We start from the raw sequence: 115,343 nt of genomic DNA on the forward strand, positions 1-115,343 counted from the left end.
GGGTGCTTCTAGGAATTCTGGGCGGTGTCGAAGTCTGGGGATTGCTGGGTCTGTTCCTGGGACCGGCCATCATGGCCGCCCTGATCCTGCTCTGGCGCGAGTGGACCGACCCGACCGAAGACGCTCTCGACACGTAATGAACACGATCGGCATCGTTCCGCACAGGTCTGAAAAGACCGTGTGCCATATCGTCAGATTGTATCGGGGCGTTTTGGTCGGGCAGGCGGGATTCGAACCCACGACCCCCAGTCCCCCAGACTGATGCGCTACCAGGCTGCGCTACTGCCCGTTACCATTCGGGTGCCTTTCGGCAGCCGGGGTGTAGCAGGACCCTAGGCGAGCCGCAATGGACACCACGCCAGTCCTGAAAGTTAGGACGGCAGGCTCCGCCGTAGATCGACGAGGCCGCCGAGCACGAGGTCGAGCACCTCCTGCAGCCGCCGGATCTCGGCCTTCAAGGCATCCACTTCCGCATAGACGGCAAGCGGCGGAGCCAGCGGGATCCATGGCTCGGCAGCATCCGATATTGTGTCGTCCTCCTGTGTCGCGAGGTCGACGGACTCATGAGGATGCGCGGTCAGTTCGTGGTCGTCGCCACGGTCGGCGACGTCCGGAGGCGGCAGTTCGCCCGACAACGTGCCGTCGCCTTCACGGAGCAGGCGCTGCACCCCCTTGATGGTGTAGCCCTGGATGTAGAGCAGATCAGAAATCCGCCGCAGAAGGCCAATATCGTCAGGCCGGTAATAGCGCCGGCCACCGCCTCGCTTGAGCGGCTTGACCTGCGGAAACCTGGTCTCCCAGAACCGTAGAACATGCTGGGGAATATGAAGATCGTCCGCCACCTCGCTGATGGTGCGAAATGCCGACGGGCTTTTCTTCAGACGCGCGGCACGATCCTGGCCGACATCACGGGCGTCGCCGTCATCGCGATCGAAGTCAAGATCGAGTGCCGGATCCGCCTCGGAACCTGCCCCTGGCGTCCAATCTCCGGGTCGGGTCATGCTGCATCATCCTCGCCGGTCGGTTCCTGACCGTTGACCCGGGCCTTCAACACTTGGCTCGGACGGAACACCAGCACCGAACGAGGCAGGATCGGCACCTCCAGCCCGGTTTTCGGATTTCGGCCGACCCGACGACCCTTCTGCCTGACCGAAAACGTACCGAACCCGCTGATCTTGACCGGGCTGCCCGCCTGCAACGTGGCTGCGACCGATTCCAGGACCGCCTCCAGCAAAGACGCGGATTCATTCCGGGACAGACCGACCTGGGTGTAGATGTGCTCTGCCAGGCTGGCTCTTGTCACAGTGCTCATGAAATAGACCGTAGGCATGGTGCCAAGTGCCGTCAAACCAACGTTCTAGCTCTTGACGATGATCGGATACGGCAACGCGCGGGGTGTCTCCCGAACGCTACATTCGCAGCAGCGCCGACCCCCAGGTCAGACCGCCGCCGAGCGCTTCCATCAGCACCAGGTCGCCCGGCTTGATCCGCCCGTCTCCGACCGCCTCGGCAAAAGCCAGCGGGATCGAGGCGGCGGAGGTGTTGGCATGGCGATCGACCGTCACCACTACCCGTTCCGGCGGCAGTCCGAGTTTCTTGCCCATGGCGTCGATGATGCGCTTGTTGGCCTGATGCGGCACCAGCCAGTCGATGTCGGCATAGGACAGCCCGTTCGCAGCCAGCGCCTCATCGACCGCACCCGCCAGCTTCGAGACCGCATGGCGGAATATCTCGCGCCCGTTCATCCGCAGGAAACCGGAACATTCCCGGCGCCCGACGGCGCCATCGACATACAGAAGGTCGCCGGTGCTGCCATCCGAGTGCAAGTGAGTAGACAGGAGGCCGGGACCATCGACCGCGCCCGCCTGCATGACGACCGCGCCGGCGCCGTCCCCGAACAGCACGCAGGTGCTGCGATCGCTCCAGTCGACGATGCGCGAGTACACTTCGCTGCCGATCACCAGCACCGTCCTGACCTGCCCGGTCCGGATCAACGCATCGGCCACCGAGAGCGCGTAGATGAAGCCGCTGCAGGCCGCCGCCAGATCAAAGGCAAAACCGTGCGAGATACCCAGGGCGGCCTGCACCCGGACCGCGGTCGCCGGAAACGCCTGATCCGGGGTGCTGGTGGCGAGCAGGATCGCATCGACCACGCCGGCCTCGATGCCGGCATGAGCAAGCGCGCCGCGGGCCGCTTCCGTTGCCATGAACGCCGCGGTCTCATGAGGTGCTGCAAGATGCCGCTGCACGATGCCGGTGCGCTCGCGGATCCAGGCGTCCGACGTGTCGACGCGCTTTTCCAGATCGGCGTTGGTGACCACCTGTTCCGGAAGATAGGTGCCGACGCCGATAAGCTTGGAACGAGACGACATGCGGGTCCGTGATCAGTTTCGCGTACGATGTTCCCGGCGGGCAACGACCGCCCGGTAGTTCGATCAGCCGGTGGTCGCCAGGCGATTAGTTGTCCTGTCGGCCGCGTCGCCGGGCACAGCCGGATTGGTGTCCGGTGCTGCCGCAACCGGTCGCGTCGATGCCAGCGCGTTGCCCAGCTGTGCCACGCCGATGCGGATCCGCTCGTTGAAGTTATGGGTTACCATGTCCATTGCGACATCGACCGCGTGGGCAAACCCCTCCGCGTCCGTGCCACCATGCGACTTCACCACCACGCCGTTCAAGCCGACCAGCACGGCGCCATTGTAGCGGCGTGGATCGAGCCACTCGCGCATCCGGTCCAGGCCTGGACGCGCCAGGACGTAGCCCAGCCGCGACATCACGTTGGCGTTGAACACCTGCTTCATGAGGCTGCCGGCAAGCTTAAGCGCGCCCTCGCCGGTCTTGAGTGCCACGTTGCCGGTGAACCCGTCGGTCACCACCACATCGGTCGTCCCGGCCGTGATGTCATGGCCTTCGACGAAGCCGTGGAACTGGCTTGCCAGTGCGCTGGCACGTAGCACGTCCGCCGCCTGCCTGATCCGGTCGTCGCCCTTCATCTGCTCGGAGCCGACATTCAGCAGGCCTATGGTCGGCGCCGGCAATCCGAGCACGACGCGCGCAAACGCCTCGCCCATGACCGCGAACTCGACCAGGTTGCGACTGTCGCAGGCAACGTTCGCCCCCAGGTCGAGCATGACGACATCGCCGCAGGCCGAGGGGCTGATCGCCGCAAGGGCCGGCCGATCTATCCCGGGCATGGTCTTGATAACGATCTTGGCGAGAGCCAGCAGTGCACCGGAGTTTCCCGCCGAAACCACGCCTTGCGCCTCGTGACGCGCAACCGCATCCATGGCCAGCCGCATCGAGGAATCGCGCTGGCGAAGGGCAGCAGTGCCCTTCATCTCGTTGGTGATCGCGGTTGGGGCGTGCCGGATCGTGCAGATCGAACGCGCCGCCTTCGACCTGGCCAGCAACGGCGCCAGCCTGGCCTCATCACCGATCAGAAGAATCCGCGCTGCGGGATGGCGTTCAGCCGCGATCGCCAGCCCGTCGACTACGATACCGGGCGCACCGTCGCCGCCCATGGCATCGACCGCTAGCGAATACATCGCTGCATCCGACACACCGGTCGCCGAGTCCGCTCCGGAAGGACCTGCGCTAGCCGCGAGATCGCGCTCACTCATCGACGCCAACCGAACGGCGTATCCGAACGAACGCTCATCGCGACAAAGCCTCCGGTCAGACCCGGACTGCGGCCTTCAGGGCCTTGCCGGCCTGGGCGACTTCACGTCCATCATAATGACCGCACTGGCCACAGACATGATGCGGACGCTTCAGCTCACCGCAGTTCGAGCACTCGTTGTGCGCCTCGACGGGCAGGGCCTGGTGGCTCCGACGCATACCGGCACGCGAAGGCGAGGTCTTTCTTTTAGGAACAGCCATGGGCCTGAGCCCCTCCAGTTTCGATACACGACAGGCGGATACAGCCCGCGAGACGATTCACCCGGAAAGGCGAATGCCAAAGCGGGTGCGCGTCAGATGAGCGGCGGCGTCTACCAGACGTGTCTACAGTTCGCAAGCAAACCCTTGCCGAAAGCCCGGCCCGGCATGGTCAATCCGGTTCCCGACGCAGGCGGGCCAGGGCGGCGAACGGGTGCGGCCGTGCCGTTTCCTCACCGGCATCCTCGTTAGTGGCCTCGGTGTCGGCATCCTCGGCCCAGTGATCGGCGCCGTCCGCGCTCGGCGGGTCGCCGCGAATCACGCCGGGCGGACGCTCAGCACCCGGCTTTCGGGGATAGGGGTCGAGCACCAGCGCCAGCTGCTCGATCGCGGCTTCGCCGACGTCGATCGTGGTTCCGTCATAGGGGACATCGTCGTCAGCATCGAGGTCGAGCTCGACATCGGCCTGTTCGTCGCTCGTTTCGACCGGCACGAACCGCACCGTGAACTGCTCGGCCACCACCACCGGAAACTCCTCCAGCGTCACCACGCAGGTGCGGGTCAGCCTTGCGGCCAGCAGGCCATCCGCCGTCACCCGGCCCTTCTTGTCGGCTTCCGACAACCTGAACCGGCAGGTGAAGCTCTCGATGGCCGGTTCGTTCAGCCGACGCGCGATCGCGACGCGCTCGGAGGCGTCGGCCTCGACCACCATCTCGAGCGCCACGTCGTCGGCGCCGCTGGCCTGTGCGCCGCCGGCAAGCGTGCGGCTCGCGGTGGAGCCCTTGATCCCGAGGCTGCGCACGGTGATGCGCCGCGACAGTTCCGATCTGGAACTCATGGCTTCTGCTTCCTCTGTGGTGCCGCTCGGATGCGGGAATGATTGACACCGGTTGATCGATCGGGCACCGGACGCTGATGCTCGGGTGAACATTCGACTAGAGCATGTCGGCGCGACCGAGCAACGGCCGCGATCAACGAGAAGGTAGTCGCCAGGTCATGCGGTCCGTCGCCAAAGCCAGCGCCCGTCTTCCCCTCGCCCGCTTCGCCGGTGCCTTCCTGCTGCTCGCCCCGGTCGGCCTGACCGGCTGCAGCATCTTTACGCCGATCCCGACCCCCCGCGGCCAGATGGTCGAGAAGCAGGATTACGATACGCTGGTTCCCGGAACCACGACACGCGCCGACGTAACCGCGCTGCTGGGGTCTCCGACGTCGCGCGCCACGTTCGACGACAACACGTGGTTCTATATCGGCGAGGTCACCGCACCGGTGCCCCTGTCCCGTCCGAGGGTCAACCAGCAGCAGGTGCTGGTGCTGAATTTCGACCAGGGCGGCGTGCTGCGTCAGCTTCGACGCCTCGATAAGAGCCAGGCCCATAACGTCGCGATGGTTGGCCGGGTGACCCCGTCGCCGGGTAGCGATGCGTCGTTCATGCAGCAGCTGATCGGGAATGTCGGGCGCTACAACCCGATGGGTCTCGGTGGCGATACGCTCGGAGGCTCGTCGGGCCTCGGCAGCAACAACGGCTACGGCCATGGCGGCGCCGGCAACACCCTTCCGTAACCAGGGTCCGGCCGCCGGACCTAGAACGGCAGCCTGATCCGCACACGCAGGCCCCCGAGCGGGCTTCGTTCCAGCCGGATGTCGCCTCCATGCGCGTGGATGATGTCCCGCGCGATGGTCAGCCCGAGTCCGGTACCGCCACCCTCGCCGCTCTCGAACGCACGGAAGACCTGTTCACGTCGGTCATCCGCCACGCCTGGCCCGTCATCATCGACCAGCAGCACGACCGCGCGTGCGTCCGCCACCGCCGTCAGCATCGCCCGCCCGCCATGCCGGCGTGCATTCTCCAGCAGATTGGCCAGGACGCGCCTGATCGCGCCGGGCCGCAGCATGACGTCGCGCATCGGCGGCGCCGATACCGCCAGGATCTCGGCTCCCGCCCGCCGTGCGGAAGCCGCGACTTCCTCCAGCATGACCGGCAGGTTGACCGCCTCCGCCTGCTCGGCCCCTTCGCCACGGGCGAACGACAGATAGCCCTCGATCATCCGGTCCATTTCGTCGACGTCGGAGACCATTCCGCCGATGTCGGGGACCAGCAATGCGGCATCGACCTGGCCGGCCTGTGGCAGCATCGCCAGCGTCAGCCGCATCCGGGTCAAGGGCGTTCGCAGATCGTGCGACACGCCCGCCAGCATCGCGGTCCGTTGCGCGACGAAGCGGAGAATACGCTCCTGCATGCGGTTGAAGGCGCTGGCAGCCTTGCGCACCTCCTGGGCGCCCTCCGGCCTGATCGGCCCGGGGTCCCTGCCCATGCCGAAAGCCTCTGCCGCGCGGGCAAGCCGCCGGATCGCCCTGACCTGGTTGCGCATGAACAAGGCGGCGATGATGAACAGCAGCAGGGCGCTTCCGGCGACCCATGCCACGAACAGCCAGATCGGCCCGACATCCAGCCGCTTGCGCGGCGCCGAGATGTCGAGGATGCCGTCCTCCATCTGGATATGGATGTTCACCGTGTGCGGATCGGAGATCCAGTCTACGCTGAACGGCCGGCCGATCTGTTTGAGCGCCGCGGCAAGGTCCTCGTCCATCGGACCGAGCACGTTGGTCGATCCCAGGTGAAGCAGCCGCATGTGCGGGCGTATCGTCATACCGAGCTGGAACTGCGAGGCCGCGATCTGCATGATCCAGTCGCGATCGGACTTCTTGTGCATCCGGTCCATCAGCAGCAGCGTCTGGGTGATCTCGCTGGCGACCGCTCCCGAGAGCCTGCGCGACACCACGTTCAGATGACTGCCGTAGAACAGCTCCAGCGAAATCGCCTGGGTGACCAGGAGCGGGATCAGCAGGATCAGCAGCGAGCGTCCGAGCAGGGAGCGAGGCAGCATCCGCCTGATCGGCCGATCGAGCCGCACCCCGAGCCCCGGCCTGATCCAAAAGCGCCTGCCCCAGCCTTGTTGCCGCTTCACCACCGGTTCCGGAGGTAGCAGCCGGTCGCTGACTACCAGGACGACCGGCGGGACGGGCCTGTCGTCCGGCTGCATCGCGGTCAGAGACCGGGCTTGAGTACGTAGCCGCGACCGCGCACCGTATGCAGGAAGCGCGGCTCGCGTGGGTCGGCCTCGATCCGTCGCCGCAGGCGCGTCACCTGGACGTCGATCGCCCGCTCACCCGCCTCGTCCATCTCGAGCGTACGGGCAATGATCTCGCGCGACATGACCTCGTTGGGATGGCGCGCCAGTACGGTCAGCAGCGCCGACTCGCCGCCGGTCAGATGAACCGGACCCTGCGGGCTCTCCAGCAGCCCGCGAACCGGATCGAACTCCATCATCCCGAGCCTGACCGGTCGTGCATTCTCGGTCGGTGCCGGCGGGCCGATCCGGCGCAGCAACGCGCGCAGCCGCAGCAACAATTCGCGCGGCTCGAACGGCTTGCCGAGATAGTCGTCCGAGCCTGCTTCCAGACCGGCGATCCGGTCCTCCGGCTCGCCGCGCGCGGTCAATAACAGGATCGGCATGTCATGGCCGTCCTCGCGCAGTGCACGGGTCAGATCGAGCCCGTTCTCGCCCGGCATGGTCACGTCCAGCACCATTGCGTCGGGACGCATCGAGCCAAGTAGCCGGCGCGCGTCGGCGGCGTTGGCAGCGGTCGAGATCCGAAAGCCCTGTTCGGCCAGATAGCGCTGCAGCAGGCTGCGCAGCCGCGCATCGTCGTCGACAACCAGCACATGGGCCGCCTCGGCGGCGTTCATCGCGCTCTCCACCATCAGCCGACCGTCCGTCGCAGCGCCGGCGGGGCCGCCGCGTCGCGTGGTTCCAGCAGGCTGCGCGTCTGCTCGTCCATGACCCCGCGCATGACCCGCCTGAAGCCCTCCACGGCAGCACCGCCCGCCTCGCGATAGGCAGCGACCATCCGTTCGCGCTGCCGTTCGAACAGCCGCCGCTCGAGCGCCCGTCCGGCATCGGTCAGGCTCAGCAGGCGCTGCCGGCGATCGCGTGGACCCTGGGTCGGCTGTACGTAGCCGCGGGACACCAGTTCGCCGAGGACCCGCGCCAGGCTTTGCTTGGTGATGCGCAGCAACGCCAGCAGCTCGCTCACCGCGATACCCGGCCGGCGCCCGATGAAGTGCAGCGCCCGGTGATGCGCGCGACCGAGACCGAGTTCTTCGAGGATGACATCGGCCGAGGCGGTCAGGTCCCGGTAGGCGAAGAAGAACAGGTCCTGCGCCAGCCGCATCTGTTCCTCGCGAAGGAACAGCAAGGCGCTACCGGCGCCGCCTCCATCAGGATGATTGCCGCTTCCCGGCAGACCCGAGGATGACCCTGCGGCTCCCGCCACAAGGCTGGTCGACAGGTTGTGCGCGATGTTCTTCTGCTCCATCCGGCCTCGTCCGCGCAGCATCCATGCGCTCGCTGCACGTCACGAATTAAGACAGCTTCATTGACTTAATGATAGACGCCTTATAGCAACCGGGACATGCAGCCCAAAGGATCCGGCCAATGACACTCATTCCGTTCGACGACAGGGATGGGCTGATCTGGTGGGACGGCGAGCTGATCCCTTGGCGCGATGCCCGGCTGCACGTCCTGTCGCATGGCCTGCATTACGCCAGCGCCGTGTTCGAGGGCGAGCGTGCCTATGAGGGCCACATCTTCAAGCTGCGCGAGCATACCGAGCGGCTGATCGAGAGCGGCCGCATCCTCGGCTTCGAGATCCCCTTTACTGCCGAAGCGATCGACGCCGCCTGCAAGCAGGCGCTCGCCGCCAACGACATGACCAATGCCTATGTCCGGCCGCTCGCCTGGCGCGGGTCGGAACAGCTCTCGGTGTCGGCCCAGGCGACCAAGATCCACCTCATGATCGCCGTCTGGAGCTGGCCCAACCTGTTCGGGTCGGACCGCATGGCAGGCGTCAAGCTCGGCATGGCGCCCTGGAAGCGCCCGCACCCCGAAACCGCTCCCACTAGGTCGAAGGCCGCGGGCCTCTACATGACCGGCACCATGTCCAAGCACGCCGTGGAGCTCGATGGGTTCAACGACGCGCTCATGCTCGATTGGCGTGGACGGGTCGCGGAAGCCACCGGCGCCAACATCTTCTTCGTGATCGACGGCAAGCTGCACACACCGATCCCGGACTGCTTCCTGGACGGCATCACCCGCCGAACAGTCATGGCGCTCGCGGCCAAGCGCAACCTCGACGTTGTCGAGCGGATCATCATGCCAGAGGAAATGGCGCAGGCGACCGAGGTGTTCCTCGCCGGCACCGCCGCCGAGGTCACCCCGGTTCGCCAGATCGGCGAGCTGATGTTCGCTCCCGGCCCGATCACCCAGATGCTGCTGACCGACTACGAGGCGTTGGTCCGTACGTCGCCCGAGCAGGTGCAGGCGACGCTCGCTGCCTGACGTGACGCATCACATTACGAAGGCGATCGTCAGTCCGTAGCATCACGAGGCCATCGCCTCGTGATGCTACGTGTGTCCGGCCCCGGTCCCGGCAACTCCCGGGTCCGTCGAAGTGACAGCGGATCCGGGCAGCTTGCGGCTGCGGCTTGCCACGCGCCCGAGTTTCGCCACCGCAGCAAGCTGGCGATCCAGAAACGCTTCCGTCTCCGCACACGATCCGCGCTTCAACCAATAGAGCAGCGTCGAGCTGTAGACCCCGGCGAGCAGAGCCCGCTTGCTGTACCAGCTCATGTCGGCGGACTGATCGCCTGCAGCATGCCAGATCGTATCCACGGTGCGTGCCAGGCTGCGCAAACCGGCGCCGCGGCTTCCTGGCATCGCCAGCAACGAAAGCCCATGCCGCACCGCGTCGCGATCCGGCTCGGCCTGCCGGAGCCGCAGCAGGATCAACGCTCGAACCCGCCGACTGACGCGCGTCTCGGCGATCGAGCGGCCGGTCTCCTCCATCATCCGGTCACCGAGGTCGCTGTGGGCCTCCACCATCTCGGCCGGACCACCCGGGAAGAGGAGATCGGCATTTTCCCCGGCGGCTGCCCTAAGTGTCAGCCTGGTCCAACCTGTATCCGGAACCAGCGGGACCATGGCCCGAATCGCCGCGTCACGCGCTGGATCATGCGCGAGCGGAGGTGCAAAGCCGCCTCCCATGCCGTCGAGCAGATTGGAAAGACCGCTAAGGGCCGACCAGAATGGCATCACGAGACCAACCATCCGGTTCACGATCCGACACCCAAGCCGTAACGCGCCATCTCCTGCTCGAAGCCCAGCAGGCGCAAATCAGTCATGCGCATCGGGTATAATATCCCGTCCAGATGATCGTTTTCATGCTGAAGCACGAGTGCCAGGAAACCGGTCGCCTCACCCGACACCGGTTCGCCGTGCCGGTCCAAACCCTCGTATCGGACCCTGGCGTGACGCGGCACTGCGCCGCGCCAGCCAGGAATCGACAAGCATCCTTCCGTCCGCACGGCGATCTCGTCGCCGATCGGGGTCAGCACCGGATTGATCAGCGCATCCGCCGCACGGGGTGGATCACCCTCGCTGCTGCGTGCCTCCGGTACCGTATAGATGAACAACCTCAACGGGATATGGACCTGAGGTGCCGCCAGGCCGGCACCGCTGGCATCCTCCATCGTCTCGATCATGTCCTCGATGAGCTGACGGATCGCCGGCGATGTCGGGTCCTGCACCGGCGTGGCACGGCCGAGCAATACCGGGTGGCCCATTCGGGCAATCTTCAGCAAGGCCATGCAGCGTCCTCGAACATCGGCTTGAATTTGAATTCGGTAGGCCGGATCGGCCTGCGTGGGAATGGCGGTGCGAATGAATTGTGCATGTGCATGCCGTCATGCTATAGCCCGCGCCTCTTCGGGAATCGCGCTTGTGGTTCCCGACATCAAGCCACGTCGACGCCCCCCAATGCGGCGCCTGACGTCCGACCAGGAGATGACGGCCCAGTGCAGGTTCTTGTCCGTGACAACAATGTCGATCAGGCGCTCAAGGCGCTCAAGAAGAAGATGCAGCGCGAGGGCATCTTCCGCGAGATGAAGCTGCGCCGGCATTACGAGAAGCCGTCCGAGCGACGTGCTCGTGAAGCTGCTGAGGCCGTTCGCCGCGCCCGCAAGATGGAGCGCAAGCGCCTGGAGCGCGAAGGCTTCTAGCAACGCCCGAGCCCGTCCAGGCTCGTCCAGTTCATGCAAGGGCTGCAGTCACCTCAGGTGGCTGCGGCCCTTGTCTGTTTTAGGCCATTCACATGACCGGTGATCCGCTCGTTACCGAACTCGATGGCGCTGACCAGGATGCCTTCACCGGCCGTCTCGGTGCACTGTACGAGCATTCGCCCTGGATTGCCGCCGCGGCCTGGCAGCGGGGCCCGTTTACGGATCGGCGATCCATTCATGATGCGATGCAAGCCGTCGTGCTTGGCACATCCCTCGACCGCCAGTTCGCGCTCATCCATGCCCATCCAGACCTTGCCGGCAGGCTTGCACGCTCCGGGACGCTGGAAAACCATTCGACCGGCGAGCAGTCCGGGCTTGGCCTCGATCGGCTATCGGATGCCGAATACGAGCGCTTCGATCAGTTCAACACGGCCTATCGGGCCAGGTTCGGGTTCCCGTTCATCATCGCGGCGCGGGCGCATACGCGCGAATCGGTGCTTGCCGCCTTCGTGCAGCGGCTGGGCAATAGCCTGGAGCAGGAGCGCGGCACTGCCTTGAACGAGATCGGCAAGATCGCCTGGTTCAGGCTCCAGGACCTTGCCTGAGCGGCCTCTAGCCGCCTAGCTTATCTAGTTCCCGCAACACCGCCTCGCCCATGACACCGGTGCCGACCTTGGCCTTGCCCGCGCTCATGATGTCGGCTGTGCGCAGGCCGCTGGCCAGCACGTTGGTGCAGGCGCGCTCGATCAGGTCGGCTTCCGCGTCCATCGAGAAGGAATAGCGCAGCAGCATCGCGAGGCTCAGGATCTGGGCCAGAGGATTGGCCTGCCCGGTACCGGCGATATCCGGCGCACTGCCATGGATCGGCTCGTACAGGGCCGGCCGCCTGCCCTGCGCGTCCCGCGTACCCAGCGTGGCCGATGGCAGCATCCCGAGGCTGCCGGTGAGCATCGCGGACAGATCGGACAGCATGTCGCCGAACAGGTTCCCGGTGACGATCACGTCGAACTGGCGCGGGTTGCGAACGAGCTGCATTGCGCAATTATCCGCCAGCATGTGGCTGAGCTGGACGTCGCGGTACTCGCGGGCCTGAAGCTCGGTCACCACCTGCCGCCACAACAGCCCGCTCTCCATCACGTTCGACTTCTCGACCGAGCAGACCCGGCCCTCACGCTTCCGGGCCAGGTCGAAGGCGACACGGGCGACGCGCTCGATCTCGAAGGTCGTGTAGATTTCGGTGTTCACGCCGCGACGGCCGCCATCGGGCATGTCCTCGATGCCACGCGGCTCGCCGAAGTAGATGCCGCCGACGGTCTCGCGCACGATCATGATATCGAGGCCGCGCACGATATCCGCCTTGAGCGTGCTCGAATCGATCAGCGGATCCAGCACGATCGCCGGACGCAAGTTGGCGAACAGGCCTAGTTCCTGGCGCAGGCGCAGGATCGCCACTTCCGGCCGCACATCGAACCCGACCCCTGCCCATTTCGGGCCGCCGACAGCGCCGAACAGCACCGCATCGGCTTCGCGCGCCTGGGCGATCACCTCGTCGCGGATCGGCACGCCATGCACGTCGATGGAGGCGCCGCCGACCAGGTCCTCGCTGATGTCGAAACTGATGCCGCGACGCCTGGACAGCCAGCCGACGATCCGGCCCGCCTCCCTCATGACCTCGGGGCCGATACCGTCACCCGGCAGGACGAGAAGCTTCTTGTTCGGTGCCATCATGCAATCTTTCGAACAGCCGAACGCGTCGGGCCCGAACGATCAGGCAAGGACGATATCCGGCAACCAGGGCTTCGTTTCGTATCGGTCCTGCTCGAACCGATCGATCGCCGTCACACGCTGCATTGTCTGGCCGATGTCGTCGAGGCCTTCCAGCAGCAGATGACGTCGCAACTCATCCACCTCGAACGGTATTTCCTCGCCATCGGGCCTTATGACGACCTGACGAGCAAGATCCACCGTCAGGCGGCTGTTCGCGCCGTGCGTCGCATCCTGCATGAGCAGATCACAGATCTCGCGCGGCAGCCGGATCGGCAGGATACCGTTCTTGAAGCAGTTATTGTGGAAAATATCGGCGAACGACGGCGCAATGACGCAGCGGAAACCGAAGTCGAGCAATGCCCACGGCGCATGCTCGCGAGACGAACCGCAACCGAAGTTTTCATAGGAGATCAGGATCTGTGCATGCCGATAGGGTTCGCGGTTCAGCACGAAATCCGGTTTCTCAGAACCGTCTTCGTTATAACGCATCGGATCGAACGCGTTCTTGCCGAGCCCTGTGCGCTCGATGGTCTTCAGGAACCGCGCCGGGATGATCTTGTCGGTGTCGATGTTGGCCTCCGGCAACGATGCCGCGATCGCCGTCAGAACTGCGAACTTCTCCATCAGACCGATACCCGTGCAACCAGTTCGCGAACGTCGGTCAGATGCCCGGTCACCGCGGCCGCGGCGGCCATCGCTGGCGACAGCAGGTGAGTCCGGCCACCCGGGCCCTGCCTGCCCTCGAAATTGCGGTTCGAGGTGGACGCGCAGCGCTGGCCCGGCAGCAGTCTGTCGGGGTTCATCCCGAGACACATCGAGCAACCGGCCTCCCGCCACTCGAAGCCCGCATCGAGAAAGATCCGGTCCAGCCCTTCCTGCTCGGCCTGGGCTTTCACCAGGCCCGAACCCGGCACCACCATGGCCCGCACCCCGGGAGCCACATGCCGGCCATCGACGACCATCGCGGCAGCCCGCATGTCCTCGATGCGGCCATTGGTGCAGGAGCCGATGAACACCGTGTCCACCACCACCTCGGACAGCTTCTGGCCGGCGGTCAGGCCCATATAGTCGAGCATGCGCTGCATCTGCACGCGCCGCGCCTCGTCCGTCGCCGTCGCCGGGTCGGGAACGGTGCCGGTGATCTCGACCACGTCTTCCGGGCTGGTGCCCCAGGTCACCAGCGGAACGATGGTTTCGGCGCGCATCTCGACGACGGTGTCGTAGACCGCATCCGGATCCGACGGCAGGGTCCGCCAGTAGGCGACCGCCCGGTCGAACGCCTCGCCCTTCGGCGCGAACGGACGGCCTTCGACATAGGCGTAGGTGGTGTCGTCCGGCGCCACCAGGCCAGCCCGTGCGCCGGCCTCGATCGACATGTTGCAGATCGTCATGCGCCCGGCCATGTCGAGCCCACGGATCGCGGAGCCGGCAAACTCGATGACGTGGCCGGTCCCGCCGGCGGTACCGATCCGGCCGATGATAGCCAGCATCACGTCCTTGGCGGTGACGCCCGGCGACAGCGTGCCCTCGACGGAGACCTTCATGTTCTTGGCCGGCTTCTGCAGCACGGTCTGGGTCGCCAGCACGTGCTCGACCTCGGAGGTGCCGATGCCGAATGCAAGCGCGCCCATCGCACCATGCGTCGAGGTGTGACTGTCGCCGCAGACGATCGTCATGCCGGGGAGGCTGATCCCCTGCTCCGGGCCGATGATATGGACGATGCCCTGGTTTCGCGACAGCAACGGAAAGTAGGGAATGCCGAATTCCGCGACGTTGCGTTCCAGCGTCTCGACCTGCAGCCGGCTCTGCGGTTCGGCGATCGGCAAGGTGCGGTCGCTGGTCGGAACGTTGTGATCCACGACCGCGATGGTCGCATCCGGCCGGCGAACGCGGCGGCCCGAGAGACGCAGTCCCTCGAACGCCTGCGGGCTGGTCACCTCATGGACGAGGTGGCGGTCTATGTAGAGGATTGCCGTGCCATCCTCGAGACGATCCACGACGTGAGCGTCCCAGATCTTGTCAAACAAGGTCGGCATGACCGTTCCCCCAACCTGGAACCCGAAGCCAGAGGGGAGACGTCCCTCCGGCGGGTTACGAGGCTTGTTAAGCTGCCGAAGTCGCGACCGGTGCCACGATCTCGCGTGCCTTCTCGGCGATACGTGCGGACTTGCCGCGACGACCGCGCAGGTAATAGAGCTTCGCACGACGCACGTCGCCGCGACGAACCACGAAGATCTCCGAGATGGTCGGCGCATAGAGCGGGAACACGCGCTCGACGCCCTCGCCGTAGGAGATCTTGCGGACGGTGAAGTTGCTGCCGAGACCCTTGTTCGAGCGCGCGATCACGACGCCTTCGTAGGCCTGCACACGGGTGCGCTCGCCCTCGACAACCTTGACCGACACGCGGACGGTGTCGCCGGGAGCGAATTTCGGGACCGCACGGGCTGCGGTGAGGCGGGCGATCTGCTCGGCCTCGTACTGCTGGATGATGTTCATGGTGGTGGTCCTCTTCGGATGATCAGTTACGGCTACCGGAGCGGGCCGGCAATCCATGTTGCTGCTGAAACGGGATGCTGCTGGAACGGGAGGTATGTGCCGCCCACAGGTCGGGACGCCGGTTGCGGGTCGCGTCCTCCGACTGCGTGCGGCGCCAGGCGGCAATGGAAGCATGGTGACCGGAGAGCAGGATCGGCGGCACCGGCCGCCCCTGCCATTCGGCCGGTTTGGTGTAATGCGGATATTCGAGCAGCCCGTCGGAAAAGCTTTCCTCCGTGGCGCTATCGTCCGAGCCCATGACGCCGGGCAGCAGGCGTACGCAGGCATCGAGCAAAACCAACGCGGCGGGTTCGCCACCGGAAAGCACGTAGTCGCCGATGCTGAGTTGCTCGACCTGACGTGCTTCCAGCACCCGCTCGTCGACGCCTTCGTAGCGTCCGCACAGCAGCACGATGCCAGGCCCGGCCGCAAAACGGCGCGCATCCGACTGTTCAAGCCGTCGCCCTCGCGGGGTCAGATAGACGACCGGAAGCACCACCTCGGCCGTCACCGCCTCGATCGCCGTATCGAGCACGTCCGGCCGCATCACCATGCCGGCGCCGCCACCGAACGGAGTATCGTCGACGGTGCGATGCCGGCCCAGCCCATGCTCGCGCAGATCGTGCGCCTGCATCGACCAGATACCGTCCTTCAGCGCGCGCCCTGCCAGGGACGAGCCGAGCGGCCCCGGGAACATGTCCGGGAACAGCGTCAATACCACCGCTTGCCAGCTCATGGCGAAGCGGCTTCCGGAACGGCCGGTGCTTCCAGCGATGCCTCGTTCGGCACCTCGATCTCGTCCGGCATGACCACGACGATCCGGCCGAGCGCGATCTCCACGTCCGGAATGCAGGCGCGCGTGAACGGCAGCAGCACGCTGCGCTCCCGCGTGCCGATCTCGACGCTCGGACCGGCGCCATAGTCGTGCACCGCCAGCACCATACCGAGCGCACGCTCGCCGGCGCCGGTCCGTTCGACCGCCGCCAGCCCGATCAGGTCGGCGAGGTAGAACTCGTCCTCGTCGGGCTCGGGCAACCGGTCGCGCTCGACATAGAGCCGGCGATTGGCAAGCTTCGCCGCCTGGTCACGATCCTTCATGACCCCGCCGGACGCGTCGACCAGTTCGGCGATGCCCTGGCCACGCCAGCGCAAGGTCCAGGCCGCGCCCAACTCGTCGGTCAGCACACCATAGCGCGCGAGGTCGGCCGGCACCGCGGCGTAGCTGTGCACATGCACCAGCCCACGCACGCCATGCGGCTTACCGACTACGCCCATCAGGATACGCTGCTCGCTCATCGCCCGCTTCGGATGCCTCGTACTCTACCGTGGATCAGACCGCAGGTGCGGTCGCGGCTGCGGCGGCGCGCTCCTGCGCCTTCTTCTTCGGCAGCGACTGCTTCGGCTGCTCGCGATAGGTCGGCATCGCGGTCAGGCCGGCCTGGCCGAGGAAGCGCGCAACGCGATCGGTCGGCAGTGCGCCCTGCGACATCCAGTGCAGGATGCGCTCGCCGGACAAATGCACGCGGTCATCGTGCTCGGACGGCAGCATCGGGTTGTAGCTGCCGACGCGCTCGATGAAGCGGCCGTCGCGCGGGCTGCGGCTGTCGGCCACGACGATGTGGTAGTACGGACGCTTCTTTGCACCGGCACGGGCCAGACGGATCTTAAGGCTCATCTCAAACTCTCCAGACTTTATCTTCGAAAAACTTCAGCGTGGTCGCCCCGGAGGCGCCCCGCCATTCGGCATGAGTGCGGACATGCCCTGGCGCATCAGACCTTTGACGCCGAGCTTGCTGATCCGCTTCATCATCGTCGACATGTCGTCGAACTGCTTCAGGAGGCGATTCACCTCCTGCACCGTCGAGCCGGATCCCGCAGCGATCCGCTTCTTGCGGGATGCCTTGATGATGTCCGGCGTGCGCCGCTCCGCCTTCGTCATCGACGAGATGATCGCGCCATGCCGGGTCAGGATCGACGTATCGATTTCCTTGTTGCCAAGCTGGTCCTTCAGCTTGCCCATGCCCGGCAGCATGTCGAGAATGCCGCCGATCGAGCCCATCTTGGCGATCTGCTTGATCTGCGACGCATAATCGTCGAGATCGAACTTGCCGCGCATCATCTTGAGCGCGAGCTTCTCGGTTTCCTCCTGGTCGAGCGTCTCGGACGCCTTCTCGACCAGGCCGGCAAGGTCGCCGAGCCCGAGGATGCGTCCGGCGACGCGCTCGGGATGGAAATCCTCCAGCGCCTCGAGCTTCTCGCCCGACCCGGTCAGTTTGATCGGCGCACCGGTAATTTGGCGCATCGACAAGGCCGCACCGCCGCGTGCATCGCCGTCCATCCGGGTCATCACGATGCCGGTCACGCCGACCGCATCGTTGAACGCCTTGGCCGTGTTGACCGCGTCCTGGCCGGTCATCGCATCGACGACCAGCAGGGTCTCGGCCGGATTGGTCTCGGCGCGGATCTCCCGCACCTCGGCCATCAGCGCCTCGTCGATCGACAGCCGGCCGGCGGTGTCGAGGATGACGACGTCGAACCCCTCGCGGCGACCGGTCTCCATGGCGCGCCGGGCAATCTGCACCGGCGTCTGCCCGGGCACGATCGGCAGCGAGGAAACCCGCGCCTTCTCGGCCAGCTGCTGCAACTGCAGCTGCGCGGCGGGACGCTGTGTATCCAGGCTGGCCAGCAGCACCCGGCGGCGCTCGCGGGTGTGCAGCCGGAGCGCGATCTTGCCGGACGTGGTGGTCTTGCCGGAGCCCTGCAGCCCGACCATCAGGATCGCGACCGGTGCGGCGGCGGCAAGGTTCAGCGGAACGGCGCCGGCGCCACCGAGCGCCTCGATCAGCACGTCGTTGACGATCTTGGCGACGGCCTGGCCCGGCGAGATGCTGTCCATCACCTCGCGGCCGATGGCACGTTCACGAACCTTGGTGGTGAAGTCCTTCACCACGGGCAGCGCGACGTCGGCATCCAGCATGGCCAGACGCACTTCGCGCATGGCTTCCGTGACGTCGGCTTCCGACAACGCGCCGCGCTGGCGAAGCTTGTCGAACACCCCGGTAAGCTTGCCTGACAGCGCGTCGAACAAGATGAGACTACCCCAATACAACAGGCGCCGCTGCGCGAGCCTTCGCGGAGCGACGTGTCTGATTGTCGCGGTGCCTAAACAAGCCCGCCTCTCCTGTCAAACCCGAAGACGCCTGCAGCCGTTACCGGCCACCCTCGCCTGTCCGTCCGGAAGGCGGGATGATCCATCTCCGGCCGCCCCGGCCGAATCCGAGGAAGCATCTATGCAGCCTGAGACCAGGCCGGCTGCGCGCCCGACGACGCAGGGGAAATCCCAGCCGGAGGGAAAGCCAAAGCCGCCGGCACTGCCTGTCTCGATGCTGGCAGCGCTTGGGATCGTGTATGGCGACCTCGGCACCAGCCCGCTCTACACGATGCAGACGGTGCTCGAGACCACCGGCGGGACCCTGTCGGCCGACGCGGTGCTCGGGCTGCTGTCCCTGATCATCTGGGCGCTGATCATCGTGGTCGCCCTCAAATACTGCCTGTTCGTCATGGCGGCCGACAACCACGGCGAAGGCGGCATCCTGGCACTGACCGCACTGGTCACCGGCAGCAAGCCGGAAGCCGAACAGCCGGCGCCGCCCGCACCGGCCCGTCCCTCGGTGAGCATCAGGCTCCTGCTGACCTGCGGCCTTTTCGGAGGCGCGCTGCTCTACGGCGACGGCATCCTGACGCCGTCGATCTCGGTGCTGAGCGCGGTGGAGGGAGTCGGCGTGGCGACGCCCGCCCTCGCCCATCTCGTGCTGCCCGTCGCCGTCGTCATCCTGCTTGCGCTGTTCGCGCTGCAGGCGGTCGGCACCGAGCGGATCGGCCGCCTGTTCGGACCGATCATGCTGCTGTGGTTCCTGGTGATCGGCACCTTCGGGGCGATCTCGCTGACGCGACACCCGGAGGTGCTGTGGGCGATCGATCCCCGGCACGGAATGCATTTCCTGATCGCGCACCACTGGCGGAGCCTCGCCGTGCTGGGCGGCGTGTTCCTGGCGCTGACAGGTGCCGAGGCACTCTATGCCGACATGGGCCATATCGGCCGGCTGCCGATCCGGCTGTCCTGGTTCGTGGTCGTGCTGCCGTCGCTGCTGCTCTGCTATGCCGGCCAGTCGGCCAGCCTGATCGGGCTGGCCAAGCTGCCCTCGAACCCGTTCTACGGCATCATCCCGCACGACATCTTCCCGATCGCGATCTGGCCGATGGTGGTGCTCGCCACCTGCGCCACGGTGATCGCCAGCCAGGCCATCATCACCGGCGTGTTTTCGCTGACACGGCAGGCGATCCAGCTCGGCTGGTTCCCCGGCCTGAACATCCGCCAGACCTCGAGCGAGGAATACGGGCAGATCTACGTGCCGGTGGTGAACTGGACGATGATGGTGCTGACCCTGGCCGTCACGGTCGGGTTCGGCAGTTCGGCCCGGCTCGCCGGCGCCTATGGCATGGCGGTCTCGACCACCATGCTGCTGACCACGGTGCTGCTCTATTCCTATCTCCGTCGCGTCGCGCACTGGCCGGTCGCCGGCGCGCTGGTGATCGGCGGCCTGTTCCTCGCGGTCGATCTCGCCTTCTTCGCGGCCAACCTGCTGAAGATCGCCGAGGGTGGGTTCATCCCGCTGGTGCTGGGCGCGGTCGTGTTCCTCGTCATGACAAGCTGGCGGCGGGGAATCGCCGCACTCCGCACGGTCGCCTCGGAGAAGATCCTGGCGCCGGAGCTGTTCCTGCAGCAGATCGCCGACGGCCACGTCCCGCGCGTGCCGGGCACTGTCGTGTTCCTCACCCGGCTGCGCGACCCGATCCCGCCGGTCATGGTGGCGCATGTCGAGCAGTTCGGGGCGCTGCAGCAGAACGTCGTCACGCTGACCATCAAGTTCGAGGAGGTTCCACGGGTTCCGGTCGCCGAGCGGATCAGCCTGAAGCGTCACGAAGGCGGCGTGTGGCACGTGATCGCCCGCTACGGCTTCATCGAGATCCCGTCATTGCCGACGGCCCTTGCCGAAGCGAGCACGATGGGTTGCGCGATCGTGCCGCAGGAAGCGATCTTCATCGGGGCGCGCGACGAGGTGGTTGCCGACCGGACCGGCCGAGGAAACGGTCTGCCCGGCTGGCGCCGGATGCTGTTCGGCCTCATGTATCGCAATGCGGTCCATCTGGTGGACCGCTTCGACCTCCCCCCGGACCGTTACGTGCAGATCGGACGGCAGATCGCCCTCTAGAGCTGCCGCCACCCGCCTGAGGCAATACCGCCATGCCGGCGCGACCGATGCGCCGGGCTGACGGCGGAGTGCTGTTGCGATAGCCTGTTTGTCAGACCACCGTCGGCAGACGAGAAAGGAAGCCCATGGCCTACAAGGTAAACTACAATTTTCAGAAGGCAGAGCGCGACCGCGCCAAGCAGGCGAAGAAGGACGCAAAGATGCGCGAGAAGCAGGCCGGTCGCATTGGCGGCGAGTCGGACGAGCCGGTCGCCGGCGAAGCTTCGGAAGAGCCCCAGGATGACGCAGCGGCCGTGACGCCTGCCCCCACTCACGACTGATCGTTCCAGCCGGCAGGCGAATACGGGGTGGCAATCACCACCCCGTTTCGGTTTCTAGATCCGGCTCAGCTTTCCGCGTACGGATTCTTCGTGCCCCGCAGCTGCAGCCGGATCGGCGTTCCAGGCAGGGTGAAAGCCTCGCGCAGGCTGTTCACCAGGTAGCGCTGGTAATCCTCCGGCAGCAGTTCGGCCCGTGTGCCGAACACCACGAAGGTCGGTGGCCGCGCCTTTACCTGCGTCATGTAGCGCAGCTTCAGCCGGCGTCCTTCCACAAGCGGCGGCGTATGCCGCTCCAGAGCGCCCTCGAACCATCGGTTCAGCTCGCCCGTCGGGATGCGCTTGTTCCAGACTTCGTGCGCTGCACGGATGGTGGGCAGCAGCCGCTTGAGACCCGACCCGGTCAGTGCGGAGAACGAAACCACCGGGATCCCGCGCATCTGCGACAGCGAGAACTCGATCCGATCCGAGATCGCCTGCCGGGTCACGATCCGGTCCTCGACCGCATCCCACTTGTTCAGCGCCAGCACGCAGCCCCGGCCCTCGCGCTCGATCAGCCGCGCAATCTGCAAATCCTGATCGTGCACGCCGAGGGTCGCGTCGATCGTCAGCACCACGATCTCGGCCATCTTCAGGGCCTCAAGCGTGGCGGAGACGGACATCTTTTCCAGCACTTCCTCGACCCGGGCCTTGCGGCGCATGCCGGCGGTATCCACCAGCTCGATCGGACCGTGGTCATCGTTGAACTGCACCGCGACCGAATCGCGGGTCAGGCCCGGCTCCGGACCGGTGATCATCCGCTCCTCGCCGAGCAGCCGGTTGAGCAGCGTCGACTTGCCGGCATTCGGACGTCCGACGATCGCCAGCCTGAGCGGGCCGGGCGGACGCGGCGGCACGACGACCTCCTCGCCCTCGGTGTAGCTGCCATCCAGGGCCAGGCTGTCATCGTCGTCGTCGTCGAAGCTCTCGGCCTCGACCTCGGGCGGCAGCCGGTCGGCGATCTCGCCCATCAGGTCGGCCAGCCCCTCGCCATGCTCGGCCGAAACCGCGATCGGCGCCCCGAGCCCGAGGCTGTATGCTTCCAGAGCAGCGGCGGTGCCGGCACGGCCCTCCGCCTTGTTGGCCACCAGCATGACCGGCCGGCCCTGGCGCCGAAGCCAGTTGGCGAAGTGCGCATCGGCCGGGGTGATCCCCGCCCGTGCGTCGATGCAGAACAGCACCAGGTCGGCCTGCGCCACGGCAAGCTCGGACGAGGCGCGCATGCGTCCGTAGAGGCTGTCCGGCGGTGCCTCCTCGAGGCCGGCGGTATCGATCAGCCGCACGCGACGTCCGCGCAGCATCGCCTCCGCATCCTTGCGATCGCGCGTGACCCCGGGCGTATCGGACACGATCGCCGAGCGCCGGCCCGACAGGCGGTTGAACAAGGTCGATTTGCCGACATTCGGGCGACCGGCAATGACCACCACCGGCAACTGGCTGAAGGGGACCGAGGTGTCGACCGGGGGTGCCGACCTGCTGCCGCGCCTCATGTCCGTTCACTCTTCATGATCGGCTCAACCGTAAGCCGAAAGCGTTGCATCGTTGGACACGACCAGCATGCGGCCGGCGGCAGCGATGGGCGCGAGCCCGCTGCCGCTCGACGTATGGGTCATTTCCTGGATCTTTCCGGTGATCGCATCCACCGAGATCATGCCGTGTGCCGGCGAATCGCTGACACAGACCAGAAGCCCGTTGGCGAGCAGCGGGCCGCTCCAGCTGATCGCCTGCTTCTCGACCTTCGGCCGGCGGAAGCGCGGCAGCACGGACACCCAGCGGACATGGCCGTTGCTCTTGTCGAGGCAGGCGAGCTGCTGGTCCTGGGACAACACGAACAGCCAGTCCCCGGCCACCACGAGGCCGTCCTTGCCGCCAACGGTCCGTTCCCACAGCCGGCGCCCGGATCGAAGATCGACCGCGGTCAGCACCTGGCCGACGCTGATCACGTAGGCGGTGCCGTCGGAGATCACCGGAAGACCGTGCACCGACGAAAAATCGAGGATGGAGTTACGCCCGCCGGTCGAGCCGAGCGTATCGCTCCACAGTAGTTCACCCGTTTCGGCGCGCAGGGCAGCGACGTCGCCCGAGCCGAAGCCAGCCAGGACGGTGCCGGCGACGACGGCCGGCGCAGGCTGCCCGAACACGATCGTCTGCGAGGAACTCGCCTGGTACATCCAGAGCTGCTTGCCGTCGGCGATGTCGAGGGCGAACAGCTTCTCGTCGATCGTGCCAAAGAACATGCGGCCGTCGGAAACGGTGGGGGCGGAACGGCCGGGCGTGCCGAGGTTCACCCGCCACTTCACCTTGCCGGTCGCGGCGTCCAGCGCCAGCGATTCGGCGACGCCGTCCACTACATAGACCGTGCCGTTCGAGTAGGTCAGCCCGCCACCGATGTTGGAGGACCGGCTCTTCTTCGGCTTGGTGTCGGTGCGCCAGACCCGCGCCCCGCTGGCGAGGTCGAAAGCCCCGACGACGCCGCGCCCGTCCATTGCGAACACGTGCCCGTCCGCCACCACCGGCTCGGCGCTCATCACGCCGCGGTCGCCGACGCCGCTGCCGAGGCTGGCACTCCAGAGGCGCTTCATCCCGCCGATCTGGGCGTTGATCGCCTCGTGGGTCGGGGTCCGGCCAGGCTGTTGCCAGTCGGCGTTCGCCACCACGGCCGGCAGGGTGATCGGCGTGGTATCCGTCTGGTCGACGACCAGGCCGGCGCCGACGCTCAGAACGTCCTCGCGCCGTCCGGCCAGCACCGGCTTCTTTTCCTCGTCAAACATGCCGCATCCGGCCATCGGCAGGGCCAATGCGCCGAGGCCACCCAACAGCACGGCGCGGCGCCGGAGCGGCGTCGCCATGATCGCGGGGCTGCGATCGTCAGGGAGGCTGGCAGAGGGGGTGTTGTCGTGCTTGGTCATCATCCGCCGGTCTTCGATGTGTCGAGTGTGTCGAGAAGTCCGCTCGCGCGGGCTCGCAGGCTCTGCGAGGCACCACCATCCTGGCTCAGCGTCGTCAGCTTTCGCTTCGCGTCCGCCAGGTGGTTCAGCCGCAGGTCGATGAGCGCATCCGTCTCGAGCGCCAGGAGGTGCCACGGACTCTTCGGCGCAAGGATGTCGCGCAGGCGGGTTTTCAGGATCGATGCATCGCCGTCATCCGCACGATGCTGGACCCACAACAGATCGGCGAGCCCGCGCATATCGGGATCGGCTGCCTGGTCCTTCGAGACCTGATCCCACAGATCCAGGGCCTTGGCCGTGTTCTTGGCCTGCCAGCTCAAAGCCGCCATGCGCAGCCGTGCAAGCGTGGCGAATCCTGCCGGTCCCTTGGCCGCGACCCTGGCGAACTCATCGATCGCGCGGAGCTGTTCCGGGGTCGGCGGCGCGTTCGGGCCTGCAGCGGCCGCGGGTGCGGTGTCGGCGTCCTTCTGGGCAATGAAGTAGTCCTGCGCCACCGCGACGGCCATCGAGCGCTGTCGGTAGAGAAAGAACTCCCAGCCCCCGGTTCCAAGACCCACCACGACCAGAAGCGCCAGCCCGAACAGGGCCAGCCGCCGATTGCGCGCGCGGGCGTGCTCGGCACGAAGATCCTCGTCGACTTCGTTGAAGATGTCGTCGACCACGCTGGGCTGCACTCCTGGATAACCGGTGCCAGCACAACGGACGCGGATGCGTCCCGGCTGGCAACCGAAGGCGGCGGACCATAGCGGCGGGACCCTGCGCCGGCAAACACTGCCTTATTATGCAGCAATCCGACGCTCAGGATCGCACCGGGTTCTCGTCACGGATCAGGTTTCGGTAAGTCTTTGTTCATTCCTCGCAGGCAGACTCCTGCAGGATGAAGAGGCCCGCGCCCCCTATCCTGCTGTCGATGCTCTGCGGGTTCGCCCTGCCGTGCCTCGGCGGTTGCGTTTCCGCCACGGTGGCTCCGGTCGCGGTCGGGCTGGGCGGCGACATCGCGATCTTCCATCGGTCGCTGCCGGACACGCTCTTTTCAGCAATCACCGGGCGCGACTGCTCGGTGGTTCGGCTGGATCGTGGCGAGAGCTACTGCCGCCCGGTCGACCCGCCGGTGCCGCCGACCCCATACTGCACGCGCAGCCTAGCCGGGGTCGATTGCTGGGCCAGTCCGGAACGGATGCCCAACATCCCGATGCAGGTCGCCCAGGGCCCACACCAGCTGACCCCGGAACAGGACCGGAAGCGTCTCGCGCGTTGGCCTGCCTCGATCGGCGAGTAGCCGGATGGTGGCCCGATTACTTCTTGCCGGGCTTGCCTTGCAGCTTCGCACCCGCATCCCGCAGGGCACCCGTCAGGCTCGTGAAGTTGGCGGCGATCCGCTTCTGCACGCCGGCGCTGACCGACTGGATCGAATCGATGCGCGACCGGGCGTTGTTGCTGATCGACGTCTGCTCCGCGGTCGCTTCCTTGGACACGCACGCGTTGTAGCTTCGCGCCGCCTTCTCGTAGGCCGTCACCTGATCGACGCTGGCGTTGTAGCGCTCGATCGTCGAGGTATCGACCGCGGGTGCCGCCGGCTCCCGCCCGCAATTGCCCGGGCTCCAGGCGCCGGCTGCTGCTCCTGCCGTCGTCGATGCGACCGGGCGGACGGCTTTCGATGCGTGGCGGACCACGTGCTGCGACGTGGCGGCTTCGGGTCGTCCCAGGGCAGCCGCCGGGCCGACACCGCATATCACCACCACCAGCGCGATCCGTGCCTTTGTCATCCCGACCTCTCAATCCCGTGTTTTCCCCGGTATCCTGGCCCCTCTGCCGATCGTCAAGCGCCACCATCCGGAGGAAACACCATGTCCGCTGCAGTCGTAACGAAGGTCAGGCTGGGTGCCCTGACCAGCGCCGAGGCCGGATTGCGTCTGCGTGCCGGTGCGACCGTTCTGCTGCCGCTCGGGAGTCACGAGGACCAGGGTCCGCATGCGCCGATGGGCGACTACATGAGCGCCGAGCTGATATCCGAGCTGATCGCGCTGCGTGCCATCTCCGCAGGCCATGACACCGTCGTCGCGCCGCCGCTGCCATTCGGCGGACGCGACTTCTTCGGCAGCCGCCCGGGCGGCATCGCGCTCCGTCAGGCGACGCTGCGCCTGGTGCTGAGGGACATGCTGGAGTGCCTGCTTCGCCATGCACCGGGCAGGCTGATCATCGTCAACGGCCACGGCGGCAATGCGCAGGCGATCCATGACGTCACGCAGGAGATCCTGCTCGAAAGCGGCGTGCTGATCCCGAGCTTCTACCTGTGGAAGATCGCGGGCGGCCTGCTTCCCGAACTGCTCGGCGCCGACCATGCGGCACGATCGTCCGGCCACGGCGCCGATCCCCTCGCCAGCGTGGCGATGCATCTGTTTCCGGAGCTGATCCGCGCCGACCTGATCCCGGCCGCGCCCGCGCCGCAGCGGACGATTGCCGGCCTGCCGATCGGCGGTTTCGGCACGGCTCGTTTCGAGGGCGTCGAGATCGGGATTCCGGTCGAGCTCGGCGAGACCGTGGTCACCGGCGACGCGACGCTGTGCAGCGCCGAAGCCGGGGCGCTGATCACCGAGCGGCTAGTCGCCCTCGGGGCCGGGCTGATCGCCCATCTCTCGTCGCATCCGGGAGCGTCCGTGGATGGGTGAGGACCGTCCGACCGGCCCGACCGGCCAGCGCTACGGTTTTGGGACGATCATCCTTCACTGGCTGACGGCCCTCTTGGTCGTCACCAATTTCGCCCTGGCACAAACCTGGCGCTTCATGCCCAGCCACAGCCCGCAGCAAGGTTCGCTCAAGCACCTGCATATCTCGTTCGGCGTAATGCTTGCGGCGGTGCTGTCCGTCAGGATCGTCTGGCGCCTGACGCACCGGCATCGATTTCCGGACACCGCCGGGCGTCTCGCAGGTGTCGCCGCCCGGACGGTTCATTTCCTGTTCTACGGGCTTCTTGTCGCGATGGTGCTGACCGGCCTCGGGAAACGATGGATCCCGGGCAGGCCGGTCGTGGTGTTCGGGCTGCCGATCCCTCCACCGTTCGCCTTCGACCCGAGCTGGCGACCCTACGCGAACGATGTCCACCACTACCTGGCCTGGACCATCATCATCCTGTCCTCCCTGCATACGGTTGCGGCACTCCTGCATCATTACGGTCGGCGAGACGGCGTGCTGAGACGGATGTTACCCGGCCGGCGGCGCAAAGCGTTTGTCGCAGTGCACAATTTGCGGTTATGACAGGCTCTCTCTTCCTGCCGCCGAGGGCGCTGCCGTGACGGATACCAAACTTCCAGCCAGGGCACCCCTCGTCCCTCCGCACGGCATCGGCTGGGCCATCTTCGCCCTCGCCGTCGGCGGTTTCGCGATCGGCACCGGCGAGTTCTCGATGATGGGATTGCTGCCGAGCGTCGCCGGCAACCTGCATGTGAGCGTTCCGGATGCCGGCAAGCTGATCAGCTTCTATGCGCTGGGCGTGGTGGTCGGTGCGCCGCTGATCACCGTGCTGTGCGCCCGGATGCCGCGGCGCCGGTTGCTGATGGCCATGATGGGGCTCTACGTGATCGGTAACCTGCTGAGCGCCCTGTCCCACGACTTCGCCACGATCGCTCTGTTCCGCTTCGTCAGTGGCCTGCCGCATGGTGCGTATTTCGGATGTGCCGCCCTGGTCGGTGCCTCGATGGTGGAGATGGGCAAACGTGCGCAGGCGGTTGGCCGGGTCATGCTGGGACTCACCACCGCCACCCTGATCGGTGCTCCGCTCGCCGCCTGGTGCGGGCAGATGATAGACTGGCACCTGGCCTATGCATTCGTGGCGTTGATTGCCGCAATAACAATAGGTTTGCTGGCGATCTTCCTACCGCCTATCGAGGCTGCGGAAGGCGCTTCGCCGTTGACCGAGCTCGGCGCGCTGACCCGGATCCAAGTATGGCTGGCCCTCGCGACTGCCGCAGTCGGGTTCGGCGGCTTGTTCGCGGTCTACAGCTACCTTGCTCCCGCGTTGATCAACAGTACCCGCATGGCGCCGACGCTGGTGCCGCTCGTGCTCGTGGTGCTCGGGCTCGGCATGGCGGTCGGCAACACGATCGGCGCCACCCTGGCCGACCGTAACCTGCGCATGTCGATCGTCGGCTTCATCGTTTGGAACGGCCTGGCTTCGCTGCTGTTCGTCTGGACCCTGCCGGCCTGGTGGGCGGTCACCATCGACGCGTTCCTGATCGGCTTCGGCGTTGCCCTGGCGCCCGCGCTGCAGACCCGGCTGATGGACGTGGCGGCGGACGCCCAGGCCCTGGCCGCGTCGCTGAACCACTCCGCCTTCAACATCGCCAACGGCCTCGGCGCGGCGTTCGCCGGTGCGGCGATCACTGCAGGCTATGGCTGGTCGTCGCCGGGCTGGGTCGGCGCGTGCCTCGCCGTGGGCGGACTGGCCATCTTCATGGTGTCCCTGGCGATCGAACGGATCAGGCCTGCTTCCGCCGTAACACCAGCAAGAGCGCCAGAATCAGTAGCAGCGTAAGCACTCCCATCAGCCGCAGGACCTTGACGATCGCCAGGCTGTAGCGGCCCGTCGCCGGGTCGTAATGGAAACACAGCAACAGGATCGACGGCGCGCGCTGGCCGATCGTTCCGGCCCTCGCCTGCGACAGCGCCGCCACCACCGCGCCCGGCTGATACCCGACGCCCAGCAGGTATCCCGAGACCGTTCCGTCCGGCGTCAGGATGACGATACCGGCCGGGTGCAGGAACTGCTTGAGCGAGACGTCATACCGGCTGTGATAGCCGACCGCCTGCTCGATCCGGCCGATCTCCGCTGACGGCGCCGTGGCGAAATGCCAGCCCGACGCGGCACCGGGCACCGCGAACCGGGCCAAGTCTCGCGTCTTGGCCTCGGCCGCGTCCCTCGGACCCTCCGCCGGATCGATGCTGAGGAACACCAGGCTGTAATCCTTCGGCAGATGCAGGCCACTTTCGGCCAGGGCCTGGAACGCATCGTCCCGGACCACGCCGCACAAGGCCGGACAGGCGAAATAGCCGAGCAGCAGCAAGGTCGGCTTGTGGTCGATCAGCCCGGCGAGGTTCGTCGCCCGCCCGTCGGAATCGACCATCCTGGTGGCCAGCGGCACATGCGCGCCGAGCTGCTGGTTGTAACCGATCCCGCCGAGGTCAGGCCCGGCGCCACCCAGTACTAGCGCCGCCCCCAGAAGAAGCGCGGTCCGAAACCGGTGTTTCACCAGGCGAATTTAGCCAGCCGGCCCGATGGGCCTCCGAGCACCGTATCGTCGCGCATGACCGTGGTCCCGCGCAGGATCGTGGCGATCGGCCATCCGGTGACCTGCATCCCGTCGAACGGCGTCCAGCCGCATGGCGTGACGATCCGGTCGTTGCTGATGGTGCGCCGGGCCTGCATGTCGACCAGCGTGAAGTCGGCATCGTTGCCCGCCGCGATCCGGCCCTTGCCCACCATGTTGTAGACGCGGGCCGGGCCGGCCGCCATCAGATCGACCACCCGCGACAGCGACAGCCGGCCGGCATTCACATGGTCCAGCATCACCGGCACGATCGTCTGCACCCCGGTTAGCCCGGCCGGGCACCCCGGCCATTCCCGCTGCTTGGCGCCCAGCGGATGGGGAGCGTGATCGGACGACACGGTATCGACGGTGCCGTCGCGCACCGCTGCCCAGCTCGCCTCGTAATGCCGGCGGTCTCGGATCGGCGGGTTCATCACCGCCAGTCCCCCAAGCCGCTCGTAGCAATCCGGCGCAACCTGGGTCAGGTGGTTCACCAGCACCTCGACCGTGGCGAGGTCACGGAATCCGCCGAGATAGCCCAGCTCCTCTTCCGTCGAGACATGCAGGATATGCGCGGAGCGACCGGTCTTGCGGGCCAGGGCCATGATCCGCCTGGTTCCCAGGAACGCACACTCCTCGTCCCGCCAGATCCGGTGCGTGTCGTACGGCATCCCCGTGGTGAACAGGGACCGGCGCTCCTGCAGCCGGTATTCGTCCTCGCTGTGGAACGCGATCCGGCGCCGGCCACTTCGCATCACCGCTTCGATCCCGGCATCGTCCTCGATCATCAGGTCGCCGGTGGAACTGCCTGCGAACACCTTGACCGCGCAGACTCCGTCCCAGCCCTCGTACTCGCCGAGCGACGCGGTGTTCGCGCGTGTCGCCCCGACATAGAACCCGAAATCGGTGTAGCTCTCCCGCGCCGCGTACTCCTGTTTCCAGTGCAGCGTCCCGGCATCGGTGATCGCCGGGCTGGTGTTCGGCATGTCGAACACCGTGGTGATGCCGCCGAGGATCGCCGCCCGGGTCCCGGTCGGAATACTCTCGATCGCCGCGTCGCCCGGATCGCGCAGATGCACGTGCGCGTCGATCAGTCCGGGCAGCACATGCAGTCCGGTCGCGTCGATCGTCTCGGCTGCTTCCGCGTACGTCTCGACGCCCAGCGCCGCGATGCGCCCGTCCCGCACGCCGATGTCGGTCTGCGTCTCGCCCCATGGCAGGACGCAGATGCCGTTGCGGATGATCAGGTCGTAGCGCATCGGCGGTGCCTCGTGACGGTCAGGATACCGAGCCTACGACACGGCACCATGTCCGAGAACCACCGGCCGAACACAGCATCCGGATGTCAGGCGCCGCCCCAGTTCATCGTCAGGCCGCCATCCATGGTCCAGGTCTGGCCGGTCACGTAGTCGGCGTCGTCCGACGCCAGAAAGACTGCCAGTCGCGCGATCTCTTCCGGCTGTCCCGGCCGGTGCCAGGGGATCGAGTCCATCGATTTCCTGCTCTTCTCCGGATCGTCCAGCGTTTCCTGGGTCATCGGGGTCTGGATCAGGCCGGGCGCGATGTTATTCACGTTGATCCGGTCGGGTGCCAGCTCGATTGCGAGGCTGCGGGTCAGCGAGCCGACGCCCGCCTTCGCCATGCCGTACGGCGCGCTGCCGGGTGTAGGCAGGTGCTGGGCCACCGAACTGATGGTTACGATCCGACCCTTGCCGCCGTGCTTCTTGCGCAGCCGGATGAAGGCGCGGCAGCAAAAGAGCGGTCCCATCAGGTCGGTGCGAAGAACCAGCTCCAGCATCTCGTCTTCGAGCTCGGCGACCGGCGTGCCGCCCATGCCCTTGCCGGCGTTGTTGACCAGCACGTCCACGATGCCGAGCCCGGATGCAGCCTGGAACAATGCCTCGACATCCGCGGGCCGGCCGACATCGCCCTGCACCACGACGGCGCGCCGCCCGGCCTTCTCGACCCGGCGCTTGGTCTCCTCGGCACCCTCGCGGTCGGTATGATAGCCGATGCACACGTCGGCGCCTTCGTGGGCGAACAATTCGGCGATCGCCTGACCGATGCCGGAGTCGGCTCCGGTCACGATCGCGATCCGGTGTTCGAGCTTCATGACAGGTCTCCTCGGTCAATTCGGCGACCGAACGCCTGAACCGTTGCCGGGACCGATGCTGCCCGCACACAAGCCGGTGTGCGGCTCAGCTCACCGCATGTGCCAGCCAGTAGAACACCGCACCCACCACCGCGGACGCCGGCAACGTAACCACCCACGCCACCACGATGTTGCGCCGACACCGACGATTGACCCGGTCACCATGTGCGTCATCGAGACCGGCGAGGTCCGGGCCCGGACCTGCTCAATCCACAAAGTCGCCGATCAGCCGCTCGTGCGCGCGGTTCCGAGCCGCGACAGGCTGATGATAGCGGCTACCAGCGCGAAGGCCGCGCCAACCTCCATGCACGCCGTCGAACCGTGATCATGGGTCAGCAAGAATATCATCGCGACGAGCGCCGCACCGCTGGTCTGACCCAGCAGCCGGGCGGTGGACAGCATTCCGCTGGCGCCCCCGGCCCGGCTCCTTGGCGCGGACAGCAGCATGGTCCGGTTGTTCGGCGTCTGGAACAGGCCGAACCCGGCGCCGCACAGGGCCAGCCGCCAGATCAGCGCGACATTGTCCGGATGCGCCGGCAGCGCGGCGATCAGCAACAACCCGGCGGCCAGGGCCACCAGGCCGAGCGCACCGAGCAGGCCGGCGGGAACACGGTCCGACAACCGGCCGGCCATCGGCGCCACCACGACCAGCGCCAGCGGCCACGGCGTCAGCAACAGGCCGGTCTGCACTTCGGAGTGGCCGAGCGTGTTCTGGATGTAGAACGGAAGGGACACGAACGCGAGCATCTGCGCCGCGAACGACATGACCGACGTCGCGATCGACAATGCAAAGATCGGTATCCGCAGCAGGTCGATCGGCAGCAGGGGAGCAGCCTGGCCGAACTGCCGGCGAACCAGCAGAATGCCACACGCCAGGGTCGCGACCGTCGTGGCAATCAGCAGCGGCATGTCCGATTTATGGCCGACGCTGTCTATCGAAACGATCAGTAGCCCGAACGTCGCAGCGCTCAACAGCGCACTCAACGTGTCGAACGGGCGCACGGCAACCGGTGTGCGTGGCAGGCTGGTTATCGCGATCAACACTGCAACGATGCCGATCGGCACATTGACCGCGAACAGCCAGGGCCAGTTCGCCAGGCTGAGGATCCCGGCGGCGACCGTCGGCCCGACCGCCGTCGCCAGCGCAACCACCATCGCGTTCAGGCCGATGCTTCGCCCCAGATGGCGCTTCGGATAGATGAAGCGGAGCAGGGCGGCATTGACGCTCATGATGCCGGCGGCGCCGAAACCCTGCAGCACGCGCGCCAGTGTCAGCCCGACCAGCGACCCCGACAGCGAGCACAACAACGAGCCGACCACGAACAACACGAGGCCCGCGCGGTAGACACGCTGGTAGCCGACGATCTCGCCCAGCGAGGCCAGCGGCAGCAGGCTCACCGTGATGGCGAGCTGATAGGCGTTGACCACCCAGATCGAGGAGGCCGGGCTGACATGCAGGTCGCGGGCGATCGTCGGCAAAGCCACGTTCGAGATCGTGCCGTCGAGCACCGCCATGCTGATGCCGAGAAAGATTGTGGCCATCGCCCAGTAGCGGCGGGGTCCCGGCAGCCCATCCTCTTCTATCGTGGGGGCGACGTGCCCGGCGCTCCCGTCCGCACCCGGATATTGCATGCTCACCAGGTCATCCTCGGGCATCCGCACAATCAGGCCGGCAGTATGGTCCCATCGTCAGGACGGATCAAAAGCCCGCAGTTCCTCGTGATGGATCAGGTAGACGCCGTTCGTACGCGCGAGCTGCCGGGCCGCCGGCGTGAACGACGCATTCGACACCACCGCCGCCAGGTCGGCCCGCTGGTGCAGCCGCGCGGCCGAGATCGCCTGCACCGCCGAGTTGCCGACCGGACTGCTGTACAGCTTGCACTGGAGAACCAGCGACCTGCCGGCACGACGCGCCAGCACGTCCGTGCCCTGGTCGCCGCTTGCCGCCGTCACCTGCGCCTTCCAGCCGGCCGCGCGCAACAATATCGCGCAATGGCGCTCGTAGTCGGCCGGCTCCATCCGCGGGTCGAATATCCGCGGATCGCTGACGAACCGCTCGCGTATTGCCTCGGACCTGCCCAGTGCCGACCCCGGTGCCGACGCCGCGAGTTCGAGCCGATGCTCGACGTCGCCGTTAATGAGCAGCCACTGGTCATCGAGCGCGTTCGCGGCCAGCAGCGGCATGATCCGGGTCTTGTAGAAATACGCCCGTTCCTTGTTCCAGCGGGCAAGATCGATTGTCCCGTAGGCGTCCACGCCGACCAGCTGCAGTTTCCTGATCTGCAGCGTGCGCTGGTGGGTCACGATCTCCTGCACCGCAAGTCCGTACGCTTGTCGCGCCCGTCGCCGTCGCGACCGCGCCCCGTGCAGACGACGCACGCCGACCACACCCAGCACCATCCCGGCGATCACCAGGATGACGACCGCGATCCGGCCGCTGCCACCGGAACCGGTTGCAGCGAGGTCCTGAGGCCTCGGCCTAAGGTTTTCCTGTTTCTTGGCTGGTGCCAACGGCTTCCGCTCGGCGACCGTGGTCACATCGCCCGGGCGGAAATACAGCGGTGGTTCGCCGATCACCGCCGGGACACGCCGCAGCAGAAGCAGCCCGCGTTCCTCGGCAACCTTCTCCCAGCGTTGCGCCGGGAGAGCTTCGAAGCAGTGCCCGTCCGCACGGTCGGTCGCGATCGCCTGGATGCCGTCGGCACGCGGATCCGAACAGGCCACGATCATCGAAGCCGTCCGGAACATGTCGGTCGCAACGACCGGGCTGCGCAGCGCAACGGCATCGGCGTCCGACATGAAACCGGCCGCGTCCGGCCGGTGCGCGACGCGTTGCCATGTCATGATCGCAGCGCGCGTCGCATTGCCATAGACCCCGTCGCCCTCGGTTCCCGCTGCCAGGAACCCGAGTGCGACCAGGCGCTGCTGCAGGCCGATCGCCTGTTCGATCGGTCGCGATGCCTCCTCGCGCGCCGGCCCCGACATCTGCCCGAGCCAGACAGCGCGGTCAGTCTCGGTTTGCGCGGCATAGCAGGCCGGCACGCCGGGTGGCATCGGACGATGCCGCGCGTTCGATGCCGGGACATCGCAGGCGGCGCGAAGCCTGCTGTCGAACATCGCGGCCTGCGCACGCAGCGCTTTCCATCCGCCCGGGCCATACAGATGCCGAAGCGCTTGGTACGATTGCGCGAGCATCAGTTCCTCGCGGCTCATGCCGGTATCGTCGCAGATCAGTTGCGACAGCCTGTCGGCGGGTGCCGGGCGCGGGCAAACGAAGCTCGGGCCGATGCGCACAGACTCCGCAATGCCCGCCGCCGGCATCAGAAGCAGGAACAAGGGCAAGGCAACGCGCTTCATCAAGGCACTCAAATCGGACTCACGTTGCCGATTCTCGTTTATGAGCCACGCTGTGACAACAACTGCTTTAGTTCGAACCGCTATCGCACCGTAAGCGGTTAGTGCACGCGCCTCGACTCGCTACCGCCGAGTTCGACCCTCCGCGGACCAGCATGTTCGACGAGCAATTTCCTCTGGCGAACGGGCACGACCGCACTCCCGGCCAGGCAGGCGATGCGGCTACGTTTACACCAGGCAGGTGGCCAGCTTCGGGACGCACCTCGATCGGCGTTGTTGAATCCCCCGCGATCCGGCGCACATTACTGTGGACCGCTGAACCTCATGGAACCTGTTCCCCCCTGAACTGCCTTGGCAACCAGCCGGGCCAGCACCGGGCCGGCCAGAAGCACCAGGAGGAACCGGCCCATCTGCATCGTCATGACGAACGGCACGTCGACCGGGGATGAGGCGGCGATGATCGCCACTGTATCCGCACCGCCGGGACTGGTGGCGAGATAGGCGGTCAGTGGCGCGATGCCATCGAAGCGGTGCAAACCGTAGGCGAACAGGCCGCCCAGCGCGATCAGCGACACGATCGACGCCAGTATCCCCGGGAAGGCGTGGGCCGCATTCCGCAGCACCAGGGGGGTAAAGCGCATCCCGATACCCCAGCCGAGCACGGCGTAGGCGATCGCCAGCAGCCAGGGTGGGATCACGATGGTCATCACGCCGGAATCGCAGAGCACCATGCCGGCAAACATCGGCACCAGGAGCGGGCCGCCGGGGATACGCAGCCGGATGCCGGCCAGAGCACCCAAGCCGGCCAGCAGCAGGGTCTCGGCGATCGGGATCGGCGGCAGCGGCGCGAACCACCCGGTCATTGCAACGGCCCCGCCGGCGCCGGCGGTCCAGAGCCTGGAAACCGCGGAGGAAATGGTGGCGACGCACGCCACACGGAAATATTGCGAGAACGCAACCAGTTGCATGTCGGCGCCGTAGGACGCCGACATCAGGGTCATCACCGTGGCAGCACCCGGCATCACGCCCCAGATCGCGGTGGTGCCGGGCAGCACGCCGAAGCGTGCCAGGACGGCGCCGAGTGCCAGCGACGCGATGAGCGTCGAGCCGATCCCGGCCAGGAACATCGGCCAGCGGGCGGTGACCTCGCCGAACAGGGACGATGGCAGCTTGGTGGCGATCATGCAGCCGACCAGTGCCTGGGCGGCAAGGAACACCGGACGGGGGATGGAGACCGGGCATCCGCGGGAGGCAAGCATAATCGCGGCGACCACCGGCCCGAGCAGCAGGGCGGCCGGCATGTGGATCGCCTCCAGCCCGAAGACCAAGAGCGCCGACAGGCCAAGCAGGAGGATGGCGGCGGTCACGCCCCGATTAGATCCAGGTCCGCAGCGTGGATGACGCGGGAGAGGCGCGGCAGGACATGCCCGATCGTCATCGCGTGCAGCTCCGCTGAAACGCTGGAGCATGCATCCTCGGCCACCACCACGTGATAGCCGTGCTCCCAGGCGTGACGGACGGTGGATTCGACTCCGAAGTTGGTCGCGATCCCGCCGAGCACCACTGTCGAGATGGAGCGACGGCGCAGCACGGTGTCGAGCTCGGTGCCGGTGAAGGCGCCCCAGTGGCGTTTCGTGACGACGATGTCGCCGGGCTGCTGCAGGCCATCGGCGAGGGTGCTCCAGTCAGGCGGAAGGCCGGTCTCAGGGATCTGCATCGCGCGGTCGACCTTGCCGGGAGGAGCATCGGAGAAGTCAGCGGCGAAGGCGACGCGCACCAGGATCACGGTGGCGCCTGCGTCGCGGAAGCGGATGGCCAGCGCCTTTCCGGCAGCCAGGGTCTGCTCGCCGGTCCTGGGTGCCAGGGGCATGCCGACGATGCCGTTCTGCAGGTCGATAAGGACCAGGGCGGTGCTCGTGGGATCGAGACTGAGCATGGGGGGTCTCCTTGGCGGCAATTTGCTGCCATAGTTTGCGAGGGTAGCCTCAAATTGAGAAAGTAGAAGATGTCCTCGCATATCGCAAGGCCCAAGGTGGCCCTACCGCCGATCCGCCTGCGCGGCCGGCAGCGAGTGGCAATCATCCTGGACGCTGCGGCGTCGGTGTTCGCAGAGAAGGGCGTGGAGGCGGCGACGATGACCGAAATCGCAGCCCGCTCAGGTACTGCGATCGGCTCGCTCTACCGCTTCTTCCCGGCGAAGGAATTGCTGGCGGACGCATTGTTCGCCCGCTACGCGGAGACGATCCTGAGCGGTCTCACCGCGCTTGCAGATACGGCGGTAGCGCTGGGTCCGTTCGGCCTGGCCGAAGCCCTGCTGGCTCTCATTCTGTCGCAGCGACCCGATCGCGACGCGGCGGTGGCGATCGCCGAGATGCGGGATGACGGGGCGGCGCTGCGGGCCGGATTGCGGGATGCGATCCGGGAGCATCTCGAGGTGATCCTGACGGTCGGCGGTCTGGCGCCGGACCGGGCGAAGCGGGCTGCGCCTGTCGTGCTGCAGGCGATGAAGGCGCTCCCCCTCCTGGTGCGCGAAGGGATCGACGAGATGGCGACGATGGCAGAACTGCGCTCGATGATCGGGCTGTATCTGCAAGACGCAGCGGTTGCGTAGGAGGCGGATGCGATCGCGATCGGAAAAGGTCTTCGATCTCTTCCGAATAACTCCCTGACGTCTTGGCTGCGGCCACGGAGAAAGGTTGCGGTGTGAATAGTAGTCGCCACGGTCGACGTGCGCGCGCGGACGCCGCTTGGAGCTCGTCCCTCCCCGATCGAACCAGCCGCCAACTTCACAACGCACGAATTCACCGACGTATCGTTCTGAATCGGTATCGTCGAAACTCGCGCGGCAACCATCCGGCACGTTCGTTGGCTGCTTCAGCGGCAGGCAGCGCCCGACCACCGCCAACGTCGCGGCGCAATCCGGCTTAGCCCCGAACCACGATCACCCCGCCAGGGTCTCGAACACGTCGCCGGACGGGAGCTTTCCCTGGATGTGCGTGCGATGCCACAGCGCATAGAACAACAGGGTCCAGGCCGCATGCTGTTCGCGACGACCGGCCGCGTTGCGGAACAGCGCCAGCACCCGATCCGGCGCCGCGATCTCTGCGACACCGCCCTGGGCCGCGACCAGCGGCGCCAGCCGGTCGCCTTGCGCCGCGATCCAGGCGCCGACCGGCACGGTAAAGCCCTGCTTGGGCGCGAACGGGCGCGCCTCCGGCATCTGCGTCTCTAGCCAGCGGCGCAGCAGCCACTTGCCCATGCCCCGGCGGACCTTGAGCCCGTCCGGCAGCCTGAACGATGCCGCCGCGACGGCCGGGTCCAGCAGTGGCGTGCGTCCCTCCACACCATGCGCCATCAGGCACCGGTCCAGCTTCAGCAGCAGGTCGTGCGGCAGCCACTCCGCGATATCCGACGCCTGCGCCGATGCCAGCCGCGAGCACCCGCTGCCCGCGGAGAGCTCGGTCGCCGCGATGCCACTGCGCCAGTCCCGGTTGCGCCCGCCGGCGACATCCGCGCGCAGCACGTTCAGCCCGTCGAACGTGCCGCGCCGGCGCATCGCCCGGCCGCCACGCCACCAGGGCCGCATCGCGCTGCGGTAGCGACCGTAGCCGGCAAACAGCTCGTCGCCGCCCTCGCCGCTCAGGATCACCTTCACGTCGCGACGGGCCCGCCGCGCCAGCAGCCAGGTCGGGATGATGGCGTAGTCGGCCACCGGATCGTCCATGCTGGCGACGATTTCCGGCAGATGCCGCCAGACCATCGCCTCGTCGATCCGCATCACCTCGTGCCTGGCCCCGGCCGCCCGTGCCAGCCGTGCCGCCTGCTCGCTCTCGTCCGCGGCCTCCGGGACGTCGAACGAAGCGGTGAAGGCCTGCACCCGTTCGTTGCCGAGCCGCGCCATCATCCGCAGCACGGCCGCGCTGTCGATCCCGCCCGACAGGAACATGCCCGTCGGCACGTCCGCGCGCTGGTGCAGCGACACGCTCTCCTCGAGCGCACGATCGAGGCGGGCCAGCGCCTCGGTTTCGCCGATTTCCTCGGTCGGGCCTTCCGGCAACGCCTGGATACGGCTGCGGTCGATCACCCGGCCATTCGCCACCCGGATCGTCTCGCCCGGCAACACGCGCCTGATTCCGGGAAAGATGGTTTCCCGTCCGGTTGTGAACTGGAGCTGAAGCAGCTCGTTCCGCGCCTCGGTCCGCACCTCGCGCTTCGCGATCCCGGCCGCCAGCAACGCCTGCGGCTCGGAGGCGAACGCCACGCCGGTCTCCAGCTCGGCGACATAGAGCGGCTTGATCCCGAACGGGTCGCGCGACAGCGTCAGGTTATGGGTGCCGCGCTCGTGGATCGCGATCGCATACATGCCGCGCAGGCTCTCGACATATCGCCCGCCGTCGCGCAGCCACAAATGCAGCGGAGGCTCGCAGTCGCTGCCGCCGGCGAACCGCACGTCGGACAATGCCTTGCGCAGTTCTAGATCGTTGTAGATCTCACCATTGGCGACCAGGGCGGCGGGACCTGCGAAAATGGGCTGGTCGCCGCCGTTGAGATCGATGATCGCCAGCCTGGTATGTACCAGCGCCACGCGCCCGACCATGGTGTGGCCGGTGCCATCCGGGCCGCGATGCGCCAGGGCCCGGACCAGGGACGTCAGGCAGGCGCTGTCGAACACCGGCTGCCCTGCGACCGTGACGCCGGGAGCACCCGTGTGGGCCAGCGCAAAACCGGCGATGCCGCACATCAACTCTTCTCCACGGTCGTCAGGAATTGCCGCCACCGGTCGAGCACCGGCCCGGCCGCGAACTCGGCCTGGTACCGCGCACGGCCCGCTTCCGCCAGACGGGCCGCGAGCCCGCGATCCTCCAGCACGTGGGCCAGCGCCTCGCCGAGCGCCGCCGCATCCTCGAGCGGCACCAGCACGCCGTCCTGTCCGTTCCCGATCAGCTCGACCGGACCTTGCGAGGCCGCCGCCACCACCGGACGGCCCGCCGAGAACCCCTCGATCACCACGTTGCCCAGCGGCTCGTGCCGGGACGGGCAGACCAGCACGTCGCAGGCGGCCAGCAGCGATCCGGTATCGTCGGCCCAGCCCGGCATGTGCAGCCGGTCGGTCACCCCTTCCGCACGCGCCAGCGCCGCCAGCGCGGCCCGCTCCGGACCCTCGCCGGCGATCAGCACGTGGGCATGGGGAATGTGCCGCATCGCCCGGACCAGCACGTCGAACGCCTTGTTGCGATGCAGCCGCCCGAGCGCCAGCACCAGCTTCGCATCGGCCGGGATCGAGGCTGGCCGCGCTGGGGCGAAGCCCGCGAACTCGGCGGCGAAGTTCGGCAGATGGTGCACGCGCTCCGGCGCCCAGCCCTGCTCGCGGATCCACGCGACGATGCCCAGCGTGTTGCCGATCAGATGATCGCACCGCGCATAGTTCGAGAGGTCGTAGAACCCGCCGAGCCTGCCTGCCAGCACCCAGTCACCCTTCGGCGTCATCCGGGCCGCGCGGTTCATCCAGGCGACCGCCACCCTTGGCTGGAAGCTGCGAAGCGCGTGCCCGATCCGCGGCCGGGTCAGCAGATCGAGGCGCCCGCCGAAGCCGAGCTCGACCGGCGCCAACCCGCCGGCCCGAAGATGTCCGGCGCGCTTGGCGTTGCGGCGGATCACCGGCAGCACCTCCATCGTCGACCCCAGCGCCACCGTCAGACGCTCGTAGAAGAGCTCGGCGCCGCCCGCCTCGGCACCGGCCATGATATGGGCGACCCGGGTCATGCCAGGCCCAGCAACGCGCGGGCGGCAACCACGGCATCCTCGACGGCCAGGCCGGCAATCGGCGCGTCGCCCTCCGGTCCGGGTGCCGCCACGAACGCGGCCTGGCGCCCGACCGGCGCATATTCGGAGGCCTTGCTCGGCCCAAACAGGCCGAGCGTCGGGATGCCGGTCGCCGCCGACAGATGCATCAACCCGGAATCGTTGCCGACATAGAGCTGGCAGCGCTTCAGGCAGGCGGCGACTTCCGCCAGCGACAGCCGGCCGCGCAAATCCACCGCCTCGTCGAGACGATCCAGCAGCCCCTGCGCCATCGCATGTTCCGCAGGCCCCGGCCCGGCCAGCACAACCGGCAGGGCGTCGGGCAGCGCCTGCCTGATGGCGGCGAACAGCTCGGCGAACCGCTCCGCCGGCCACACCTTGCCGGCCCAGTTCGCGGTCGGCCCGAGCGCGATCAGCGTCCGCCCCGACGGCAGCAGGCTGGCGGCCTTCGCATCGTCCGCGGCACTGGTCCAGACCACCGGCACCGGTGCGGGGGTCAGGCCGAGCGCGCCGCCGAGATGCCTGATCCGGTGCCCGGCGCGACGGCCGCCGCGCATGATCGTCCGGCCCCTGGTGCGGAGCAGCAGCGTGACCGCCGATCCCCGGAGATCGACTGCCAGGTCCCATCGCGTGCCGATGCAGGCGCGCCACAGCGAAAGCCAGTGCAGGTCGTAGCGCCGCTTCTCGACGATGATGGTCCGGGTCCGGCCCGGCATCCGCTCGAACAAGCCGGCCGCGACCGGACCGCAGGCGATGGTGACCTGCGGATCGGGCATCGACCGGATCAGATGGTCGAGCAGCCCGGTCGACAGCACCGCATCGCCCAGCCTCGTCGCGGTGATGAACAGGATACGGGTCAGGCGCTCGCTCACGGACAGCAGGGTTGAGGGGCAGGATTGGCCGACCTGTTAGAACCTTTCCCCGGTTGCCGGAAGCCGAGCGCTCCCCCAAGTTCCGGTCATGCTCAAGCTTGCCCACCTGCCCGCCCGTGCCGTCCTGTCGGTCTCCGGCGAGGACCGCGTTCCGTTCCTGCAAGGACTGGTCTCCAACGACGTGGCGCTAGCCGCTCCCGGCCGCGCGGTATGGGCGGCCCTACTGACGCCGCAGGGAAAATACCTCGCCGATTTCTTCATCTTCGCCGACACCGACCGGCTGCTGCTGGATTGCGAGCGCGACCAGGCGCCGATGCTGGCGACCAGGCTGTCGCGGTTCCGCCTGCGCTCCAAGGTGGTGGTGGCCGGAACCGGCCTCGCCGTCAGCGTTGCCTGGGACGGCATCCCCGACTTGCCGGCAAACGCCATCGGCGCACCCGATCCGCGCCTTGCCGCCGCCGGTTTCCGCATCCTGTCCAAAATGCCGATGCAGTCGGAAGCAAACGAGGCTGACTACGACCGCCACCGCCTTCTGCTCGGCCTGCCCGACGGCACACGCGATTGCGAACCGGAAAAGACCGTGCTGCTTGAGGCCGGCTTCGACGAGCTCGACGGCATCTCCTGGACCAAGGGCTGCTACATGGGCCAGGAACTGACCGCCCGCACCCGCTATCGCGGCCTACTCAAGCGCCGACTGGTCCCGGTCACGTCGCACGCCGCGCTGCCACCGCCCGGCACGCCCCTGCTGCACGAGGGACGCGACATCGGCACCATGCGATCCTCGTCCGAGGGGCTGGGCCTGGCGGTGCTGCGGCTCGAGCACCTGCACGGCACGGTAGAGTTCGGCGGCTGGACGATGCAGGCCCGCGTCCCGGACTGGATGCGCCTGCCCGAGCCATCGGCGACGCCAGCATGAACCAGGCCGTACTGGCGCAGACCATCGACCGGGTTGCCTTCGACAGCGCCGGCCTGATCGCCGCGATCGCCCAGCAGCATGATACGGGCGAGGTGCTGATGCTCGCCTGGATGAACCGCGACGCCCTGGCCGAGACCCTGGAAACCGGCCGGGTCTGCTATTTCAGCCGCAGCCGGAATAAGCTGTGGCGCAAGGGCGAGAGTTCGGGACAGACCCAACGCCTGATCGAGCTGCGCCTGGATTGCGACCAGGACGCCGTGCTGCTGATGGTCGACCAGACCGGGGTCGCCTGCCACACCGGCCGGCGGAGCTGCTTCTACAACGCGGTGCGGGACGGCGCGCTGGTCAGCATCTCCGAGCCGGACGTCAGTCCCGACCAGCTCTATCCGAGCTGAACATCGTGGCTCCCACGATCTGGATCATGGCCGGCGAGGCCAGCGGCGACGTGCTCGGCGGGCGCCTGATCGCCGCCTTGCGCCGGCAGCGGCCGGACCTGCTGTTCCGCGGCATCGGCGGCGTGCGCATGACCGAGCAGGGGCTGGAGAGCCTGTTCCCGATGCGCGAGCTCGCCGTCATGGGCCTGGTCGAGATCCTGCCCCGTGTGCGCAGCCTGGCCAGGCGCCTGGACATGGCCGTTGCCGACATCACCCGGACCCGGCCGGATCTGGTGGTGACCATCGACAGCCCCGGCTTTGCGCTACGGCTGCTGAAGCGGATCAGCGGCCTCGGGATTCCGCGCGTGCATTACGTCGCACCGCAGGTCTGGGCATGGCGCGAGCATCGTGTGCGGGAATATCCGGGCCTGTGGGAACGGCTGCTGTGCCTGCTGCCGTTCGAGCCCGCATTCTTTCGCCGGCACGGTCTGGAAGCCCGCTTCGTCGGCCACCCGGTGCTGCAGTCCGGTGCCGACACCGGCAATGCCGTCCGGTTCCGGGCCGCCCACGGCCTGGACCCGGCTGCACCGGTACTGGTGCTGATGCCGGGCAGCCGGCGCAGCGAGGTTCCCCGCCTGTTGCCGGTGTTCGGCCGGACATTGTCCCTGCTGGCCGCACGGATACCCGGGCTGGTGCCGGTGGTGGTCGCCTCCCCGGTCGTGGCGGAGACCGTGCTGCGCGCGACCCGGGACTGGCCGGTCCAGCCGATCATCGTCACCGAACTGCACGACAAGCACGACGCGTTCGCCGCCGCCGGTGCCGCGCTGACCAAGTCCGGTACGTCGACCCTGGAACTTGCCCTGGCCGGGGTGCCGATGGCGGTCACCTACCGGGTCAACCCGATGACTGCCGCAATCGCCCGCCGCCTAATCCAGGTGCCGCACGTCGCCATGGTCAATCTCCTTGCGGGCCGGCAACTAGTGCCCGAATTGCTGCAGCAGGATTGCCGTCCGGACCGCCTGGCGGAAACGGTCGAAACGTTGCTGACCGATACCGAGGCTGCGGGGGCACAACGCGAAGGATTTCGCACCGTGCTGACCAGCCTCTCGATCGGAGAGGAAGCGCCTGCGGATGCCGCTGCTCGCGAGATTTTGGAACTGCTGTACCAGATCGGCGGGAACGCGCCAGGTGAGTAGGCCTGACACCCGATACGCATGCGGTATGCTAGTCTGGGTTTAAAAGCGGCATCTCGACTGCCGCGGGATCAAGCAAGGCGTTTACTCATGTGCACGGCAATGCCGATGTTCGGCACGGTCTCCTCATGGTCGAATTGGTAACCAAGCCGCTCGTAAAGCCGTATAGTCTTGGTGAACCGGCTGTTGGTGTAGAGCCGCATTTCCGCAAGACCTATTGACCGCGCAATCTCTTCGGCATGCCCCAGAAGAGCACGGCCATACCCCCGGCCTTGGAAGATAGGCAACACCGCAACGTTCACGACGAGCAGGTGGTCACTTTCGGGGCACATCTCTATCAAGGCGGAAAGATCGCCGTCTCTATGCAACAGGTCGATCATGTGGTCTCGCACCGCAACGTCGTAGTCAGCTGTCATCGGCCTCGGCTCGCCACCGATGACGCTAACCCACGCGGCGTAGGCAGAACGTGTCAGTTCACGAACGGCCGCGGCGTCGCAGCGGGTTGCTCGCCGGGGCGTCAAGCCTTCACGCATGTGCGTCATACTCGTCAAAACCCGTTGCAAGTATGCTCCAATCCGATCTCTCGCATAAGTCGGCTCCATGTCGATTACAGGTAGGCATGCCGTCGCAACGGGTGGGAGCCGGACTCACCGCCCAATCATCTGCATCAGCTTCCTGCGCCATCACCACGTTCTCAATCGGCGAGAAAGAATTGGCCCGATCCGGTCCACGGAAGGTGTTCCATCCTGCCGCGCTGCAAGACCGCACGGCGACGACCCCAAAAGTGGGAGCGGACATCGCTCACTCTTACTGAGTGAAGTGCATTTACCCGTTTTGGCTATTCAAAATCTCTCAAGTATTCTCTGAGTAGTCGACCGTCCGGGACCAAAGATTCCAACCATTCAAGTCCAAAAGCACCAGTCAGGTCAGGTCGCCATCCTGCTGCATGATGTCCTGCCAGGTGCACGGCGAGGTTTGCCAACTGACCTTCCGCTCAGCGGCTTCGATCTGAACTGCCGGCGTCGCTTCCTCCATGAGGCTTACCCGCAACCGTGCGGCGCCATCCACCTTGTTGGTCTCGGCGATCTCGGCCCACATGAGTGCGACCGCTGGATCCTCCGGCGCCCCGAACACCCGATCTGCGGCTTGTTTCATGACATTGTAGCGGAACGGGCGTCCCGCATAGATGCGGGCAAGCTCCATCTGCGCCGGCCCGTAATTCTGCAAGGCGGCCCGGCACAGCCATTCGGTCGCTTTCTCGTTGCTGTAGATGGCATGGCGGCGATTGTCTGCGCGCTTCGTGACGGTACAGCACCAGGAATCCCCTAGATTGAACTCGGCCTGCGGATCGCCTGCCTCGGCCGCTGCCTGGTAGATACGGCGTTCGCCCATATCCTTGACTGCGACGGCACCTTGCACGACGCCTGCGGCGCAACCGTTGAGAAGAAGGAGAAGCGCCTGGCTCGCCATGGCGAAAGGCCAAACGGTTTTGTAACAGCGCTTCATTTGCATGACCTTTCGACTGATGGGAGAAACGATAATCGCGCGTTGATTGCTTCCTCGCGGAAGGCCGTCGGGCTGCTGCTGTCGAAATACATCGCCCATGATCCCGCCGCATCGTCAGCTAACAGTCGGCTTCAACCGTTTGCTACCTTGCGAACTTTCCCGAAATAGGTGGCCAAAAAAGTGCCGCTCGCCAGGAAGCCAACCGCCAAGGCGGCAATCTGAAGATTGGGTCCGATGACGATCAGCCGTCGCCAGACGATGAACAGTCCGACAAGCAGGTTCGACGCCCCCCATATGAAGTTCAACAACGGCGACGACTCACCGACGCCGCGAGGCTTGGCGAACGGTGTCGGAAACCATGCACCCTGGACGCCGCTGACCAGATGCGGAACGCAGTTGCACAGGAGCGCGCCTGCCAGCAGCAGCATGAGGTAAGTCATCAACATCGCCTTTCTACCGGAACCAGTCGATCAACCGTCGCATCCTCGAACCGCCGTCCGATCTCTTACCATCTTGACGCGCGCCGGCTGCGTGATATGCGAGAACGGTCTCGCAAACCATTTCTGGAGAGAATCCTCGCATATGTCAATGACAGGCAATCCCTACGCACCCAAGCAACAGCGCGGCCATCAGCGTGTAGCGGCAATCATGGAGGCCGGAGCTTCGTTGTTCAGGGAGCAAGGTTATGACGCCGTCACGATGACGGAAATCGCCGCGCGATCGGGTACGGCCTTTGGCTCCTTGTACCGGTTCTTTCCCTCGAAGGAGGCGCTGGCTGACGCGCTACTGCTGCGCTACGCGCAACACGCCCTGGATCGATTGGCGGCACTTGGCGCACGATCGGCAGCGATGTCTCTCGATGAACTGACCGACGCCTTCATCGACTTCATGCTGGAACTGCAAACCGAACGCAGCTTCGCGATCGCCGTGATCGACGCGCGCGGCGGTCATGGCGACAAACGTTCCGAATTCCGCGAGGCCTTGCGTGAGGGGATCGCTACCATCGTGCGAAAAGCGTTTCCGCGATTGACGAAAGTGAAGTCAGCGGCGATGGCTATCGTCATCATGCATATCCTGAAGGGCATTGCCGGCACTGCATTGGAAAGAGAGAGCGTTCGGCGCGCTTTAACGACCGAGTACCGACTGGTGCTCAGATCCTATCTTGCTTCAGCGACCCGCGGCGCGACACCAGACTAGTACCCCCTGTCATTGACGGTCACGTTGAGCGCGGAGCAGCGCGAGCAGTTGGACGCGTTGATCAGAACGGCAGGCACTCGGCTCGCAATCTGCTACGGGCACGCATCCTGCTGAATGCCGATGCTTCCGAAGCTGGTGAGGAGTAGACCGCTGGAACGAGATCGTGGGGAGACCCACTCTGGCGGATGCAAGTCTCGATCGCGTCGTTCACAACGCCTACCGCATCGAGCTCAAGGGTGAAAGTCTACGCAAGCACTGCGCTTCTGCTTGACCCGGATCCAGGCACCATGACATGACCAAAGTCGACCTGCGGGAATGATCTTAACCGGCCGCGGTCAAATTGGAACGGTGGCCGTTATCAGATCGGAACAAGTAGTCGCCATCGTCCGAATCCTCAGTTGATGACGCGTTCGAGCAACGCCTACGAGTTTGCCGCCCTTCTCGAACAGATCGGCGACGGCGTTCCGGATGCCGAGCAATACCAGCGCATGTCCGGCCTGGTCCTCGAATTTCCCGAGACGCGCCGGCTGGTACGAATGGACCCGTTCTCGGCTGATTATAAACAGGCGGCGCTGGAGCTCTATCTCTCCCTGCGCGGTCGCCCAGGCGAGGGCTATGTCGCGGCCCGTGACGAGGCGCCGGCCGCCCAGCTACCGGGGAATCTCTGGGCCGGCCTGGTCCCCTGGTCCTTCCGTGACGCAAGCATGGTCTCCGAGCATCTGCTCGCCTGGGGCCACATCATGTCCCATCTGAACCTGTCCAACGGCGGGTCGGTGCTGGAATATGGTCCAGGCAGCGGTCAGCTCCTGCTCATGCTGTCCCGCATGGGATATCGCGCCTTTGGCGTGGATATCGACACGGTTGCCCTGGAGGGGATCCAGGCACAATCCGCGCATCTCGGACTGGTGGTCGAGACCGAGCGCGCCGAGTTCGGTCTCGGGTTCGAAGGGCAGACCTTCGACTGCATCCTGTTCTACGAGGCGTTCCACCATGCCTTCGAGTTCGAGACGCTGCTGCTCCGCCTGCATGAACGGCTCAACCCAGGCGGACGCATCGTGCTCTGCGGCGAGCCGGTGGTGGCCAGCCCGTTCGACGGCATCCCCTATCCCTGGGGACCAAGGCTCGATGCGCTATCGGTATTCTGCATTCGCCGCTTCGGCTGGATGGAGCTCGGCTTCACCCATGACTATCTGGTGAAGATCGCCAGCCAGACAGGCTGGAACGCAACGTTTCATCGCTTCCCGGACTGCGGCCGCGCCGCGATCTATGTGCTTGAGCCGTCCCTGGGCCGAATCGACGCGTCGGCGTCCTGGCGACGGGAGCGTCCGTTGCGTCTCGCCAAGGCTTTGATGATAGGGGGACGACGGGGATTGAGGAAGTTCCGGCAAAGGTTCCGCCCTTGACCCGCTGGGACCTAGTACTGCCGATTCATTTAGAACGTCGCTTCAATTTGACGCGGGCGTCGGCGGTGTTGAACTGCCAGTCTGCCTTGGCGTGCTTTTGTTGCGGTCTTTCTTCCACACGACCAATCCCTCGCTAGACCACACTCGCAGGATAATGCATAACCGGTTATGCAATTGGGGAGCCGGACATGCCAGCCCGTACCATCCGTGACCGGCAACATCTGTTTCTCGGCAGCCGCCTCAAGCGATTGGCGGAGCGGATGCAAACCGACGTCGTGCTCGTGGCGCACCGGGCTGGCATCCCGATCCAGCCTGGCCAGTATCCCCTCCTCGTGATCCTAGAGGAGCATGGTGCGACCACGATCGGCGCACTCGCCCGGGCCATGCAGATGAGCCAGCCAGCCATCACCAAGAGTGCGGGCAAGCTGGAAGAGGCCGGGCTCGTGACGATCGGCCGCGGCGACACGGATCGGCGGCAGAGCACCGTGGCGCTGTCGCCGGCCGGCCGGGAGGCCCTCGATCGGTCGAAGCGCGATGTCTGGCCATCGGTCGAGGCCGCCGTGAAAGAGGTGACAGACGATCTCTCGGGCTCGTTCCTCGATCAGATCGCCACGATCGAGGCGAGGATGGAGGCCCGCTCGCTGAATGCCAGAGCACAGGCGCATGCGATCCCGACGCTCCAGGTGGCCGCCGATACCGACGTGCCAGCCATCGTCGCGCTGATGAACCGGGCCTACCGCGGCTCGGGGACCGAGACCGGCTGGAACAGCGAGGCGGATTATATCGCCGGCGACAGGACAAGCGAGGCGCTCCTCCGCGAGGAGTTAGAAACGAAGCCTGACGCCGCCCTCCTGGTATGGCGCACGCCGGAAGATGTCCAAGGCTGTGTCTGGCTCCAGCCGTTGAGCGAGGATGCCTGGCACATCGGGTCGCTCACGGTCGATCCGCGCATGCAGAATGCCGGCCTCGGGCGGCAACTGCTCGGCGCTTCGGAGCAATGGGTGCGAGAACGGGGCGGCCGGGCAATCCGCATGACCGTCGTGAACGTGCGCGACAGTCTGATCGCCTGGTACGCGCGACGGGGTTACCAGCCGAACGGTGAGACCGAGCCCTTCCCGTATGACGACGCCCGCTTCGGTGTTCCCAAGCGGGATGACCTCTGTTTCATCGTTCTGGAGAAGCAACTCTAATGATCGCGCCGCCGCTCTGTGGCCGGCTGGGATCATCCGCCGTAGGAACCGTCCGGACGGCCGACATCAGGCGCTTGAAGCAGGCGGGCGAGCCCCGTTCAGGGGGCCAATTCGCCGTAGCCGGCGCTGTTTCGAGAGCATCCGGGCTCGGCGGGAATCACCTCTCCGCCTCACCCCCGAGTTGACCAACCGTTCCCGCTGCTGAATTTTGCGCCGATGAACAACACCTACGCCGTCCATCGCGACGACTTCCCCGGCTCGCTGGCCGATACCGATGTCCGGCACCGTCGCCTGGAGATGCTGAACCAGCCGCATGTCAAGCCGCTGGTCGACTACGTCCGCGAGACCAGCCGCCGCGCCTCGGCTTACGTTCCCAACTTCGACCCCCTGGATGGCGGCACCAAGGCCCGGGTGCTGTTCCTGTTCGGGGCGCCCGGACCGGGCACCTTCCCGCCTCGTGGCTCCGGCTTCGTGAGCCGGAACAACGACGACCCGAGCGGCCGGGCGACCTGGACGCTCATGCAGAAGGCCGGCGTTCCCCGGAAGGACACGGTCTCCTGGAACACGGTCGCCTGGAGCACCGGCGACAAGTCCGGGAAGGCCGCGAACATCGCGGCGGCCGGCGAGCTTCGCAAGCTGCTGCCCCTGCTGCCGGACGTGCGGGCCGTGGTGCTGGTCGGTAATTTCGCGCGCGATTTCGGCGGTCCGATCGTCAAGCAGACCGAGCTGAAGATCTTTCATACCGTCCAGACCGGCGCACAGGCCGAGAACGATCCCGACACCCGTGACCGCTGGCTGAAGATCCCCGAGATCTGGCGCAAGGCCTGGGACCTGACAGCCTGAGCCTGTTGCCATGAGTCCGGGCGGCTTGCGTCGACCGGACCGCACGCTAGATTTGCCTACCAGGACAGGACGAGAGCGTGCAGCAGGCGTCGCCCAACTCCGACCCGACCGGCCAGGCGACGCAGGACTGGGTGCTACCCGGTCCATTCGGGATCGAGCACTGGCACCGGACCGGCACCCGCTTCACCGAACTGGTCACCGGCAACGACACGATCGGGCTGCCGACCGACGCGCTGACGCTCGGGCGGTTGCGCGCAAGACAATCCGGCTGCGCGCATACCGGCCCATTCCCGAACGCCTTCCGCTTCTGCCCGGACTGCGGCACCGGCCTTTCCGAGCCCTCCGTCGTTCCTCGCGCCGAACTCTGGTCGCCACCGTTCGGGCCGGGCGACGGCTTGCCGAGCCTCGATGATCGCCGGCTGCCCGACCCGGCGAGCCATGAGGAGATCGCCGTCCCCGCCTCGCCGGCGCTCGGCTTCGCAGTGGCGGGCACGCCGCCGATGTTGCTGGCCTGCGACCGTGCCAGCGGCCGGATCAGCGGATGGTCCGAAGCAAGCAGACAATGGATCAGCCGCGTCCAGATCGCCGGCTGCCTCGGCCTGCCGCGCTGGAGCTGGGCTGCGAGCGCTACGCAATCCGGCATCGCGGTGCCGAGCGATCGCGGTCCGGTCTGGATCGACCTGTCCCGGCCGCTGACCGCTCCGGTCGTTGCGATGGACGGCTCCCCGGTCGGCGGCGCCATCTCGATCGGCGACCACGCGGCCATGCCGATCCTGCACACGTCCGGCCTCTCCATCGCCATGCTCGACCGCACCGGAAATGCGCCGGGCTGGACCCTGGTACCGGTGATCGGCGCACCCGCGGTGCCGACAGGCCCGCTTGCCGCCCCGGTCATGGCGGCGGAACTGGCAACCTGGTGCGGTGCCCGCGGCCAGCTCACGCTGCAGATGACGGCAGACGGAGCGGCGGCACGATGGCGTCCATGGCGTGACGGCCTGCAACCGTTGCCCGGCGTCCGGCCGGTCATGGAGCGCAACGGCACGCTGCACCAGCTCGCCCGCCTCGATGCGCAGACACTGGTGCTGGAGAGCCTGTCCGCCCCGGGCCAGGTGCCCGAGCGGCGCGTGGCGCGCGGCTACGCAATCAGCAGCGGTCGCGCGGTGTTCCGGGAGAATGCCCGCCTGCGGCTGCCCTGGGACCAGCGCGAGGCGGCCGAGTATCTGCTTCCCGACGACAGCTTCCTGGCGCCGCTGCTTGCCCTCGACGAGGAACGCTATATCGTCGCCGTCTGCAACCGGCGCGCCGGGCTGGGCGCCTTCCTCGGCGATCCCGCATCCTCAGCCGAACCGGACGACATCCATTCCTGCGTCCTGCATTTCAGCCGTGGCCCGCGCTCGCTGGAACCACTCGACTGCGTGCTGCGCGCCCGTCACGCCTGGGACCTGTCGGTCACGATCCATGCCGGCTGGCTGTATGTTCATGGCGCGGTGGAAGACACCCTGCATCGCTGGCGCCTGCACGATGCACCGTAGCCGCCCCATGCCTGCGCTGTTCGCCCTGCTGCTGTGCCTGTTGGCGCCGATCCAGGCCCTGGCACAGGTGACGTCGGTCTACCTGATCCAGAATTCCGGCTGGATGGAGCCCTTCTACATCGATCCGAACGCCGCCTTCCGGCCGCTCCTGAACGCGCTGGTCGCAGGCTCGAACGCCGGCGGCGAGGTGGTGATCGCCGACTTCGACCAGGACGGACAACTCCCCGGCCGGCATTCTCCCAACGTGGTGTATCGCGGGCCGGACGACGCTGCCCGGATCTCCCGCGCCATTGCCGCGATCGACCTGCCGGGACAGCCGAACGGCCGCCTCACCGACGCCGATTTCGATGGCGCCCTGGTCCGCGGAATCAACACCATCCTGGAAGGCCGCCCCGGCATCATCTGGCTGGTTACCAACAACCGGAATTCGCCCAACAACAGCCAGCGCGTGAACGAGAACACCCGCGACTTCGCCCGCCGGCTCGGTTCCAGCCCGGCGCTGCCGGTGATCGTGTCCTACCCGGTGCGGATGCCGGCGCGGGGACACCTGTACAGCGCCACCGGCCTGATCGTGTACGGCATCGCCTACGGCAACGAAGCCGCAGCCGAGTTGCGCCGCCTGACCCGCGCACCCGGCCTCACCCGTCTGTTCAGCGATCCCGCCGTGCAGCTGAAACCGCTCGACCAGGCGCCGCTGGTGTTCACGCCGCAGATCACGACCACCCCCGGCCTGACCGTCAGCCGCTCGCCCGATGGGCGGTTGCGCATCGAGGGGGTGCCCGGCGGACGCGCGTCCGCCGTCGACATCACCGGCACGCTGCGCTCGGACTACTATCCGCACGTCATCGACCAGGCGCAGGTGACCCTGCGCTGGGAGAGCCTGGACCATATCCCGGGCCAGGCGGCGCTGCCGCTGCTGCAAGCCTCGATCGAGCCCAGGGTGCTGCACCGGGTCGCCCCCCGCGACGTGCTGCAGGACGTGCGGATCCGGCTGGACATCCCGCGGATCGACCGTTCGCCCGGTCTCGCCGGCTGGCTGCAGCACGACGTCACCCTGCACGGCACCCTGGCGATCGACCTCGGCGGCCTGACCCTGTCGCTGCAGGACGGGTTCGTCGCCAAGATGTCGCAGATCGCGGCGATGGATCAGCTGCCGGCGGTATTCTTCGACAATCGCACCGTGACCGCCGCGTCCGCGGCCCTGCCGGTTACGCTGGTGGTGCATTTCTCGGCAATGCCGCTCATCCTGGCATTGCTGGCTCTGTTCGGACTGCTGCTCCTGCTGGCGCTGCTGCTGTTCCTGCTTCGCCGCGACCGCGACCATACCGTGACCCTGGGCGGCCAGGTGCGACGGGTCAGGCTGCGCCCGTTCCAGACGCGCCTGGTGGTGTTGCCGGATGGCCGGGCATTCTCGGTGCGTGGCAGACTGGCCGGACCGCCCGCCGCGACGGAACGCGACCCCGCCGACCAACGCTGACACTCCAGAGCTTCGTTCAGGACAGAAATGACCGACCCGTCGCACACGCCGACCGCGCCTGCCACCACTGCCCCGCCGTCGGACTTCAACCTCCGGCCGCCTGCCGACGCGCTGCCGGCAAACGCGACACCCGCACCCTCGGCGCCCGGCACCGCCCTGCAGACCGGGACCGGCACGCCGATCAACGCGTCCTCCCTGCCCGGCGAGGATGGCCACCTGTCCAGCACCGATGCGGTGATCGGTGCGGCAATCATGCTGGCGCTGGCCGTGGCGATCTTCTTCATTCGCGGCGCGGTGCGGACCCACCTGATCGCCCACCGCGCCTCGCCGTCGGCCGCGGGCAATGCCGGCTGGGCGCTGTTCGCGCTGCTGCTGTCGGTGTCGGTGCTGATCGTGTTCGGCCTGCTCGGCGGGCTCTGGTCGATACTCGGCTTCACCATCCCGCTGGCGGTGCTGATCGTGGTGACGGCGATCCTGTTCACGCTGCTGTATCGCACCGCCGCCCAGGGCCGGGCCCGCGGCCGCCGACCCGCCAGACGCTGAGGGCCACGCCATGTCATCCACCCAGACCTCGCAGCCCCATCCCGGCCAGCCTGGACAGGACGAGGACCGCCCTGCCGCGCGCCGCGTGCAGCCGACATTGTTCGTCGGCATCGGCGGCACCGGCATGCAGATCCTGCTGCGATTGCGCCGGCGCATCCTGACCGGGGACTGGAACGGACGGCGGATCGACGACCTGTCCCGGTTCCCGATCGCCTCGTTCGTCTATTTCGACACCGACATGCGGACCGCGATCGAGAGCGACCGGCAGCAGAGCGCCGACCCCCTCGCCCGTATCGTCGCCTTCCGCGAGAACGAGCGGCTGCAGCACGCGGTCGACGTCAAGCGCTACGTCAAGGATCTCGACCGCTATCCGCTGATCGCCGACTGGCTGCCGGTCGCCGACTTCTCGCTGATCAACACCGAGAAAGGCGCCGGCCAGGTTCGTGCGATTTCGCGTCTGCTGTTCTTCGACCAGTTCCGCAAGCTCACCGACATGCTGCGCGAGCGCAGCGACGGGCTGCTCCGGAGCGTCGGGCGGCAGGACGACCTCGCGCACCTGAACCTGGAGATCGAGAACCGGCTGCGCGTTGTGGTGGTGTGTTCCGCCGCCGGCGGTACCGGGTCCGGCAGCTTCATCGACATGGGCCTCGCGCTGCGCTCGCTGATCCATCCGGCGCCGACCGTCGATCTCGTGCTGCTGCTGCCCGGCGGCTATCACGACCACCAGCGCCAGCGGGTGAACGCCAACGGCTACGCGGCGCTCATGGAACTCGAGCACGCGATGCGGCCGAACCCGCTGCCGCCATTCGTCGAGCAATGGGCCGATCATCAGGGACCGCTGCCGAATATCGCGCCATATGACGACGTGTACCTGCTCGACACACGCAACGTACTCGATGACGGTCTCGAGCAGGTCGGCGATCTCTATGACATGGCCGCCGACATCCTGTTCGAGGATTTCGGCACCAGCGAGTTCGCCGCCACCAAGCGCTCGATCGCCGTCAACCAGGCACAGCACAAGATCGACAATTACGAACCGCCGCTGCCGGCGCATCTCGGCCGACAGTCCCTGCGCTACAGCCAGCTGTTTTCGAGTTTCGGCCAGGCGACGATCGACACCAAGAGCCGCGTCGCCGTCGACACCGCGGTCGCGGAAACGTCGAAGCAGATGCTCAAGGCCTATTTCAACGTCGCAATGGAGGATTCCGGACGGCTGCCGACACCGGCGGAGCGCGACGATTTCCTGGACCGCCAATTCTACCTGAATTCCAGCGCATTCCAGCACGTCCTGCCCGGCGCCGAGGATGTCTCGACCATCAACGAGCCTTTCCTGATCGACAAACTCCTCGAGAACGAAACCGGCCAGTCGGTGCTCGCGGAAATCGATCGCGACCTGCTCTCGACCTATCAGTCCGAGGGCTTCCAGAGCGCCGACCCGCATAATCTACCAACCCTGGTGCTGCGCGAGTTCGAGCAGCGGCACGAGGACGTGCTCGGCAGCATCAGGCACAAGACCGGATCAGGCCTGGCCGCCGACCGCATTCTCGCCACCCGGCAGCGCCTGACCTCCGAGCGGCGCGGTAATGGGCCGGATGGTCTGCGGTCCGTGCTCTACGATTATCTCGACCAGCGCGAGCGTGGCGGACTGGACTACACGATCCGGCTGGTCGAGGACGCCAAGCTGCAGATCGAGCAGGAAATCGTCAGGCTCGACGAGGTGGAGGCGCGCTACGCGTCCCGCGCCGGCGACACCCAGCGCCGGTTCGAGCAGTCGCTCGAGAATCTTCGCGAGGCCGTCAACCGGCGTTTCCCGTTCGGGCCCGATCGCAAGGCGGCCGAACGCTACCTCGAACATTTGCGCAACGAGACCGCCTATTACCTGTCCATGCAGCTGCGTCGCCAGGCTGCCGTCGAGGCCAAGCTGTTCCTGCGCGAGATGTCGGACATGCTGGGCAACCGTCGCGGCCAGGATGCGGAGGGCAACAAGCTCTGGGATGGCGCTGTCGCCGAACTGGTCCAGGGCCGTGTCCTGGTTCGCCATACCCTGCGCGAGTTCGACACCGAGATCGGGTTGCTGCGCGAAGCGGTCTCGCGTTGCGACGCGGGCACCTATGTTGTGCTGCCGGCGGCCGACGTGGAAGCTCGCGCCATGCTCGGCAATAACGAGGAAGAAGTGCAGCGCTGGGCGGAGGAAATGTTCCGCGACGAGGGCGGCTCGCGCAAGCTGTTCCCGATCCTGCGCGACGACATGCAGCGCAGCATCCTGCTCAACCGCCTGCGCGGCTTCTCGCGGCTGCAGCTCGCGCCGCGTGCGGACGCGCTGCGCTCGGCGCAATCGATCCTGCTCGACATGAGCGCTCGCGACCGGATCGCGTTGTTCCAGCGCGCCATGGTTCGCGCCATGCCGTGGCTCGACGCCTCGTTCGACCATCTCGGCGGCGGCATCGCGATGGGTCCGCGCTACACGCTGCTGATCGCGGTGGATGACAAGGAGGAGTTCGAGCGCAACTTCAAGGCCGAGATCGAGCAGGTGGTGCCGACCGGCCGGCTCGGCATCGGCGCGCCGCAATACCTGAATTCGGGCTTGCGCGACCGCATCCTGATCTATTGCGAGCTGAGCGGCATCCCGCTCGACAGCATCGATCCGCTGCGCACCGAATGGCGCATCAGCTACCAGCTCGAACAGAAGAAACCGCTGCCGCTGCACACGCACCGGCAGTCCGAGCGCTTCCCCGATCCGGTCGTGCCCACCACGCAGGAAATCGAGGAGATGCGCCGCAACATGGGGTTGTTCGTGCGGGGCGTGGCCTACGGCATTCTCGTCCGCGGCAGCCGCCCGGGACAGCCGTACCAGATCGATCTCGGCGGGGGCGACTGGGGCGACGCCGGTACCGAGCGGATCATCCGCGGCAGCGGCTTCTCGCGCCATCGCGACAAGGTGCAGGCCCGCATCGAGGCGTTCGAACGTGATCTCACGCCGATCCAGGTGCTGGCCGCGAGCGCGTTGCTCGCCTGGACCGGCGAGCGGGTTTATGCCGCCCGCATGGCCCGGATCGGTCCGACCCAGACCGATCGCATCCCGGGCATCGTGCAGACCATGGCGATGGAGCTGTCCCGCCAGCTTCGCGAACGCTACGTGCGGATGGAGGGTGCCGCGGCGCTTGCCGAGGCCGACATGCAGTTCGAGACGCTCAAACGCACCATCCCGGACTGGACCGAGGAACTGCCCGGCAGCGCCGCCGACGCGGACCCGCATGACGCCAACCGCGACCCGAACGACCAGCCGGAAGCCCGCGCATCGGCCAAGCGGCGGATCGTGCCGGACCGGTTCCGGCCGAGCGCACTGCAGCGTCTGCTCAAGCCGGTCGGACCGTCGGCCTCGTTGCCGGTGGCAGGGCTGCCGGCGTGGCATCTTTCGATCGCAAAACAGCTGACCGGCCCGTTCGGCCTGGCGCAGCTGGCGCTGTTGGCCACTCAGGGCACGCTAAGGGAGGGCACGAATGTCCGGAGGCTCGGCGCCGCCGCCTGGCAGCATGTGCGCGACATCCCCGAGTTGCTGGCACTGCTGCACGGTGCGCTGCCGGAGGACGAGGACGATCTGCCCGATGACGAGTGAGCGAGCGCGTTACAGGTGAAATGGCGTTCGTCGATGCTGGCCGCATGCGTGATCCTGTCGCCTCTCGCCGCGGTCGCGCAGGATGTTCCCGGCATGATGCCGTATGGCCAGGACATACCGAGCCTGCTGGTCCGCGACCTCCAGCTCAGTCTGCGCCGCCTCGCCTATTATCGCGGCGAGGCGGACGGGTTGCATAATCCGGATCTGCTGCGGGCGCTGCTTGCGTTCGAGCGTGACGAACAGGTGGCCCCGGAGGCGGAACCGACGCCGGCGATTCTGCAGCTGAGCAACGAGGCGATCGCGCGGATCAGGTCGGGCGGTTCGTGCGGGGATCTGGGGCCACTCCCGGCCGGCACATCCGTGGCGTGCGGCAGCATCCGCTAGATGGCCGGCCACCATCCTTGCGCCGCCTGCGGCGAGACGCTGCAGGGCGTCGTGTCGTTCTGCCCGTTCTGCGGCGCTTCGCAGCAGCCGGCACCGGCGCGTATTCCGGCCGCGTCGGTAGTCCCGAGCCCCGCGCCACCGACACCGCCTCGGGAGTTGCCGGCGGTGCCGATCCACCAGCCGGTCCCGCACCGTCTCGTGCCGATCGTCGTGCCGGCGCCGCGCGTCGCGCCACCGGTGCCACCGGCGGCGCAACCTGCCCCACTACCGAAGCAGCCTCCGACCCCGGCGCAGCGGCGGAGCCGGCGCGACGCTTTGCGCAAGCTGTTGCTCGCGGCGATCATTCTCATCTGTGGCGCGATCCTCTGGCAGCACCTGACCACCGGACCGCATGCGACGCTCCGGGTGCATCTTTCGCGGCAGGCCGAGGGCGCGCTGACCATCGACGGAGCCAGGGCCGGCACGACGGACGAGGCGATCAGGCTCGCGCCCGGCCGGCACGTGGTGGGTTTCGATGCCGACGCCTGGACCACGATTCCTGTCACCATCAGGCTCCGTGACGGCGAAACACGCACGATCGAACTCGTGCCCATCCCGCACCGGGCATTGCTGAGCCTGGACAGCGTTCCGGGTGGCGCCAGGATCGTCGTCGGCGAGCGGCGTCTCGGCCGCGCACCGGCCACGATCTCGCTGCCGCCGGGCCCGGTGCGCGTGACCGCCGCATTGGCCGGCTACGAGCCCGTGGCTCAGACGATCGTGCTCGCACCCGGCGAGCATCGCAGCCTAGCGCTTACCTTGCAGGCGATCCCGGCCCAGACGTTGCACCTGGTTGCCCCGGCCGGCATCTGGAGCGAACCGGTCACCCTCGCGCAGGGCGATCGGTTCATCCTGCTGTTCCATGGCCGCATCCGGGTTCGGGCGAACGGACGGGTTCTTCTGCTGGACGGCTTCAACCGGACCGATCTCGGCACTTTCGAGGACCGGACCCTCGCCTTCACCGCGGTCGACGGCGCGCCGGTCGATGTCGACCTCATCATCCACAAGGCCGGTAGCCCCGGCTGATCGGCTACAACCCCCGCATGAATGCCGTCCTGTCCGTCCTGCTGCCGATTTTCGGCCTGATCCTCGCCGGCTACGTCAGTGGCTGGAAAGGCTGGCTCGGGAGCGGCGCGACCGACAGCCTGAACCGGTTCGTGGTCAGGCTGGCACTGCCGGCCGAGCTGTTCCAGAGCATGGCGCAGGTGACCCGCGCCCAGATCGACCACCCCGGTTTCACCGCCGCCTTCGCAGGCGGCATGCTGGCCACCTTCGCGGTCGGTTTCCTGCTTGACTGGCGCCGTCCGGTCGAACGCACGCACCGGATATCCGGAGCGGCGATCGAGGGGCTGGCCGCCGGCTACGCCAACACGGCCTTCATCGGCATCCCGCTGTGCGTCGGCGTGTTCGGCCAGGCCGGGCTGCCGCCGGTGGTGCTGGCGACGCTGCTGACCGTGTGTGCCCTGTTCGCGCTGGCGATCACGCTGGTCGAACTGGATCAGCAGGCCGGGCAAGGTGCGGGGCGCACGCTCGGCCGCGTATCGGTGGCGCTGCTGCGCAATCCGCTGGTCGCAGCCCCGATCGCCGGCATCCTGGTCAACCTGTCCGGCCTGGGACTGGCGAGCCCGGTGCTGCAGTTCACCACCCTGCTCGGGGCCGCCGCGAGCCCGTGCGCGCTGGTGACGATCGGCCTGTTCCTGGCCGAGACGAGATCCGACGCCGCCGAGCCGTTCGCGGTCGCGCGCGTCGTCGCCGCCAAGCTGCTGCTGCAACCGGCAGTCACCGCGTTCCTTGCCTTCGTGGTGTTCCCGATGCCGCGCCTCTGGGCGGAGGCAGCCCTGCTGATCAGCGCACTGCCGGTCGGCACCGGCCCGTTCATGCTGGCGCGGCTCTACGACCGGGAAGCCGCCATCGCCAGCCGCGCCACCCTGATTTCGACGATCCTGTCGCTGGTCACCGTTTCGCTGCTGCTGGGATGGATCGGTTGACGCGGGATCGATAGCCTGGAGGGCCGCGACTTTCGAGGGGCAACCCGCGTTACGCCGCGATGAAAGCATTTGAGCTGCTGCTTGTCCTTCTTTCGGTGTGCGTGGCCCTTGCGGCGGCGGCCCAGCGGCTGAAGCTGCCGGTGGCGGTCATGCTGGTGCTCGGCGGCATGGGACTCGCATTCATCCCGGGGCTACCCCCGCTGACACTCGACCCGGCTTTGGTGATGGCGCTGTTCCTGCCGCCGCTGCTCCAGCTCAGCGCGTATCGTACCGACTGGCCCGCCTTCCACACCCATCTCCGGCCGATCCTGCTGCTGGCGATCGGCGCGGTGTTCTTCACGGCGGCACTGGTCGCGGTGGCGACCAAGCTGCTGGTGCCCAACCTGCCATGGTGGGCGGCAATCACCCTCGGCGCGATCGTCGCCCCGCCGGACGCGGTGGCGGCGTCGTCGATCCTCCGGCAGTTCAGGCTGCCGAAGCGGATCGTCACGGTGCTGGAAGGCGAAAGCCTGATCAACGATGCCTCGTCGCTGGTGCTCTACAAGTTCGCCGTTGCCGCGGTCGGCCTCAACACCGTGAGCTACGGCAGCGGCCTGTTGCAGTTCTTTGCCGTGGCGCTGGGAGGTGCCGCGATCGGCTGGGCCGTCGGTCGCGCCGCAATGTGGATATTCTCCCATCTCGACGACACGCTGCTCGACATCACGGTCAACCTGCTGACCGGGTTTGCGGCTTATCTCGGCGCGGAGGCGCTCGGCGGATCCGGCGTGCTGGCGGCGGTCGCATGCGGCTTCGTGCTCGGCCGGCAGCAGCATGCGGAATTCAGCGCGCAGACGCGCCTCGAGCTCAGTGCCGTCTGGGGCTTTCTCGAGTTCGTGCTGACCAGCCTGGTCTTCGTGCTGATCGGGCTGCAGATGCGCGGTATCACGGCACGCCTGGCAAATTACGACATGATCCAGCTGCTGCTGCTGACCCTGGCCTTGTCGACCATCCTGATCCTGGGGCGGTTCGTCTGGGTGTTCCCCGCGACCTGGGTGCCGCGCGCCTTGTTTCCGGGTTTGCGGGAACGCGATCCGCTGCCGCCCTGGAGCCATGCCACGGTGATTTCCTGGACCGGCATGCGCGGCGTGGTCAGCCTGGCGGCGGCATTGGCGTTACCCGAGGGATTTCCGGGACGCGATCTCATCCTGTTCCTCGCTTTCTGCTCGATCTTCGTGACTCTCGTGATCCAGGGCACGTCGCTCGGATGGGTGATCCGGCGCCTCGGGCTGACGGAGCCGGAGACGCTGCCCGAGCCCGACACCGCGCAGGCGCGTGCCGAGATGGCGACGGCGGCACTGGAAGCCGTCAGGCAGCATCTGGACGATGCGAATATCGACAGGGACGAGCAGGCCGAAGCAGCGGCGGAACTCGTCGAGGAATACGAAGTGCGGGCGGAACGCGCGAGCGTCGAGGGACAGGACGTCGAAACCAAGGCGGAACAGCTCGAAGCGCAACAGCGGTTGCGGATGGTCGCCATCGAGGCGGCCCGCGAGGTGCTCGCCGGGCAGGCCGATGAACTCGATGTCGAAGCCCATCGCGCGCTCGGAGAGGAGCTCGACCTGGAGGAACAGCAGGTCCGGCGCGCGCTGGGCAAGGATTAGGTCGCCATCGCCAGCGCTCGCCTCAGGCCGTCCGTACCTTGGAAATGAAGGTGTCTACCTCCTGCGACAGGGTCTCGGCCTGCCGGGACAGGTCACCAGCAGCACCCAGCACCTGCATCGCCGCGGCCCCCGTGTCGTTCGCCGCCTGGCTGACGCCCGCGATGTTGCTCGTGACTGTCCGGGTGCTGGCAGCAGTCTGCTGGACGTTCCGCGCGATTTCGGCCGTCGCCCTGCCCTGGTGCTCGACCGCGGTGGCGATCGAGGTCGTGATCGACCCGACCTCCTCGATCAGTCCGGAGATCTCACGGATCGCCTGCACCGCGCTATGGGTCGCTTGCTGCACCTGCTTGATCTGGAAGCCGATCTCCTCGGTGGCCCTCGCCGTCTGCTCGGCCAGGCTCTTGACCTCCGATGCCACCACCGCGAAGCCCCGGCCCGCGTCGCCGGCGCGTGCAGCCTCGATCGTGGCGTTCAGCGCCAGCAGGTTCGTCTGGCTGGCTATGCTGTTGATCAGCGCGACCACCTGCCCGATGCGATCGGCGCTCTCGGCCAGCGCCTGAACGGTGCCATCGGTCTGGCGCACGTCGGTCACGACCCGGCTGGTCAAGGCGGCGGAGGCCGTGACCTGCCGGTTGATCTCGATAATGGACGAAGACAATTGTTCCGACGCGGCCGCGACGGTCTGCACGCCGATGCTGGACTCTTCCGCCGCGTGCGTCACCGCGGTCGCCCGGCTGTCCGTCTGCGCGGCGCTTCCCGTCATGGTGCGGGCAGTGGCCTCCATCCTGGTGGACGAGGTTGCCAGGATCGATACGGTGCCACCGATCTGCCGCTCGAACTCGCCGACCAGGTCTTCGAGCCGGGCGGCACGCTGCTGACGACTTTCGCGCTCTGCCGCCTGCTCGGCCGTCAACCGGTTGCTGGTGATCATGCTGTCCCTGAACACCTGCACCGCGCTCGCCATCCGGCCGATCTCGTCCAGGCGTCCGATGCACGGAATGTCGACGGTCACTTCCCGATCGGCCAGGCGCCGCATCGACGCGGTCATGGCGGCGATCGGATGCGAAATATGCCGGGTCAGGCCGATCGCGGTGGCCGTGCCGAGGCCGAGCACCAGCACGATCCCGGTGGCGACCATCCACCACGTCGCCCGATAGGTGTCGCGGCTCGCATCCGCGGCAGCCGAACCGGTCTTCCGGTTGAAGCTCATGTCCCAGCGCATGAAGTTCGACAGGGTCTCGAAGTCGGTCCGCGCCTTGTGGTTGTAGGAATCGAGCGCGCCGAGTTCCTGATCGTCCTGCTTGAAGGCGATGGTCTGCATCGCATCGGCACGATAGACGGGCCAGGTCCGGTCGAAGATGGTGGTGTAGTTGTTCCGCTCCTCGCCGGCATGGGTGAACGGCTCGTAGGCCCGCCGCGCCCCCTCGACGGTCGCGATCGCCTTGGCGATCCCTCCCCGGAGCTCCAGGCGCTCGCTGGCATCATCGCTGGTGGTAAGCATGAAGTGCGACTCGAGCTGGCGTACGTCCTGCAGATCCATCGCAAGATTTCCGGCGGCCATGGTGCTCGGCAGGTAGTGGTCGCGCATCTCGGCATTCGTGGCATTCATCGTGCCCATACGCTGAAGCGCGAAGCCACCGAGGCAGGCGAACAGGATGGTCAGGAACGCAAAGCCTGCTCCAAGCTTCGCTCCGAGGCTGAGCGCCCGGCCCTCCCGGGGCGTGGCATTCGTCATCGACAGGGACATGGTGAACCTTCGAGGCTGTAAAGATCGAAGCCTCGCAGCAAAAGATTAACAATCGGCTGCGCTGTCGCGATCGCCGCCGGCATTCCGGCGAATGCTCGATTTCAAGCCAAGCATGATTTCAGTTCTCTGCCAATGCGCCGGATAGGTCGAACCGGAGCGGCCGGCACTCGCAATTACGTCCAGCCGACGGTGAGCACATGATGGATTCCTGGCCCTGGGCCGGAAGGTCGCCGGCCCAAGAAACAAGCGCGACCGTCACGATACGAGCGACAGCAACGACCCTCGCTAACGACCCTGCGCGAACGAGGCGTCTTCCAGTTCATCGGCAGGTTCAGCTGCGTGAAGATCCACGCCGCTCGGCGCGGCCAGCAAGAGCACCTGTTCCGGCTCGCCCATCCGCGCCCGTCTGAGACGTTCCAGGTTCTTCACGACGATCGGGTGCTCGTCGACCAGCCGCCGGAAGTCGCGTGCACCGATCGCCAGCAGATGGCCGAACCCGAGCGAGCGGATAGACTCTCTCATCCTGCCGCCGGCGAGCAGATCTTCCGCACCCAGCACCGCCCCGGGACCGTAATGGATGTCGTGTTCGGCGACATGGCTTTCGAACTGCCCCGCACTGACGAAATAGACCGTGCCGACCCTGTGCCCGCGCTTGAGCACGCGCTCTGCAGGTGCGGTGAAATGAATCGCCAGCGTCATCGCCAGATCGTGCAGCACCGCTTCCGGCACCCCGTTCAGCGCGGGTACCGACTTCACCCGGTTTTCGATCCCGCTCTTCAGGTTGAATCTCAGCCGGCGCTCCAGCCTGTGGCGCCGGCGCTCGATGTCGCGATGCAGCTCGGTATGCAGTTCGTCGCTGATCAGGCTTTCGCCCAGCAGCTCGTCATATTCCTCGCTTTCGAGCCTGAGCGCGATCTGGCGCAGCATCCGGCTCTCGAGCGCCTCGGTGTAGCCCTGATAGTGCAGCCGCATGGTGCCGATCGCTTCCTCGAGCAGCTTCTGCTGCCGGTCGAGCACCTCGGACACGATATCGGCCAGCCGTGTGCCCAGGGTCGGCTCGACCCGGCGTCGCATGAACCGCGTCAGCGACAGCGACACCAGATGCGCGATCATCAGCATCTCGAAGCGTTCCATCATGCAATACATGAGCGGCGCATCGAGCCGCAGCCAGCGGTGCACGAACTGGGCCGCCCTGAACCGCAGCGATGGGCTCAGCCGGCGGCGTACCGCACGAACGTAGCCGAACCGGCCCTCGAGCCGGGCGCCGTCGATCATCGCCTCGGCGGTGCGCAACAGCGTCTCCATCACCCGGCGCGAAATGCCGCGGATGCGGAACAGGTCGAGCAGGATCGAGCGTTCCTGGTTGGCGATGGTCAGCAGGGCGAGCGTCACGCGCTGGCGGTCGCCGAGGGCGGTATCGAAGGTGTTGGCGGCACGCTCTTCCTCGATGCGCCGGTCCAGCCCCTCGATGACGTGCCGCGTGGCCTGCGGCGGGAAGCCGAACTCGCCGGCGATCCGCCTGGTGCGGTTTCGCACCTCGCCCAGGCCGATCCCGAGCACCTGGTGACGCTGTGCCATGTCGATCGGGGAGAGCTGGTCGAGCTTCAGCGCCACGACCAGGTAGCGGAGCGTGGTCCCGTTCAGGAACAGGGTGAACAGCACGAAGCCGGTGGCGATCATGCCGATGAAATGCGCGACCTCGGTGCTGACATGGGTGTTCTCGGTCACCGCCAGGGCGAGTGCCAGGGTGATCGCGCCACGCAGTCCGCCCCAGACCATGGTCACCTTGAAGGGCGTCGGCACCGGCGGCGACAGCCTCGTCGCGGCCAGGATCGGCAGCAGTCCGAAGATGACAGCGGCCCGTGCCAAGGTGCCGGCCGCGACGGTGATGGCGATCAGCACCACGTCCCAGCCGTTCATCCCGATCAACAGCCGCGGCACCAGCATCGAGGCCAGGATGAACACCAGCGAGCCGGCCCAGAACACCAGCTGCTCCCAGAGCTCCTCCAGGAAGCGCCAGGTGTGCGGCCTCAGCGTCGACGGCCCATAGACGGAGAAGGTCAGCCCGGCCGCCGCGGTCGCCACCACGCCAGACAGGCCGATCCGATCGCAGACGATGTAGGCGACGTACGGCAGCGCGATGGTGAGGGTGATTTCGCCGGCCGGCGTTCCACCAAGCCAGGCGATCATGGTCAGGGTCAGTCGCCCGAGCACCATGCCGACGATCAGCGCACCACCGAACGAGATGATGAAATCCAGGACGGCGGACCCGACCGAGATTTCCTGATGGCTGATCACCGCCGGCAGCAGGATGCCGAAGATCGAGATGGCTGCGGCATCGTTCAGCAGCGCCTCGCCTTCCACGAGGCGCGTGAGGCGGGTGGCGGCGCCGATCTCGCGAAAGATCCCGGCGACCGCACTCGGGTCGGTATTGGCGACGATGGCACCGAGCGTCAGGCACACCACCAGCGGCATCCCGGCGAACGGATAGAGCGCGAAGCCGATCGCCGCGGTGGTCACCACGACCGCGACGACCGCCAGCAGCAGGACCGTCGCCGCCTCGTGCGCCAGTCGCCGGACGTCGATTGCCAGCGCGCCCTGGAACACCAGGATCGGCAGGAAGATCAGCAGGAACGCCTCGCTGTCGACCGGGAAGTCGAGCAGCGTGCGGGCGGCGCCGTTGAACACGTCGGTGAACGGACTTCGCAGAAGGACGTCGGCGGTGCCGCCCAGCAGGATACCGACCACGGCCAGCAGCACGGTCTCCGGAAGCTGCAGCCGGCGCGCCACCGGCTGCACCGCGGTGACCAGGACAAGCAGCAGGGCGATTGCCAGGAGGACCGCCGGCAAACCTGTCATCATCATGTTCAAGCCCCCGCCTCAGACGGTTGCATGGTGCCACATCCATGCGATCAATGCATGGCGACCTCGTCCTGACTGCAACCAAAGCACGCGTGGTTGTACCCGGGTTAGTCGCTCCCGATCGGTTTCCGGCTTGCTCGCTACGCGACAGCACCCCGACGTAGACGGTCACCAAAAATCGCTGCAGCCCCGATGCCCGGCTAACCGCGCCTCTGCCTGCCCAAGGAATGGAGGGTGCACGCACCTCATCGTAGCGTCGCAGTCCCGCACGTCTCCGTCAGGTTGCGGAACAGACAGGATCAAGGCGTGGTCATGCGGTCGACATCGGGGAATTCCATCACGCCGATTGCCGCCTCACGGCTCTCCTCGCTGCTGTTCGCAGCGACCGCGACCACCGCACTGGCTGCCTGCGCCACGACCACGCCGCCTGCCGACCTGACCGGCAAGGCCGACACCGACATGGTTCGCGTGCTCGCCGCCTACCAGAAACTCGGCGCCATGCGGGTGGCGACGCTCACCGTTGAGCAGGCTCGCATGCAGCCGACTCCCGGCCAGGCCGCAATGGCGGTCCAGCAGCAGACCCAGGGCAACTTGGACAAGCTGCCGGTGGCCAAGGTCTTAAGATGGCTGCTGACCAATGCCGGCAAGATCGGCGCCGACCCGAAGCGGATCGCGCTGGCCGGCGAGAGTGCCGGTGGCAACCTCGCCATCGACACCGCGATCTGGGCCCGTGACAGCCATCTGCCGGCACCGGTCGCGCAGCTGCTGGTCTATCCGGTGGTCGGCACCGACCTGAACACCCCGTCCTACATGGAAACCGCCGACGCGATCCCACTGAACAGGGCGGCGATCGAATGGTATGTCGCGCATACCACCAACGGCCCGACCGATCTCGCCGACAAGCGCCTGAATATCATCGGCGAGGCCGACCTGCATGGCCTGGCGCCGACCACCATCGTCTCGGCGGAGATCGATCCGCTGCGCTCCGAGGGCGAGATGCTGGCAAGGAAAATGAAGGCAGCCCGCGTCGACGTGCAACAACGGACCTTCCCCGGCGTGACGCACGAGTTCTTCGGCATGGGATCGGTGGTCGGACAGGCCAATCTTGCGGAAACTTTCGCCAACAGCCGGCTGGCGGCGGCCTTCGTGCTGCCGGTTTCGCCCGGCACGAATGTCGCGACACCGGTTCATCATCGTCGCCACCATCATCACAAGGCGGACTGACCCGGCAAGCTCCATCACGGATGGATCAGGAATGCCTTGAGTGGAGACGCTCAGGGTCGTCATGATGGGTTCATGATGACAGTCCTGCCGATCGTCGATATCTCCGGCCTGTTCTCCGAAGCGCTGGAGGATCGGCGACGGGTCGGCGAGGATCTCGGTGCCGCCTGTCGCGGCACCGGTTTTTTCTACCTGACCGGCCATGGCATTCCACCGCCACTGGTCGCCAACGTGTTCGAAGCCGCCGCAACGTTCTTCGCTCTGGACGAGACCCGGAAGCACGCCCTGGCGATGCGCCGGATGCGCAACAATCGTGGCTACTTCGAGGTCGCCGAGGAACAGCTCGATCCAAACGCCCCGCCCGACCGTAAGGAGGGCTTCAATATCGGTCTCGAATTGCTGCCGGCGGACCCGGAGTTCGACAAGCCGTTCCGGGGTGAGAATGCCTGGCCGGACCTGCCGGGCTGGCGCACCCTCATGCTGGATTATTTCGATCGATGCTGGGCTCTCGGGCGCGTGCTGCATCGCGGCTTCAGCCTCGATCTCGGCCTCGACGAGATGTTCTTCGAGGACAAGCTCGATGCGCCGATCGCGACCCTGAGGCTGCTGCGCTATCCGCCGGCCGCCGCCGCGGGCAGCCCGGACGGCGCACCCGGCGCCGGCGAACATACCGACTACGGCAACGTGACGATCCTCGCGGTGGATGGCGTTGCCGGCCTGCAGTTGCAGACCCGGAGCGGCGACTGGATCGACGCGCCGAGTATCCCGGATGCGTTCATCTGCAACATCGGCGACTGCCTGATGCGCTGGACCAACGATGTCTATGTTTCGACGCCGCATCGCGTCGCGGTGCCGAAGCAGGAGCGCAAGTCGATCGCGTTCTTCCTCGATCCGAATCCGGATGCGGTGGTGGTGCCGGTGCTTGGCGGCGAGGAGGCGCTGCGTCGCTATCCGCCAACCACCGGCGCCGCGTATCTGCGTTCCCGGCTGGACCCGACCTACAAGACGGCCTGAGCGACGGCCTTGTCGGTCGCCACGATCCAGTCGCGCGCCCTGCCCTCCGGATCGGCATTCGCCAGCACGTCGGACACCACCGCGACAGCATCCGCGCCCGCCTCGATGCAGGACGGCGCACGCTCCAGGGTGATCCCGCCGATTGCCACCAGCGGTGTGTCGCCGAGCCGTCGCTTCCAGCCGGCGATGCGCTCGAGCCCTTGCGGTGCCCAGGGCATTTTCTTCAGTGTCGTCGGCCAGACCGGGCCAAGCGCCACGTAATCGGGATCGACCGAGAGCGCACGGTCGAGTTCCTCGTCCGAGTGGGTGCTGACGCCGAGCCTAATCCCGGCGCGAGCGATCGCACCGAGGTCGGCCTCGTCGAGATCCTCCTGGCCGAGATGGATGAAGTCGACCTGTTCCTCGATCGCCGCCTGCCAGTGGTCGTTCAGCACCAGGCACGCACCCTGCGCCGCGCATGCCTCGCGTGCGATCCGAAGCTCGCCGCGCACGAACGGTCCGTCCGGCTGCTTGATCCGGAGCTGGATCAGCCTGGCTCCCGCGTCGACCAGCCGCCTGACCCAAACGGCGCTGTCGACGACCGGATAGAAGCGGCTCGGCAACCCGGTCTTCATGCCAAAGGCCTCATGCGAGCATCGCCTGGCCGAGCACCGGGGTCGACGGGCTCGCCATGTCGCGCGGCTCCATCGGATCGGCCAGCCTTGCCGCATACCCGGCTTCCACCGCGAGGCGGAACGCGTGCGCCATCGCCGCCGGGTCGCCGGCCTGGGCGACGGCGGTGTTGATCAGCACCGCGTCGTAGCCGAGTTCCATCGCGGCGGCGGCATGCGACGGCAGCCCGATGCCGGCATCCACCACCAGCGGCACATCCGGGAAATGCGCCCGCATCGCCCGGAGCCCGAACGGGTTGTTCAGCCCCTTGCCCGAGCCGATCGGCGCACCCCACGGCATCAGCACTTCGCAACCGGCCCGAAGCAGGCGCTCGGCCACCACGAGATCCTCGGTGGTGTAGGGAAACACCTTGAACCCGTCATCGGTCAGGATGCGCGCCGCCTCGACCAGGCCGAACACGTCCGGCGCCAGCGTATCGCCCTCGCCGATCACCTCGAGTTTCACCCAGTCCGTGGCGAACACCTCGCGGGCCATCTGAGCGGTCGTCACCGCTTCGCGCACCGAGTGGCAGCCCGCGGTGTTCGGCAGCACCCTCACGCCCAGGCCCTGGATCAGCGTCCAGAACGCCTGGCCCGCCCGCATCCCGGCGGACTCGCGCCGGAGCGAAACCGTCACGAGCTCGGTGCCCGAGGCCCGTACCGCATCGGCGAGGACGTCCGGCGACGGATACAGGGCAGTACCCAGCAGCAGCCTGGAGTGCAGCGCAGTTCCATAGACCAGCATCGGCTAGCCTCCCTTCATCGGCGCCAGTATCTCGATGGCGCTGTTCTCGTCGAGGCGGCAGATGCCGCGCGCGGACGCAGGCACGAAATCGCCATCGACGGCTGTCGCTACAAGTGCCGCGCTGTAGCCGAGTTCGACCAGGGCGGCGTCCAGGGTCGTGGACGCGACCTCGCGTCGCTCGCCGTTGACCAGTATTTTCATGCGTTCCCCGTCGCTCGCGGCATCAGCATATCCGCGATCTCCCCCGCCAGCACCGGGGCCAGCAGGAAGCCGTGCCGGTACATGCCGTTCATGCAGATGGTGCCGCCCTCCCGGACCAGCCGCGGCATGTTGTCGCCGAACGAGGGTCGCAGGTCGGCGGCGATCTCGAGGATTTCCGCCTCCGCAAACGCCGGATGCAAGGCGAACGCGGCACTCATCAATTCCATCATCGACCGCAGCCTCGGTGGCCCTCGTTCCTCGCTTTCGAGCATCGTCGCGCCGACCATGAAGATGCGAGTCCCCTCCTCGTCATCCTTGGTATCGCGTGGAACGATGTAGAGCGGGAACCGCGGATGCAGCAGGCGCACCGGCCGGTTGAGCATGATGCCACGCCCGCGCAACAGCAGCATCTCGCCACGCACGCCGCGCAGCCCGGGCAGCACCGTGCGGGCCCCGACACCACGGCAATCGACGATGTGGTCGAACCGACCCGCCGGCCTCTCCGGCTGGTCCAGCACCACGCGCCCACCGAGAGCCTCGAGCCGATGCACCAGTGCAGGCAGCGCCACCCGAGGATCGAGATGCGCCTCGCCCGGGTAGAACAGCCCGCGCGCGAAGCGGCCCTGCAGATCGGGCTCCAGCGCATCGATCCCTGCACGGTCGAGCGTCTCATGGCCGGTGGTGCGCCGGGCAAAGCGCGCCAGTTCGGCACCGTCCCGCGACAAGGCCAGCACCAGGCTGCCGGCGGTTCGCGTTTCCGGCACCCTGGCGCGCCACCAGTCCAGCGACGGCATCGACCGCTCGGTGAACCCGGCCGGTGCGGTTTCCGCCTCGCACCAGGGGCTGAGCATGCCGCCCGCCTTCCACGACGCACCGGACCCGATCCGCGAGCCTGCTTCGACCAGTGTCACCGCGGCGCCGCGTTCCGCCAGGGTCACCGCAGCTGCCAGCCCGGCGACGCCGCCGCCCCGCACCAGGATCGCGGGAACGTTCATGCCGGTGGCGAGGGCGGCGTCGGCGACGGGGGGATCCCCAGGTGGCTGAACACCGCGATCTCGCCGTTGCCGCAGAAATCGTCCTCGACCGCCAGGCTCGCCACCAGCTCTGACGACAGCTTGAGGCGCCCGTCGCGCACGGCCTGCAGCATCGAAGTCGCCGCTTCCGGGCGAAACGGCAAATCCAGCAGATCCGGGCCATAGGTCCGCATCAGCGTCAGCGCATACGCTTCGGCCCCCTGGTACAGGCGCTCCAGCGTGGCGAACTGTTTCTGCGACTGTCCGTCGTGCCGGAACACCGGTGCGTGGTCCTCGTCATAGCCGATCACCTGGCCATGCGGCGCGGTCAGGAACGCCTCCAGCATCAACCCATAGCCGCCGGTGAAGCTCCCGACGTCGCCTTCCGCGAACGCGCCGAACGCGTGCCCGCCAAGCCGGCGCACCTGCGCGGCAGCCTCGGAGACGCCCATATAGAGACCGACCAAGGGCTGTCCGAGGACGCCCTGGATCGCCGACTGCATTGTGCCGCTGTAGCCGACATCGACAAACCCCGCGCGTATGCCGGGCGTCATGCCGCTCGCTCGCGCATAGGCGGTGAACGCCTCCGCCGCATGCCGTCCATGTGCCACGATCCGCTCGCGCATGAGCTCCATCATGCAGCGCACGAGGTCGTTGTCGCGCGGCAGGGAAATCATCGTGTGCTGCAGGCCGAACGTCTCTTCGGCGGCGAAGCCGAAGCGCGCCAGGAAGAATGCGCTCAACGATCCGTTGAAGCCGGCGCCGGCCAGCACCGCATCGGGGTCGAGCCCCGCACCCTGCGCAGCTGCAAGAGCCGCCCGGCGGGAACAATGGAAATACGTGGCGGGCGGCAGATCGTCGCGTCTGCCGGCGCTGCGCACGGCATCGTACAGCCGCTTCAGGAAATAGCCCTCGCGTGCCACGAAGAACAACCGATCGAGATGCCGCGTGGTGGGATGGCGCGCGAGCCAGCCGACAAACGCGAACATCAGCGGTCCTAGCAGCACCGCGCCCGCCTGCTCGGGCTGCACGACCGGGCCGGTCGAGCCCGGAGCGATGTAGGGCGAATTGAACAGCTGCGCCGCCAGCGGCCCGAGCAGGATGTCATCGCCCAGCGGGCGCGTGCCGTCCGAGCCTGGCACGGTTCCAAGCCCGTACAGGTCGAACAAAGATGCCGGACTCATGACATGGAAATGCCTGATCCCGGCATCGGCGGTCTTCTGGATGTCGGACTGCTCGTTGTCGCCGATATGCAGCAGGCGTCCGGGGCCCGCATCCTCGGCCGCCGCTACGGCCAGCCAGAGATCTCCGCGATCCTTGCGCGCACGCCGTTCCGACGAAAGATAGACCGCGTCGGCTAGTTCGCCGATCCCGTGCTGCGCGAGTAACGTGTCGAGCACGCGTCGCGGCAGGTAGCTGTCGCTGGTCAGGATGACCCGCCGGCCGGCCTGCCGAGCGAACCGCAGGGAGGCGAGCACGATCTCTCGCGGCAGCAACAGCCGCAGGTCGAGCACCACTTCCTGGTGCTGCACGAAGTCGATCGCCGCCTCGCTCCAGCCCGGCGGCACCAGGGTACGGAAGCGCGCATGGATCTCGTCGAGATCGACGTCGCCGATCCAATCGCGGTCCGCGCGCGCGGCATGCTCCGCAGCCTGCCGATGCAGCCCGTAATTGTCGGCGCCCGGAAATCGTCGCGCAGCCTGGAAGGCGATGAAGCGATGCGCGGCGTCCGGTGCCAGGCATTCCCGGGTCAGCAGCGTGTCGAAGATGTCGAACGACACGGTATCGACATGGTTGAAGGTGTCCAGCAGCCCGTCATGCGATGCCGCCACATACTGCTCCAGATTGCGACTGCCCCAGCCCGGCCGGTACAGGCCATGCCGATAATCGAGCTCGCCGAACCCGTAGCCCGCATCGGCGGCAACCAGCACGATGCTGCGCTCGATCGCATGCATCACGGTGCCATCGATCTGCCCATGCTCGGGCGGGAAATCGTCCAGCACCCAGTCATGATCCAGAAGCTTGGCGATGGCACTCGTTCGCGCCCAGAACATGCCGCCGATCGGGTAGTCGAACATGCCGCGTGGTACGGAGATCTTCAGACCGAGCCGATCGAACAAAGGCTGCGCCAGATGCCGGTTCGACAGCCAGTTGTAGCCCCAATACCGCATCTCCTCGCCCGGGCATGCGGTCAGTACGCCGAGTTTCGGGTCGGCGATGAAGCGTTCGATGATCCCGCTGACGACCGGGCCCGCGGGCAGCAGCGTACGCAGCAACGATTGCCGCCATCCGGCGAGCTCGCCGCCGCCGTATAGCGACTTCTTGGTATGCAGGTGCAGCACCAGGTCATGGCTCATGACCGCATCGCGAAAGCCGATCAGGAACGGCCCGAAATTACGGCCGCGGTTGGGGCCGACGCGTACCAGCAGCTCGGCATCGAGCGATGCCGCCTGGAAGACGCTACGGATGCTGGCGGCTTTTTCTTCCTCGTCGGTGGTGACGAGCAGGCTGAAGCGATAGGGCATCATCGCCAGTGCCCTGCAGATCTCGTAGAACAGCTCGGCATAGAATACATGCACGACGACTGCGATCCGCGGCCGGGCCGATGGCATCGCCAGCGACGGCTGCGGCGTGACCGGCCGCTCCAGCGGATTCCAGCCCGTATCCTGCAGCACCGAGATCGACGGCAGGCCCGCCGCATGGCCTGACTCGAGGTAATGGACCAGCGGGTCGTCGACACCGGGTTGCAGCTGCCAGGCCCGCCGCAGATAGGCACGTGCGTCGAACAAGGGTCCGGGCGAGGCCAGTGCCGCGACACCATGCGACCGGTAGTGATCGAGTGGTGCCAGGTCGCTGGCGGCTGCCGAGGGCATATGCCGGCGATACCATTCGCCATCGAACAGGCCGGATGTTTCCAGCAAAATCCGTCGCGCCACGACCGCCGCACGCCGCGCCTGCCCCGCTTCCAGGGCATCGTCCGGGACCGGTATTCCATCCACTCTGGTCAAGGCGCGATCCGGTGAGTCATGGCGCCGATCCTACCACCCCGCCTCGCCGGCGTTAACCGCCAGGCGCCGCGCCTGATATCAGGCCACCACGCGGTGCCGGCCGCTGCAGAGTTCGAAGCCGTCATCGCGCGCGACGGCGATCAAGGTGATCCCGGCCTGCTCAGCCATGCGCAGTGCGAGCGCGGTCGGCGCCGAGACGGCCGCCAGCATCGGCGCCCCCATAATGGCCGCCTTCTGCACCAATTCGACCGAGATGCGGCTGGTCATTACCAGGATCCCCTGGGCGAGATCGGTGCGCCTGGCCGCCAGCGCGCCGTGCAGCTTGTCGAGCGCGTTGTGCCGGCCGACATCCTCGCGGACCGCGACCAGCCCATCCGCCTCGGTCCAGAAACCGGCCGCATGCACCGCGTGGGTCCGGCGATTCAGCGCCTGCGCCGGCCGCAGCGACGCCACGGCCTCCTGCACCTGGCTCGCCGTGTAGCGTCGCCCCTCCGGCACAGGTCGTAGCGGCCGCAGTGCCGCATCGAGGCTTTCCAGCCCGCACAGGCCGCAGCCGGTCGGACCGGCGATATGCCGGCGGCGCCGGTCGAGCCCTCGCATCCGCTCCTCGCCGATCCAGAGCCTCAGTTCGACGCCGCGCGGCGGCTCGCCCTCGGCGCCCGGCACCGTGAACAGTTCCAACTCCTCGATCTCGTCCGGGCTCCGCACGATCTCCTCGGACAGGCTGAAGCCGAGCGCGAAATCCTCCAGGTCGAGCGGGCTGGCCATCATCACGGCGTGCGAGACGCGGTTGTAGGAGAGTGCCACCGGCATCTCCTCGGGGATTTCGCGTTCGCCCTGAACGAATGACCCCTCAAGCCAGGCCAGCCGCTCGATGATGCGTGTCGCCGGATGTGCGGCCGACGATTGCGGGTCTCGGTCTTCCATTGGTGGCCTGTCCTCCCGATCTGCAGCGCGGCACGGCGATAGCTGGAAGCGTTCGAGGTTCGAAACAATGCCGGTACGAAATATCGCGATTACGGCGGCAGAGGCCGCAACGCACGACCGATAGAGAGCGAGCCCGTCACTTGTCTGCAGCTACTTGCCGAAACAGGATGGCGGCGCGCCGGACCGGTCGTCGCGAATTCGGCGTGCGCGATGCGATCGACCAGCCCACCCGAACGGTGCTCGTCGCGCCCTGATCAGTCCTAGTCCTATGATCGGGAGTTTGCGGCCGCTACTCGACGGTGACCGACTTCGCGAGATTGCGCGGCTGGTCGACGTCGGTGCCCTTCAGCAGTGCCACCTCGTAGGCCAGCATCTGCACGGCGATGCTGTGCAGGATCGGCGCGGTGAAGCCGTGCACTTCCGGCAGCACCACCAGCCGCTCGGCGATTTTCCCCATCCGCGCCGCGCCGGCCGGGTCGGTGAACACCAGCAGCCGGCCACCGCGTGCCTGGGCTTCCTGCAGGTTGGACGCGGTTTTCTCGAACAACGGCCCGGACGGCGCGCTGGCGACCACCGGCACGCTCTTGTCGATCAGCGCGATCGGCCCGTGCTTCATCTCGCCGGCGGCATAGGCCTCGGCGTGGATGTAGCTGATCTCCTTCAGCTTCAACGCACCTTCGAGTGCGACCGGGAAATGCGAACCGCGGCCGAGATACAGCACGTCGCGCGCTTCCGCGATGATAGCAGCGGCAGCGCGGATATCATCCCCAAGCCCGAACAGCTCGACAGCGCGGCTCGGCAGGTCGAGCAGCGCCTGCACCAGCTCCATTTCCCGCGCCTCGCCGATCACCCCGCGGGCCCGGCCGATGGCGATCGCCAGGCAGGCCAGGACCGAGAGCTGGGCGGTGAAGGCCTTGGTGCTGGCGACGCAGATTTCCGGGCCGGCGATTGTGTCCAGCACGATGTCGCTCTCACGCGCCATGGTGCTTTCCGGCACGTTCAGGATCGACATGACGTGCTGTCCGCCGGCTCGCAGCGAACGGAGTGCCGCCAGCGTATCCGCGGTCTCGCCGGACTGGCTGATCATCAGGCCGAGCCCGCCTTTGCTCAACGGCGGCTCGCGGTAGCGCAGTTCGCTGGCAACGTCCGCATCGACCGGAATGCGCGCCTCCGCTTCCAGCCAGTAGCGTCCGATCAGCCCGGCATAGAAGGCCGATCCGCAGGCGGTGACGGTGATGCGCGGTATCGTGGCGAGGTCGAACGGCAGCTCCGGGAGTACGACACGACGGGTTGCCGGGTCGATCATCCGCTGCAGGGTCTGGCCGATCACCAGCGGGTGCTCGTGCAACTCCTTGTCCATGTAGTGGCGATAGCCGTCCTTGCCGATCGCATCGGCGGCCAGGGCGCTCAGCCGGATCTGGCGAACCACCGCGTTGCCGTCCATGTCGAAGAACTCGGCACCGTCGCGGGACACCACCGCCCAGTCGCCATCCGCCAGATAGGCGATCCGCCTTGTCAGCGGCGACAGGGCCAGGCTGTCCGAGCCCAGGAACATCTCGTTGTCGCCGAAGCCGACGGCCAGCGGCGCGCCATGACGGGCGCCGATCATCAGTTCCCGGTGCCCGGCGAAGATCATCGCCAGCGCGTAGGCGCCATGCAGCCGCTTCAGGCAGGCATGGGCCGCCTCGCGCGGCGCCATGCCCTGCTTCAGATTGAGGTCGACCAGTTGCGCCACCGTCTCGGTGTCGGTGTCGGTAGTGAATACCTGACCCTGCAGCTCGAGCTCGGCGCGCAGTTCCGCGTGGTTCTCGATGATGCCGTTATGCACAATGGACACGCGCTCGGTGCCGTGCGGATGCGCGTTGCCCTCGGTCGGCGCGCCATGCGTCGCCCAGCGCGTATGGCCGATCCCGGTCACCCCCGGCAGGCCGCGCAGTTCCAGCACCCGGCCGAGATTGTCCAGCTTGCCCTCGGCCCGCCGCCGCTCGATGTGGCCGTTTACCAGCGTGGCGATCCCGGCCGAATCATAGCCGCGATATTCCAGCCGGCGCAGTGCCTCGAACAGTAGCGGGGTGGCTTCACGCACACCGACGACGCCGACGATGCCGCACATCAGCGCTTCTCCTTCCTGATCCGGGCCCGCAGTTCGATCGCTCGGTCCGCCCGGGTTTCCTGCCGGGCACGCCCGAAGGCCAGCCCGTCCGCCGGGACGCTGCTGGTGATGGAGCTGCCGGCAGCCACGAACGCCCGGTCGCCGAGCGACAACGGCGCCACCAGGGTCGAGTTCGAGCCGACGAACACGTCCTCGCCTATGATGGTTCGGTGCTTCGACACACCGTCATAGTTGCAGGTGATGGTGCCGGCGCCGACATTGGATCGTGCCCCGATCGTCGCGTCGCCGAGGTAGGCCAGGTGATTGGCCTTGGCGCCGGCGCCCAGATGGGTCCCCTTGAGCTCGACGAAGTTGCCGACATGAGCGGCGGCATCGACCTGCGTCCCGGGACGCAGCCGGGCAAACGGCCCGATCATCGCACGCTCGCCGATGAACGCGCCTTCGAGATGGCTGAAGGCCCGGATCTCGGTACCATCGCCGACCGTCACGCCCGGGCCGAACACCACGTTCGGATGCACCGTCACATCGCGCCCGAGGATCGTGTCGGCGGAGAAGAATACCGTCTCCGGCGCCACCAGGGTCGCACCGTTCGCCATCGCCCGCAGGCGCAGGCGGCGCTGGATGACGGCTTCCGCCTCCGCCAGCTCGGCGCGCGAGTTGATGCCCCGAAGCTCCTCTTCCGGCGCCTCGACGTAGCGCACCTGCGCGCCCTCGGAGGCGGCCAGGGCCACGACATCGGTCAGGTAGTACTCGTGGTTGGCATTCTCGTTGCGCACCTGAGCCAGCCAGCCAGCAAAGCGTCTGGCCTCGGCGCACAGCACGCCGGCGTTGCAGAGCCCGATCGACCTCTGCTCCGGGCTTGCGTCGGCCCACTCCACGATACGATCCACCGTCTCGCCGCCCTCGCCGTCCGGCCTGGTCACCAGCCGGCCGTATCGTGCCGGATCGGCGGGGCGCATTGCCAGCAAGGCCAGACCGGTCCCGGTCGTACGCCTGGTTGCGAGCAGGCGCTCGAGAGTGCTCTGGGTGATCAGCGGGTTGTCGGCATAAAGGACCGCGACGTCGCCCTCGCCGAACAGGCCGGCCGCCTGCATCGCCGCGTGCGCGGTGCCAAGCCGCTCGGCCTGGACCACTACCGTATGCGGCCTGGCCGCCTTCTCCAGCGCCTCCATGCCGGGTCCGACGACCACGATGATCCGGTCGAACACCGCGCTGCAGCTCTCGATCAGGTGCTGGAGCATCGGCCGGCCGGCCAGCGGATGCTGGGCCTTCGGCAGGGAGGATTTCATGCGGGTGCCGAGGCCCGCTGCGAGCAGAACGGCGGTAGCGGGCTTGCGATCGGACATCATCAGTGGCGGTAGCGGTCCTACGGGATCGCTGTCAAACCCGGCCGCCGCCTTCGCACATCAACAACAGTTTCGGATTACTGCGCGCCGCCGGTCGCGGCCTCCCTCCGTCCAGGCTCGTCGCCGATCTGCTCGGCGGCGCGAACAGGATGCTGAAGCGGCTTTTGCCTGCTCGGGGCACCGGCTCCGAGCTTCGGCCGTTGGCCGCCAGCGGGCGCTTGGCCCCGGTTCAGCACCTCCACCACCAACGGCGCGCCGCAGGCGGATCCGGCGATCGCCAGAAGACCGGGGATCATCCGGCGCATGCAGCCGACGTCTCCGGGCGCTCTGGGATCGCCGGCATGTCGCAGGACCCCAACGCATGCCGACTGCCGATCAGGGGTCTGCACCGACTGGCCGGTTGCCGTGGCACGCGCGCTGCTGGCGGCACTCAGGATCGGCGTGGTGTTTGCCACGATCGACGCTGGCAACGGCCTCACCTCCTGGAGCTCGACCCATCGCATATGCCGGCAGTGATCGCAGCGGCACGGCATGGCCGATCACTACACCCACGGCGCAGGAGCGCAGCGTGTCGGCTTCCGAGGTTTGTTTGAGGTTGGGGCTACGGAGTCCCAAAATCGGCCTCGCCGGCAAACTGAACGTTCAAAATATTGCACAAGTAATCGATATGGCGCGCAATCTCTTTATCCAGACACCATCGGTAACGTATTCTTTATGACTTGCTGTATATAGTGATTAGATTACGAACGAGCGAGGTAAGGCCGGCAAGCATGTTGATGCGACGATTTGCACTAATCAAGGCCCTGCTGGCCATACCATCCGATAACCCGGCCCTCGCTTCATCCCAGTTAATTGCGTTCCAGAAACAGATCCCGGCGCTCTACTGCATCTTGATAGCCAGTACACTTCTGCTTGCCGCAACGCACTTTCGTTGCGCGCCTCCGATGCTTTCGATCTATATTCCGGTTTCCGGTAGCGCACTGTGTGTAATCAGAATTGTCGTATGGCGACTTCGGCCAGGAACCACGCCTTCCGATAAGCAGGCAGTTTCACAACTGCGTTCATGTCTGAGGCTTTCCGTCTTTTTTGGCATAACATTTACAACCTGGTCGCTGAGCCTTTTTCCTTACGGAGATTCCTATCAGCAGTTTCACGTCATCTTCTACATGGCGATCACAGTCATAAGCTGCATCTTCTGCATGATGCACATGCGCAGCGCGGCATTGCTGCTGACAGTCATCGTCATCGTCCCGTTTGTTATCTTTTTCTGCCTGACGGGGAATCCGGTTTTCGTGGCGATCGCGTTGAACGTGCTGTTGGTGAGTGGCGGGATGATCTTCATACTGCTGCGCAACTACGCTGACTTTTCAGCCTTGATCCGTTCGCAAGGTGAATTGGTCCTGCGTCAGGTCGAGACGGAGCGGCTGAGCGACGAGAACCTGAGCCTGGCGAACCTTGATAGCCTGACCGGCCTGCCGAACCGGCGACGGTTCTTGTCGATCCTCGATCAGGTTCTGGCCGAGGCGAAGCACGGCCATACCCGCTTCGCCATCGCGCTGTTCGACCTCGATGGTTTCAAGGCGGTCAACGATGTCTATGGCCACCCGCAAGGCGACCTGCTGCTGAAGGAAGTCGGCGACCGGCTCCGGTGCATCACCAGCCCATCGGTCACACTCGCCCGGATCGGGGGGGACGAGTTCGGGGCGATCCTGGCCGGCAATCCGAACGACGACGAGATCCTGGAGTTCGGCAGCCGGCTCTGTGTGTTGCTCCAGGGTCCCTATCTCGGCCCTAACATCATGGCCGAGGTCGCTGGCTCCGCCGGCCTGGTCGCATACCCGGACGGGGCGGCGACGGCGCAACAGCTTTTCGAGCGGGCCGACTACGCGCTCTATACCGCCAAACAGCAGAGATGCGGCCGGGCGATCATCTTCTCGCACGACCACGAGACCCGCATTCGCGAGACCAGCCGGATCGAGCAGGCCTTGCGGCACTCCAATCTCGGCAACGAGATGTGGGTGGCTTTCCAACCGATACGCGATCTCGAAAACGCGCGGACGATCGGCTACGAGGCGCTGGCGCGCTGGCAAAGCCCCACACTTGGCGCGATCGATCCGGACGTATTCATCCCGATCGCGGAGCACGCACATCAGATCGGCCGGCTTACCGAAATCCTGTTGACCAAGGCATTGAAGACGGCTGCTTCCTGGCCGGAACCGTTCTGCATATCGTTCAACCTGTCGGCGCTCGATCTGGTCTCGCGCGAGACGATGGAATCGGTCCGGCAGATCGTTGTGGCGAGTGGCGTATTGCCCGAGCGTATCGAGTTCGAGGTCACCGAGACCGCGGTCATGCGTGATTTCGACTTGGCCTCGGAAGCAATCGCAAGATTGCGTCAGCTCGGCATGCGGATTGCCCTCGATGATTTCGGCACCGGCTTCTCAAGCCTCAGCCACGTGCACCGATTAAAACCAGACAAGATCAAGATCGACCGGAGCTTCGTGAGGGATATCGAGGTGAACGCGGCCTCGCGAGACATCATCAGGACGATCATCGACATGTCCCGAAACCTCGGCCTTGCCTGCGTCGTGGAAGGTGTCGAAACTGAGGCCCAGCTGTCGATCCTTCGTTCGCTGGGCTGCCATCTGATCCAGGGTTATCTGTTCGGACGGCCGATGAACGAAGCCGCGGTAAACCAGCATATTGCCGCCGGCGCCCGGCTGCCGGGCCGACGGGCCTATCCGCCAAAGGTTGGTTCATTCCCCATCGGGGTGTCGCGTCACCTCTGAATATCCCCGGGAGTGGAGTGATAGCGCAGCTCGGACCTGACGAAATGCCGAGTAGCAGGGTCGCTTTTGTCGGCGCCGAAGACCGCTTTGACTGTGCCAGCTTGCGGACCCGCAATGGCGCCACTGAAGAGCGCCTGAACGCACGCGGCGACGCTGACGGCGCGGCATCGACAGCAACCCGCGCCGCCGGCAGCCCAACCGCGCGGCCGCCCGACCCACCTGCTTGAGGAACCGGCGGAGCAGCGGATCTGGGTGCGGCAGGCCGGTCGTACTCCCTTACCGACCCCACCTAGCCACAAAGGTTCGGCGACTCGGTCCATCCACAGTTTCTGTGGATAACCCTGTGGGCGACGCGGCGATTGATCCACAAGCACCCGAAAATGGCTGGCCGATCTTCGGAGTCGAGGCTGACGACGGTCCAGTCGGCCTCCGATCAGTCGAACCTCAGCCGCAACGGGTGGTTTGGCGAAGGCTGCTCGAGCCTCACCGCGTCGAGATCCGGGACCCAGTCCCACGCTTCCAGCTCGGCGCCGGTCAGCGTCGTCGCCAGCGCCAGCACGCGCCCGCCGGCGGCGCGGCCTGCCTCCAGACCGGCCGGAGCATCCTCCACCACCAGGCACGTCTCAGGCGCGAAGCCCAACTCCCGTGCCGCCTGGAGATAGCCTTGCGGGTCGGGCTTGCCAGCTGTGACATCCTCTGCGGCGATCACCAGACTGGGCACCATCAGACCGGCGAGCCTGAGCCGCAACAGCGCCAGTTCCCGTGCGGCCGAGGTCACCACCGCCACCCGCCCAGGCGGCAGCGATGCCATTAGCCTCTGCGCGCCGGGGATGGGGATGATACCGTCCTGCTCGACCATCTCAGCGTCCAGCATCCACCTGTTCTCCCCGGCATGGTCCACGCCGGATGGCGCGAACCGGGCGATGGTGTCGAACGCACGCCGCCCATGCGACACGGCCAGCAGAGCCGGAAAATCGAGCCCATGCCGCGCGGCCCAGCGACGCCATACGCGCTCCACGGCAGCCGTGGAGTCGACCAACGTACCGTCCATGTCGAACAACACCGCCGACACATCCATCGTGTGGCCGTTCTGAACCCGCATGATAATTCCTTCTGTTGACCTGATGTCGCTCGAGCAAGGCGCAAGTGCGCCAGCTACCTGATCTGTTTAACCGCGCCATCATCCGTGCGGCAATGAAGCATGCCGATCGAGCAGGTCCGCGGATCGAATCATCGATCGCCTGTGGACTGCTGCCGCCCAGGCTCCGGGTCGATAGATTGACCCCACCGCTGGGTCGCTCGTTCTGGAATAGTCCTGGTGCGTAAGGGGTATGACTGCGCGACATCATCCGATCTTGCCTGATTACAGATTAGACTTTGGGGGAAGCCGCCGGCATTTATGTCATTTCATGTATTGTCATTGTCCAAATGCGGGCTGAACAGCACTTCGAGAGTCCGCGCGGGGTAGCTCTCCGCTGCAGAGCATGCTGAACACAGCCGAGGTTTCGCAGCGTCGACGCTACGATAATGCTGTCGCTCGGTCATCAACACACGGGTCAGCGAGATGCAAAGTAGCTTGCTATCGGTTCTGGTATTGTTCCGGAATGAAAACTTGAAGCTCGGTCGAGAGGTGTCTTTAATTGTCCCAAATTTCTATTGCACCGCACAATGGCATAACGACATTGACATGTACAGCTGTTAGCCAATACGGATGCTGCACAAGGGCGCAATAGACGCTCGTATGTGAACTTTGTTGACAAGAATTAAGCCACGAGGAAACACCATGGCCTGTCGCTATCACCCGCTGGTTTTGCACGCACTCTGCTTCGCCGTGGCTGCAAGCGTTGCCGGCCCAGCCTGGGCGGCGGACATCAGGAAGGTCGGCATCACCGTCGGATCGCTTGGAAATCCATATTACGCCGTCACCGACAAGGGCATCGCCGATCAGGCCCGCCTGCTGACGCCCGGTGCACAGGTCAATGCAGTATCGGCCGACTATGACCTGGGCAAGCAGTTCAACCAGATCCAGAACTTCGTGGCGTCCGGCGTGGATATCATCATGCTAAACGCTGTCGATCCGGTCGCGATCGGTCCGGCCATCAAGCATGCGCAAGCGGCGGGAGTGGTAGTGGCCGGTTTCGATGTCGCCGCGAAAGGTGCCGATGTTACCGTCATGACGGATAACGTGCAGGCCGGAGTGGAAGCCTGCCAATACATCGTCGACCATCTGCCCGGGGCCAAGGGAGATGTCGTTATCCTGAATGGTCCGCAGATTTCGGCGATCGTCGATCGCGTTACCGGCTGCAAGAAAGTCTTCGCGGCAAATCCCGGGATTCATATCCTGTCGTCGGACCAGGATGCCTCAGCGTCCCGCGAGGGAGGACTTGCGAAAGGAACTGGGCTGCTCACGCGTTACGCCAGGATAGATGCGATCTTCGCTATCAACGATCCGACGGCGATCGGCATGAACCTGGCGGCCAAACAGCTTCATCGGAACGAGTTCATCATCACGTCAGTCGATGGCTCGCCCGATGTGGCAGGCGAACTCAAGAACGGGACCTCGCTTATCAAGGCGTCTGCCGCGCAGGACCCGTATGGCATGGCCGCGGAGGCCTACCGGCTGGCTGTCGACATAAAGTCCGGCAAGCATGGGTCGGCACCCGTCATCCTGATCAGCCCGACACTCATCACGTCGAGCAATATCGCCTCCTACGTTCCCTGGAACACTAAGCCCCATCCTGTCGCCGGCGCCGGACAATAGATCAGACCTGAACCGACAAGCTCGTGATCGATGTACTGACCCGCCCCCGGGCACAATCGCCTGTCATCGGTTGCTGAAGCGCTTGCAATCGCCCGTCGGCGCAACTTCGTCGTGAGATGCGATTGCCAGCCGCGTATCGGCTTTGTGTTTGTTAGGAGCTCACGGCGATAATCACGCTACAGCAACGTCCAATCGCCGAAGGAGCCACCATGACCACCCTGGACGAGCTGAGCCACGGACGCCTTGCTGGCGCCCGTGAGCTTCGCCTGCGCGGCGGGCTGACCGAATTTCCGCGCGACATCTTCGGTCTGGCCGAGACGCTGGAAGTGCTGGACCTGAGCGACAACGCGCTCGACAGCCTGCCCGACGATTTCAGCCGGCTGACCCGGCTACGGGTGTTGTTCTGCTCCGGTAATCGCTTCACTCGACTGCCGCCGGCTCTGGGCGATTGCCCGGCGCTGACCCAGGTCGGTTTCCGCGCGACCGGCCTCCGCGAGATCCCGGCCGAAGCCTTGCCCGCCGGGCTGCGCTGGCTGACCGTGACCGACAACCAGCTCGAGCTTTTGCCGTCCGCACTCGGTGAGAGACCGGCGCTGCAGAAACTGATGCTGTCGGGCAACCGGCTGCGGCACCTGCCCGACAGCATGGCCGGAGCGGCAGGCCTCGAACTGCTTCGCCTGTCCGCCAATCGCTTCGACGCCTTGCCGGACTGGCTCGCCGATCTGCCCCGACTGGCGTGGCTCGCCTATGCCGGCAATCCCCTCGACCGCCGGATCGGCACGCCCGAACCGGTGCTCGCCCCCTGGTCTAGCCTCGAGCCAGGCATCATGCTTGGCGAAGGGGCATCGGGACATGTGTATCAGGCCACGTGGCGGCCCGATCGGGGCCCCGTGCGCGACGTCGCCCTCAAGCTGTTCAAGGGCGCGATGACGAGCGATGGCCTGCCCGACCGGGAAATCGCGGCCTGCCTGGCTGCCGGCGACCATCCCAATCTGACAGGCGGGCTGGCCCGGCTGACGGGTCATCCGGCGCAGGTCCAGGGCTTGCTGATGCCGCTGCTTCCGCCCAAGTGGCGCGTGCTGGCGGGGCCACCGAGCCTCAAGAGCTGCAGCCGCGACATCTATGATCCATCCTCGTGCTTCGGCGCGGCGACCGTGCACGGGATTGCCATTGGTATCGCGGCCGCCGGGGCGCACCTGCATGAATGCTGCCTGCTGCATGGCGATCTATATGCGCACAACACCTTGTGGGACGGCAGCGTTGGTCATGCCGTGCTGAGCGACTTCGGCGCGGCATCCCTCCTGCCCGATGGCGGGGTGGGACGGGCGATCATGAAGACCGACGTGCTCGCCTGGGGCGTGCTGCTGGGAGAGTTGCTCGATCGCTGTTCGGACCAGCTGACGAAGTTGCGTGATCTGCAGCGTGAGTGCGTGCAGCCTAAGCCCTCTGCACGTCCGGCAATGGCCGACGTGCGCGAAGAGTTGCAAGGGCCATAGAGCTGACGTGGGCGCCCATTCAGAAATGTATCGAAGCCTTAAGGTAGAAAACCCGTAAAAGCGTGTCGTAGGCTGGAGTCAGCGTCGATCACACTCAGCGGCATCAAAATTGGCGTCTTGTCGGCGTACTAGGTCGCCATGATGTCTTCGTGGAAGCGGGCCAGGCCTGCCGGATAGGGAGTGCAGGCCACCCGCTCGCAGGCTCCATCGCCGTCGCGAGCCCTGTTGTGTTTTCGGGTCCGATGTTACCGGGACCGTCATGTCGATGGAACGCTGCAGACCCAGTCGTCGAAACGCGCCTGCGCGGTCAGGCTGTTTAGACATGGCGACGAAAAGCGGGGATTGTCCGACATGCTAAACCTACTGCTCCCTGGCGACGCGGCACCTTGATCGCCCGGCTGTTTCCGGTCTGGGCGCTGCTCGTCTCGATCGTCGCATTCATGGCCCCGGCGCGGTTCCACCTGCTCGGGCCGTTCGTCACGCCGCTGCTGGCGCTGATCATGTTCGCGATGGGGGTGACGCTGCGGATCGGCGACTTCCGCCGCATTGCCCAGCGTCCGGCGCCGGTCCTGGCCGGGCTCGGGCTGCACTACCTGATCATGCCGCTCGCAGCCTGGGCCATCGCGCACCTGCTGAACATGCCGCCGGAGATTGCCGCGGGCATGATCCTGGTCGGGAGCGTGGCGAGCGGGACGGCCTCGACGCTGATGGTGTATCTGTCCAGGGGCGACGTGGCGCTGTCGGTCAGTATCAGCGCGCTGTCCACCTGTGTCGGCGTGGTCGCGACACCGCTGCTGACGCGGCTGTACGTGTCCGCGGATATCGTGGTGCATGGCTGGAGCATGCTGGTCAGCATCCTCGAAGTGGTGGCAATCCCGGTGCTGCTCGGTCTGCTGCTCAACCATGTCGCACACAGGCTGGTGCGCGCGCTGGAACCGGCATTGCCGCTGGTCTCGATCGTGGCGATCCTGCTGATCATCGGGACGGTGGTGGCCGGGGCGCAGGCCAGCATCGTCACCGTCGGGCCGTTGGTGATGGTCGGGGTGGTGCTCCATAACGGCATCGGCCTGCTCGGCGGCTACTGGGGCGGACGGCTGCTCAGGTTCGACGAGACGACGTGCCGGACCCTGGCGCTGGAAGTCGGCATGCAGAATTCCGGTTTGGCGGCGGCGCTGAGCCGGCTCTACATTTCGCCGGCGGCCGCCCTGCCCGCCGCGTTGTTCTCGGTGTGGCACAATCTGTCCGGCTCGTTGCTGGCGGGGTTCTGGGCCGGACGGCCGACGGGACCGGGTTCCGCACCGGGCGCGGGCCGGGACGACCTCAACGATCGAGCTGCAGGCTGACACCATGAGTATCGCGCTGTTCACCCACACCGCCTGCCTGGAACATGACCAGGGACCCGGGCATCCGGAGAGCCCGGACCGGCTGCGGGTGGTGCTGAAGGCCCTCGCCGGTCCGGATTTCGCGGGACTTCAACGCGAGGCGGCACCGCTCGCGACCGAGGCGCAACTCCGGCTGGCACATCCCGCCGACTACGTGACCGAGATCCTGGCGATCCGGCCGAAGCCGGGAGAGAGCGTGCGGCTGGACGCGGACACGGTCATGAGCGCCGGCAGTGCCGAGGCGGCAAGCCGGGCGGCTGGCGGTGCCTGCGCTGCGGTGGATGCAGTGATGGCGGGACAGGTCGCGGCTGCATTCGTCGCGGTACGGCCGCCCGGGCATCATGCGGAACCGTCGCAGGCGATGGGGTTCTGCCTGTTCGGCAGCGTGGCGATTGCGGCCTTGCATGCGCGCGAGCGCTGGGGGCTACGCCGGATTGCGGTGGTGGATTTCGACGTGCATCACGGCAACGGCTCGCAGGAGATCCTGCAGAACGACCCGGAGATATTTTTTGCCAGCAGCCACCAGTCGCCCTGCTATCCCGGGACCGGGGCGGCTTCCGAAAGCGGGATCGCCCATAACGTGGTCAACGTGCCGCTGGCGCCCGGCAGCGGTTCGGACCGGTTCCGGCAGGCATGGAGCGACACGATCCTGCCGTCGCTCGACCGGTTTGCGCCGGAGTTGATCCTGGTGTCGGCCGGCTTCGATGCGCATCGCGCCGATCCGCTGGCGCAACTGGAACTGGAAACCGACGATTTCCGCTGGGTGACGGAAGCGCTGGTCGCGATCGCAGACCGGCGCTGCGGCGGACGGATCGTTTCGGTGCTCGAAGGCGGCTACGACCTCGATGCCCTGGCCTGCTCGGCGGCGGCTCATGTGCGGGCACTGCTGCGCCACCCGGCGAGCTCCGACGCAGTCTGAGGTCTCCTTGTGCCGGGTGGCCGGCAGGGTCGAATATCAGTTCTGCCTGCCGGCCTCGAGGAGCGGAAGCACGGAGAGCTGACACGCCGAACTCCGGAACCGTTGCATCGTCCAGCGATCCGAGCATCGGAGAGATCGTTACACAGACGGCTGGATCGAAATCTCCTGGACGCGGGCCGAAAAGCCGTCGACGGGAAATTGCGGCTTCGGGATCGGCGATATCGGCATTTCTGCCCGGAACCCTGTCCATGATGGTGTCAGATACGCAGCAGGAACGATGCGCTGCTGCCGGCGGGACTTTCCAGGACGAGACTGCCGCCGTGGCTCTGTGCGATCTGGCGCGCCAGGCTGAGGCCGATGCCGGTACCATCCGGACGCAGGGTGAAGAAGGGGCGGAAGATCAAGTCCTCCTGGCCGGCGGCGATGCCGGCGCCGGTGTCATGCACGCGGAACACCACGCCGGACGGGTCCGGGACCGTGGCCAGGCCGACTCCGGGCGCGTGTCCGCGACGTGCCAACGCGGCCTCCGCGCCGTTGGCCAGGAGGTTGATCAGCGCCTGCACGACGAGGTCGGCATCGAGGCGGGCCATGATGTCGGGCTCGGGCAGTTGCAGGACCAGCGAGACGCCGCGATCCCGCCAGCTGGTGTGGAACAGGGCGGCGGTGTCGCGGAGCACGGCTGCGACCGAGGTGGGCCGGAGCACCGGCGCCGGCAGCCGCGCCAGGATGCGGTAGCCTTGCACGAAGCGGTCGAGACCGCTGGCCCGGCGCATGATGATGCCCAGTGCATCGGTGGCCTGGGCTGCATCCGCCGGGGTGCCCGTCGCCAGCAGCGCCTGCGCGCTCTCGGCCAGCGAGGTGATCGGGGTCAGCGAGTTCATGATCTCGTGGCTCAGCACCTGCAGCAGCTGGCGCAGGGCGGTGGCCTCGGCGGCCTGGATATCGGCCTCGATGTCGGTCAGCACGGCGAGCAGGGTCATGCCGTCGGCGCCCAGGCTGCGTGCGACAGACAGGGAATAGCTTCGCTGCTCGGAAGAACCGGGAAGCTTGCCGGGATCGCGGCGGGGCCGCAGCTTCAACACGGTGCGCTCGCCCGGCCTGACCTGAGCAAGCGCCTGATGGAGTTCCGGCGCGTCGAGGATGCGGTCGTCGGTGGCGAACAGGCGCCTGGCGGCGCGGTTGGCGGCGCGCATGGTACCGTCGGAGGCCAGGGTCATGATCGGCGCCGGCATCTGGTCCAGCATGCCCTGCAGGCGGCGGCGATCGGTATCCGCGGCAGCCACCGCCAAAGATGATGGCTGGGCCGGATGCGGGACATGTGCCTCAAGGCGCCGCTGTCGCCATTGCAGGCCGCAGCCGAGCCAGAGTGCCGCCAATGCGGCGACGGTCGCGTTGGCGTAGAAGCCGGCCTGCCAGGCGAGACACGACAGGATGCCGCAGGCGAACACCAGCAGCGCTGCGAGGCCGGTCATGGCGCCGGCCTGTCGTTGCTAGAGCCCATGCCGGGCCATGCGGCGGTAGAGGGCGGCCCGGCTGAGGCCGAGCTCGGAAGCTGCATGGCTGACGTTGAAGCCGTGCCGCCTGAGGGCCGCCTCGACGATCGCCTTCTCGGACCGGGTGAGGTTGAGATCGCCATCCCCGGGCCGCGCAGCGGCGACGCCGTCCGGCAGGGGCGCCTGGATCGGGATATCTACGGGGTGCAGGACGGTCCCGCGTGCCAGCACCACGGCGCGTTCCATCGCCTGAGCCAGGGCGCGGATGTTCCCGGGCCACGATGCCTGCGCGATGATGTCCAGCGCGTCGGCAGATAACGTCAGCGCCGGACGCTGGTAGCGCCGCGTGAACAGATGCAGGAAGTGCACCGCGAGCAGGCGCACATCGTCGCCTCGCTCATGCAGCGGCGGCAGCGACAGCTCGACGATGTTCAGCCGGTAGAGCAGGTCGGACTGCAGCATCCCGGCCTGCAGTGCGTCGCGCTTCTGCCGGCTCGCGGTGACCAGGCGCAGGTGCGGCCGTTCCTTCAGGAAGGCGAGCAGCCGGGCCTGGAGGGGCTGGGGCAGGTCGCCGACCTCGTCCAGGAACAGGGTGCCGTCGGGGGTCACCGCCGCCAGTGCCGTGGTCCAGGCGCCCTCGCCTTCGCTCCACAGCGCCATCGGGTCGAGCGTCGCCAACGGCCGGCCGGCGCGTGGCGACAGGCGGTGGATGCTGTGCGCCAGCAGGCTCTTTCCGGTCCCGGCCTCACCAAGCAGCAGGATCGGCGCGTCGGTGGTGGCGGCGCGGCGCATGGGCTCGAGGATGCGGCGCATTGCGGGGCTGTCGCCGATGATCGGGCTGTCCGGCTCCGCTGCGTGGCCGGCGGGTTGCGGCGCGACTGGGTCGGCGTTGCGACGCTGCCGTCGGACCGCGACGGCGGCGGTCAGGGTGGCGACCAGGCGATCGTTGTTCCACGGCTTCATCACGAAATCGGTCGCACCGGCGCGCATCGCCGCCACCGCGATGTTGATGCCGCTGTGCCCGGTGACGATGACGACAACCATGTCCGGATCATGCGCGACCATGGCTTCGAGGCAGGCGAAACCCTCGGCGCCGGAGACTGAGCCGGGGCGGAAATTGAGGTCGAGCAGCACGACGTCGACCGGCTCGGCGGACAGCACGCTCCACGCCTCGGCGGGATCGCGCGCCGACAGCAGCGAGAAGCCGCGCCGGGGCAGCAGCAAGGCAGCCGCCTTCTGGACGTCGGCATCGTCGTCGATGAACAGGATGCTCGGGGTAAGATCGGGACTTGACGGGTTGTTGGGCATGTTCGGAAACGGACACTCCGTTCAGTGGCGGACAAACACGGTGTCCATCTATTTGAAAGGTGTTTAGTTACAAAGGTTTAGACGGGGCGGTCGCAGGCTTTACACTCGCTCAGTTGAAACGAGTTGGCCATGCCTGATCCACGATCCCCCACGGACGCCGATTTGAACGCCGGACGGCCGCCCGTGCCTGGCGTCCTGATGGACCGGCGCATCGCGACGTCACGCTGGCGGAAGCTGCGCCGGTGGTTGCCGTTCGGCGTCGCCGGACTAGGCATCTGCGTCGCGGCGGCGGCCTTCGAACTGGTTCCGGCATCGGGGTCGCTGTCGGTATCGGCCGAGGAGATCACCAGTGCATCCGCGGAGGATGCGCCGTTCCAGGATTATCTTCCGGTGCGGGCGACGGTGGCCCCGTTGCGTACGGTGTTCGTCGGCGCGGTCGAAGGCGGAACGGTCGCGCGGGTCTCGGTGCTGGATGGTGCATCGGTCAAGGCCGGGGACATGCTGGCGACCTTGTCCAATCCGCAGTTGCGGCTCGACGTGACCTCCCGGGGTGCGGCGATCGCCGGGCAGCTTGGCCAGGTCAGCGCCCAGCGCCTGTCGCTGCAGCAGAACCTGACCGCGCAGGACAATGCGATTGCCGAGGCGAACTATAATCTGCTGAAGGCCGAACGAGACCTGGATATCCGCCGGCACCTGCATGAGCAGGGGTTCGAGTCCGATGCCAGCGTCAAGAGCTTCGAGGACGAGACACGGTATTACACGGTCAGGGTATCGACGTTGCGGCAGGCCCGTCTGCGTGACAAGGCGGTGTCCGAACGCCAGGCCGCCGAGATCGACCAGACCACGACGCGCCTGAAAAGCAATCTCGACGAGGTCGAAAGCAGCCTCGATGCGCTTGTCCTGCGCGCGCCGGTCGATGGGCGTCTGACCGACTTCCTGCTGCAGCCGGGGCAGAGCCTGAAGCAGGGCGACCAGATCGGCCAGATCGATAGCGAGGGGGCCTATCGCCTCGATGCCGATATCGACGAATTCTATCTCGGGCGGGTTGCCGAAGGCGAGCATGCAAGTGCCGATTTCGGAGGCACGGACGTGACGCTGACGGTATCCCGCGTGAAACCTCAGGTCAGTAACGGACAGTTTCGATCCGAGCTTGTTTTTGTGGGACAGCCGCCGGTGGGTCTGCGTCGCGGCGAGAGCGTCGAGATCCGGATCACGCTCGGCCAGACTCATCCTGCCCTGGTGCTGCCGGCAGGACCCTGGCTGGAGGGCAGCGGCGGCAGCTTCGTGTTTGTCCTCGATGCCAGCGGCCACCATGCGGTGCGGCGCGCCATCGTGTCCGGCCGGCGCAATCCGGAACAGGTCGAGATCATATCCGGCCTGTCGGCAGGCGAGCGGGTGGTCACCTCTTCCTATGGACGCTTCCAGAACTTTTCCCACCTGCTCGTCAATTGAAGGACCGGTCATGATCACGCTATCCAACATCCATCGCTTCTACCGGTCCGACGAGATCGAGACGACGGCCCTGAAATCGATCGACCTGGTGATCGAGAAAGGCGAGTTCGTGGCGATCATGGGGCCGAGCGGGTGCGGCAAATCGACGTTGCTGAATATTCTCGGCACGATCGACCGGCCCAGCAGCGGGCTGTATCGGTTCGAGCAGGCCGAGGTGACAGAACTGCCGGAAGCGGCACTGGCGGCATTCCGGCGCGACAATCTCGGGTACGTGTTCCAGAGCTTCAACCTGATCGACGAGCTCACCATCGAGGAGAACGTCGAGCTCGGCCTGATCTACCGAAAGGTGCCGGCGCGCGATCGCCGGGCGAGGGTCGCAGCGGCCATGGACCGGGTCAGTATCGCGCATCGGGCCCGCCATTATCCACACCAGCTATCCGGCGGGCAGCAGCAACGCGCGGCGATCGCCCGGGCGATCGTCGGTGACCCGGCGCTGATCCTTGCCGACGAGCCCACAGGTAATCTCGACAGTGAGAATGGCGCGCAGGTGATGGAAATCCTGGCTGCACTGAATGCGGATGGCGCCACCATCGTCATGGTGACGCATTCGCCGAGCCACGCCGATCTCGCCCGGCGGCGCATCGAGATGCTCGACGGACGCGTGGTGATTTCCGTGCAGAACGCGATCTGAAAAGGGACGCCCCATGTTGCTTCCCGCTTTTCTGAAGCTCTCTCGCACGATGGTGCGCCGCCGGCCGTATATGGCGCTCGACATGCTCGGCCTCGGCCTGGGGATCGCGGCTTTGGTCGTCTTGATCCTTGCAGCGCCTCGACCGGACGGGACCGACCGATGGGTTCCGGATGCTGCAGACGTGGTTCGGGTCGACGATCTTGATCGGCGTCCTGGCCAGGCACAGCAGGCAAACCTCGCTGCGCTCTTCATGGCGGCGGTCCCTCACCGCGCCGACTACGCTCGAGAGGAGGCCGGCATGCGCGTCGCGGCCAGGGGCCGTGCCGGCTTCCGCATCGAGATCATGAACAGGTGCACGGTCGTCTTCCTGCACCACGTAGCCTGAGAACCGCGCGATGTTGTTCCATACCATTCTGACGTTCTACCGCTCGCTGGCGCGCCACCGGTTGTATGCTGCGCTGAACGTGTTCGGCCTTGCCTTCGGCATTGCGGTGTTCCTCGTGCTGACCCTGGTGGTCCACTACGAGAACGGCTTCGATCGGTGGATCCCGAATGCGGCGAATATCTACCGGCTCGATACCGTTCGCTTCGCACCAGGCCAGGCGCGGCAGGAAAGCGACAGCGTGACTTTCGTGGCACTCGACCCGTTGCGCGCCGATTATCCGCAGATCGAGGCGGGAACCCGCATGATGGATAGTCCGGAGCCGGTCTCCGCCGGTCGCACCATCGACAGCGAAACGGTTACCTACGTCGACCCGAATTTCTTGGATGTGATCGGGTTTCCGCTGTTGAGCGGCGAACGCCATCAGGTGCTGTCGGCGCCGACATCTATCGTGATCACCGAGAGCATCGCGCTGAAGTATTTCGGCACGACCCAGGCTCTCGGCAGGAGCCTGGATGTTAATCACGACGGAACCAAGCGCAGCTACACTGTATCCGGTGTGCTCAAGGATCTGCCGCACGACACGACGTTCGTCCTTCACCTGCTTGTGCCGCTGACACCAGCGCTCGAAGAAGGCCGGACCGCGTTCCAGCGATGGGGCAGCAGTTCCGGCAGCATCTTCCTGCGCTTCCGCGACCAGGCGGATGCGAAAGCCGTCGCTGCGGGCCTGCGGGATTTCGTGGCGCGCCGGGCCGCCGGTGCGGGCGAGGACAAGGAAGGCACGCATCCGGAGGAGCACGTGGCCTTGTCGCTGGTGAACCTTCCGGACGCGCATTTTCATGATGTCGTGGTCAACGGGATCGTACCCGGCGTCGATCGGCGTATCGTGCTGAGCCTGGGACTGGTCGGCGTGCTGGCGCTGGTCATGGCGGCGATCAACTACATCAACCTGGCAACCGCACGCTCGGGTTTGCGGGCTCGCGAGGTGGCGCTTCGCAAGGTGATGGGGGCCACACGCCGGATGCTGATGGTGCAGTTTCTCGGCGAAGCCGTGGCGCTTGTGAGCCTGGCGGCGCTGGTCGGGCTGGCGCTGGCAGAGGCCGCGATCCCGCTCCTGAACTCGCTCGGCGGCTGGGCGGTGGCCATCGACTACCGCCGTATCGTGCCGCTTCTGCTGCTACTGGTCGTGATCGTTGGTCTCGGTGCCGGGATCTACCCGTCGACGCTGCTCGCGGCCTATCGCCCGGCTGCCGTGCTGGCGTCGGCACGGACGCCGACCGGGGGCCGCGCCGGCATCCGCCTGCGCAACCTGCTGGTGCTGGTGCAGTTCGTCAGTGCCATCGCATTCGCGATCTGCACCCTGGTGATCGACGCGCAGGCATCTTTCCTGCGCAGCGCCGACCGCGGCTTCGACCGGCAGGGGCTGATCATCGTCGAGGGGACGCAGTCTTCCGAACTTCTCGCCCGGCAGAACGTGATCATGGACGCCCTGCGTCGCGTCCCGGGCGTCGTTGCGGCGACGCTGTCGGATCGTGAGCCAGACAGCAGCAGCACGAGTGTGACGGGGGTCGGCAAACCGGGCCTGCTCGGGCGTGCTCCGGACCTTATCCTGGAAACGATCGGCCGGGATTACGACCGGACCTACGGCACCCGGCTCGTGGCTGGGCGGAAGTTCGACGACGCCCACCGGCTCGACGACATCGGCGGCCAGCCGATGGAAGGCCGCATCCTCAGCACGATCCTGAACGAGCGTGCGGTAGCGACCCTGGGGTTCCGCGATGCCGGAGATGCGTTGGGCAAGAGCATCGGGTGGAACGGCCGTCGGGGGAAAATCACCCTGCAGGTCATCGGCGTCAGGGGTGATGTGCGCTTCATGTCTCCACGCGAGCCCGTCGCACCGCAATTCTATCTCTACGACACGCACGCGATCGACAGCGCGCAGGCAGCGATCCGCTTTTCCGGTGTTCCGCGCGCGGAGATGATGCGGCGGCTGCAGGCGGCCTGGCGCAGCGTGGTGCCGGATACGCCGTTCGTCGCCAAGACAGCCGACGACAGGCTCGGGGATTTCTACCGGCCGGACCAGCAGCGGGCGCGGCTGTTCTCGGCGGGTGCCGTGCTGGCGATCGCGATCGCCTGTGTCGGGCTCTATGGGCTTGCATCGTTCAATACCGCGCGGCGGGTCAAGGAGATCGGCATACGCAAGGTGCTGGGCGCCTCGACGCGCGACGTGCTGCTGCTGCTGGTCGGGCAGTTCATCCGGCCGGTGCTGATTGCCAACCTCATCGCATGGCCGATCGCCTGGATGGCGATGCGCGCCTGGCTCGCCGGCTTCGACCAGCGGATCGCGCTGTCGCCGGGCTACTTCATCGCCGCGACGGTCGCAGCGCTGGCCATCTCGATCCTGACGGTTCTCGGACAGGCCTGGCGCGTCGCCCGGGCGGAACCGGGGCGGGCACTGCGTTATGAATAGGGCGACGTTGCTTGCCGCTGGCCTGCTGGCGGTATCGGGCGCCGGTGTGGCGAACGCGGAAACGCTGCAGGATGCGCTGTCGCTCGCCTATCGCACCAACCCAAGCCTGAGCGGCCAGCGCGCGCTGCAACGGGCTACCAACGAGAACTCCGTGCAGGCGCGGACCGGCTGGCGGCCGGTGGTCACCGCGCATGTCGATAGCGGGTATCAGCAGGGTCCATACAGCTACGACTACAGAGCGGGAACGATCCAGACCAATTCCGTCGAAGCGGCGGTGACGGTGACGCAGCCGCTCTATACCGGCGGCCGTGTCGCCAATGCAGTACGGGCCGCCGACGCACGCGTGCAGGCAGGACAGCAGGGATTGCGGCTGATCGAGGCGCAGACGTTCCAGACGGTGATTCTCGCCTACATGGATGTGCTGCGCGACCAGGACATCGTGACGGTGAGGCACGCGGATCTGGTCACGCTGGAGCGCCAGGTGACGGAGACCACGTCGCGCTTCGATCTGGGGGCGCAGGTGACCCGTACCGACGTCGCGCAGGCGGAAGCGCAGCGGCAGCAGGCAGTGGCATCGCTGGCTGCGGCCGACGCGCAACTCGACGCCAGCCGGGCGGACTATCGTGCCGCCGTCGGCGTGTCGCCGGGCGCGCTGGTGCAGCCGACCGCCCTGCCCGGCCTGCCGGCGGTACTCGACGTGGCACTGGCCCGGGCCGACGACACCAGCCCGGCCTTGCAGCAGAGCCGGCTGGCGGCGACGGCGTCGCAGGCAGATGTGGCGGCCGCGCGGTCGGCCTACATGCCGACGATCGGGGCGCAGGGCTCGTTCGGCTATATCGGGGCAGCCGCGCCTTTCCGGAGCCACGAACTGGATCGCGAGGTGACCGGGCTGGTCACGCTGACCCAGCCCCTGGTGACCGGAGGGCTGGTCGCCTCGCAGGTCAGGCAGGCAAAGGATCGCAATGAAGCGGATCGCCAGGCGGTCGATACCGCGGCCCGCCAGGCCGAGCAGACGGTGCTGACCGCGTGGAGCCAGGTGCATGCAGGCATGATCTCGATCCATGCGAACGAGGGTCAGGCGGCGGCGGCGGCGGCGGCGCTGAAGGGGTATCAGCTCGAGTACGGCTACGGACTGCGCAGCACGCTCGACGTGCTGATCGCCGACGAGAACCTGCGTGCCGCGCAGGTTTCGCTGGCGGAGAGCCGCCATGACACCATTGTTGCCGAGGCGTCCTTGTTGGCGGTCACCGGTGGGCTCGATGCGCGGGCACTGCTTCCTGGCACGACGATCCAGGACCCGCAGGTGGCGTTCAACAAGGTGAAGCATGCCGGGGCCGCGCCATGGGAGGGCGTGATAGCAACGCTGGATCGAGCGGGCGGTCGTTGAGCGTTCCGGTTGCTACGCCAAGATGCTGGACATGCGTCAATGTCGGTGGCGGGAGCCGGAACGGAGGGGTCACACCGGTCCGGTGAACGTCCACAGTCACGCCGGGAGTTACGCGCAGGCCGCCTGGAACATTCGGCGTGGAAGCACCGGCGCAACGCTGATCGGCACGCTCGCAACCCGCACTGACCTGGATCTCGACCCCGACTGCGTCAGCGCTTACGAGGAAAAGAACCCACCGCTCAGCCTCGGTGCGCAGAGACTACTCGCCAGGCACTGTCCGGACCGGCCAGGATCAGCGCGATACAACCGGTCCAGCCGGTCTGGTGCGACGCGCCAAGGCCGCGTCCCGTGTCGCCATGGAAGTACTCGTGGAACAGAATATGATCCCGGAAATGCTCGTCGGTCTGCGATACCACGTCGTCGCCAAGCATGGGCCGCCGACCGCCCTCGCCGCGCAGGAATAGGCGCGTCAGCCGGCTCGCCAGATGAGCGGCGACGTCGCGCAGCGACATGGTCACTCCCGAACCGGTCGGGCATTCGATCAGGAAGTCATCGCCGTAATAGCTGTGGAACTCGCGAAGGCTATCGATCAGCAGGATGTTGATCGGCATCCAGACCGGGCCCCGCCAGTTCGAGTTACCGCCGAACACGCGGGTGGTGCCTTCGGCCGGCTCGTAGGTGATGCCGAACTGCGTGCCTCCAAGGTCGAGTACGTAGGGATGTTCCAGATGATGGCGTGACATGGCGCGTACGCCATGCGGCGACAGGAACTCGTCCTCATCCAGCATACGCCGCAGAAGCATCTTCATGCGATGGCCACGCAGTAGCGATAACAGGTGACGCTCGCCGGTTCCAGGCTCGCTCCAGCGGGAGATAAGCTTCGCAAGCTCCGGCCGGTCGTGCAGGAAATACTGCAGGCGTTCGGCGAATTCCGGCAATGCCCTGAAGACACTACTGTTGATGACCTCGACAGCGAAGAGAGGTATCAGCCCGACGATCGACCGTACGCGGAGCGGGATTGGATCGTGATCGGAGAGATGCAGGACGTCGTAGAAGAACTGGTCCTGCTCGTCCCACAGGCCCATGCCGCCGGTCTTGGTCATCGCTTCCGCAATGAACAGGAAATGCTCGAAGAATTTGGTCGCCATGTCCTCGTAGGCAGGGTTATGGAGCGCCAACTCCAGGGCGATCCGCAATAGGTCAAGGGTGAACATCGCCATCCAGGCGGTGCCATCCGACTGGTCGATCGTCCCGCCTGTGGGTAGCGGCTTCGAGCGGTCGAAGATCGCAATATTATCAAGACCCAGGAAGCCGCCGCCGAAGATATTTCGACCTTCGGAGTCCTTGCGGTTTACCCACCAGGTGAAATTCAGCAGCAGCTTCTGAAAGCACTTTTCGAGGAACGACCAGTCCGGTACGCCGGTCATCTCGCGGTCCATCTGGAACACGCGCAACACCGCCCAGGCATGCACTGGCGGATTGACGTCGCCGAAAGCCCACTCATACTCCGGGAGTTGGCCATTCGGATGCATGTAGCGCTCGCGCATCAACAGCAGAAGCTGGTCCTTGGCGAAGGTTGGATCGATCAGTGCGAACGTCACGCAATGGAAGGCCAGGTCCCAGGCTGCGTACCAAGGATACTCCCAGGTGTCCGGCATGGATACGATGTCGGCATTGTTGAGATGGCGCCACTCGCTGGACCGACCTTGCTTGCGCTCCTCCGGCGGCGTCTGCGCCTGCGCGGGATCTCCGTCGAGCCAGCGACGCACGTCGAGCATGTAGAATTGCTTCGACCATAACATTCCGGCCAGCGCCTGCCGCTGCACGTGCCGGCTGTCGGCGTCCGGCATGCCACCCTGCACGGCGGCATAGAACGCATCGCAGTCTGCCCGGCGGGAGGCCATGATCTCGTCGAACCAGGCGAAAGCGTCCTGGTCCGCCTGTGGGCGCAGGCGCAACCTGATCGTCTCGCTGCCCCCAGCCGCCACCACGAGGCGCAAGTGAGCGGCGCATTTGGTGCCGGTCGCCTCCGGGTTTACGGCATCCTGCTTTCCGTCGACCACGAAGTCGTTGATCCCGTCTTTGACGGGACCGTGGTTTGGAACGTTGTAGATCCGCTCGAGATTGGTCTCGTTCTCGCAGAACAGCCAGTTCGCGGCCTTGTCGATCTCGCACACGCGCGTACGAAGCAGCTTCGGATGCCAGGCCTGTACCCGCCCCTCATTCAAGTGCAGGATCGGCTTCGTCTGCTCGCTGCTCCATGACCAGAAGTTGCGGGCCCAGAGGTGCGGCAGGACATGCAACGGCGCCGCCTCGGGACCCCGATTATGCACCGTCACCTGCATCAGGATGTCGTCGGCGGATGCCTTCGCGTACTCGATCTCGACATCGAAATAGCGCCGCTCGGCGAAGATCCCCGTGTCGACCAGCTCGAACTCTCGCGCCTGTGCGTCGCGTGCCTGATTTTCGGAGACCAGGCGCTCGTAGGGAAAGGCGGCTTGCGGGTATTTGTAGAGCATCTTCATGTAGGAGTGGGTCGGAGTACCGTCCAGGAAGTAATAGAGTTCCTTGACATCCTCCCCGTGATTGCCTTGCTCGTTGGTCAGCCCGAACAGCCGTTCCTTGAGGATGGGATCCTTCTCGTTCCATAAAGCGAGGGACAGGCACCAGAGCAGCTTGTCGTCGGCAAAGCCTGCCAGCCCATCCTCGCCCCACCGGTAGGCGTGGCTTCTGGCATGATCGTGCGGCAGGTGATTCCAGGCATCGCCATTGTGACTGTAGTCCTCGCGCACGGTTCCCCACTGCCGCTCGCTCAGGTAGGGACCCCACCGGCGCCAATCATAACCGCGCTCGGCCGCCAGCATGCGGCGGCCCTCCTCTGTGCCGAAGATCGGGTCGATGGGCATGGCGAACTCCAAGGCGGGGCGATCGGACTAATGTCCGGGGCAGTCTGAAGCCGGGGCTACCGTAACGGGCGCAAAGAATTGTGACAGTCTTGCGTGGGCCGATGTCCTGAGGGCCAATCCTCTCCGGAGTATGATGGCTCCTGCTTGAACTGCGCCGCTACCGAAATCGTCGCGGCCCTTGTTCTGGATCTACATGAATCACGGCCTACGGGTCCCGGTGTAGCGGGCCCGTACGGCAAGCACTGCGCTCAGGATCACTGCTGACGGAAGGCATCCGAATACCGATATCATCGAGAGCCGGTGGGAGATCGGCCCACTTCCCGACAATCCGGCTGCTCCGAAGAAGCCGAACAGGATGCAAACGGTCAGGACCGCGACAAGGAAACGTTGCGCGGCCGAATCGGGGAAAAGCCACCGCAGGGTGGAGGGAACGATACGGAGCAGAAAATATGCCAGCGCGAGTAGCGTCGGCGTTCCCAGAACAAACAGAACCGTCCAGGAAGACCAGCCGAAGCCACGTTGAACCGATCCAATATCCCCATCGAGGGTGAAGGTGCGGATGGGAACGTAATCGATGAAGTTGCCGACGCTTGCTGTACATGCCCAATAGGCGAGCATTCCCCACGTCCTGCTCCCACGGCGTTTTGCCCAAACGTAGGCAAGGCGGCTCATCGGGTAGGTGATGATGCCGTTGCCGAGCAAGGGTCCTGCCAATGCGATGAGCCCGGCATCGACGCCATGCCCGGCGGCAAAGATCGGAGCTTCATCGACGTTCTGGTCGATCCCCAGTTGCATGAGCCAAACGGTTAATGACGATGGAGGGAAATGCAGGGCAAGCGGGTCCGCTTTCCAGCCAAGCAAGAATGCCGTGAAGGAATGAGCGTATTCATGCGCGAAGAACACCAAGGCATGCGCGAGCCACAGCTGAACCAGAACAAGAAGTAAAAATTCCGGCCAACTCCATGATCTTGCGGAATGCCTGGCTGAGGTTGATTTTTCCATCTCTCAATCCTCCACGTCGAACGAATTCGTCCTGCATAGAACGTCTTGGACTGACCCCGCACCCATCTGGTTCGGCTGCAAGTCTCGGCTGTCATTTCTCTCGACATGGCGGGCGACAAGGCCGTCGGCGCAGGCGGCGGTTCGTGCAGGTCCCCGGACCGTCGGTCGTCGCGACCTCTTTCTGCCTACAGGGGTACGCTATTGCGCTGGCGCGGCTTGGAGCCGGGCTGCTTCCGCTCGGGTCGACCGGGGACGGAGACCAGGACGTCGCTGGCATCCTCGCCGAGAAGTCGAAGCTGGGTCGGCGCCGGACCGGATGGTTCGCCTGGCGCAACGTCCAGGGGGACGGGCCAGAAGCACTCGACCTGGCCGTCCTCGCCCCGCAGTGCCAGGAACACCACGCGATCGACATCGCCGCCGGCGGTGGCTTCAAGGGCCAGCCGGAATACCAGGCCCTCGGCCTGCTCCGGGCCCAGCGCCATCGTCAGTTGCTGCGCCTCCAGGATCTGCCGGCGCAGGGTGCGCGCGGTCGGCTCGTCGGCGGAACCGCGGAAGAAACGGACCGGGACATCCTCGATCATGAAAACGAAATGGTGGCTCTCGTCCAGGACGCTGAGCCAGTTGTAGGTGCCGCGGGCGGCGGCCCGCTGCAGGCGCTGCTTGCCGAAGGCGTAGGCGCGGCAGCCGATCGACCAGGCATCGTCGCCGAGAGCCGGCTCAGCCAGCCTGACCGCATCCCGACGCGCATGGGCAAGAATGAGTGCACAGGCGCGAAGCCTGTCCTCGGTCAGCGCCGGGTGGACCTCCCACGGGAGAATGCGCGCCGGGGTCACGGACCCGCGCCGTTCATGGTCCGGATGCCGGATCCCGCGGAAATTCCCCTGCGGCGATACGGCATCCGGGCGACGCCGTGGCTAGACGGCCTTCTTCAGGTTCGGGCTGGCCTTGAACCGTACGGTCTTGCCGGCCTTCACCTTGACCGGCTCGCCGGTGCGCGGGTTCAGCGCCTTGCGGGCCTTGGTCTTGGCGACGCGGAAGGTGCCGAAGGACGGAAGGGTGAAGCCCCCCTCCTTCTTCATCTCGCGCACGATGGCTGCGACGATGTCGTCGGCGGCCCGGTTGGCGGCCACTCCGGTGCAGTTCAGGCTGTCCTGGAGGACGGCGGAAATGAAAGCCTTGCTCATCGAAAAACTCCGATTCAATTAATTTGACGGACTATACCTGATCATCGCGATTCGCGGCTATGGCATGAACGACACATTCCTTGCTGAATATGTCCAGCCCATTCTTCATCGGGAACAGCAATTCGCCGGCGAGTCACCCGCCGGCGGCTTGGAGCTAATCGGTCGAAACGACGATCGCGGTGACGTTGTCACGAGCTTTCAGGCGCAAGGCGGCATCGACCAGCGAGGCGGCAGCGTCGCCGCCCTGCTCCAGCACGGCTCGAATCGAGGCATCGTCGAGTGTCTTGGTCAGGCCATCGCTGCAGAGCAGGAACCGATCGTAGGGCATCACCTGCCCGACCCGCTTGTCGAGCCGGAGCGATCCGTCGCCGGCGCCGATCGCATGGGTGATGACATTGGCCTGGCGGTGACCCTCGGCCTGCCACGCCTCGATCATGCCGGCATCGACAAGTTCCTGGACCACACTGTGATCGTGGGTGAGCTGGATCAGTTCGCCGTCGCGCAGGAGGTAGATACGGGAGTCGCCGGTCCAGAGGCAGGCGAAGAACTCCGCATCGAGCAGCAGCACGACGACCGTGGAGGCCATTCCCTGGGCCAGTTCGCGGCTTTGCTGCCTGGCCTTGCCGTCCTGGACCAGGCTTTCATGCACGGCCTCGAGCTGCCGTCGCAGGTTGGCGAGCCGCTCGGCCGGTTTCAGGTCCAGCGAGATCGAGGCAATGCCTGCGACCACCCGGGCCGCGGCCTCGCGGCCGCCCTGATGGCCACCGGCGCCATCGGCGATGACATAGAGGCCGAGCTCGGGACGGCACAGCATCGCGTCTTGGTTGTCGTTGCGGACCGCCCCCGGATGGGAGGTGGCGGTATAGCGGACCGAGGGACTCACGCGCGCAGCATCTGCCGGAAGCGGGCGCCGTCGGGCAGCGATGCCGCCTCGAAGGCACCGGCCGGAACCAGCGGGCTACCCTCGGACCACCACAGGCCGGTGCGCGCCGGTGCGTCGCCGGGCGACACGATGTCGGCGAGGCTGGTCGATACCCGGTCGGGCGGCCAGTCCTGGTCCAGGGCCAGGCGGCACGTTTCCTCGAGCCGGTCATGGAAGTGGGTGGCGTCCGGGACCGAGGGGTCGCGCCCTGCCCCGGCGCCTTCGATCGCGGCGAGCAGGGGGAAATAGCGGCCGACCTTGTCGACGCTCGGCAGGAACAGGCCGGTCACCGACTGCGTGCCGCACTGGCCGGGCGGCAGCGCGAAACGCCACACCGGCGCCACCAGCCAGGCCTCGGTCCAGCCCTCCTGCAACTCGTCCCGGCTTTCCGCCAGCCGCTGCTGCATCCAGCCATGCCAGGCCGCGACGAGCGTCGCCGAGAGGCCGCCGCCGACGAAGTCGCCCCTCGCCGGCAGCTTGCCGAAGAAGCCGGCGACGGATGGGGTGTCCACGGAACCAGCGGTCACTGGACGACCGGGCAGCGGAAGGACTGCAGCACGCTCTGGTCGAGCGGGCTCTCGGCCGAGCCGGTCTCGACCGAGAAGGTCGCCTCGCGGGCACCGGAGCGGAAGTGGATGAAGAAGTGCCCGGGTTCGTCCGACTTCTCGATGCTGGCGCTGCTCAGCAGCCGGAACAATGCCCACGGACCTTCGGCATGCACCGGGAACGAGGCGTCCGGATGGTAGGTCAGCCCGACCTCGTTGAGCGCGTCGGCCGGCCAGGTGACGCTGAGGCTATGCACGGTCGGCGGCGTGGAGACCGGCGCGACGGGCTTGCCGGCACCCGGCTTCACCGGCGCAGGCGGCACCGATGCATTCCAGCTCACTGAGTTCTGGCCCAGCATCAGCACCACCTGCTTCGAGACCGGATCGGCCGAGACCGGCTTGATGGTGAAGTGCACCGAGGGGGTGGTGCCGCCGGTCGGGAAGAACAGGTCGCGAATGAGCGCGGCCTGCTGGAAGGCGGCCACCGAGGCATCGGTGATCGGCGCCGGAACCCCGCCAAGCGACTGCGCGTGCCAGGTGGTGCCGCTGGTGTTCACGTACGGCCGCAACTGGGTCTTGAAGTATGCGTCGAGCGCGCCGCCGGGGGCCAGGAGCTTCACGAAATCGTCGATCGGCGCGTCCGCGGTCGAGGTGGGATCGAACGGGTAATGCCCGTCGACCACCTGGTGGCAGAGCTTGGACGGTCCCTCGCTGCCGGTGAAGGCGGCGGCGGCGGCCTGGTGCGCGTCGCCTCCGACCATCGCGGCACCGCCGGCGGAAACCTGGTGCAGCCAGCGGGAGACCGGCGGCGGCTGGCGGCGGGCTTCGGCCAGCAGCAGCTGCGCCGGATCCTGGCTCCCCTGCAGCACGCTCGACGGGCTCTCGGCGCCGGGAAGCTGGGCCAGTTCGCTCTGCAGCTGGTTGAGCAGGCGGAACACGCCGGTGATCGGCGGTGCCTGTCCCGTCGGTCCGGTGAAGTCGATCAGGGTGCGATAATGATCATCGATCTCGTGGCCGGGCGGCAGCACCTGGCCACCGTCGGCGGTGCGCTGGTCGAACATCGCGGCGAGCCGGCTGCCCTGGGAGTCGGTTGGGCCTTTAGGGGCACCCGGCTTGGCATGGGAGTCGGCCTGGGCGGCCATCCGGGCCGGGGCCAGTTCATGCACGATCGACACCAGCAGGTCGCGCATCGGCGATTGCGGCGAGGCCAGGACATAGAGCTTCTGCACCGCGTCGGCGTGACTCTGGAACGGCACCAGCGCGAGGTCTCCCAGCATCGCATCCCATAGCCGCTCGTAGTCGGCGGCATAGAGCGAGATCACCCCGGCTTCCAGCGCCTGCAGGGACTGGGTGCTGGCGTTCGGCGCAGCTGCCTCATCGGGACGACCGAGCACCCAGCTTTCGTCGGCGACCTCGCGTACGGCGGCACTGAGGGCCGGCAGCAACACGCTGCGGAAGCCCTCCGCCGTATAGAAGCCGGGAATGGTTTCGGTGAGCGGCTTGCCGGACAGGCGGTTGAACATCTGGCCGTCAACATTGGCGCCCAGCACCGAGGCCGGCGACCAGGGCGGCACGGCGACCGCCGCTGCACCCGGACGTACCCGGCTGTAGATGCGCTCGGCGGGTGAGACGCGGCTGAAGGTGCTGCGGGCTTCCTGCACCAGGGCGCCGTCGAGCGCCACGGTCGGCAGCGGACCGGCCAGCAACGCGTTCAGGTGGCGCAGCAACGCGTCGCGATCGGGCTGCATGACCGGGCCGGGATAACGACTGGCCCAGTCCAGCACCATCCAGTCCCGTACGAGGTTGGGATCGAGCGGTCCGTCGTTGCCGAGCATCAGGTAGACGCGGGTGGCTTCATAGAGAAATTCCGGGCGATCGAGATGGCTGCGCATCTGCCCCTCGATGCGCCAGATCATACGCGGCAGCAGCACCCGCTCCAGGGCATGCCGGTAGGCGAGCCGGTCGGTCTCGCTCAGCTTGTCCTGCTGGCCGATCCCGAAGCGCGAGCGGGTCAGGCCGATCGGCCCGCCATCGTTTCCGGGCAGCATGCGGGCGGAATCCAGCACCGGCAGCACCCGGATCAGGTCGTCGTCGGCGACCGGGTCGAGCGGAATGCCGGTCAGGGTGCGCGCATAGGCGTCGATGGCGCCCTGGTCGCGGGCGATCGCGGCCCGGTTGATCGAGGCGTCGCGCCACAGCAGCAGGCATGCCACCAGCGTCACCACGCCGACGGTGGAGAAACCGCCCCAGCGCCAGATGCGGCGGCGGCGGATGGCGGCCGGGTTGACCGACACCAGCAGCGCCTCGCCCAGAATGACGTCGCGTATGGTGCGGCCGAGGAAGTAGGACCGGCCGGCAACCGGGCGCAGGCTCGGCGCGCGCTTCTGGTCGATCCCGAAGGTGCGGGCCAGCAGGCCGGTCAGCCGGTCGATCGGCGTGCCTTCCTGGATGCCGGAGCTGAAATAGACGCCGCGCAGCATCGGCGCGCGATCGAGCTTGGTACCGCCGAACGCCGCCTGCAGGAACTCGGTGAGCGGCGCCTCGAGACTGGCGATCTGCAGCGGGAACCCGGCAATGGCCACTCGCCGGTCCGGGCTGCGCTCTGCCTGCAGCCGTTCGTAGAGACGGCTGTCCAGGCGCTCGACCAGCAGCTGGAACTCGTGCGTGAAGATCTCGACGCCCTTGGCCAGCGGGAATGTCATGCCCCAGACCTGCTGGCGCGCCTGCTGGTCGAGATCGTCGAAGAACTCGGTAAAACCGGCGATGCGGTCGGTCTTGCTGAACACCGCATAGACCGGAAGCCTTACGCCAAGGCGGTCGGACGCTTCCTTGATCCGGCTGCGGATGGCGCGGGCATGGCTCAGCCGTTCGGCGGCCGGGACAGTGGCGACGTCGGCGAGCGAGATCACCACCAGCACGCCGTTGAGCGGCTGCCGCGGACGGGTGCGCTTCAGCAGGTCGAGAAAACCGAGCCAGCCGGCACGATCGACGCTCTCGTCGGAATCCTGGGTGGTGTAGCGGCCGGCGGTGTCGATCAGCACCGCCTCGTCGGCGAACCACCAGTCGCATAGTCGGGTACCGCCGACGCCGGCGACCGAACCGGGCGACAGCCCGCCGGTGCCGTCCGGCTGGGCCAGCGGAAAGCGCAAGCCGCACTGGGTCAGCGCGGTGGTTTTCCCCGCGCCGGGCGGGCCGATCATCAGGAACCAGGGCTGCTCGTAGAGCGTGCCGCGACGGCCCTGCGCCTTCCGGAGCACGGCCAGCGAGGTACGCAGCCGATCGCGCAGCCGCCCGACTTCCTCGTTCTCCTCGGTGCGGCCGGAGCGACGCGCCGCGGCCTCGCCGCCGTCGACGACGCCCTTTGCCAAGGCGCGCCCACGGCGGCGACGGCGCCAGGTGAGGATGCCGTTGACGATCGCCCACACCAGCACGAACAGCAGGATCAGCAACGCGCGCGACAGGGTGCTGCTCAGCCCGGGGATCAGCGGGCCGAGATACCAGGCGATGGTGCCGGCGATCGCCAGGCCGGCAAAGCTCATGGTCCAGCGGCCCAGCAGGACCGCTCCCAGATTCTGCAGGTTCTCGTTCATGGTGCGGTTCCGGATCCCGGGCCGGATCGGTGCAGCACGACCTCGATGCGACGGTTCTGTCCGCGGCCGGCGGCGGTGTCGTTTCCGGCGATCGGGTCCGCGTCGGCGCGGCCCTCGGCGGTGACGTGCGCGTCAGGACCTGCGGCGGCGGCGATGACGGTGGAAGCGGCCTGGGCACGCGCCCCGGACAGCTCGAAGTTGGACGGGAAGCGGATCGTGTGGATCGGCTGGTTGTCGGTATAGCCGACCACCTGCACGCTGCCCGGCTGGGTTTTCAGGGCACTGCCGATGCGGGTCAGGATCGGGCGGAACCTCGTCTGCACGTCGGCGCTACCCGAGGCGAACATACCCTGGTTGTGCACCCGGATGACCGGAACCGCATCGGTGCCGACGATGCTGACCAGCCCTTGCGCCACTTCGGGCCGAAGCAGGCCGGCGAGCGCGTCCTTGGCGCCGTTCGGCAACGCTACGGTGGCGACCGCTTCCACCGGGATGTTGCGGGCGATGGCCGGCATCTTTCCGGGCGGCACCGACAGGCCGGCGGCAAACAGGCGATCGGAATCACCGGCCAGGCCCAGCGAGGCCCAGGCATAGACCAGCCCGATCAGCCCGATGCCGGCCAGGGCTGCGACCCAGACCGGCAGGCTGAGGCGGTGGCGGCGATACGGTGCGGCGACGCCCTGCCAGTGCGGCGACAGCGCGCGTTCGCCGGGGCCGCGATTGCGCATGATGAGGACGTAGGTTTCCTCGCGGACACGGTCGAGCTCGGCGGGGCCCCGCGGGGACAGGCGGTAGCGGCCCTGCATGCCGAGCGACATACAGAGGTACATCAGCTCGACGATCGGCAGGAACTTGCCGGGGTTCTGGCGAAGCTGGGCCAGCAGGTCGAAGAAGCGCTCACCGGAGCGCACCTCCTGGTGAAAGGTCGAGACCAGGGAGGCGTCGGCCCAGGCGCCTCGGCTGCCCCAGGGCGTCGCCTGCACCACGTCGTCCAGGCTGGCGCACAGCGCGTAGTGGGCCGGGCGCAACTGCTCCATCGGCAGGTTCTGGGCGCGCAGGATCTGCTCGAAACGACGCAGCTCCTGCACCGCATGGTCGCGCAGGGCGGTTGCGTCCGGCACCGAGAACGCGTTGCGCAAGCGTCCGAGCAGGCTCAGGCAGCCGGCCGCCGCGGCCACGATCGGGGTGCCGGCACCGGGCGGCAGGTCGACGAAGCGGGCGCCGCCGCCCTCGCCCGGGGCGATGTCGGGCGGTGCGCCACCGGAAAGGCCGGACGGGCGGTCGGAGAGAGGCGAGCTTTCGGGCGCGGCCGCACCCGGGGCGGCACGCCGTCCGCCCGGGATCGGACGGATGACGGTCCGCTCGTTGTCGTCGGGCTCGGAAAAAGGATTGTCACTCATGGCCGGCCTTCAGCTCCGGATCGCCCAGAGTTCGATGGTCAAACCGGGGTAATCACCGGACACATGCACCGCGAAGCCGCCGGAGGCCTGCATCTGCTGCCAGTGCCGGGAATTACGATCCAGCTCGAAATAGGATGCGCCCGCGTAGAACGGCATCTGCCGCGGCGCCACCGGCAATGCACGCAAACCGATTCCAGGCAGCGCCACGTTGACGAGTTCGCGGATATGCTCGACCGCGCCGATCTTGACGGTGGACGGGAACAGCCGGCGCAACGACTCGGTCGGCATTTCCGCCTGCACCGCGAGCACGAAGTTCGCAGATGCCAGCAGGCTGCGATCGACGATGGCGCCGACGCGAACCCCATGCCGGCGCTCCTGCAACGGGATCATCACCGCGGTCTGTTCGAGCACCGCCGACAGCGAGCGGCGGATATCGGCCATCACCGGCGCGAACGAGCGTTGCAGGTCGGCCTGCTGGTAGGCAGGATACGTACTCGGGCGACGACGCTGGTCGGTAAAGGTCGAGAGCTCGCCTGCCATTTGCAGAAGCAGGCGATAGAGCTCCTCGGGGTGCAGGTTGCCGGCATCGGCATGGTGGGCCATCACCACCTGCCAGCCATTGACCGCCTGCAGCAGCAGGAAGTCGGCGATCTCTGCGCTGCCCTTGTGGCCGGGGGCGGTCAATCGCGCCGCGACCGCCTCGCCGCGCTGGTTCAGCATGCCGGCGAGTTCGACGCAGAGTGCAGCCAGCGGCGGTACCGCCGAGCACAGCAGTGCCGGCGGGATCCAGCGCGGGTCGAGCACCACACGGCGATCGGACATGACTTCGGTGATGCGTGCCACCGGCAGGCACAGATAGCCTTCGCGGTCGTCGGTATCGAGCATGTAGCGCAGGCGTAGGCGGCCGATCTGCAGTTCCGCCGGCTGCGAGACGCCGGACTGTGTGTCGTAGGCCTCGAATGCGCGCGGACGGTAGCGGCCCTCGTCGCGGGTCGGCGTGGCCATTTCCAGGGCACCGGCCTGGCGTACCGGCAGGGCCAGGTGGATGAGCACGTTGCGGGCGGTGTCGGGCACGTCGAACGGCGCCGGCAGGTCGGCCTCGCCGGGCAGGGAAAACGGCGTGCCGTCCTCGAACAGTCCGGATCCGCCATCGATCGCGAAGCGGCCGGCATTGAGCAGGTCGCGGGCGATGCTCAGGCTGGCGACACCCCAGGGATGCGGCCGGAGATGGGCGATACTGCTGCGAAGCTGGGTCTCGACCCAGCGGTCCTGCTGCTGGAAATGCTGCGCACGCAGGAACATGCCCTCCTGCCAAGCGACGCGGTTGGTCCAGCTCAAAACAATTCTCCCATCGTCGCGCGGACGAGCCTGCTCACTGGCTGCGTGTCCGTGGACGGCTGCTCAATTCATCGTCCGGCGTCGCCTGGACTTCGGCCATCGCGCGTTCGTAGGCGCGGGCGAAGGATTTACCGAACACGCTGTCGAAATCATCCGACAGGGCATCGACGATCTGGCGATGCTGCGTCTCGTAGGCGGTCCAGGCACGCGCGCGTCGCGCTCCGGGCCAGGCATCGAGCGTGTGATGGCCGGCCTGGTCCATCATGCGCTTCGGCTCGAGCCGGATCAGTAGTTCGCGCACCGCTTCCTGCATCGCGGTCATCATCGCCACCTCGTGCAGGCGCATGTCGTGCAGCGCATCGGCGATCGCGGCTTCCGGCGACAACTCGCTGCGACGGCCGAGATTGAGCAGGGCGGACAGCGCATCCTCGTCGTCGGCGGAGAATTTCAACGGGTTGTTGCCGCTGGCACGGATCATCGTCTGCTCAATCCGGAACTCGCCCTTGATCGAAGCACGGCCGATCATGATCCGGCGCAGCCCGTGCACGATCGCGCGGAAGGCGCCACCAAGCGCCTGCAGGGTGGAGACGGCGGCGGCACCGGTCGGCATCGTCGCCGGGGCCATGCCGGCACCCTGCAGGAACGCGGCGAAGCCGGCATCGGCGCCGGGTCCGGTGCTGAAGTCGTTGCCGGGTCCGGCGGTCGGATCGGTGCCGGGTCCGGTAACATCGGCGGGGATCGACAGAGGCTCCGGAGCAGGCGGGACCGGTATTGCGGCGACCGGGCGTGGTGCCTCGATGTTCGGTTTGTCTACCGGCGGCAGGGGCTCGGGCGTGGTTGGCGGCAAGCTGTCCGTCGGAGACGGTGGTGCCCTGGTCAGGCGGACAGGCGGCGGTGTCTCGTCGTCCCAGTCATCGGGAAGCAGGTCCGACGAACTGCGTGGCGGCGTGTAGCGCGCTTCCAGGAATGCGCCATCCTGCATGATCGGCGCATTGTCCTGCAGCTCGTCGGCCGGGGCCAGCGGATCGAAGCGCTCGGGGAGGCCGATCTGGTTGCCACCGGTCGCGAGCCCGAGTGGGTCGTTCGGCGAGGACTGGAATGGGTCGCCGAGCAGCCGGTCGTCGGAATAGGGGGCGCCACCGGCATGGCCGTCGATGCGCGACCGATCGGGATCGTGGGCCGGGTCGTGCGCATACGCGCGCGCACTGTCATGCGCCGGGTCGTGCGCATACGCGCGCGCACTGTCATGCGCCGGGTCGCGCTGGTCGGCATGGCGGAGGAGCGGCTCCTCGCCCTCCTGCAGGGCGACTTCCATCTCATAGGCCCCGAGCAGGATACGGTCGCCGTCGCGCAGGCCACGCGGTGCGTCGCGGATCGGGTCGACGTCGTGGTTGAGAAAGGTACCGTTGGTGCTGGTGTCGACGATCTGCCAGCCAGTGGCGCCGAAGCTCAGCACGCAGTGCCGTTTCGACAGAAACCTGTCCGGATCCGGGAGGACCCAGTCGTTTTTTTGGTCGCGGCCGATCGAAAACTCGGCACCGCTGATCTCCCGCGATTCAGGCGGCACGCCGACCGGGCAGCGGAGCATACTGAGGGTCAGCATCGTCAGATCTCCGTCCCGGCGGCGCCTGGCCCGGCGGAATGTGAAGCTGCCTCGAGGCGGCCGGCGCCGCCCCGTGCGATATCGCGGGCGCTTTGCAGGAAGGCGCGCAATCGTGCCGGCTTTTCCGGCATCGGTCCGCGCACGGCGGACATGCGTACTGCGCTTTCCACGCTCCGTCCGACCTGCCCGCGGGCGGTGTCCTCGGGAACGCGCAATATGGTCGCCTGCCCGCTCCAGAACACGCCCATCGCCGCCATGGACTCCGGCGACTGGAAGCGTGCCTGATGGGCGGCACGATAGGCATGCGCGCGGGCCGGCTCGCCAGGAAAACGCACCCACGCCTCGGCTACCTCGATCGCAACCTTGTCGGCAGCAAGCGGCTCGGCAGGTTCGGTGTGACGGGAACACATGCAGGCCCACCAGACTGCCTCGCGCGGCGGCAGGGCGTAGGCCGCCACTTGAAGCGCATCCTCCGTGCGGCCAATCTTGTCGAGCCGGCCGATCAGCAGCGTCGACGACGGCATGTCCCTGAGCAACGGGTCGGCAGCATCGAGCTTGAGGCGGGACTGCAACCAGGCGACCGGCAGGCTCCGCAACTTGTCGACCGGTTCGCGCGCGGCCGCATCGGGATCGAGCGAGAACACGAGATCAGATCTCTTCGGGGATGACTGGGATCGTCGAGAAGATCCCCGGCGCATCCAGCATGATCGTGCCGGCCGCGTCGAGCATGATGCTGGCGGCAGCGTTCAGGGTGATGAGACCTTCGGAATCGATGTCGACCACGGGGGCAACGGCCGACAGCGCCGCGTCGGCGATCAGGTTGAGGGTGATGCCATTCATCGTGATACCGGCAGGGGTAATGATGATCGTATTTTCCGCGACGCGCAGGGTGATCCCGAGTGCGGCGTCGATGGTGACGTGGCCGGTCTCGCTGGTCAACGAATGGTTGCGCGTGACCAGCACCGTCTCGTCGCGCTTGATCGTCACCATGCGGTCGCGGTCGACGGTGAGGCTCTGGTCACGCTCGACCTCGGTCACGTAGTCCTTCTGGGCGTGCAGGAATACCAGTTCCTCGCCCTTCTTGTCGTCGAACGAGAGCTCGGAATAATCCTGGGTGCCGCCATGCATGGTGGAGCGGCTGCGGAAGCCATGCTTGGTCTGCTCGTCGGGGATCGAGAAAACCGGACGCTGGGTCTGATTGTAGAACGAGCCGACCACGACCGGCGTGTCTGGATCGCCATCCATGAACGAGACCGCCACTTCGCTGCCGACGCGCGGCAGATGCTGCCAGCCCCATTTATTGCCGGACCAGGGCGACATCACCCGGACCCATGTGGCCATGCTGGCGACGGTGTCCTTGCGCCGATCGAACATCAGCCGGACCTTGATCCGCCCGAGAGGGTCGGCGTGGATCTCCTCGCCGTCGTTGCCGATGACGATCGCGGAAAAGATGCCGGTCATGGCCGGCCGCGTGTTGCGGGCAGGATCGCGCCAGACAGTTTTTTGCAGGAAGCAGGTAAAGCTGTTCTCGTAGTGCGGCCTCTGCGCGCCGCCTATCCAGGTATCGTCGGTAGCCTGGTGGTGCACCGAGTGCAGGGCGTAATCGATGCCTTCGGCTTCGGTGAACGGATCCTTGGCTAGGGTGAAGCGCCGACCCGGCATGAACTCCTGGTCGTAGCCATGGCCATGCCGCAGCGACGATGCGGCCTCGGCGTTCTCGATGCGATAGCGGGCGCGATCGCCGGCGATCTTGTTGTCGCGGGTCAGCGCCGGCCAGTTGAACACGTCGCGCGTGGAGGCACCCGGCATCGCGTTCGTCGTCGTCTGCTGGCCAAGGATCGGGGTCGCCGGACGGGTCGGGTCATAATCCTGCAGCTTCACCTCGCCGTGCGCGGTGGACTGGCTCTCGCCCCACTGGTCGAACACGTCGATATTGTTGCCGGCATGGATCACCCAATGCGGCGGCTTCGACACTTCCTTGAAGCTCTGGTTCCGATCCGTCACCACCAGCGTATGCGTGGTCTTGGTGTGTTCGAAAATGTAGAACCATCCGCTCTCCTGCATCAGCCGGTGGATGAAGGCGAGGTCGGTCTCGTTATATTGCGTGGTGTATTCACGAACCGGCTTGTCGCCATAGATCCGGAAATCGACCGGCTGGATCGAATGTTCCGCAAAGATCGTCTGCAGTATCTCTTGCGCGGTCTTGTTCTGGAAAATGCGACAATCTTCGGTCTGGCCCAGGAACCAGATCCGCGGAACGATTTCCAGACGATACATCCAGCGTGATCGCTGCGCCTGCCCGACCGCGCTCATCGCGCGAACGACGCCGTTGAAGAACCGATCCGGATTCGGCTGCTTGCGGATGGTGAGTCCGACCGGCTGGAACACCAGTTCCGACGGGTCGATACTGCGCGTCGTGGAGACGACGGTCAGCGACATCTCGAACGGCCGGCTGATTTCCTCGTGCGCATGCAGGCCGACGCCGTGCAGAACGCTTTCCTGGAACGGCAAGCTGTCGTCGCCCAACGGCGAGTTGAACAACAACAGGGCCTGTAGCTGTCCACCAGACATCGTCCGTGGTTTCTCCGCTGCAACAATTCGTTAGGATCGTGATCATGACATCAACGGGCTGAACTTGCCAAATCGACGATCCGGTTGACCGGAGCGTCAGGTGATGATCGAGCGGCTCAGCGTGCTGCGAAAGCGGGCCCGCTCAGCGTCTTTCGGCACGAAAACTTCACAAAGCGCGACGAGGGATGCGTGGTCGTGCGCACGCACGACCGCCCTTCGGACCACCTGCGTCGCAATCGGCCCGATGACATGTGCGAGTGCGAGGATCGTCCGCTGAATATCGGCTTCGGTCAGTCGCAGTGTCGGTGGCGGCGGTGCAGGAATGACCGGTGTGACCGACACGGCGGGTTCCGGTCCCGGCGGTGGCTTCGGCGGCTCGGGCGGCTCCGGCGGCTTCAGGAGGTCCCGGACCTCGCTCATGAACAGCGCCCGCTCCTTCAAGTCCGGGATACCGGCAGACAGCAGCATGCAGAACATGTCGGCGGATTGCGCCTGGCGCAGCGAATGCCGGACATACACCCGCGCCATCGGGCCGACACGAACCGCCAGCCTGCGGCTTATGGTTTCCACAAGCAGCGGATCCAGTTCCAGCCAGGGCTGATCGAACGGCACCGACCCGTCGACGGTCGGGGTCGCCTGCTCCGGCGATACCACTGGGATATCGTCGGGCATGGCGGGGTCAATTGCGTCTTCCGGTTCGGCGGAAGTCGCCGGCGGTGTCACCGGCCGGATGATCGTATCGAGACCCTCGTACTCCGCCACACCGGCTGGGATGCTCATGCCCGAGATCGCAGTCGGCATCGCATCGCACGGCGGCGGTACTGATCGCAGCGCCTGCGCAAAGGCCTCGGCATCCTCGAACCGGTCGTCCGGTTTTTTCGCGAGCGCGCGGTCTAGGATGGCGCTCAGGCTGTCCGGCAGGTCGGGCCGGTGCGACGAAAGGCTTTCATGCGGCTGATTGACCAGCTTGAAGATCGTCTCGGTATAGCTGATACCCTGGAACGGACGTTCGCCCGCCAGGAGCTCGTAGAGAATACATCCGAGCGAAAACAGGTCACTCCGGCCGTCGATCGCGTCACCGGCGCATTGCTCGGGTGACATGTAGCTGGGCGTGCCGATCATCAACGGCGCGGCGGTCAGCTCGGTGCTGGCAAGCCGCGAGATCCCGAAATCGGTGACCTTCAATTTCGCGTGGCGGGTCAGCAGAATGTTGGCCGGCTTGATGTCACGATGCACGATGCCGAAGCGGTGCGCGTAGTCCAGCGCATCGAGAACCTGCAGGGCAATATGCACCGCCTCCGGCATCGACAGCCTCGTGCCGCGTCCAACCGCCTGGTTGAGGCCGACACCGTCGACGAACTCCATGACAAGGTAGGGATTGCCGTCGAACAGTGCGAAATCGTAGATGCCGACGATGTTGGCATGCATGCACCGGCCGGCGATCTTGGCCTCGTTGCGAAATCGGTCAAGATAGCTTCCGCGCTCGTCGCCATCGAGCAGGTCGGCACGGACCAGCTTGATCGCAACGGTCCGATCGATTTCCGGGTCGTAGCCGCGATATACAACGCCCATGGCACCGCGGCCGAGCAGCGACTGGATTTCGAAACGCCCGATCTTTGCGGGTAGGTCGGGCTTCACATCAATCGCCTAGCATCTTCATCGCGTTCTCGAGGCTGCGGCGCATCCGGTTGAACGACGTTGCCAGCGAACCGATC

102 protein-coding genes, 1 tRNA gene and 2 pseudogenes (2 of these 105 running past the window's edge) are annotated in these 115,343 nt (G+C 66.6%); 40 read left to right on the forward strand and 65 right to left on the reverse strand.

The window, feature by feature from the left end; translation table 11 throughout:
- Positions 1-137, forward strand: partial view of an AI-2E family transporter gene (locus HN018_RS11400; protein ID WP_171835507.1) — the end only. 970 nt of this gene lie to the left of the window's left edge; only the last 137 of its 1,107 coding nucleotides appear in the window; the start codon falls outside the window, past its left edge; its stop codon occupies positions 135-137.
- A 75-nt stretch (positions 138-212) separates the two neighbouring features.
- On the opposite strand, the gene HN018_RS11405 is transcribed toward HN018_RS11400, so the two are convergent.
- The 7 genes and pseudogenes from HN018_RS11405 to HN018_RS11435 form a co-directional block, all read right to left on the reverse strand.
- Positions 213-289 (reverse strand) — tRNA-Pro (locus HN018_RS11405).
- A 355-nt stretch (positions 290-644) separates the two neighbouring features.
- Positions 645-875 (reverse strand): annotated as a pseudogene (locus HN018_RS29720) (MerR family transcriptional regulator); the annotation flags it as partial.
- Between the two features lie 122 nt (positions 876-997).
- A complete protein-coding gene (locus HN018_RS11415) occupies positions 998-1,312 on the reverse strand; it encodes an integration host factor subunit alpha (RefSeq protein WP_171835509.1) in 315 nt (104 codons plus the stop codon).
- A 97-nt stretch (positions 1,313-1,409) separates the two neighbouring features.
- A complete protein-coding gene (locus tag HN018_RS11420; protein ID WP_171835510.1) occupies positions 1,410-2,372 on the reverse strand; it encodes a beta-ketoacyl-ACP synthase III in 963 nt (320 codons plus the stop codon).
- 63 nt (positions 2,373-2,435) lie between these two features.
- Positions 2,436-3,542 (reverse strand): phosphate acyltransferase PlsX, encoded by a 1,107-nt coding sequence (plsX, locus tag HN018_RS11425; RefSeq protein ID WP_239478606.1) that lies wholly within the window; start codon positions 3,540-3,542, stop codon positions 2,436-2,438.
- 130 nt (positions 3,543-3,672) lie between these two features.
- Positions 3,673-3,876, reverse strand: coding sequence for a 50S ribosomal protein L32 (rpmF, locus tag HN018_RS11430; RefSeq protein ID WP_171835512.1), 204 nt, complete (start codon positions 3,874-3,876; stop codon positions 3,673-3,675).
- Between the two features lie 169 nt (positions 3,877-4,045).
- Entirely contained in the window at positions 4,046-4,711 is a 666-nt protein-coding gene (locus HN018_RS11435; protein ID WP_171835513.1) for a DUF177 domain-containing protein, read from the reverse strand.
- Between the two features lie 158 nt (positions 4,712-4,869).
- Here HN018_RS11435 and HN018_RS11440 point away from each other — a divergent pair, with 158 nt between their 5' ends.
- Positions 4,870-5,433, forward strand: coding sequence for an outer membrane protein assembly factor BamE (locus tag HN018_RS11440; protein ID WP_171835514.1), 564 nt, complete (start codon positions 4,870-4,872; stop codon positions 5,431-5,433).
- A 20-nt stretch (positions 5,434-5,453) separates the two neighbouring features.
- Here HN018_RS11440 and HN018_RS11445 read toward each other — a convergent pair whose 3' ends face one another.
- The 3 genes from HN018_RS11445 to HN018_RS11455 form a co-directional block, all read right to left on the reverse strand.
- Positions 5,454-6,758: an ATP-binding protein gene (locus HN018_RS11445; protein ID WP_239479290.1), complete on the reverse strand. Its 1,305-nt coding sequence runs from the start codon at positions 6,756-6,758 to the stop codon at positions 5,454-5,456.
- Between the two features lie 161 nt (positions 6,759-6,919).
- Complete coding sequence (locus tag HN018_RS11450; RefSeq protein WP_408886714.1) at positions 6,920-7,621, reverse strand: response regulator; 702 nt, start codon at positions 7,619-7,621, stop codon at positions 6,920-6,922.
- 14 nt (positions 7,622-7,635) lie between these two features.
- The gene (locus HN018_RS11455; RefSeq protein WP_239479291.1) at positions 7,636-8,106 is read right to left on the reverse strand and encodes a MarR family transcriptional regulator; all 471 of its coding nucleotides are present in this window, start codon (positions 8,104-8,106) and stop codon (positions 7,636-7,638) included.
- 263 nt (positions 8,107-8,369) lie between these two features.
- On the opposite strand from HN018_RS11455, the gene HN018_RS11460 reads away from it, so the two are divergent.
- Positions 8,370-9,272: a branched-chain amino acid aminotransferase gene (locus HN018_RS11460; RefSeq protein ID WP_171835517.1), complete on the forward strand. Its 903-nt coding sequence runs from the start codon at positions 8,370-8,372 to the stop codon at positions 9,270-9,272.
- 66 nt (positions 9,273-9,338) lie between these two features.
- Here HN018_RS11460 and HN018_RS11465 read toward each other — a convergent pair whose 3' ends face one another.
- Together HN018_RS11465 and def are read right to left on the reverse strand one after the other, a co-directional pair.
- The gene (locus tag HN018_RS11465; RefSeq protein ID WP_171835518.1) at positions 9,339-10,040 is read right to left on the reverse strand and encodes a COQ9 family protein; all 702 of its coding nucleotides are present in this window, start codon (positions 10,038-10,040) and stop codon (positions 9,339-9,341) included.
- Between the two features lie 5 nt (positions 10,041-10,045).
- Positions 10,046-10,579, reverse strand: coding sequence for a peptide deformylase (def, locus tag HN018_RS11470; protein ID WP_171835519.1), 534 nt, complete (start codon positions 10,577-10,579; stop codon positions 10,046-10,048).
- Between the two features lie 207 nt (positions 10,580-10,786).
- Between def and rpsU the strand changes: the two genes are divergently transcribed.
- Together rpsU and uraD are read left to right on the forward strand one after the other, a co-directional pair.
- Positions 10,787-10,990 (forward strand): 30S ribosomal protein S21, encoded by a 204-nt coding sequence (gene rpsU, locus HN018_RS11475; RefSeq protein ID WP_084440514.1) that lies wholly within the window; start codon positions 10,787-10,789, stop codon positions 10,988-10,990.
- A 92-nt stretch (positions 10,991-11,082) separates the two neighbouring features.
- The gene (gene uraD, locus HN018_RS11480; RefSeq protein ID WP_171835520.1) at positions 11,083-11,595 is read left to right on the forward strand and encodes a 2-oxo-4-hydroxy-4-carboxy-5-ureidoimidazoline decarboxylase; all 513 of its coding nucleotides are present in this window, start codon (positions 11,083-11,085) and stop codon (positions 11,593-11,595) included.
- 7 nt (positions 11,596-11,602) lie between these two features.
- Here the strand turns inward: uraD and leuB are convergent, their stop codons facing one another.
- The 8 genes from leuB to ffh form a co-directional block, all read right to left on the reverse strand.
- Entirely contained in the window at positions 11,603-12,715 is a 1,113-nt protein-coding gene (gene leuB / locus HN018_RS11485) for a 3-isopropylmalate dehydrogenase (protein ID WP_408886797.1), read from the reverse strand.
- Positions 12,716-12,757: 42 nt separating this feature from the next.
- Positions 12,758-13,381 carry a 3-isopropylmalate dehydratase small subunit gene (leuD, locus tag HN018_RS11490; protein ID WP_171835522.1) on the reverse strand — a complete coding sequence of 208 codons (624 nt, stop codon included), beginning with the start codon at positions 13,379-13,381 and terminating at the stop codon, positions 12,758-12,760.
- On the reverse strand, positions 13,381-14,793 hold the full coding sequence (leuC, locus tag HN018_RS11495) for a 3-isopropylmalate dehydratase large subunit (protein ID WP_171835523.1): 1,413 nt from the start codon (positions 14,791-14,793) through the stop codon (positions 13,381-13,383). The genes leuD and leuC overlap by 1 nt, the downstream gene beginning before the upstream one ends.
- 67 nt (positions 14,794-14,860) lie before the next feature.
- Positions 14,861-15,253 (reverse strand): 50S ribosomal protein L19, encoded by a 393-nt coding sequence (gene rplS / locus HN018_RS11500; RefSeq protein WP_171835524.1) that lies wholly within the window; start codon positions 15,251-15,253, stop codon positions 14,861-14,863.
- 22 nt (positions 15,254-15,275) lie between these two features.
- On the reverse strand, positions 15,276-16,028 hold the full coding sequence (gene trmD, locus HN018_RS11505; RefSeq protein ID WP_171835525.1) for a tRNA (guanosine(37)-N1)-methyltransferase TrmD: 753 nt from the start codon (positions 16,026-16,028) through the stop codon (positions 15,276-15,278).
- On the reverse strand, positions 16,025-16,588 hold the full coding sequence (gene rimM, locus HN018_RS11510) for a ribosome maturation factor RimM (protein WP_171835526.1): 564 nt from the start codon (positions 16,586-16,588) through the stop codon (positions 16,025-16,027). The genes trmD and rimM overlap by 4 nt, the downstream gene beginning before the upstream one ends.
- Positions 16,589-16,622: 34 nt before the next feature.
- The gene (rpsP, locus tag HN018_RS11515; RefSeq protein ID WP_171835527.1) at positions 16,623-16,967 is read right to left on the reverse strand and encodes a 30S ribosomal protein S16; all 345 of its coding nucleotides are present in this window, start codon (positions 16,965-16,967) and stop codon (positions 16,623-16,625) included.
- Between the two features lie 33 nt (positions 16,968-17,000).
- Positions 17,001-18,380 (reverse strand): signal recognition particle protein, encoded by a 1,380-nt coding sequence (gene ffh, locus HN018_RS11520; RefSeq protein ID WP_171835528.1) that lies wholly within the window; start codon positions 18,378-18,380, stop codon positions 17,001-17,003.
- Between the two features lie 202 nt (positions 18,381-18,582).
- Between ffh and HN018_RS11525 the strand changes: the two genes are divergently transcribed.
- Both HN018_RS11525 and HN018_RS11530 read left to right on the forward strand, forming a co-directional pair.
- A complete protein-coding gene (locus tag HN018_RS11525) occupies positions 18,583-20,565 on the forward strand; it encodes a potassium transporter Kup (RefSeq protein WP_171835529.1) in 1,983 nt (660 codons plus the stop codon).
- A 125-nt stretch (positions 20,566-20,690) separates the two neighbouring features.
- Positions 20,691-20,885 (forward strand): hypothetical protein, encoded by a 195-nt coding sequence (locus tag HN018_RS11530; RefSeq protein ID WP_171835530.1) that lies wholly within the window; start codon positions 20,691-20,693, stop codon positions 20,883-20,885.
- Positions 20,886-20,950: 65 nt separating this feature from the next.
- Here HN018_RS11530 and der read toward each other — a convergent pair whose 3' ends face one another.
- From der to HN018_RS11545, 3 genes are read right to left on the reverse strand one after another with little or no spacing between them, the layout of a single operon-like run.
- The gene (der, locus tag HN018_RS11535; RefSeq protein WP_171835531.1) at positions 20,951-22,411 is read right to left on the reverse strand and encodes a ribosome biogenesis GTPase Der; all 1,461 of its coding nucleotides are present in this window, start codon (positions 22,409-22,411) and stop codon (positions 20,951-20,953) included.
- A gap of 24 nt (positions 22,412-22,435) precedes the next feature.
- Positions 22,436-23,830, reverse strand: a complete 1,395-nt coding sequence (locus tag HN018_RS11540) for an outer membrane protein assembly factor BamB family protein (protein WP_408886798.1) — start codon at positions 23,828-23,830, stop codon at positions 22,436-22,438.
- A complete protein-coding gene (locus HN018_RS11545) occupies positions 23,830-24,531 on the reverse strand; it encodes a hypothetical protein (protein WP_171835532.1) in 702 nt (233 codons plus the stop codon). The genes HN018_RS11540 and HN018_RS11545 overlap by 1 nt, the downstream gene beginning before the upstream one ends.
- A 215-nt stretch (positions 24,532-24,746) precedes the next feature.
- Here HN018_RS11545 and HN018_RS11550 point away from each other — a divergent pair, with 215 nt between their 5' ends.
- Complete coding sequence (locus HN018_RS11550) at positions 24,747-25,148, forward strand: hypothetical protein (protein ID WP_239478608.1); 402 nt, start codon at positions 24,747-24,749, stop codon at positions 25,146-25,148.
- 16 nt (positions 25,149-25,164) lie between these two features.
- On the opposite strand, the gene HN018_RS11555 is transcribed toward HN018_RS11550, so the two are convergent.
- Positions 25,165-25,635, reverse strand: a complete 471-nt coding sequence (locus HN018_RS11555; RefSeq protein ID WP_239478611.1) for a hypothetical protein — start codon at positions 25,633-25,635, stop codon at positions 25,165-25,167.
- An 81-nt stretch (positions 25,636-25,716) separates the two neighbouring features.
- On the opposite strand from HN018_RS11555, the gene HN018_RS11560 reads away from it, so the two are divergent.
- From HN018_RS11560 to HN018_RS11570, 3 genes are read left to right on the forward strand one after another with little or no spacing between them, the layout of a single operon-like run.
- A complete protein-coding gene (locus tag HN018_RS11560) occupies positions 25,717-26,538 on the forward strand; it encodes a creatininase family protein (RefSeq protein WP_171835533.1) in 822 nt (273 codons plus the stop codon).
- Positions 26,531-27,124 carry a cytochrome b gene (locus HN018_RS11565; RefSeq protein ID WP_171835534.1) on the forward strand — a complete coding sequence of 198 codons (594 nt, stop codon included), beginning with the start codon at positions 26,531-26,533 and terminating at the stop codon, positions 27,122-27,124. Before HN018_RS11560 ends, HN018_RS11565 begins: the two co-directional genes overlap by 8 nt.
- Positions 27,125-27,158: 34 nt before the next feature.
- The gene (locus HN018_RS11570) at positions 27,159-28,400 is read left to right on the forward strand and encodes an MFS transporter (protein ID WP_239478613.1); all 1,242 of its coding nucleotides are present in this window, start codon (positions 27,159-27,161) and stop codon (positions 28,398-28,400) included.
- Here HN018_RS11570 and HN018_RS11575 read toward each other — a convergent pair.
- The 7 genes from HN018_RS11575 to HN018_RS11605 form a co-directional block, all read right to left on the reverse strand.
- Positions 28,345-29,115, reverse strand: a complete 771-nt coding sequence (locus HN018_RS11575) for an SCO family protein (protein ID WP_171835535.1) — start codon at positions 29,113-29,115, stop codon at positions 28,345-28,347. The two genes, HN018_RS11570 and HN018_RS11575, sit on opposite strands and share 56 nt — an antisense overlap.
- A complete protein-coding gene (locus HN018_RS11580; protein WP_171835537.1) occupies positions 29,112-30,431 on the reverse strand; it encodes a dihydroorotase in 1,320 nt (439 codons plus the stop codon). The genes HN018_RS11575 and HN018_RS11580 overlap by 4 nt, the downstream gene beginning before the upstream one ends.
- Before the next feature lie 86 nt (positions 30,432-30,517).
- Entirely contained in the window at positions 30,518-31,285 is a 768-nt protein-coding gene (locus HN018_RS11585; RefSeq protein ID WP_171835539.1) for an SDR family NAD(P)-dependent oxidoreductase, read from the reverse strand.
- 264 nt (positions 31,286-31,549) lie between these two features.
- Positions 31,550-32,980, reverse strand: coding sequence for an MFS transporter (locus HN018_RS11590; protein ID WP_239478614.1), 1,431 nt, complete (start codon positions 32,978-32,980; stop codon positions 31,550-31,552).
- 33 nt (positions 32,981-33,013) lie between these two features.
- A complete protein-coding gene (locus tag HN018_RS11595) occupies positions 33,014-34,681 on the reverse strand; it encodes a restriction endonuclease (protein ID WP_171835540.1) in 1,668 nt (555 codons plus the stop codon).
- Positions 34,682-34,980: 299 nt separating this feature from the next.
- Complete coding sequence (locus HN018_RS11600) at positions 34,981-36,045, reverse strand: AbrB family transcriptional regulator (protein ID WP_239478616.1); 1,065 nt, start codon at positions 36,043-36,045, stop codon at positions 34,981-34,983.
- Positions 36,042-36,614 (reverse strand): hydrolase, encoded by a 573-nt coding sequence (locus HN018_RS11605; RefSeq protein WP_171835542.1) that lies wholly within the window; start codon positions 36,612-36,614, stop codon positions 36,042-36,044. Before HN018_RS11605 ends, HN018_RS11600 begins: the two co-directional genes overlap by 4 nt.
- Before the next feature lie 69 nt (positions 36,615-36,683).
- Here HN018_RS11605 and HN018_RS11610 point away from each other — a divergent pair, with 69 nt between their 5' ends.
- The gene (locus tag HN018_RS11610; protein WP_171835543.1) at positions 36,684-37,289 is read left to right on the forward strand and encodes a TetR/AcrR family transcriptional regulator; all 606 of its coding nucleotides are present in this window, start codon (positions 36,684-36,686) and stop codon (positions 37,287-37,289) included.
- Between the two features lie 330 nt (positions 37,290-37,619).
- On the opposite strand, the gene asnB is transcribed toward HN018_RS11610, so the two are convergent.
- Genes asnB through HN018_RS11625 form a run of 3 tightly spaced genes read right to left on the reverse strand, consistent with a single transcriptional unit; the run spans position 37,620 to position 41,352 of the window.
- Entirely contained in the window at positions 37,620-39,419 is a 1,800-nt protein-coding gene (gene asnB, locus HN018_RS11615) for an asparagine synthase (glutamine-hydrolyzing) (protein WP_171835544.1), read from the reverse strand.
- Complete coding sequence (locus HN018_RS11620; RefSeq protein WP_171835545.1) at positions 39,419-40,441, reverse strand: glycosyltransferase; 1,023 nt, start codon at positions 40,439-40,441, stop codon at positions 39,419-39,421. Before HN018_RS11620 ends, asnB begins: the two co-directional genes overlap by 1 nt.
- Positions 40,438-41,352, reverse strand: coding sequence for a glycosyltransferase family 9 protein (locus tag HN018_RS11625; protein WP_239478618.1), 915 nt, complete (start codon positions 41,350-41,352; stop codon positions 40,438-40,440). Before HN018_RS11625 ends, HN018_RS11620 begins: the two co-directional genes overlap by 4 nt.
- A gap of 88 nt (positions 41,353-41,440) precedes the next feature.
- Here HN018_RS11625 and ygfZ point away from each other — a divergent pair, with 88 nt between their 5' ends.
- Genes ygfZ through lpxB form a run of 3 tightly spaced genes read left to right on the forward strand, consistent with a single transcriptional unit; the run spans position 41,441 to position 43,838 of the window.
- On the forward strand, positions 41,441-42,268 hold the full coding sequence (ygfZ, locus tag HN018_RS11630; RefSeq protein ID WP_171835546.1) for a CAF17-like 4Fe-4S cluster assembly/insertion protein YgfZ: 828 nt from the start codon (positions 41,441-41,443) through the stop codon (positions 42,266-42,268).
- Positions 42,265-42,663 carry a phosphoribosyl-AMP cyclohydrolase gene (gene hisI, locus HN018_RS11635; protein WP_171835547.1) on the forward strand — a complete coding sequence of 133 codons (399 nt, stop codon included), beginning with the start codon at positions 42,265-42,267 and terminating at the stop codon, positions 42,661-42,663. The genes ygfZ and hisI overlap by 4 nt, the downstream gene beginning before the upstream one ends.
- A complete protein-coding gene (gene lpxB / locus HN018_RS11640; RefSeq protein WP_408886799.1) occupies positions 42,660-43,838 on the forward strand; it encodes a lipid-A-disaccharide synthase in 1,179 nt (392 codons plus the stop codon). The genes hisI and lpxB overlap by 4 nt, the downstream gene beginning before the upstream one ends.
- A gap of 68 nt (positions 43,839-43,906) precedes the next feature.
- Here the strand turns inward: lpxB and HN018_RS11645 are convergent, their stop codons facing one another.
- The 3 genes from HN018_RS11645 to HN018_RS11655 all read right to left on the reverse strand — a co-directional run bounded on the left by HN018_RS11645 (position 43,907) and on the right by HN018_RS11655 (position 45,769).
- Positions 43,907-44,368 (reverse strand): GNAT family N-acetyltransferase, encoded by a 462-nt coding sequence (locus HN018_RS11645; protein WP_171835548.1) that lies wholly within the window; start codon positions 44,366-44,368, stop codon positions 43,907-43,909.
- Between the two features lie 388 nt (positions 44,369-44,756).
- A complete protein-coding gene (locus tag HN018_RS11650; RefSeq protein WP_171835549.1) occupies positions 44,757-45,440 on the reverse strand; it encodes a sel1 repeat family protein in 684 nt (227 codons plus the stop codon).
- A gap of 32 nt (positions 45,441-45,472) precedes the next feature.
- Entirely contained in the window at positions 45,473-45,769 is a 297-nt protein-coding gene (locus HN018_RS11655) for a hypothetical protein (protein WP_204259513.1), read from the reverse strand.
- A 160-nt stretch (positions 45,770-45,929) separates the two neighbouring features.
- Here HN018_RS11655 and HN018_RS11660 point away from each other — a divergent pair, with 160 nt between their 5' ends.
- The 13 genes and pseudogenes from HN018_RS11660 to HN018_RS11720 all read left to right on the forward strand — a co-directional run bounded on the left by HN018_RS11660 (position 45,930) and on the right by HN018_RS11720 (position 61,190).
- Entirely contained in the window at positions 45,930-46,538 is a 609-nt protein-coding gene (locus tag HN018_RS11660) for a TetR/AcrR family transcriptional regulator (protein ID WP_204259514.1), read from the forward strand.
- 142 nt (positions 46,539-46,680) lie between these two features.
- Positions 46,681-46,809: pseudogene (locus tag HN018_RS11665) on the forward strand (ATP-binding protein); the annotation flags it as partial.
- Between the two features lie 130 nt (positions 46,810-46,939).
- Complete coding sequence (locus HN018_RS11670) at positions 46,940-47,941, forward strand: class I SAM-dependent methyltransferase (RefSeq protein ID WP_171835552.1); 1,002 nt, start codon at positions 46,940-46,942, stop codon at positions 47,939-47,941.
- A 188-nt stretch (positions 47,942-48,129) separates the two neighbouring features.
- Positions 48,130-49,131, forward strand: a complete 1,002-nt coding sequence (locus tag HN018_RS11675; RefSeq protein WP_204259515.1) for a bifunctional helix-turn-helix transcriptional regulator/GNAT family N-acetyltransferase — start codon at positions 48,130-48,132, stop codon at positions 49,129-49,131.
- A 216-nt stretch (positions 49,132-49,347) separates the two neighbouring features.
- Positions 49,348-49,974, forward strand: a complete 627-nt coding sequence (locus HN018_RS11680) for a uracil-DNA glycosylase (protein ID WP_171835553.1) — start codon at positions 49,348-49,350, stop codon at positions 49,972-49,974.
- A 77-nt stretch (positions 49,975-50,051) separates the two neighbouring features.
- Positions 50,052-51,506 carry a hypothetical protein gene (locus HN018_RS11685; protein WP_171835554.1) on the forward strand — a complete coding sequence of 485 codons (1,455 nt, stop codon included), beginning with the start codon at positions 50,052-50,054 and terminating at the stop codon, positions 51,504-51,506.
- Positions 51,507-51,513: 7 nt separating this feature from the next.
- Positions 51,514-52,983, forward strand: a complete 1,470-nt coding sequence (locus HN018_RS11690) for a hypothetical protein (protein ID WP_171835555.1) — start codon at positions 51,514-51,516, stop codon at positions 52,981-52,983.
- Between the two features lie 27 nt (positions 52,984-53,010).
- Positions 53,011-53,526: a hypothetical protein gene (locus HN018_RS11695; RefSeq protein WP_171835556.1), complete on the forward strand. Its 516-nt coding sequence runs from the start codon at positions 53,011-53,013 to the stop codon at positions 53,524-53,526.
- Positions 53,527-53,536: 10 nt separating this feature from the next.
- The gene (locus HN018_RS11700) at positions 53,537-57,142 is read left to right on the forward strand and encodes a tubulin-like doman-containing protein (protein WP_171835557.1); all 3,606 of its coding nucleotides are present in this window, start codon (positions 53,537-53,539) and stop codon (positions 57,140-57,142) included.
- A 15-nt stretch (positions 57,143-57,157) separates the two neighbouring features.
- Positions 57,158-57,526 (forward strand): peptidoglycan-binding domain-containing protein, encoded by a 369-nt coding sequence (locus HN018_RS11705; RefSeq protein ID WP_171835558.1) that lies wholly within the window; start codon positions 57,158-57,160, stop codon positions 57,524-57,526.
- Positions 57,527-58,588, forward strand: a complete 1,062-nt coding sequence (locus HN018_RS11710; protein ID WP_171835559.1) for a PEGA domain-containing protein — start codon at positions 57,527-57,529, stop codon at positions 58,586-58,588. It abuts the gene before it with no gap.
- A 17-nt stretch (positions 58,589-58,605) separates the two neighbouring features.
- Positions 58,606-59,550 carry an AEC family transporter gene (locus tag HN018_RS11715; RefSeq protein ID WP_171835560.1) on the forward strand — a complete coding sequence of 315 codons (945 nt, stop codon included), beginning with the start codon at positions 58,606-58,608 and terminating at the stop codon, positions 59,548-59,550.
- Positions 59,551-59,609: 59 nt separating this feature from the next.
- Positions 59,610-61,190, forward strand: a complete 1,581-nt coding sequence (locus HN018_RS11720; protein WP_171835561.1) for a Na+/H+ antiporter — start codon at positions 59,610-59,612, stop codon at positions 61,188-61,190.
- A 22-nt stretch (positions 61,191-61,212) separates the two neighbouring features.
- On the opposite strand, the gene HN018_RS11725 is transcribed toward HN018_RS11720, so the two are convergent.
- The gene (locus tag HN018_RS11725) at positions 61,213-62,937 is read right to left on the reverse strand and encodes a methyl-accepting chemotaxis protein (protein ID WP_171835562.1); all 1,725 of its coding nucleotides are present in this window, start codon (positions 62,935-62,937) and stop codon (positions 61,213-61,215) included.
- Positions 62,938-63,222: 285 nt separating this feature from the next.
- Positions 63,223-65,802, reverse strand: a complete 2,580-nt coding sequence (locus HN018_RS11730; protein ID WP_171835563.1) for a cation:proton antiporter — start codon at positions 65,800-65,802, stop codon at positions 63,223-63,225.
- A gap of 309 nt (positions 65,803-66,111) precedes the next feature.
- Here HN018_RS11730 and HN018_RS11735 point away from each other — a divergent pair, with 309 nt between their 5' ends.
- Both HN018_RS11735 and HN018_RS11740 read left to right on the forward strand, forming a co-directional pair.
- Complete coding sequence (locus HN018_RS11735) at positions 66,112-67,023, forward strand: alpha/beta hydrolase (RefSeq protein WP_171835564.1); 912 nt, start codon at positions 66,112-66,114, stop codon at positions 67,021-67,023.
- 72 nt (positions 67,024-67,095) lie between these two features.
- Positions 67,096-68,034 carry an isopenicillin N synthase family dioxygenase gene (locus tag HN018_RS11740; protein WP_171835565.1) on the forward strand — a complete coding sequence of 313 codons (939 nt, stop codon included), beginning with the start codon at positions 67,096-67,098 and terminating at the stop codon, positions 68,032-68,034.
- Here the strand turns inward: HN018_RS11740 and HN018_RS11745 are convergent.
- The 9 genes from HN018_RS11745 to HN018_RS11785 form a co-directional block, all read right to left on the reverse strand.
- Positions 68,019-68,648, reverse strand: coding sequence for a thiamine phosphate synthase (locus HN018_RS11745; protein WP_171835566.1), 630 nt, complete (start codon positions 68,646-68,648; stop codon positions 68,019-68,021). The genes HN018_RS11740 and HN018_RS11745 overlap by 16 nt on opposite strands.
- A 10-nt stretch (positions 68,649-68,658) precedes the next feature.
- A complete protein-coding gene (locus HN018_RS11750) occupies positions 68,659-69,429 on the reverse strand; it encodes a thiazole synthase (RefSeq protein ID WP_171835567.1) in 771 nt (256 codons plus the stop codon).
- A 3-nt stretch (positions 69,430-69,432) separates the two neighbouring features.
- Positions 69,433-69,630, reverse strand: coding sequence for a sulfur carrier protein ThiS (gene thiS / locus HN018_RS11755; RefSeq protein WP_171835568.1), 198 nt, complete (start codon positions 69,628-69,630; stop codon positions 69,433-69,435).
- On the reverse strand, positions 69,627-70,625 hold the full coding sequence (locus tag HN018_RS11760; RefSeq protein WP_171835569.1) for an FAD-dependent oxidoreductase: 999 nt from the start codon (positions 70,623-70,625) through the stop codon (positions 69,627-69,629). Before HN018_RS11760 ends, thiS begins: the two co-directional genes overlap by 4 nt.
- Positions 70,622-73,642: a rhamnan synthesis F family protein gene (locus tag HN018_RS11765; RefSeq protein ID WP_239479293.1), complete on the reverse strand. Its 3,021-nt coding sequence runs from the start codon at positions 73,640-73,642 to the stop codon at positions 70,622-70,624. The genes HN018_RS11760 and HN018_RS11765 overlap by 4 nt, the downstream gene beginning before the upstream one ends.
- 87 nt (positions 73,643-73,729) lie before the next feature.
- A complete protein-coding gene (gene fdhD, locus HN018_RS11770) occupies positions 73,730-74,578 on the reverse strand; it encodes a formate dehydrogenase accessory sulfurtransferase FdhD (protein ID WP_171835571.1) in 849 nt (282 codons plus the stop codon).
- A gap of 289 nt (positions 74,579-74,867) precedes the next feature.
- On the reverse strand, positions 74,868-76,691 hold the full coding sequence (glmS, locus tag HN018_RS11775) for a glutamine--fructose-6-phosphate transaminase (isomerizing) (protein WP_171835572.1): 1,824 nt from the start codon (positions 76,689-76,691) through the stop codon (positions 74,868-74,870).
- Positions 76,691-78,040: a bifunctional UDP-N-acetylglucosamine diphosphorylase/glucosamine-1-phosphate N-acetyltransferase GlmU gene (glmU, locus tag HN018_RS11780; protein WP_408886715.1), complete on the reverse strand. Its 1,350-nt coding sequence runs from the start codon at positions 78,038-78,040 to the stop codon at positions 76,691-76,693. Before glmU ends, glmS begins: the two co-directional genes overlap by 1 nt.
- 74 nt (positions 78,041-78,114) lie before the next feature.
- The gene (locus tag HN018_RS11785) at positions 78,115-78,507 is read right to left on the reverse strand and encodes a hypothetical protein (RefSeq protein WP_171835573.1); all 393 of its coding nucleotides are present in this window, start codon (positions 78,505-78,507) and stop codon (positions 78,115-78,117) included.
- Positions 78,508-79,236: 729 nt separating this feature from the next.
- Between HN018_RS11785 and HN018_RS11790 the strand changes: the two genes are divergently transcribed.
- Positions 79,237-80,826 carry a putative bifunctional diguanylate cyclase/phosphodiesterase gene (locus HN018_RS11790; protein ID WP_204259516.1) on the forward strand — a complete coding sequence of 530 codons (1,590 nt, stop codon included), beginning with the start codon at positions 79,237-79,239 and terminating at the stop codon, positions 80,824-80,826.
- A 433-nt stretch (positions 80,827-81,259) separates the two neighbouring features.
- Here HN018_RS11790 and HN018_RS11795 read toward each other — a convergent pair whose 3' ends face one another.
- Positions 81,260-81,928, reverse strand: coding sequence for an HAD-IA family hydrolase (locus tag HN018_RS11795; RefSeq protein WP_171835575.1), 669 nt, complete (start codon positions 81,926-81,928; stop codon positions 81,260-81,262).
- 681 nt (positions 81,929-82,609) lie between these two features.
- On the opposite strand from HN018_RS11795, the gene HN018_RS11800 reads away from it, so the two are divergent.
- The 4 genes from HN018_RS11800 to HN018_RS11815 all read left to right on the forward strand — a co-directional run bounded on the left by HN018_RS11800 (position 82,610) and on the right by HN018_RS11815 (position 87,384).
- Positions 82,610-83,587: an ABC transporter substrate-binding protein gene (locus HN018_RS11800; protein WP_171835576.1), complete on the forward strand. Its 978-nt coding sequence runs from the start codon at positions 82,610-82,612 to the stop codon at positions 83,585-83,587.
- 209 nt (positions 83,588-83,796) lie between these two features.
- Positions 83,797-85,083 (forward strand): leucine-rich repeat-containing protein kinase family protein, encoded by a 1,287-nt coding sequence (locus HN018_RS11805; protein WP_171835577.1) that lies wholly within the window; start codon positions 83,797-83,799, stop codon positions 85,081-85,083.
- Between the two features lie 386 nt (positions 85,084-85,469).
- Positions 85,470-86,426, forward strand: coding sequence for a ketopantoate/pantoate/pantothenate transporter PanS (gene panS / locus HN018_RS11810; RefSeq protein WP_275433951.1), 957 nt, complete (start codon positions 85,470-85,472; stop codon positions 86,424-86,426).
- Positions 86,427-86,430: 4 nt separating this feature from the next.
- Complete coding sequence (locus HN018_RS11815) at positions 86,431-87,384, forward strand: histone deacetylase family protein (protein ID WP_171835578.1); 954 nt, start codon at positions 86,431-86,433, stop codon at positions 87,382-87,384.
- Between the two features lie 257 nt (positions 87,385-87,641).
- Here HN018_RS11815 and HN018_RS29225 read toward each other — a convergent pair whose 3' ends face one another.
- Complete coding sequence (locus HN018_RS29225) at positions 87,642-88,856, reverse strand: sensor histidine kinase (protein WP_171835382.1); 1,215 nt, start codon at positions 88,854-88,856, stop codon at positions 87,642-87,644.
- Positions 88,857-88,874: 18 nt separating this feature from the next.
- The gene (locus tag HN018_RS11825; protein WP_171835579.1) at positions 88,875-90,185 is read right to left on the reverse strand and encodes a sigma-54-dependent transcriptional regulator; all 1,311 of its coding nucleotides are present in this window, start codon (positions 90,183-90,185) and stop codon (positions 88,875-88,877) included.
- 183 nt (positions 90,186-90,368) lie between these two features.
- Here HN018_RS11825 and HN018_RS11830 point away from each other — a divergent pair, with 183 nt between their 5' ends.
- From HN018_RS11830 to HN018_RS11850, 5 genes are read left to right on the forward strand one after another with little or no spacing between them, the layout of a single operon-like run.
- Complete coding sequence (locus HN018_RS11830; RefSeq protein ID WP_239478620.1) at positions 90,369-91,637, forward strand: efflux RND transporter periplasmic adaptor subunit; 1,269 nt, start codon at positions 90,369-90,371, stop codon at positions 91,635-91,637.
- A 10-nt stretch (positions 91,638-91,647) separates the two neighbouring features.
- On the forward strand, positions 91,648-92,328 hold the full coding sequence (locus tag HN018_RS11835) for an ABC transporter ATP-binding protein (RefSeq protein ID WP_171835580.1): 681 nt from the start codon (positions 91,648-91,650) through the stop codon (positions 92,326-92,328).
- Positions 92,329-92,341: 13 nt separating this feature from the next.
- Positions 92,342-92,713, forward strand: a complete 372-nt coding sequence (locus HN018_RS11840) for a hypothetical protein (protein ID WP_172443476.1) — start codon at positions 92,342-92,344, stop codon at positions 92,711-92,713.
- 10 nt (positions 92,714-92,723) lie between these two features.
- Positions 92,724-95,180, forward strand: a complete 2,457-nt coding sequence (locus HN018_RS11845; RefSeq protein ID WP_171835582.1) for an ABC transporter permease — start codon at positions 92,724-92,726, stop codon at positions 95,178-95,180.
- Positions 95,173-96,567 (forward strand): TolC family outer membrane protein, encoded by a 1,395-nt coding sequence (locus HN018_RS11850; protein WP_171835583.1) that lies wholly within the window; start codon positions 95,173-95,175, stop codon positions 96,565-96,567. The genes HN018_RS11845 and HN018_RS11850 overlap by 8 nt, the downstream gene beginning before the upstream one ends.
- Positions 96,568-96,806: 239 nt before the next feature.
- Here HN018_RS11850 and HN018_RS11855 read toward each other — a convergent pair whose 3' ends face one another.
- The 14 genes from HN018_RS11855 to HN018_RS11920 form a co-directional block, all read right to left on the reverse strand.
- Complete coding sequence (locus tag HN018_RS11855; protein WP_171835584.1) at positions 96,807-99,473, reverse strand: MGH1-like glycoside hydrolase domain-containing protein; 2,667 nt, start codon at positions 99,471-99,473, stop codon at positions 96,807-96,809.
- Positions 99,474-99,671: 198 nt separating this feature from the next.
- On the reverse strand, positions 99,672-100,475 hold the full coding sequence (locus HN018_RS11860) for a hypothetical protein (protein ID WP_171835585.1): 804 nt from the start codon (positions 100,473-100,475) through the stop codon (positions 99,672-99,674).
- Between the two features lie 185 nt (positions 100,476-100,660).
- Positions 100,661-101,308, reverse strand: coding sequence for a hypothetical protein (locus tag HN018_RS11865; RefSeq protein ID WP_171835586.1), 648 nt, complete (start codon positions 101,306-101,308; stop codon positions 100,661-100,663).
- A gap of 81 nt (positions 101,309-101,389) precedes the next feature.
- Positions 101,390-101,659 carry an HU family DNA-binding protein gene (locus HN018_RS11870; RefSeq protein WP_171835587.1) on the reverse strand — a complete coding sequence of 90 codons (270 nt, stop codon included), beginning with the start codon at positions 101,657-101,659 and terminating at the stop codon, positions 101,390-101,392.
- A gap of 154 nt (positions 101,660-101,813) precedes the next feature.
- Entirely contained in the window at positions 101,814-102,542 is a 729-nt protein-coding gene (locus HN018_RS11875) for a PP2C family protein-serine/threonine phosphatase (protein WP_171835588.1), read from the reverse strand.
- Complete coding sequence (tagF, locus tag HN018_RS11880) at positions 102,539-103,093, reverse strand: type VI secretion system-associated protein TagF (RefSeq protein ID WP_171835589.1); 555 nt, start codon at positions 103,091-103,093, stop codon at positions 102,539-102,541. Before tagF ends, HN018_RS11875 begins: the two co-directional genes overlap by 4 nt.
- A gap of 11 nt (positions 103,094-103,104) precedes the next feature.
- On the reverse strand, positions 103,105-106,716 hold the full coding sequence (gene tssM / locus HN018_RS11885; protein ID WP_171835590.1) for a type VI secretion system membrane subunit TssM: 3,612 nt from the start codon (positions 106,714-106,716) through the stop codon (positions 103,105-103,107).
- Entirely contained in the window at positions 106,713-108,116 is a 1,404-nt protein-coding gene (tssL, locus tag HN018_RS11890; protein ID WP_171835591.1) for a type VI secretion system protein TssL, long form, read from the reverse strand. The genes tssM and tssL overlap by 4 nt, the downstream gene beginning before the upstream one ends.
- Positions 108,117-108,125: 9 nt before the next feature.
- Positions 108,126-109,454: a type VI secretion system baseplate subunit TssK gene (gene tssK, locus HN018_RS11895; RefSeq protein ID WP_171835592.1), complete on the reverse strand. Its 1,329-nt coding sequence runs from the start codon at positions 109,452-109,454 to the stop codon at positions 108,126-108,128.
- A 34-nt stretch (positions 109,455-109,488) separates the two neighbouring features.
- On the reverse strand, positions 109,489-111,057 hold the full coding sequence (tagH, locus tag HN018_RS11900; RefSeq protein WP_171835593.1) for a type VI secretion system-associated FHA domain protein TagH: 1,569 nt from the start codon (positions 111,055-111,057) through the stop codon (positions 109,489-109,491).
- A gap of 2 nt (positions 111,058-111,059) precedes the next feature.
- The gene (locus HN018_RS11905) at positions 111,060-111,701 is read right to left on the reverse strand and encodes a DUF6931 family protein (protein WP_171835594.1); all 642 of its coding nucleotides are present in this window, start codon (positions 111,699-111,701) and stop codon (positions 111,060-111,062) included.
- A gap of 4 nt (positions 111,702-111,705) precedes the next feature.
- Positions 111,706-113,628 (reverse strand): type VI secretion system Vgr family protein, encoded by a 1,923-nt coding sequence (locus tag HN018_RS11910; protein ID WP_171835595.1) that lies wholly within the window; start codon positions 113,626-113,628, stop codon positions 111,706-111,708.
- A 96-nt stretch (positions 113,629-113,724) separates the two neighbouring features.
- Entirely contained in the window at positions 113,725-115,266 is a 1,542-nt protein-coding gene (locus tag HN018_RS11915; protein WP_171835596.1) for a serine/threonine-protein kinase, read from the reverse strand.
- Between the two features lies 1 nt (position 115,267).
- A protein-coding gene (locus tag HN018_RS11920) for a c-type heme family protein (RefSeq protein ID WP_171835597.1) crosses the window boundary here: on the reverse strand, positions 115,268-115,343 show its final stretch. It continues 797 nt past the right edge of the window; 76 of the gene's 873 nt are visible here — the last part of the coding sequence; its start codon lies off the right edge, out of view; the stop codon is at positions 115,268-115,270.

The organism is Lichenicola cladoniae (genome assembly GCF_013201075.1).
GTDB lineage: Bacteria > Pseudomonadota > Alphaproteobacteria > Acetobacterales > Acetobacteraceae > Lichenicola > Lichenicola cladoniae.

What these genes read in the sequence shown, in the direction of transcription:
- HN018_RS11415 (WP_171835509.1), bottom strand. Translation starts at nt 1,312, where the DNA reads ATGAGCACTGTGACAAGAGCCAGCCTGGCAGAGCACATCTACACCCAG.
- HN018_RS11420 (WP_171835510.1), bottom strand. Translation starts at nt 2,372, where the DNA reads ATGTCGTCTCGTTCCAAGCTTATCGGCGTCGGCACCTATCTTCCGGAA.
- plsX (WP_239478606.1), bottom strand. Translation starts at nt 3,542, where the DNA reads ATGTATTCGCTAGCGGTCGATGCCATGGGCGGCGACGGTGCGCCCGGT.
- rpmF (WP_171835512.1), bottom strand. Translation starts at nt 3,876, where the DNA reads ATGGCTGTTCCTAAAAGAAAGACCTCGCCTTCGCGTGCCGGTATGCGT.
- HN018_RS11435 (WP_171835513.1), bottom strand. Translation starts at nt 4,711, where the DNA reads ATGAGTTCCAGATCGGAACTGTCGCGGCGCATCACCGTGCGCAGCCTC.
- HN018_RS11440 (WP_171835514.1), top strand. Translation starts at nt 4,870, where the DNA reads ATGCGGTCCGTCGCCAAAGCCAGCGCCCGTCTTCCCCTCGCCCGCTTC.
- HN018_RS11445 (WP_239479290.1), bottom strand. Translation starts at nt 6,758, where the DNA reads ATGCTGCCTCGCTCCCTGCTCGGACGCTCGCTGCTGATCCTGCTGATC.
- HN018_RS11450 (WP_408886714.1), bottom strand. Translation starts at nt 7,621, where the DNA reads ATGAACGCCGCCGAGGCGGCCCATGTGCTGGTTGTCGACGACGATGCG.
- HN018_RS11455 (WP_239479291.1), bottom strand. Translation starts at nt 8,106, where the DNA reads ATGCGGCTGGCGCAGGACCTGTTCTTCTTCGCCTACCGGGACCTGACC.
- HN018_RS11460 (WP_171835517.1), top strand. Translation starts at nt 8,370, where the DNA reads ATGACACTCATTCCGTTCGACGACAGGGATGGGCTGATCTGGTGGGAC.
- HN018_RS11465 (WP_171835518.1), bottom strand. Translation starts at nt 10,040, where the DNA reads ATGGTTGGTCTCGTGATGCCATTCTGGTCGGCCCTTAGCGGTCTTTCC.
- def (WP_171835519.1), bottom strand. Translation starts at nt 10,579, where the DNA reads ATGGCCTTGCTGAAGATTGCCCGAATGGGCCACCCGGTATTGCTCGGC.
- uraD (WP_171835520.1), top strand. Translation starts at nt 11,083, where the DNA reads ATGACCGGTGATCCGCTCGTTACCGAACTCGATGGCGCTGACCAGGAT.
- leuB (WP_408886797.1), bottom strand. Translation starts at nt 12,715, where the DNA reads ATGGCACCGAACAAGAAGCTTCTCGTCCTGCCGGGTGACGGTATCGGC.
- leuD (WP_171835522.1), bottom strand. Translation starts at nt 13,381, where the DNA reads ATGGAGAAGTTCGCAGTTCTGACGGCGATCGCGGCATCGTTGCCGGAG.
- leuC (WP_171835523.1), bottom strand. Translation starts at nt 14,793, where the DNA reads ATGCCGACCTTGTTTGACAAGATCTGGGACGCTCACGTCGTGGATCGT.
- rplS (WP_171835524.1), bottom strand. Translation starts at nt 15,253, where the DNA reads ATGAACATCATCCAGCAGTACGAGGCCGAGCAGATCGCCCGCCTCACC.
- trmD (WP_171835525.1), bottom strand. Translation starts at nt 16,028, where the DNA reads ATGAGCTGGCAAGCGGTGGTATTGACGCTGTTCCCGGACATGTTCCCG.
- rimM (WP_171835526.1), bottom strand. Translation starts at nt 16,588, where the DNA reads ATGAGCGAGCAGCGTATCCTGATGGGCGTAGTCGGTAAGCCGCATGGC.
- rpsP (WP_171835527.1), bottom strand. Translation starts at nt 16,967, where the DNA reads ATGAGCCTTAAGATCCGTCTGGCCCGTGCCGGTGCAAAGAAGCGTCCG.
- HN018_RS11525 (WP_171835529.1), top strand. Translation starts at nt 18,583, where the DNA reads ATGCAGCCTGAGACCAGGCCGGCTGCGCGCCCGACGACGCAGGGGAAA.
- HN018_RS11530 (WP_171835530.1), top strand. Translation starts at nt 20,691, where the DNA reads ATGGCCTACAAGGTAAACTACAATTTTCAGAAGGCAGAGCGCGACCGC.
- der (WP_171835531.1), bottom strand. Translation starts at nt 22,411, where the DNA reads ATGAGGCGCGGCAGCAGGTCGGCACCCCCGGTCGACACCTCGGTCCCC.
- HN018_RS11540 (WP_408886798.1), bottom strand. Translation starts at nt 23,830, where the DNA reads ATGACCAAGCACGACAACACCCCCTCTGCCAGCCTCCCTGACGATCGC.
- HN018_RS11550 (WP_239478608.1), top strand. Translation starts at nt 24,747, where the DNA reads ATGAAGAGGCCCGCGCCCCCTATCCTGCTGTCGATGCTCTGCGGGTTC.
- HN018_RS11555 (WP_239478611.1), bottom strand. Translation starts at nt 25,635, where the DNA reads ATGACAAAGGCACGGATCGCGCTGGTGGTGGTGATATGCGGTGTCGGC.
- HN018_RS11560 (WP_171835533.1), top strand. Translation starts at nt 25,717, where the DNA reads ATGTCCGCTGCAGTCGTAACGAAGGTCAGGCTGGGTGCCCTGACCAGC.
- HN018_RS11565 (WP_171835534.1), top strand. Translation starts at nt 26,531, where the DNA reads ATGGGTGAGGACCGTCCGACCGGCCCGACCGGCCAGCGCTACGGTTTT.
- HN018_RS11580 (WP_171835537.1), bottom strand. Translation starts at nt 30,431, where the DNA reads ATGCGCTACGACCTGATCATCCGCAACGGCATCTGCGTCCTGCCATGG.
- HN018_RS11585 (WP_171835539.1), bottom strand. Translation starts at nt 31,285, where the DNA reads ATGAAGCTCGAACACCGGATCGCGATCGTGACCGGAGCCGACTCCGGC.
- HN018_RS11590 (WP_239478614.1), bottom strand. Translation starts at nt 32,980, where the DNA reads ATGCCCGAGGATGACCTGGTGAGCATGCAATATCCGGGTGCGGACGGG.
- HN018_RS11595 (WP_171835540.1), bottom strand. Translation starts at nt 34,681, where the DNA reads ATGAAGCGCGTTGCCTTGCCCTTGTTCCTGCTTCTGATGCCGGCGGCG.
- HN018_RS11605 (WP_171835542.1), bottom strand. Translation starts at nt 36,614, where the DNA reads ATGCTCAGTCTCGATCCCACGAGCACCGCCCTGGTCCTTATCGACCTG.
- HN018_RS11610 (WP_171835543.1), top strand. Translation starts at nt 36,684, where the DNA reads ATGTCCTCGCATATCGCAAGGCCCAAGGTGGCCCTACCGCCGATCCGC.
- asnB (WP_171835544.1), bottom strand. Translation starts at nt 39,419, where the DNA reads ATGTGCGGCATCGCCGGTTTTGCGCTGGCCCACACGGGTGCTCCCGGC.
- HN018_RS11620 (WP_171835545.1), bottom strand. Translation starts at nt 40,441, where the DNA reads ATGACCCGGGTCGCCCATATCATGGCCGGTGCCGAGGCGGGCGGCGCC.
- ygfZ (WP_171835546.1), top strand. Translation starts at nt 41,441, where the DNA reads ATGCTCAAGCTTGCCCACCTGCCCGCCCGTGCCGTCCTGTCGGTCTCC.
- hisI (WP_171835547.1), top strand. Translation starts at nt 42,265, where the DNA reads ATGAACCAGGCCGTACTGGCGCAGACCATCGACCGGGTTGCCTTCGAC.
- HN018_RS11645 (WP_171835548.1), bottom strand. Translation starts at nt 44,368, where the DNA reads ATGCGTGAAGGCTTGACGCCCCGGCGAGCAACCCGCTGCGACGCCGCG.
- HN018_RS11650 (WP_171835549.1), bottom strand. Translation starts at nt 45,440, where the DNA reads ATGGGCGATGTATTTCGACAGCAGCAGCCCGACGGCCTTCCGCGAGGA.
- HN018_RS11655 (WP_204259513.1), bottom strand. Translation starts at nt 45,769, where the DNA reads ATGCTGCTGCTGGCAGGCGCGCTCCTGTGCAACTGCGTTCCGCATCTG.
- HN018_RS11660 (WP_204259514.1), top strand. Translation starts at nt 45,930, where the DNA reads ATGACAGGCAATCCCTACGCACCCAAGCAACAGCGCGGCCATCAGCGT.
- HN018_RS11670 (WP_171835552.1), top strand. Translation starts at nt 46,940, where the DNA reads ATGACGCGTTCGAGCAACGCCTACGAGTTTGCCGCCCTTCTCGAACAG.
- HN018_RS11675 (WP_204259515.1), top strand. Translation starts at nt 48,130, where the DNA reads ATGCCAGCCCGTACCATCCGTGACCGGCAACATCTGTTTCTCGGCAGC.
- HN018_RS11680 (WP_171835553.1), top strand. Translation starts at nt 49,348, where the DNA reads ATGAACAACACCTACGCCGTCCATCGCGACGACTTCCCCGGCTCGCTG.
- HN018_RS11690 (WP_171835555.1), top strand. Translation starts at nt 51,514, where the DNA reads ATGCCTGCGCTGTTCGCCCTGCTGCTGTGCCTGTTGGCGCCGATCCAG.
- HN018_RS11695 (WP_171835556.1), top strand. Translation starts at nt 53,011, where the DNA reads ATGACCGACCCGTCGCACACGCCGACCGCGCCTGCCACCACTGCCCCG.
- HN018_RS11700 (WP_171835557.1), top strand. Translation starts at nt 53,537, where the DNA reads ATGTCATCCACCCAGACCTCGCAGCCCCATCCCGGCCAGCCTGGACAG.
- HN018_RS11710 (WP_171835559.1), top strand. Translation starts at nt 57,527, where the DNA reads ATGGCCGGCCACCATCCTTGCGCCGCCTGCGGCGAGACGCTGCAGGGC.
- HN018_RS11715 (WP_171835560.1), top strand. Translation starts at nt 58,606, where the DNA reads ATGAATGCCGTCCTGTCCGTCCTGCTGCCGATTTTCGGCCTGATCCTC.
- HN018_RS11720 (WP_171835561.1), top strand. Translation starts at nt 59,610, where the DNA reads ATGAAAGCATTTGAGCTGCTGCTTGTCCTTCTTTCGGTGTGCGTGGCC.
- HN018_RS11725 (WP_171835562.1), bottom strand. Translation starts at nt 62,937, where the DNA reads ATGTCCCTGTCGATGACGAATGCCACGCCCCGGGAGGGCCGGGCGCTC.
- HN018_RS11730 (WP_171835563.1), bottom strand. Translation starts at nt 65,802, where the DNA reads ATGATGATGACAGGTTTGCCGGCGGTCCTCCTGGCAATCGCCCTGCTG.
- HN018_RS11735 (WP_171835564.1), top strand. Translation starts at nt 66,112, where the DNA reads ATGCGGTCGACATCGGGGAATTCCATCACGCCGATTGCCGCCTCACGG.
- HN018_RS11740 (WP_171835565.1), top strand. Translation starts at nt 67,096, where the DNA reads ATGATGACAGTCCTGCCGATCGTCGATATCTCCGGCCTGTTCTCCGAA.
- HN018_RS11745 (WP_171835566.1), bottom strand. Translation starts at nt 68,648, where the DNA reads ATGAAGACCGGGTTGCCGAGCCGCTTCTATCCGGTCGTCGACAGCGCC.
- HN018_RS11750 (WP_171835567.1), bottom strand. Translation starts at nt 69,429, where the DNA reads ATGCTGGTCTATGGAACTGCGCTGCACTCCAGGCTGCTGCTGGGTACT.
- thiS (WP_171835568.1), bottom strand. Translation starts at nt 69,630, where the DNA reads ATGAAAATACTGGTCAACGGCGAGCGACGCGAGGTCGCGTCCACGACC.
- HN018_RS11760 (WP_171835569.1), bottom strand. Translation starts at nt 70,625, where the DNA reads ATGAACGTTCCCGCGATCCTGGTGCGGGGCGGCGGCGTCGCCGGGCTG.
- fdhD (WP_171835571.1), bottom strand. Translation starts at nt 74,578, where the DNA reads ATGGAAGACCGAGACCCGCAATCGTCGGCCGCACATCCGGCGACACGC.
- glmS (WP_171835572.1), bottom strand. Translation starts at nt 76,691, where the DNA reads ATGTGCGGCATCGTCGGCGTCGTCGGTGTGCGTGAAGCCACCCCGCTA.
- glmU (WP_408886715.1), bottom strand. Translation starts at nt 78,040, where the DNA reads ATGATGTCCGATCGCAAGCCCGCTACCGCCGTTCTGCTCGCAGCGGGC.
- HN018_RS11790 (WP_204259516.1), top strand. Translation starts at nt 79,237, where the DNA reads ATGATGCACATGCGCAGCGCGGCATTGCTGCTGACAGTCATCGTCATC.
- HN018_RS11795 (WP_171835575.1), bottom strand. Translation starts at nt 81,928, where the DNA reads ATGCGGGTTCAGAACGGCCACACGATGGATGTGTCGGCGGTGTTGTTC.
- HN018_RS11800 (WP_171835576.1), top strand. Translation starts at nt 82,610, where the DNA reads ATGGCCTGTCGCTATCACCCGCTGGTTTTGCACGCACTCTGCTTCGCC.
- HN018_RS11805 (WP_171835577.1), top strand. Translation starts at nt 83,797, where the DNA reads ATGACCACCCTGGACGAGCTGAGCCACGGACGCCTTGCTGGCGCCCGT.
- HN018_RS11815 (WP_171835578.1), top strand. Translation starts at nt 86,431, where the DNA reads ATGAGTATCGCGCTGTTCACCCACACCGCCTGCCTGGAACATGACCAG.
- HN018_RS29225 (WP_171835382.1), bottom strand. Translation starts at nt 88,856, where the DNA reads ATGACCGGCCTCGCAGCGCTGCTGGTGTTCGCCTGCGGCATCCTGTCG.
- HN018_RS11825 (WP_171835579.1), bottom strand. Translation starts at nt 90,185, where the DNA reads ATGCCCAACAACCCGTCAAGTCCCGATCTTACCCCGAGCATCCTGTTC.
- HN018_RS11835 (WP_171835580.1), top strand. Translation starts at nt 91,648, where the DNA reads ATGATCACGCTATCCAACATCCATCGCTTCTACCGGTCCGACGAGATC.
- HN018_RS11840 (WP_172443476.1), top strand. Translation starts at nt 92,342, where the DNA reads ATGTTGCTTCCCGCTTTTCTGAAGCTCTCTCGCACGATGGTGCGCCGC.
- HN018_RS11845 (WP_171835582.1), top strand. Translation starts at nt 92,724, where the DNA reads ATGTTGTTCCATACCATTCTGACGTTCTACCGCTCGCTGGCGCGCCAC.
- HN018_RS11850 (WP_171835583.1), top strand. Translation starts at nt 95,173, where the DNA reads ATGAATAGGGCGACGTTGCTTGCCGCTGGCCTGCTGGCGGTATCGGGC.
- HN018_RS11855 (WP_171835584.1), bottom strand. Translation starts at nt 99,473, where the DNA reads ATGCCCATCGACCCGATCTTCGGCACAGAGGAGGGCCGCCGCATGCTG.
- HN018_RS11860 (WP_171835585.1), bottom strand. Translation starts at nt 100,475, where the DNA reads ATGGAAAAATCAACCTCAGCCAGGCATTCCGCAAGATCATGGAGTTGG.
- HN018_RS11870 (WP_171835587.1), bottom strand. Translation starts at nt 101,659, where the DNA reads ATGAGCAAGGCTTTCATTTCCGCCGTCCTCCAGGACAGCCTGAACTGC.
- tssM (WP_171835590.1), bottom strand. Translation starts at nt 106,716, where the DNA reads ATGAACGAGAACCTGCAGAATCTGGGAGCGGTCCTGCTGGGCCGCTGG.
- tssL (WP_171835591.1), bottom strand. Translation starts at nt 108,116, where the DNA reads ATGAGTGACAATCCTTTTTCCGAGCCCGACGACAACGAGCGGACCGTC.
- tagH (WP_171835593.1), bottom strand. Translation starts at nt 111,057, where the DNA reads ATGCTGACCCTCAGTATGCTCCGCTGCCCGGTCGGCGTGCCGCCTGAA.
- HN018_RS11910 (WP_171835595.1), bottom strand. Translation starts at nt 113,628, where the DNA reads ATGTCTGGTGGACAGCTACAGGCCCTGTTGTTGTTCAACTCGCCGTTG.